This is a genomic window from Ruegeria sp. SATB045 (genome assembly GCF_059613525.1).
Map to the genome: position 1 here is coordinate 1 of NZ_JBXWSR010000036.1, position 110,609 is coordinate 110,609.

The 110,609-nt window shown below is 58.3% G+C and carries 117 protein-coding genes and 1 tRNA gene (1 of these 118 running past the window's edge); 46 read left to right on the plus strand and 72 right to left on the minus strand.

The genetic code is table 11. The features are described 5' to 3' along the window. Positions 1-255: 255 nt before the first annotated feature. Both msrQ and msrP read right to left on the minus strand, forming a co-directional pair. Positions 256-870 (minus strand): protein-methionine-sulfoxide reductase heme-binding subunit MsrQ, encoded by a 615-nt coding sequence (msrQ, locus tag AC2FNR_RS18555; protein ID WP_496850670.1) that lies wholly within the window; start codon positions 868-870, stop codon positions 256-258. Positions 871-874: 4 nt separating this feature from the next. Continuing rightward, positions 875-1,786: a protein-methionine-sulfoxide reductase catalytic subunit MsrP gene (gene msrP, locus AC2FNR_RS18560; RefSeq protein WP_496850672.1), complete on the minus strand. Its 912-nt coding sequence runs from the start codon at positions 1,784-1,786 to the stop codon at positions 875-877. A gap of 367 nt (positions 1,787-2,153) precedes the next feature. Between msrP and AC2FNR_RS18565 the strand changes: the two genes are divergently transcribed. The 3 genes from AC2FNR_RS18565 (at position 2,154) to AC2FNR_RS18575 (ending at position 4,341) form a co-directional block, all read left to right on the plus strand. Further along, positions 2,154-2,345 (plus strand): hypothetical protein, encoded by a 192-nt coding sequence (locus tag AC2FNR_RS18565; protein ID WP_170356042.1) that lies wholly within the window; start codon positions 2,154-2,156, stop codon positions 2,343-2,345. Positions 2,346-2,632: 287 nt separating this feature from the next. Further along, positions 2,633-3,448, plus strand: a complete 816-nt coding sequence (locus AC2FNR_RS18570; protein ID WP_353392880.1) for a cyclase family protein — start codon at positions 2,633-2,635, stop codon at positions 3,446-3,448. Positions 3,449-3,579: 131 nt separating this feature from the next. Next, a complete protein-coding gene (locus tag AC2FNR_RS18575; RefSeq protein ID WP_496850675.1) occupies positions 3,580-4,341 on the plus strand; it encodes a class I SAM-dependent methyltransferase in 762 nt (253 codons plus the stop codon). A gap of 127 nt (positions 4,342-4,468) precedes the next feature. Here the strand turns inward: AC2FNR_RS18575 and clpB are convergent, their stop codons facing one another. Continuing rightward, positions 4,469-7,087, minus strand: a complete 2,619-nt coding sequence (clpB, locus tag AC2FNR_RS18580) for an ATP-dependent chaperone ClpB (protein WP_496850676.1) — start codon at positions 7,085-7,087, stop codon at positions 4,469-4,471. A gap of 126 nt (positions 7,088-7,213) precedes the next feature. Then, positions 7,214-7,546 carry a hypothetical protein gene (locus AC2FNR_RS18585; protein ID WP_496850678.1) on the minus strand — a complete coding sequence of 111 codons (333 nt, stop codon included), beginning with the start codon at positions 7,544-7,546 and terminating at the stop codon, positions 7,214-7,216. A gap of 131 nt (positions 7,547-7,677) precedes the next feature. On the opposite strand from AC2FNR_RS18585, the gene pyrF reads away from it, so the two are divergent. Beyond that, complete coding sequence (pyrF, locus tag AC2FNR_RS18590) at positions 7,678-8,382, plus strand: orotidine-5'-phosphate decarboxylase (RefSeq protein ID WP_496850680.1); 705 nt, start codon at positions 7,678-7,680, stop codon at positions 8,380-8,382. A 349-nt stretch (positions 8,383-8,731) separates the two neighbouring features. Continuing rightward, complete coding sequence (locus tag AC2FNR_RS18595; protein ID WP_353392871.1) at positions 8,732-9,985, plus strand: DNA polymerase IV; 1,254 nt, start codon at positions 8,732-8,734, stop codon at positions 9,983-9,985. 2 nt (positions 9,986-9,987) lie between these two features. On the opposite strand, the gene AC2FNR_RS18600 is transcribed toward AC2FNR_RS18595, so the two are convergent. Beyond that, positions 9,988-10,845: an N-formylglutamate amidohydrolase gene (locus AC2FNR_RS18600; protein ID WP_496850682.1), complete on the minus strand. Its 858-nt coding sequence runs from the start codon at positions 10,843-10,845 to the stop codon at positions 9,988-9,990. Between the two features lie 149 nt (positions 10,846-10,994). Here AC2FNR_RS18600 and AC2FNR_RS18605 point away from each other — a divergent pair. From AC2FNR_RS18605 to AC2FNR_RS18635, 7 genes are all read left to right on the plus strand, one after another. Continuing rightward, positions 10,995-11,069 (plus strand) — tRNA-Val (locus AC2FNR_RS18605). Positions 11,070-11,160: 91 nt separating this feature from the next. Next, a complete protein-coding gene (ykgO, locus tag AC2FNR_RS18610; RefSeq protein WP_008755722.1) occupies positions 11,161-11,286 on the plus strand; it encodes a type B 50S ribosomal protein L36 in 126 nt (41 codons plus the stop codon). A gap of 203 nt (positions 11,287-11,489) precedes the next feature. Continuing rightward, a complete protein-coding gene (locus AC2FNR_RS18615; protein WP_496850684.1) occupies positions 11,490-11,891 on the plus strand; it encodes a DM13 domain-containing protein in 402 nt (133 codons plus the stop codon). 78 nt (positions 11,892-11,969) lie between these two features. Continuing rightward, on the plus strand, positions 11,970-12,347 hold the full coding sequence (locus tag AC2FNR_RS18620) for a hypothetical protein (protein ID WP_353392867.1): 378 nt from the start codon (positions 11,970-11,972) through the stop codon (positions 12,345-12,347). A gap of 167 nt (positions 12,348-12,514) precedes the next feature. Beyond that, positions 12,515-13,531 carry a Fe(3+) ABC transporter substrate-binding protein gene (locus tag AC2FNR_RS18625; RefSeq protein ID WP_496850686.1) on the plus strand — a complete coding sequence of 339 codons (1,017 nt, stop codon included), beginning with the start codon at positions 12,515-12,517 and terminating at the stop codon, positions 13,529-13,531. Between the two features lie 112 nt (positions 13,532-13,643). Then, positions 13,644-14,198: a helix-turn-helix domain-containing protein gene (locus AC2FNR_RS18630; RefSeq protein WP_170755268.1), complete on the plus strand. Its 555-nt coding sequence runs from the start codon at positions 13,644-13,646 to the stop codon at positions 14,196-14,198. Next, positions 14,195-14,713 (plus strand): GNAT family N-acetyltransferase, encoded by a 519-nt coding sequence (locus AC2FNR_RS18635; RefSeq protein WP_496850688.1) that lies wholly within the window; start codon positions 14,195-14,197, stop codon positions 14,711-14,713. Before AC2FNR_RS18630 ends, AC2FNR_RS18635 begins: the two co-directional genes overlap by 4 nt. Here the strand turns inward: AC2FNR_RS18635 and AC2FNR_RS18640 are convergent. From AC2FNR_RS18640 to mgrA, 11 genes are all read right to left on the minus strand, one after another. Next, positions 14,710-15,435, minus strand: a complete 726-nt coding sequence (locus AC2FNR_RS18640) for a response regulator (RefSeq protein ID WP_170755266.1) — start codon at positions 15,433-15,435, stop codon at positions 14,710-14,712. The genes AC2FNR_RS18635 and AC2FNR_RS18640 overlap by 4 nt on opposite strands. An 89-nt stretch (positions 15,436-15,524) precedes the next feature. After that, positions 15,525-16,769, minus strand: coding sequence for a molybdopterin molybdotransferase MoeA (locus AC2FNR_RS18645; protein WP_496850690.1), 1,245 nt, complete (start codon positions 16,767-16,769; stop codon positions 15,525-15,527). Continuing rightward, positions 16,762-17,247, minus strand: coding sequence for a plastocyanin/azurin family copper-binding protein (locus AC2FNR_RS18650; RefSeq protein WP_480869183.1), 486 nt, complete (start codon positions 17,245-17,247; stop codon positions 16,762-16,764). The genes AC2FNR_RS18645 and AC2FNR_RS18650 overlap by 8 nt, the downstream gene beginning before the upstream one ends. Before the next feature lie 16 nt (positions 17,248-17,263). Next, the gene (locus AC2FNR_RS18655; RefSeq protein WP_496850692.1) at positions 17,264-19,471 is read right to left on the minus strand and encodes a HEAT repeat domain-containing protein; all 2,208 of its coding nucleotides are present in this window, start codon (positions 19,469-19,471) and stop codon (positions 17,264-17,266) included. Between the two features lie 167 nt (positions 19,472-19,638). After that, positions 19,639-22,320 carry an arsenate reductase (azurin) large subunit gene (locus tag AC2FNR_RS18660; RefSeq protein ID WP_496850693.1) on the minus strand — a complete coding sequence of 894 codons (2,682 nt, stop codon included), beginning with the start codon at positions 22,318-22,320 and terminating at the stop codon, positions 19,639-19,641. Between the two features lie 17 nt (positions 22,321-22,337). Further along, entirely contained in the window at positions 22,338-22,907 is a 570-nt protein-coding gene (locus AC2FNR_RS18665) for an arsenate reductase (azurin) small subunit (RefSeq protein ID WP_170724694.1), read from the minus strand. 5 nt (positions 22,908-22,912) lie between these two features. Continuing rightward, positions 22,913-24,100, minus strand: coding sequence for a cytochrome-c peroxidase (locus AC2FNR_RS18670; protein ID WP_496850696.1), 1,188 nt, complete (start codon positions 24,098-24,100; stop codon positions 22,913-22,915). A gap of 11 nt (positions 24,101-24,111) precedes the next feature. Beyond that, positions 24,112-25,218 (minus strand): cytochrome-c peroxidase, encoded by a 1,107-nt coding sequence (locus AC2FNR_RS18675; protein ID WP_496850697.1) that lies wholly within the window; start codon positions 25,216-25,218, stop codon positions 24,112-24,114. Between the two features lie 138 nt (positions 25,219-25,356). Further along, a complete protein-coding gene (locus AC2FNR_RS18680; protein ID WP_496850699.1) occupies positions 25,357-27,570 on the minus strand; it encodes a hybrid sensor histidine kinase/response regulator in 2,214 nt (737 codons plus the stop codon). Positions 27,571-27,649: 79 nt separating this feature from the next. After that, on the minus strand, positions 27,650-28,663 hold the full coding sequence (locus AC2FNR_RS18685) for an NAD(P)-dependent oxidoreductase (protein WP_496850701.1): 1,014 nt from the start codon (positions 28,661-28,663) through the stop codon (positions 27,650-27,652). Continuing rightward, the gene (gene mgrA / locus AC2FNR_RS18690) at positions 28,590-29,627 is read right to left on the minus strand and encodes an L-glyceraldehyde 3-phosphate reductase (RefSeq protein WP_496850703.1); all 1,038 of its coding nucleotides are present in this window, start codon (positions 29,625-29,627) and stop codon (positions 28,590-28,592) included. The genes AC2FNR_RS18685 and mgrA overlap by 74 nt, the downstream gene beginning before the upstream one ends. A 168-nt stretch (positions 29,628-29,795) precedes the next feature. On the opposite strand from mgrA, the gene AC2FNR_RS18695 reads away from it, so the two are divergent. Further along, positions 29,796-30,674, plus strand: a complete 879-nt coding sequence (locus AC2FNR_RS18695) for an FCD domain-containing protein (protein WP_496850705.1) — start codon at positions 29,796-29,798, stop codon at positions 30,672-30,674. A gap of 9 nt (positions 30,675-30,683) precedes the next feature. Here the strand turns inward: AC2FNR_RS18695 and AC2FNR_RS18700 are convergent, their stop codons facing one another. Further along, positions 30,684-31,097 carry a VOC family protein gene (locus AC2FNR_RS18700; RefSeq protein ID WP_353392843.1) on the minus strand — a complete coding sequence of 138 codons (414 nt, stop codon included), beginning with the start codon at positions 31,095-31,097 and terminating at the stop codon, positions 30,684-30,686. A gap of 222 nt (positions 31,098-31,319) precedes the next feature. On the opposite strand from AC2FNR_RS18700, the gene AC2FNR_RS18705 reads away from it, so the two are divergent. Continuing rightward, the gene (locus AC2FNR_RS18705; RefSeq protein ID WP_496850707.1) at positions 31,320-32,852 is read left to right on the plus strand and encodes a phospholipase D family protein; all 1,533 of its coding nucleotides are present in this window, start codon (positions 31,320-31,322) and stop codon (positions 32,850-32,852) included. A gap of 17 nt (positions 32,853-32,869) precedes the next feature. Here AC2FNR_RS18705 and AC2FNR_RS18710 read toward each other — a convergent pair whose 3' ends face one another. From AC2FNR_RS18710 to AC2FNR_RS18785, 16 genes are all read right to left on the minus strand, one after another. Further along, entirely contained in the window at positions 32,870-33,565 is a 696-nt protein-coding gene (locus AC2FNR_RS18710) for an RraA family protein (protein WP_496850709.1), read from the minus strand. After that, a complete protein-coding gene (locus AC2FNR_RS18715) occupies positions 33,562-34,257 on the minus strand; it encodes an alpha/beta fold hydrolase (RefSeq protein WP_496850711.1) in 696 nt (231 codons plus the stop codon). The genes AC2FNR_RS18710 and AC2FNR_RS18715 overlap by 4 nt, the downstream gene beginning before the upstream one ends. Beyond that, positions 34,254-35,378, minus strand: a complete 1,125-nt coding sequence (locus AC2FNR_RS18720; RefSeq protein ID WP_496850712.1) for a cobalamin-independent methionine synthase II family protein — start codon at positions 35,376-35,378, stop codon at positions 34,254-34,256. Before AC2FNR_RS18720 ends, AC2FNR_RS18715 begins: the two co-directional genes overlap by 4 nt. Positions 35,379-35,389: 11 nt before the next feature. Next, positions 35,390-35,992 carry a class I SAM-dependent methyltransferase gene (locus AC2FNR_RS18725; RefSeq protein WP_480869156.1) on the minus strand — a complete coding sequence of 201 codons (603 nt, stop codon included), beginning with the start codon at positions 35,990-35,992 and terminating at the stop codon, positions 35,390-35,392. Next, complete coding sequence (locus AC2FNR_RS18730; protein WP_496850714.1) at positions 35,989-36,948, minus strand: cupin domain-containing protein; 960 nt, start codon at positions 36,946-36,948, stop codon at positions 35,989-35,991. Before AC2FNR_RS18730 ends, AC2FNR_RS18725 begins: the two co-directional genes overlap by 4 nt. 142 nt (positions 36,949-37,090) lie before the next feature. After that, entirely contained in the window at positions 37,091-38,080 is a 990-nt protein-coding gene (locus AC2FNR_RS18735; RefSeq protein WP_496850716.1) for a nuclear transport factor 2 family protein, read from the minus strand. Next, positions 38,077-39,120, minus strand: a complete 1,044-nt coding sequence (locus tag AC2FNR_RS18740; RefSeq protein ID WP_496850717.1) for a LacI family DNA-binding transcriptional regulator — start codon at positions 39,118-39,120, stop codon at positions 38,077-38,079. Before AC2FNR_RS18740 ends, AC2FNR_RS18735 begins: the two co-directional genes overlap by 4 nt. Continuing rightward, positions 39,113-39,868, minus strand: a complete 756-nt coding sequence (locus tag AC2FNR_RS18745) for a hypothetical protein (RefSeq protein ID WP_496850719.1) — start codon at positions 39,866-39,868, stop codon at positions 39,113-39,115. The genes AC2FNR_RS18740 and AC2FNR_RS18745 overlap by 8 nt, the downstream gene beginning before the upstream one ends. Beyond that, positions 39,868-40,632, minus strand: coding sequence for an SDR family NAD(P)-dependent oxidoreductase (locus AC2FNR_RS18750; RefSeq protein ID WP_496850720.1), 765 nt, complete (start codon positions 40,630-40,632; stop codon positions 39,868-39,870). Before AC2FNR_RS18750 ends, AC2FNR_RS18745 begins: the two co-directional genes overlap by 1 nt. Further along, positions 40,632-41,684, minus strand: coding sequence for an ester cyclase (locus AC2FNR_RS18755; RefSeq protein WP_496850722.1), 1,053 nt, complete (start codon positions 41,682-41,684; stop codon positions 40,632-40,634). Before AC2FNR_RS18755 ends, AC2FNR_RS18750 begins: the two co-directional genes overlap by 1 nt. Next, positions 41,681-43,012, minus strand: coding sequence for a histidinol dehydrogenase (gene hisD / locus AC2FNR_RS18760; RefSeq protein ID WP_496850724.1), 1,332 nt, complete (start codon positions 43,010-43,012; stop codon positions 41,681-41,683). The genes AC2FNR_RS18755 and hisD overlap by 4 nt, the downstream gene beginning before the upstream one ends. Positions 43,013-43,023: 11 nt before the next feature. After that, positions 43,024-43,554, minus strand: a complete 531-nt coding sequence (locus AC2FNR_RS18765; protein WP_170755243.1) for an ester cyclase — start codon at positions 43,552-43,554, stop codon at positions 43,024-43,026. A 4-nt stretch (positions 43,555-43,558) separates the two neighbouring features. Next, entirely contained in the window at positions 43,559-44,713 is a 1,155-nt protein-coding gene (locus AC2FNR_RS18770; RefSeq protein WP_496850726.1) for a carbohydrate ABC transporter permease, read from the minus strand. A gap of 1 nt (position 44,714) precedes the next feature. After that, positions 44,715-45,737 carry a carbohydrate ABC transporter permease gene (locus AC2FNR_RS18775; protein ID WP_480869143.1) on the minus strand — a complete coding sequence of 341 codons (1,023 nt, stop codon included), beginning with the start codon at positions 45,735-45,737 and terminating at the stop codon, positions 44,715-44,717. Between the two features lie 67 nt (positions 45,738-45,804). Continuing rightward, a complete protein-coding gene (locus tag AC2FNR_RS18780; protein ID WP_170356000.1) occupies positions 45,805-47,016 on the minus strand; it encodes an ABC transporter substrate-binding protein in 1,212 nt (403 codons plus the stop codon). Positions 47,017-47,091: 75 nt separating this feature from the next. Further along, the gene (locus AC2FNR_RS18785) at positions 47,092-48,138 is read right to left on the minus strand and encodes an ABC transporter ATP-binding protein (protein WP_170355998.1); all 1,047 of its coding nucleotides are present in this window, start codon (positions 48,136-48,138) and stop codon (positions 47,092-47,094) included. 152 nt (positions 48,139-48,290) lie between these two features. Here AC2FNR_RS18785 and AC2FNR_RS18790 point away from each other — a divergent pair, with 152 nt between their 5' ends. Then, on the plus strand, positions 48,291-49,304 hold the full coding sequence (locus AC2FNR_RS18790) for an ester cyclase (RefSeq protein ID WP_496850916.1): 1,014 nt from the start codon (positions 48,291-48,293) through the stop codon (positions 49,302-49,304). Continuing rightward, on the plus strand, positions 49,301-50,284 hold the full coding sequence (locus tag AC2FNR_RS18795; RefSeq protein ID WP_496850729.1) for an amidohydrolase family protein: 984 nt from the start codon (positions 49,301-49,303) through the stop codon (positions 50,282-50,284). The genes AC2FNR_RS18790 and AC2FNR_RS18795 overlap by 4 nt, the downstream gene beginning before the upstream one ends. Here the strand turns inward: AC2FNR_RS18795 and AC2FNR_RS18800 are convergent. Beyond that, the gene (locus AC2FNR_RS18800; protein WP_496850731.1) at positions 50,223-50,858 is read right to left on the minus strand and encodes a DUF1326 domain-containing protein; all 636 of its coding nucleotides are present in this window, start codon (positions 50,856-50,858) and stop codon (positions 50,223-50,225) included. The genes AC2FNR_RS18795 and AC2FNR_RS18800 overlap by 62 nt on opposite strands. Before the next feature lie 256 nt (positions 50,859-51,114). On the opposite strand from AC2FNR_RS18800, the gene AC2FNR_RS18805 reads away from it, so the two are divergent. The 3 genes from AC2FNR_RS18805 to AC2FNR_RS18815 all read left to right on the plus strand — a co-directional run bounded on the left by AC2FNR_RS18805 (position 51,115) and on the right by AC2FNR_RS18815 (position 53,215). Then, complete coding sequence (locus AC2FNR_RS18805) at positions 51,115-51,600, plus strand: PACE efflux transporter (protein ID WP_496850733.1); 486 nt, start codon at positions 51,115-51,117, stop codon at positions 51,598-51,600. Between the two features lie 133 nt (positions 51,601-51,733). After that, positions 51,734-52,423 carry an outer membrane protein gene (locus tag AC2FNR_RS18810; RefSeq protein ID WP_496850734.1) on the plus strand — a complete coding sequence of 230 codons (690 nt, stop codon included), beginning with the start codon at positions 51,734-51,736 and terminating at the stop codon, positions 52,421-52,423. Between the two features lie 69 nt (positions 52,424-52,492). Next, entirely contained in the window at positions 52,493-53,215 is a 723-nt protein-coding gene (locus AC2FNR_RS18815; RefSeq protein WP_496850736.1) for a glycosyltransferase family 25 protein, read from the plus strand. Between the two features lie 45 nt (positions 53,216-53,260). On the opposite strand, the gene AC2FNR_RS18820 is transcribed toward AC2FNR_RS18815, so the two are convergent. After that, the gene (locus tag AC2FNR_RS18820) at positions 53,261-53,911 is read right to left on the minus strand and encodes a peroxiredoxin (protein ID WP_496850737.1); all 651 of its coding nucleotides are present in this window, start codon (positions 53,909-53,911) and stop codon (positions 53,261-53,263) included. 208 nt (positions 53,912-54,119) lie between these two features. On the opposite strand from AC2FNR_RS18820, the gene AC2FNR_RS18825 reads away from it, so the two are divergent. Continuing rightward, positions 54,120-55,559: an aldehyde dehydrogenase family protein gene (locus AC2FNR_RS18825; RefSeq protein ID WP_496850738.1), complete on the plus strand. Its 1,440-nt coding sequence runs from the start codon at positions 54,120-54,122 to the stop codon at positions 55,557-55,559. A 50-nt stretch (positions 55,560-55,609) separates the two neighbouring features. On the opposite strand, the gene AC2FNR_RS18830 is transcribed toward AC2FNR_RS18825, so the two are convergent. Continuing rightward, positions 55,610-56,452 carry a bifunctional helix-turn-helix domain-containing protein/methylated-DNA--[protein]-cysteine S-methyltransferase gene (locus AC2FNR_RS18830; protein ID WP_496850740.1) on the minus strand — a complete coding sequence of 281 codons (843 nt, stop codon included), beginning with the start codon at positions 56,450-56,452 and terminating at the stop codon, positions 55,610-55,612. 116 nt (positions 56,453-56,568) lie between these two features. Here AC2FNR_RS18830 and nth point away from each other — a divergent pair, with 116 nt between their 5' ends. Continuing rightward, entirely contained in the window at positions 56,569-57,213 is a 645-nt protein-coding gene (gene nth, locus AC2FNR_RS18835; protein ID WP_496850742.1) for an endonuclease III, read from the plus strand. Next, entirely contained in the window at positions 57,210-58,199 is a 990-nt protein-coding gene (locus AC2FNR_RS18840; RefSeq protein ID WP_480869134.1) for an adenosine kinase, read from the plus strand. Before nth ends, AC2FNR_RS18840 begins: the two co-directional genes overlap by 4 nt. Before the next feature lie 4 nt (positions 58,200-58,203). Here the strand turns inward: AC2FNR_RS18840 and AC2FNR_RS18845 are convergent, their stop codons facing one another. Continuing rightward, positions 58,204-59,043 (minus strand): DUF547 domain-containing protein, encoded by an 840-nt coding sequence (locus AC2FNR_RS18845; protein ID WP_496850743.1) that lies wholly within the window; start codon positions 59,041-59,043, stop codon positions 58,204-58,206. Beyond that, on the minus strand, positions 59,040-60,413 hold the full coding sequence (locus AC2FNR_RS18850) for a radical SAM protein (RefSeq protein WP_496850745.1): 1,374 nt from the start codon (positions 60,411-60,413) through the stop codon (positions 59,040-59,042). The genes AC2FNR_RS18845 and AC2FNR_RS18850 overlap by 4 nt, the downstream gene beginning before the upstream one ends. Before the next feature lie 142 nt (positions 60,414-60,555). Here AC2FNR_RS18850 and AC2FNR_RS18855 point away from each other — a divergent pair, with 142 nt between their 5' ends. Together AC2FNR_RS18855 and AC2FNR_RS18860 are read left to right on the plus strand one after the other, a co-directional pair. Continuing rightward, positions 60,556-60,873, plus strand: a complete 318-nt coding sequence (locus tag AC2FNR_RS18855) for an NYN domain-containing protein (RefSeq protein WP_496850747.1) — start codon at positions 60,556-60,558, stop codon at positions 60,871-60,873. After that, entirely contained in the window at positions 60,870-61,232 is a 363-nt protein-coding gene (locus AC2FNR_RS18860; RefSeq protein WP_496850749.1) for a hypothetical protein, read from the plus strand. Before AC2FNR_RS18855 ends, AC2FNR_RS18860 begins: the two co-directional genes overlap by 4 nt. Here the strand turns inward: AC2FNR_RS18860 and AC2FNR_RS18865 are convergent. Next, positions 61,220-61,705 carry an RNA pyrophosphohydrolase gene (locus AC2FNR_RS18865; RefSeq protein ID WP_353392803.1) on the minus strand — a complete coding sequence of 162 codons (486 nt, stop codon included), beginning with the start codon at positions 61,703-61,705 and terminating at the stop codon, positions 61,220-61,222. The two genes, AC2FNR_RS18860 and AC2FNR_RS18865, sit on opposite strands and share 13 nt — an antisense overlap. A gap of 139 nt (positions 61,706-61,844) precedes the next feature. Between AC2FNR_RS18865 and AC2FNR_RS18870 the strand changes: the two genes are divergently transcribed. Further along, positions 61,845-63,872: an FAD-dependent oxidoreductase gene (locus tag AC2FNR_RS18870; RefSeq protein ID WP_496850751.1), complete on the plus strand. Its 2,028-nt coding sequence runs from the start codon at positions 61,845-61,847 to the stop codon at positions 63,870-63,872. A 39-nt stretch (positions 63,873-63,911) separates the two neighbouring features. Here the strand turns inward: AC2FNR_RS18870 and AC2FNR_RS18875 are convergent, their stop codons facing one another. Next, the gene (locus tag AC2FNR_RS18875) at positions 63,912-64,352 is read right to left on the minus strand and encodes a DUF4399 domain-containing protein (RefSeq protein WP_496850753.1); all 441 of its coding nucleotides are present in this window, start codon (positions 64,350-64,352) and stop codon (positions 63,912-63,914) included. Positions 64,353-64,579: 227 nt separating this feature from the next. On the opposite strand from AC2FNR_RS18875, the gene AC2FNR_RS18880 reads away from it, so the two are divergent. Continuing rightward, complete coding sequence (locus tag AC2FNR_RS18880; RefSeq protein WP_170355969.1) at positions 64,580-65,485, plus strand: LysR family transcriptional regulator; 906 nt, start codon at positions 64,580-64,582, stop codon at positions 65,483-65,485. A 51-nt stretch (positions 65,486-65,536) separates the two neighbouring features. Here AC2FNR_RS18880 and AC2FNR_RS18885 read toward each other — a convergent pair whose 3' ends face one another. From AC2FNR_RS18885 to AC2FNR_RS18900, 4 genes are read right to left on the minus strand one after another with little or no spacing between them, the layout of a single operon-like run. Further along, on the minus strand, positions 65,537-66,439 hold the full coding sequence (locus AC2FNR_RS18885; protein WP_496850755.1) for an OmpA family protein: 903 nt from the start codon (positions 66,437-66,439) through the stop codon (positions 65,537-65,539). Beyond that, positions 66,436-67,008: a peroxidase-related enzyme gene (locus AC2FNR_RS18890; RefSeq protein ID WP_353392798.1), complete on the minus strand. Its 573-nt coding sequence runs from the start codon at positions 67,006-67,008 to the stop codon at positions 66,436-66,438. Before AC2FNR_RS18890 ends, AC2FNR_RS18885 begins: the two co-directional genes overlap by 4 nt. A 15-nt stretch (positions 67,009-67,023) precedes the next feature. Further along, positions 67,024-67,731 carry a GNAT family N-acetyltransferase gene (locus AC2FNR_RS18895; RefSeq protein WP_496850757.1) on the minus strand — a complete coding sequence of 236 codons (708 nt, stop codon included), beginning with the start codon at positions 67,729-67,731 and terminating at the stop codon, positions 67,024-67,026. Then, complete coding sequence (locus AC2FNR_RS18900; protein WP_170755225.1) at positions 67,728-68,450, minus strand: competence/damage-inducible protein A; 723 nt, start codon at positions 68,448-68,450, stop codon at positions 67,728-67,730. The genes AC2FNR_RS18895 and AC2FNR_RS18900 overlap by 4 nt, the downstream gene beginning before the upstream one ends. A gap of 51 nt (positions 68,451-68,501) precedes the next feature. Here AC2FNR_RS18900 and sfsA point away from each other — a divergent pair, with 51 nt between their 5' ends. Next, a complete protein-coding gene (gene sfsA / locus AC2FNR_RS18905; RefSeq protein WP_496850759.1) occupies positions 68,502-69,203 on the plus strand; it encodes a DNA/RNA nuclease SfsA in 702 nt (233 codons plus the stop codon). A gap of 1 nt (position 69,204) precedes the next feature. Here sfsA and AC2FNR_RS18910 read toward each other — a convergent pair whose 3' ends face one another. Next, positions 69,205-69,507 (minus strand): hypothetical protein, encoded by a 303-nt coding sequence (locus tag AC2FNR_RS18910; protein WP_170355958.1) that lies wholly within the window; start codon positions 69,505-69,507, stop codon positions 69,205-69,207. A gap of 304 nt (positions 69,508-69,811) precedes the next feature. On the opposite strand from AC2FNR_RS18910, the gene map reads away from it, so the two are divergent. After that, positions 69,812-70,624 carry a type I methionyl aminopeptidase gene (map, locus tag AC2FNR_RS18915; protein WP_170755223.1) on the plus strand — a complete coding sequence of 271 codons (813 nt, stop codon included), beginning with the start codon at positions 69,812-69,814 and terminating at the stop codon, positions 70,622-70,624. Here the strand turns inward: map and AC2FNR_RS18920 are convergent. Genes AC2FNR_RS18920 through AC2FNR_RS18935 form a run of 4 tightly spaced genes read right to left on the minus strand, consistent with a single transcriptional unit; the run spans position 70,612 to position 73,207 of the window. Further along, on the minus strand, positions 70,612-70,791 hold the full coding sequence (locus tag AC2FNR_RS18920; protein WP_170755222.1) for a hypothetical protein: 180 nt from the start codon (positions 70,789-70,791) through the stop codon (positions 70,612-70,614). The genes map and AC2FNR_RS18920 overlap by 13 nt on opposite strands. Before the next feature lie 22 nt (positions 70,792-70,813). Continuing rightward, entirely contained in the window at positions 70,814-71,449 is a 636-nt protein-coding gene (locus AC2FNR_RS18925) for an HAD family hydrolase (protein ID WP_496850762.1), read from the minus strand. Then, on the minus strand, positions 71,442-71,999 hold the full coding sequence (rsmD, locus tag AC2FNR_RS18930) for a 16S rRNA (guanine(966)-N(2))-methyltransferase RsmD (RefSeq protein WP_496850764.1): 558 nt from the start codon (positions 71,997-71,999) through the stop codon (positions 71,442-71,444). Before rsmD ends, AC2FNR_RS18925 begins: the two co-directional genes overlap by 8 nt. Further along, the gene (locus AC2FNR_RS18935) at positions 71,996-73,207 is read right to left on the minus strand and encodes an NAD(P)/FAD-dependent oxidoreductase (RefSeq protein WP_496850766.1); all 1,212 of its coding nucleotides are present in this window, start codon (positions 73,205-73,207) and stop codon (positions 71,996-71,998) included. The genes rsmD and AC2FNR_RS18935 overlap by 4 nt, the downstream gene beginning before the upstream one ends. 99 nt (positions 73,208-73,306) lie before the next feature. Here AC2FNR_RS18935 and AC2FNR_RS18940 point away from each other — a divergent pair, with 99 nt between their 5' ends. The 4 genes from AC2FNR_RS18940 (at position 73,307) to AC2FNR_RS18955 (ending at position 74,836) form a co-directional block, all read left to right on the plus strand. Then, positions 73,307-73,792, plus strand: coding sequence for a peroxiredoxin (locus AC2FNR_RS18940; RefSeq protein WP_480869119.1), 486 nt, complete (start codon positions 73,307-73,309; stop codon positions 73,790-73,792). A 100-nt stretch (positions 73,793-73,892) separates the two neighbouring features. Next, positions 73,893-74,138, plus strand: coding sequence for a glycine zipper 2TM domain-containing protein (locus tag AC2FNR_RS18945; RefSeq protein ID WP_170772870.1), 246 nt, complete (start codon positions 73,893-73,895; stop codon positions 74,136-74,138). Between the two features lie 10 nt (positions 74,139-74,148). Then, positions 74,149-74,496 (plus strand): EF-hand domain-containing protein, encoded by a 348-nt coding sequence (locus AC2FNR_RS18950; RefSeq protein ID WP_480869117.1) that lies wholly within the window; start codon positions 74,149-74,151, stop codon positions 74,494-74,496. 28 nt (positions 74,497-74,524) lie between these two features. Continuing rightward, complete coding sequence (locus tag AC2FNR_RS18955) at positions 74,525-74,836, plus strand: hypothetical protein (protein WP_480869116.1); 312 nt, start codon at positions 74,525-74,527, stop codon at positions 74,834-74,836. On the opposite strand, the gene AC2FNR_RS18960 is transcribed toward AC2FNR_RS18955, so the two are convergent. Genes AC2FNR_RS18960 through AC2FNR_RS18975 form a run of 4 tightly spaced genes read right to left on the minus strand, consistent with a single transcriptional unit; the run spans position 74,833 to position 77,575 of the window. Then, on the minus strand, positions 74,833-75,126 hold the full coding sequence (locus AC2FNR_RS18960) for a 4a-hydroxytetrahydrobiopterin dehydratase (RefSeq protein WP_170355939.1): 294 nt from the start codon (positions 75,124-75,126) through the stop codon (positions 74,833-74,835). The genes AC2FNR_RS18955 and AC2FNR_RS18960 overlap by 4 nt on opposite strands. Next, positions 75,123-76,310: a GNAT family N-acetyltransferase gene (locus AC2FNR_RS18965; RefSeq protein ID WP_496850769.1), complete on the minus strand. Its 1,188-nt coding sequence runs from the start codon at positions 76,308-76,310 to the stop codon at positions 75,123-75,125. The genes AC2FNR_RS18960 and AC2FNR_RS18965 overlap by 4 nt, the downstream gene beginning before the upstream one ends. Before the next feature lie 45 nt (positions 76,311-76,355). After that, complete coding sequence (locus AC2FNR_RS18970; RefSeq protein WP_480869114.1) at positions 76,356-77,123, minus strand: glycerophosphodiester phosphodiesterase family protein; 768 nt, start codon at positions 77,121-77,123, stop codon at positions 76,356-76,358. Next, a complete protein-coding gene (locus AC2FNR_RS18975; RefSeq protein WP_170355934.1) occupies positions 77,120-77,575 on the minus strand; it encodes a RidA family protein in 456 nt (151 codons plus the stop codon). Before AC2FNR_RS18975 ends, AC2FNR_RS18970 begins: the two co-directional genes overlap by 4 nt. 315 nt (positions 77,576-77,890) lie before the next feature. Here AC2FNR_RS18975 and AC2FNR_RS18980 point away from each other — a divergent pair, with 315 nt between their 5' ends. Beyond that, positions 77,891-78,688, plus strand: coding sequence for an MlaA family lipoprotein (locus AC2FNR_RS18980; protein ID WP_480869113.1), 798 nt, complete (start codon positions 77,891-77,893; stop codon positions 78,686-78,688). Continuing rightward, positions 78,678-79,286 (plus strand): MlaC/ttg2D family ABC transporter substrate-binding protein, encoded by a 609-nt coding sequence (locus AC2FNR_RS18985; RefSeq protein WP_170355932.1) that lies wholly within the window; start codon positions 78,678-78,680, stop codon positions 79,284-79,286. The genes AC2FNR_RS18980 and AC2FNR_RS18985 overlap by 11 nt, the downstream gene beginning before the upstream one ends. Positions 79,287-79,358: 72 nt before the next feature. Here the strand turns inward: AC2FNR_RS18985 and AC2FNR_RS18990 are convergent, their stop codons facing one another. Genes AC2FNR_RS18990 through AC2FNR_RS19005 form a run of 4 tightly spaced genes read right to left on the minus strand, consistent with a single transcriptional unit; the run spans position 79,359 to position 83,532 of the window. Then, the gene (locus tag AC2FNR_RS18990; RefSeq protein WP_170755213.1) at positions 79,359-80,453 is read right to left on the minus strand and encodes an ABC transporter ATP-binding protein; all 1,095 of its coding nucleotides are present in this window, start codon (positions 80,451-80,453) and stop codon (positions 79,359-79,361) included. A 5-nt stretch (positions 80,454-80,458) separates the two neighbouring features. Next, on the minus strand, positions 80,459-81,364 hold the full coding sequence (locus tag AC2FNR_RS18995; RefSeq protein ID WP_180885230.1) for a carbohydrate ABC transporter permease: 906 nt from the start codon (positions 81,362-81,364) through the stop codon (positions 80,459-80,461). After that, on the minus strand, positions 81,357-82,229 hold the full coding sequence (locus AC2FNR_RS19000; RefSeq protein ID WP_170387762.1) for a carbohydrate ABC transporter permease: 873 nt from the start codon (positions 82,227-82,229) through the stop codon (positions 81,357-81,359). Before AC2FNR_RS19000 ends, AC2FNR_RS18995 begins: the two co-directional genes overlap by 8 nt. A gap of 58 nt (positions 82,230-82,287) precedes the next feature. Continuing rightward, the gene (locus AC2FNR_RS19005) at positions 82,288-83,532 is read right to left on the minus strand and encodes an ABC transporter substrate-binding protein (RefSeq protein ID WP_496850772.1); all 1,245 of its coding nucleotides are present in this window, start codon (positions 83,530-83,532) and stop codon (positions 82,288-82,290) included. 219 nt (positions 83,533-83,751) lie between these two features. Between AC2FNR_RS19005 and AC2FNR_RS19010 the strand changes: the two genes are divergently transcribed. Next, on the plus strand, positions 83,752-84,486 hold the full coding sequence (locus tag AC2FNR_RS19010; RefSeq protein WP_170755211.1) for a response regulator transcription factor: 735 nt from the start codon (positions 83,752-83,754) through the stop codon (positions 84,484-84,486). Then, positions 84,483-85,925 carry a sensor histidine kinase gene (locus tag AC2FNR_RS19015; RefSeq protein WP_170355920.1) on the plus strand — a complete coding sequence of 481 codons (1,443 nt, stop codon included), beginning with the start codon at positions 84,483-84,485 and terminating at the stop codon, positions 85,923-85,925. The genes AC2FNR_RS19010 and AC2FNR_RS19015 overlap by 4 nt, the downstream gene beginning before the upstream one ends. 4 nt (positions 85,926-85,929) lie before the next feature. Here the strand turns inward: AC2FNR_RS19015 and fliP are convergent, their stop codons facing one another. The 4 genes from fliP to fliF are packed head-to-tail and all read right to left on the minus strand — an operon-like array spanning position 85,930 to position 89,126. Next, a complete protein-coding gene (fliP, locus tag AC2FNR_RS19020) occupies positions 85,930-86,661 on the minus strand; it encodes a flagellar type III secretion system pore protein FliP (protein ID WP_170355918.1) in 732 nt (243 codons plus the stop codon). Next, complete coding sequence (locus AC2FNR_RS19025; RefSeq protein WP_496850775.1) at positions 86,661-86,948, minus strand: FliM/FliN family flagellar motor switch protein; 288 nt, start codon at positions 86,946-86,948, stop codon at positions 86,661-86,663. Before AC2FNR_RS19025 ends, fliP begins: the two co-directional genes overlap by 1 nt. Continuing rightward, on the minus strand, positions 86,941-87,537 hold the full coding sequence (locus AC2FNR_RS19030; RefSeq protein ID WP_496850776.1) for a FliH/SctL family protein: 597 nt from the start codon (positions 87,535-87,537) through the stop codon (positions 86,941-86,943). The genes AC2FNR_RS19025 and AC2FNR_RS19030 overlap by 8 nt, the downstream gene beginning before the upstream one ends. After that, positions 87,537-89,126, minus strand: a complete 1,590-nt coding sequence (gene fliF / locus AC2FNR_RS19035) for a flagellar basal-body MS-ring/collar protein FliF (RefSeq protein WP_496850778.1) — start codon at positions 89,124-89,126, stop codon at positions 87,537-87,539. Before fliF ends, AC2FNR_RS19030 begins: the two co-directional genes overlap by 1 nt. 119 nt (positions 89,127-89,245) lie before the next feature. Here fliF and AC2FNR_RS19040 point away from each other — a divergent pair, with 119 nt between their 5' ends. From AC2FNR_RS19040 to AC2FNR_RS19065, 6 genes are read left to right on the plus strand one after another with little or no spacing between them, the layout of a single operon-like run. Continuing rightward, positions 89,246-89,743 (plus strand): flagellar basal body-associated FliL family protein, encoded by a 498-nt coding sequence (locus AC2FNR_RS19040; protein ID WP_496850779.1) that lies wholly within the window; start codon positions 89,246-89,248, stop codon positions 89,741-89,743. Positions 89,744-89,752: 9 nt separating this feature from the next. Continuing rightward, a complete protein-coding gene (locus tag AC2FNR_RS19045) occupies positions 89,753-90,220 on the plus strand; it encodes a hypothetical protein (RefSeq protein ID WP_496850781.1) in 468 nt (155 codons plus the stop codon). Next, positions 90,217-90,789: a MotE family protein gene (locus tag AC2FNR_RS19050; RefSeq protein ID WP_496850783.1), complete on the plus strand. Its 573-nt coding sequence runs from the start codon at positions 90,217-90,219 to the stop codon at positions 90,787-90,789. The genes AC2FNR_RS19045 and AC2FNR_RS19050 overlap by 4 nt, the downstream gene beginning before the upstream one ends. A gap of 46 nt (positions 90,790-90,835) precedes the next feature. After that, positions 90,836-91,705, plus strand: coding sequence for a flagellar motor stator protein MotA (motA, locus tag AC2FNR_RS19055; RefSeq protein WP_353392759.1), 870 nt, complete (start codon positions 90,836-90,838; stop codon positions 91,703-91,705). Then, positions 91,702-92,349 (plus strand): hypothetical protein, encoded by a 648-nt coding sequence (locus AC2FNR_RS19060; RefSeq protein ID WP_496850785.1) that lies wholly within the window; start codon positions 91,702-91,704, stop codon positions 92,347-92,349. Before motA ends, AC2FNR_RS19060 begins: the two co-directional genes overlap by 4 nt. A 4-nt stretch (positions 92,350-92,353) precedes the next feature. Further along, a complete protein-coding gene (locus tag AC2FNR_RS19065; RefSeq protein WP_496850787.1) occupies positions 92,354-93,841 on the plus strand; it encodes a hypothetical protein in 1,488 nt (495 codons plus the stop codon). A gap of 19 nt (positions 93,842-93,860) precedes the next feature. Here AC2FNR_RS19065 and AC2FNR_RS19070 read toward each other — a convergent pair whose 3' ends face one another. Further along, the gene (locus tag AC2FNR_RS19070) at positions 93,861-95,222 is read right to left on the minus strand and encodes an MmgE/PrpD family protein (protein WP_496850789.1); all 1,362 of its coding nucleotides are present in this window, start codon (positions 95,220-95,222) and stop codon (positions 93,861-93,863) included. Continuing rightward, on the minus strand, positions 95,219-97,663 hold the full coding sequence (locus tag AC2FNR_RS19075) for a GcvT family protein (protein ID WP_496850791.1): 2,445 nt from the start codon (positions 97,661-97,663) through the stop codon (positions 95,219-95,221). Before AC2FNR_RS19075 ends, AC2FNR_RS19070 begins: the two co-directional genes overlap by 4 nt. A 370-nt stretch (positions 97,664-98,033) precedes the next feature. Here AC2FNR_RS19075 and AC2FNR_RS19080 point away from each other — a divergent pair, with 370 nt between their 5' ends. Further along, positions 98,034-98,363 carry a hypothetical protein gene (locus AC2FNR_RS19080; RefSeq protein ID WP_170755199.1) on the plus strand — a complete coding sequence of 110 codons (330 nt, stop codon included), beginning with the start codon at positions 98,034-98,036 and terminating at the stop codon, positions 98,361-98,363. 3 nt (positions 98,364-98,366) lie between these two features. Here the strand turns inward: AC2FNR_RS19080 and AC2FNR_RS19085 are convergent, their stop codons facing one another. Continuing rightward, positions 98,367-98,867: a potassium channel family protein gene (locus AC2FNR_RS19085; RefSeq protein ID WP_170755198.1), complete on the minus strand. Its 501-nt coding sequence runs from the start codon at positions 98,865-98,867 to the stop codon at positions 98,367-98,369. 69 nt (positions 98,868-98,936) lie between these two features. Beyond that, on the minus strand, positions 98,937-99,842 hold the full coding sequence (gene trhO, locus AC2FNR_RS19090) for an oxygen-dependent tRNA uridine(34) hydroxylase TrhO (RefSeq protein ID WP_496850793.1): 906 nt from the start codon (positions 99,840-99,842) through the stop codon (positions 98,937-98,939). A 92-nt stretch (positions 99,843-99,934) separates the two neighbouring features. Here trhO and pncA point away from each other — a divergent pair, with 92 nt between their 5' ends. Beyond that, positions 99,935-100,528 (plus strand): bifunctional nicotinamidase/pyrazinamidase, encoded by a 594-nt coding sequence (gene pncA / locus AC2FNR_RS19095; protein WP_496850795.1) that lies wholly within the window; start codon positions 99,935-99,937, stop codon positions 100,526-100,528. On the opposite strand, the gene AC2FNR_RS19100 is transcribed toward pncA, so the two are convergent. Then, positions 100,525-101,058 (minus strand): hypothetical protein, encoded by a 534-nt coding sequence (locus AC2FNR_RS19100; protein ID WP_170755195.1) that lies wholly within the window; start codon positions 101,056-101,058, stop codon positions 100,525-100,527. The two genes, pncA and AC2FNR_RS19100, sit on opposite strands and share 4 nt — an antisense overlap. Before the next feature lie 163 nt (positions 101,059-101,221). Between AC2FNR_RS19100 and pncB the strand changes: the two genes are divergently transcribed. After that, complete coding sequence (pncB, locus tag AC2FNR_RS19105) at positions 101,222-102,514, plus strand: nicotinate phosphoribosyltransferase (RefSeq protein ID WP_170755194.1); 1,293 nt, start codon at positions 101,222-101,224, stop codon at positions 102,512-102,514. A gap of 3 nt (positions 102,515-102,517) precedes the next feature. On the opposite strand, the gene AC2FNR_RS19110 is transcribed toward pncB, so the two are convergent. The 6 genes from AC2FNR_RS19110 to AC2FNR_RS19135 are packed head-to-tail and all read right to left on the minus strand — an operon-like array spanning position 102,518 to position 110,005. Then, a complete protein-coding gene (locus AC2FNR_RS19110) occupies positions 102,518-103,969 on the minus strand; it encodes an aldehyde dehydrogenase family protein (RefSeq protein ID WP_496850798.1) in 1,452 nt (483 codons plus the stop codon). 32 nt (positions 103,970-104,001) lie between these two features. After that, positions 104,002-105,600 (minus strand): ABC transporter ATP-binding protein, encoded by a 1,599-nt coding sequence (locus AC2FNR_RS19115; RefSeq protein ID WP_496850918.1) that lies wholly within the window; start codon positions 105,598-105,600, stop codon positions 104,002-104,004. After that, positions 105,597-106,412: an ABC transporter permease gene (locus AC2FNR_RS19120; protein ID WP_480869095.1), complete on the minus strand. Its 816-nt coding sequence runs from the start codon at positions 106,410-106,412 to the stop codon at positions 105,597-105,599. The genes AC2FNR_RS19115 and AC2FNR_RS19120 overlap by 4 nt, the downstream gene beginning before the upstream one ends. Next, entirely contained in the window at positions 106,409-107,356 is a 948-nt protein-coding gene (locus tag AC2FNR_RS19125) for an ABC transporter permease (protein ID WP_480869094.1), read from the minus strand. Before AC2FNR_RS19125 ends, AC2FNR_RS19120 begins: the two co-directional genes overlap by 4 nt. A gap of 40 nt (positions 107,357-107,396) precedes the next feature. Continuing rightward, the gene (locus tag AC2FNR_RS19130) at positions 107,397-108,458 is read right to left on the minus strand and encodes a ligand-gated ion channel (protein WP_170355880.1); all 1,062 of its coding nucleotides are present in this window, start codon (positions 108,456-108,458) and stop codon (positions 107,397-107,399) included. A 59-nt stretch (positions 108,459-108,517) separates the two neighbouring features. Further along, positions 108,518-110,005, minus strand: a complete 1,488-nt coding sequence (locus tag AC2FNR_RS19135) for an ABC transporter substrate-binding protein (protein ID WP_496850801.1) — start codon at positions 110,003-110,005, stop codon at positions 108,518-108,520. Between the two features lie 170 nt (positions 110,006-110,175). On the opposite strand from AC2FNR_RS19135, the gene panB reads away from it, so the two are divergent. After that, positions 110,176-110,609: the 5' portion of a 3-methyl-2-oxobutanoate hydroxymethyltransferase gene (gene panB / locus AC2FNR_RS19140; RefSeq protein WP_496850803.1), read on the plus strand. The gene runs 406 nt beyond the window's last position; 434 of the gene's 840 nt are visible here — the first part of the coding sequence; it begins with the start codon at positions 110,176-110,178; the stop codon falls past the right edge of the window.

The following is a 110,609-nucleotide window of genomic DNA, read 5'->3' on the forward strand; positions in this document are numbered from 1 at the left end:
GCGTCTCAACCGTCTTTCCAGTCCGTCAGCACCGTCTCCAGCGCCCCAGCACCGCCTCAGCAGCGCCGGTGAAGGGGGTTCTAAGGTCTACCCCACAAAGCCGCAAGCAGAAAATTTGAAAAATTCGAAAAAACTCAGAATTTTAAAATTTAATATTAGTTTCAGCTACTTATCACTAAATCCATCTCCAAAACGAACTCCCCACGCCACCGTTTCACCGTGTAACCCGGGTTTTGCACAGGCTTACCCACAGACTCAGGCGGAATCGACCTGCCGGAATCGGCTGAGTGGGTTCGACAGTGGCAGACGCAAGGCCAGAAGGCCCAGAATCACGCTCAGATAGATCAATGGCTCGATCTGGAACCCCTTCGCCAGCATCACGTAATGTAGCCCACCCAAAATCGCGGCTGGATAGACCAGACGTTGCAAGACGCGCCAGCGTGGACCCAAACGGCGCACCGAAAGATTGTTTGATGTCACAGCCAAGGGCAGCAGCAGGAGGCACCCGGCCATGCCCACTGTGATATAGGGACGTTTGAGGATGTCGGCCCAGATCTGGCTTGGCAGTTGCACATCCAAAACCAACCATACCAACAGATGCAGACTGACATAGACAAAGGTCAGCACCCCCAAAGCCCGCCGGAACTTCATCAAGTTCAGCCCCGCAAACCGCCGCAACGGAGATATCGCAAGCACAGCAATCAACAACTGCAACGCCAGCTCGCCATAGCGATGTTCCAGCGCTTCGATTGGATCAATACCCAATCCTCCGGTCAAACCCTGATAGAACAGCCATGGTGCCGGGATCAGGCCCAGCAGATAGACGGCCCAAACAGGCACCCGGCGGAGTATCTGGTTCACGGTCTGCATGCGCTTAGTAGTATTCCGACAGATCCATGCCTTCGTAAAGACCGGCGACTTCAGCCTCATAGCCGTTGAACATCAGTGTCGGGATACGTTTCGAGAACAGCCCGCCCCCGATGGTACGCTCGGACGCCTGAGACCAACGCGGGTGATCCACATTCGGGTTCACATTACTATAGAATCCATATTCACGCGGGTTGGCCATGTTCCAGCTTGTCGGAGGTTCAACATCCGTAAGGGTAATCCGGACGATCGACTTGATCGACTTGAACCCGTACTTCCATGGAACAACCAAACGCAAAGGGGCGCCGTTCTGGTTCGGGATCGGACGATCATAGATTCCCGTCGCCATGATCGTCAGCGGATGCATGGCCTCGTCCAGTCGCAAACCTTCACGGTAGGGCCAGTCCAGGACCGGGAATTGCACGCCGGGCATCTCATCCGGGCGATAGGCAGTCTCAAACGCCACATATTTGGCACCTTCCTGCACACCGGCCATATTCAGCAGATCAGCCAGTTCGAACCCGTTCCAGGGAACAACCATCGACCAAGCCTCGACACACCGGAACCGATAGATTCGCTCTTCGACTGTCATCTCGGACATTATGTCTTTGAAGTCGTATTCACCGGGGCGGTTCACCAGACCATCAATCTGAACGCTCCAGGGTTCGGTGACCAGCGTGTGGGCGTATTTCGCAGGATCATCCTTGCGGGTGCCGAACTCGTAGTAATTGTTGTAGGACGTGATCTCTTCCCAAGTGTTCGGCGTCAAACCCTCAGGAGACTCTTCCGCGAAACCCTTTTGCGCAATCCCCGCCAGCCCGGCACCTGCAAGCCCGGCCATCACCTGCCGCCGGTTCATAAACATCGCCCTTGGGGTGACATCTGCATGTGTCAGTGTATTGGTCCAGCGACGCGCCATCTCTGTCTCCGTGATCGTACATTGTTAATTGTCAGTTAGTGCGCTCTTAGCACAGGACCAAGGCAACATGCGTCACGATTGGGAGACGAGGCTGTAACGAACCATCAGGCGGCGCAACTAAGGCTCAATACAATACTAAACGTCTAATCATTCATAAACTTCGGCTAAAAGTAGCCGCTTTTTCATACGAAATGTACATTTAACCAAACAGAACCTAGCGTCACCCTTGATATTGGCGCTAGCCAACCCGCAGCCCAGCCGCTTAAGTTTTCCCAAGGCGTGAAGGGACGGAGTTGAGATCACCCCAAGGCTGATCACGCAGATAGCGCCACAAAAAATACGACGATATGATCGGAAAGGACGAGACATGAAAATGAAGCTGGTAGCTGGCCTGTCGCTGGCCCTGTTCATCGCGGCATGCGCTGAAAAAGAGACCTACCCAATCTCTGGGTGCGACTCGAATGAGACATTCCCCGTGACCTGCGAGGAAATCGGTGAAGATACCAATCTCGATGAGAGCAACGCACAAGACCTGAACGCGTTGCCGACCGGCACCTAAGATTTCCGATCCTTTGGCCCCTCTGGGTCATGCACGTATTCAAGAGCCTGCCATTCGGCGGGCTCTTGTCGTTTGCGGTCCTCGAAATCATTTGTTCGTCAGATGCAACGTTAACCAAAACGCACAGAACCGATCACGGTGAGTTGAAGCATCGTTCCCCGAAACACTGCACCCTCTCCGACCGCTATCTTTACAACTGCTTCTCGCAAAATGCAGTCTGTTCCGAAGGGGTCTTGTAGGGATCCTTCGAAACCCGACAACCGGGACAGCCGAAAGGGAGAAGACAAATGTGTGACATCTGTGTGATGAACGCGGTCAAGGACCGGATGCTTTCAAGGCGGAGTTTCTTCAAAGCCGCCGCAGCCTCGGGCGTGGCCGTAGCGGCGACCAGTGCAGCAGCGCCAATGGCGATGGCCGCGGGGCACGGCAAGGTTGAGGACATGACCCACACGATCAGCCCTGACTTTCCCACCTATTTTGGTGAGCCCGGCTACGCGTCCGAACAACTGTTCAATTTTGGCGACCACGGCTTCAACCTGCAACGCATGACTGTAAACGAGCACACCGGAACTCATATTGATGCGCCATTGCATTTCTCGGCGGATGGAGCAGCGGTCGACGAAATCCCGGTTACAGATCTCGTGGCACCGCTTTGTGTTGTCGATATCGCTGCGCGGGCGGCCGAAGATGCCGATACTCTACTGACCCCGGACGATCTGAAGGCGTGGATGGCAACCCACGGAGATATTCCGGACGGCGCCTGCGTTGCCCTATACTCTGGTTGGGCCGCCAAGGTCGACAGTGACGCCTACCGCGGATTTGACGGGCAGGCGCAGCACTACCCCGGCTTTCATGTCGAAGCCGCTCAGATGCTGATCGAGGAAACGGGCGCGCGGTCGTTGGCTTCAGACACCCTGTCGCTGGATCACGGAATGTCGGCCGACTTTGCCACCCACTACGCGTGGCTGCCGACGGGCCGTTTCGGGATCGAAAACATCGCTGGGTTGGACCGCGTCCCCGCTTCGGGAGCAACGCTGGTTATCGGAGCGCCAAAGCACAAAGGCGGCACAGGCGGACCCGCGCGCATTTTCGCGATGGTTTGAATGATAACAGTCGAAAAGGATCGAATGCCCGATCCTTTTCGGCACCGCCAATGAGCGGGTCTTGAACATCGAATAAACCTGCCACAAAGTCCGGACTGCAACTCCAATCCCAGACATGTAGAAACCACGATATGATCACGACCGAGCGGATGATGAAGGCCACTGCCCAGCCTGAAGTGTCCGGACTATCCTTCGACGCGTTTTCCCAAAACGATCTGGTCAATCTGATCATGCAAAGGTCAGAGATCATTCATGACCAACCCCGCTCCGGCAGGATTAACCGCGCCTGGGCCGCCGGAAATCCCGAACCCGCCCTATCGCTTGTGCGGGATCACGGAACCGATCTGGCGCGCCGCGCTGCCGCAATTATCTATTTAGAGTATCTGGAACTTCGGGATACGATACAAAGCCTCGCTCCGTCATCGATTGCAGATATCGGCTGTGGTTATGCTATGTTCGATCTGTTTTTGTGGCAGGACCACAAGTGTCACCTGAACCTGATTGATTTAGAAACTACTACAGAACGGCATTTCGGATACGCGGAAACCGGCGCGGCCTATTCCAATCTGTCTGTCGCCCGATCGTTCCTGATGGAAAACGGCATCCGCGCCGGCGACATCACCTGCCTGAATCCCGGCTCAGACGAACTCTCATCAATAGGCACCGTTGATCTGGCGATGAGCTTTATCTCGTGCGGCTTCCACTATCCCGCGCAGACCTATGCAGGTTTTTTTCGCGACGTGGTCGAAGACGACGGTGCCGTCATTCTCGACGTGAGAACCCGCAAACTCCGCGAAGGTTCTGCGTTTCTGGAAACCTTGGGTCAGGTTTCTTTACTTGTGGATGCGGCGCAAGGTGGTGCGAAACGGCTGATTGTCCGAAAAGGCACGTAGGTTTATTGCGCGGGCCGCTTTGGCGCTCGGGCGCGAAAGAAAACGATCGTTTATCTGGGCAACAAAACACATGCTTTCGCAAACGAAAAAGACCTACCGAATGGGTAGGTCTTTTAGGGTTTAAAGCTCAGTGCACGACCGCATCATCCGGCCTTGGACGATCCGACGTTCCCAACCGGTCGCCAATAATCAGGCCGTCTGAGCCCGCAGTAACCGGGACGGTCTCACCATCCTTGACTTCACCAGCCAGCAATGCTTCGGCCAGCGGATTCTGCAACGCGCGTTGGATCACGCGTTTTAACGGACGGGCACCAAAGACCGGGTCATAACCTTCATCGGCCAGCCATTGCTTGGCACCATCGTCCAGCACCAGCTCGATCTTGCGGGCGGCCAGCCGTTTCTGCAGACGCGCCATCTGGATATCGACGATGCCATCCATGTCAGCCCGCTTGAGCCGGTCAAAGATGATCGTCTCGTCCAGACGGTTGAGGAATTCGGGCCGGAAATGGGCCCGGACCGCATCCATCACATCGCGCCGCGCCTGTGCGCTGTCGGCTCCTTCAGGCAACTGACTCAGCGCCTGAGACCCAAGGTTCGACGTCAGGATGATCAGCGTCTGCTTGAAGTCGACAGTGCGGCCCTGACCATCGGTCAAAACGCCATCGTCCAGAACCTGCAACAGCACGTTGAACACATCCGGGTGCGCTTTTTCGACCTCGTCAAACAGCACGACCTGATAGGGCCTGCGCCGCACGGCCTCGGTCAGCACACCGCCTTCATCATAGCCCACATAACCCGGAGGGGCACCGATCAGACGGGCAACCGCGTGTTTCTCCATGAACTCGGACATGTCGATACGAACCATCGCGTTGTCGTCGTCGAACAGGAAGTTCGCCACGGCTTTGGTCAGCTCGGTCTTACCCACACCGGTCGGCCCGAGGAACAGGAACGAGCCCAAGGGGCGGTTCTCATCATTCAGACCGGCCCGCGCACGGCGCACGGCGTTTGCGACGGCAGTGACGGCGGCATCCTGACCAATCACGCGGGAATGCAGATCGTCTTCCATCCGCAGCAGTTTTTCGCGCTCACCTTCCAGCATCTTGGCTGTCGGGATACCCGTCCAGCGTTCGACAACGGATGCGATCTGAGCAGGCCGCACGGTTTCTTCGGCCATCATCGCATTGCTTTCGGCGTTCTCAGCGTCTGTCAGCTTTTTCTCAAGCTCGGGGATGACGCCATAGGACAGCTCACCCGCCTTGGCCAGATTGCCCTCACGCTTGGCGATTTCCAGATCGGCCCGCGCCTTGTCGAGCTGTTCTTTCAGATCCCGCGCACCTGCCAGCTTATCACGCTCGGCCTGCCACTGGGCGGTCATCTCGGCAGACTGCTCCTGCAGATCGGCCAGGTCCTTTTGCAAGGTTTCCAGACGGTCTTTCGAGGCCGCGTCATCTTCCAGCTTCAGCGCCTCTTCCTCGATCTGCATCTGCAGGATCTGGCGATCCAACTGGTCGAGTTCTTCGGGCTTCGAATCCACCTCCATCCGCAGACGAGACGCGGCTTCATCGACAAGGTCGATCGCCTTGTCGGGCAGGAAACGGTCAGTGATATAGCGATGTGACAGGGTCGCAGCCGAGACCAGCGCCGAGTCGGAAATGCGCACACCATGGTGCAGCTCATACTTTTCCTTGATGCCGCGCAGGATGCTGATCGTATCCTCGACTGTTGGCTCCTGCACCAATACAGGCTGGAAGCGACGCGCGAGGGCCGCGTCTTTTTCGACGTATTTACGATACTCATCCAACGTGGTCGCGCCGATACAATGCAGCTCACCCCGGGCAAGCGCAGGCTTGATCAGGTTGGCCGCATCCATTGCGCCGTCGGATTTACCGGCACCAACCAGCGTGTGCATTTCATCAATGAACAGGATGATCTCACCAGCGGCCTCGGTCACTTCGGTCAGAACGGCCTTAAGGCGTTCTTCGAACTCACCACGGTATTTCGCACCAGCAATCAGCGCGCCCATGTCGAGCGCAAGCAACTTTTTGTCCTTCAGCGATTCCGGCACGTCGCCATTGACGATGCGAAGGGCCATGCCCTCGGCAATCGCGGTTTTACCGACACCGGGCTCACCGATCAGAACAGGGTTGTTCTTGGTCCGTCGAGACAGAACCTGCATCGAGCGGCGGATTTCTTCATCCCGCCCAATGATCGGGTCGATCTTGCCCTCAGCCGCCGCCTCGGTCAGGTCACGCGCGTATTTCTTGAGCGCGTCATAGCCTTCTTCCGCCGACGCGGTGTCGGCAGTGCGCCCTTTACGGATATCGTTGATCGCCTCGTTCAGTTTCTGCGCGGTGACGGCACCGTCTTCCAACGCCACCTTGGCTTTCGATTTCACCATGCACAGCGCCATAAGAATGCGCTCGACCGGGACAAAGCTGTCGCCTGCCTTGGTCGCGATTTTCTCGGCCTCGTCCAAAACTTTGGCAGTCTGGCCGTCCAGATAGACCTGTCCGGTGTCGCCTTTGACCTTTGGAATACGCGCCATCGAGGCATCAAGCGCATTCACGACACGGCTGGGCGCACCACCGGCCCGCGTGATCAGGTTGCTGGCCAGCCCCTGATCGTCATCCATCAATGCTTTCAGCAAATGTTCGGGCGTCAGACGCTGATGCTCTTCCCGCATCGCAATAGTCTGCGCCGCTTGCACGAAACCCCGTGCCCGCTCGGTGAACTTGTTCAAGTCCATAGTCTTCTCCTTTTCCAAGCGCCCTGTGTCGATGCGCCCGCTTGGCGGCACGCTTCGGATCTGGGCCTCACATTCAATCTGGGAAATATCTGTCCCGGTTCAAGAGTTCGAAACGCTATTTCCGCCCTACCTGCGCGGAACCGAATAGACAGTGTATCCCCCGGTTTCAGCCACTTCTCGCGCGCCATACATCTGGACCATAGATTGCGCCGCTTCACCACCTGTTGGACAAGATACCAGATCAGCGGCATCATCCAGAAAATCAATTGTAAACGCAGTCTCACCTGTGATCTGACAATCATCATCGGTCGAACGATAGCCCCGCAAAAGCCGCAGGTTGTCGTTAGTGGGAGTCCTTACGACCGTGTCAGCGGCCTCGGTTTCCAATGGCATATCCTGACATCCTGTCAGCAACACGATGATTACGGCGGGTGCAAACTGTTTCACTTTGAATTCCATTCCTTCAATCCGCGCCCATTATACCACATCTGGTAAATTCTGCCGTGACCTGAATCACCTACTCGTCCCACATGGACAGAACCTTGCAAACCCGCTAGGACGCAGACGTTTGCCAAAAACGGAGCGCCCCCATGTCCGACGATCGCCTTATCGTAGCCCTAGATGTCCCCAACGCCCTGCAGGGTTTGGCCATGGCCGAAAGGCTGGGCGACAGCGTCTCTTTCTATAAGATTGGTTTGGGCATGCTTACAGGCGGCGGGCTGGCACTGGCCAATGAGCTGAAACAGGATCACGGAAAACGCATCTTTTTGGATATGAAACTGTTCGACATCGGCAATACCGTCGAAAACGCGGTACGTGGGCTGGCGCAGTTCAATCTGGATTTCCTGACCGTCCATGGCGACCCCCATGTAGTGCGCGCCGCGAAAGAGGGTGCCTCGGGCAAGGATCTGAAAATCCTCGCTGTAACCATCCTGACCTCTCTTAACCGCGATGATCTGGATGCCAGCCTGTTGAAGGATGGCGACGTGCAGGAACTGGTCGTCGAACGCGCGGCAAAGGCGCTTGAGGCCGGGGCAGATGGTGTCATCGCCAGCCCGCAAGAGGCCGCGCTGATCCGGGCCTTACCACAGGCCGAAGGTCGCCTGATTGTGACCCCAGGCGTGCGCCCGGCAGGTGCTGCGCTTGGCGATCAAAAACGCGTCGCCACCCCAGCAACCGCGATCGGTGACGGTGCGGATCACATCGTGGTCGGCCGCCCAATCTATCAATCTGACGACCCGAAAGCCGCCGCCGAGGCGGTTCTTGCCGAGTTAAATTCCTTGACACGGCACTAATCGCGGACGTCAGAAACCGCGGAAAAACCCGGTTTCTGTCAGCCAAACAGTTGACCTTACGTAACTTTTAATGAAAGCCGCGCCAAATCGTCCCTGTGCCCGAAAACACACATGAAAACTGCCTGTTTTCCTTGTGTGAACTCGATCCTATCGAAACCTCTGATTTTCAGCGAATCTGGTCCTGTGATACTCCCCGCGGACCGTCTCTTCCTGAGGTCCGTCACCTCCCCCCGCAACGCGCGGGGGGTCTTCTTTTGCATCAAACAACCACGCGGCGGGGTTTTTCTTGACCAATTGGGTGGTATATTCAAACCCCGCGAATTGATCGAATGAGAGACGGGAACACCGCATGCCCGGTCTGTGCCGAGACTGCCTGACCACTGTGACGGACGACCGCCGCTGCCCTGCCTGCGGTAGTCCGCGCATCAAGACGCATCCTGAACTGTTTGACCTGACCATCGCGCACATGGACTGCGATGCGTTCTACGCTTCGGTCGAGAAACGCGACAACCCTGAACTTGCCGACAAACCCGTCATTATTGGCGGCGGGAAACGCGGCGTCGTGTCGACGGCCTGCTATGTAGCGCGTATTCGCGGAGTGCGTTCAGCGATGCCCATGTTCAAAGCCCTGCAACTTTGCCCCGATGCTGTGGTCATCAAACCCCGCATGTCGGTCTATGCGGAAGTCTCGCGTCAGATTCGGGCGATGATGGACGAGTTGACCCCAGTCGTCGAACCTTTGTCATTGGACGAGGCTTTCATGGACCTGTCCGGCACCCAGCGACTGCACAGTGCACCACCCGCAGTGATGCTGGCGCGCCTTGTGAAACGGATGAAGGATGAGCTGGGCGTGACTGGTTCAATCGGGCTTTCACATAACAAGTTCCTCGCCAAGGTCGCATCCGACCTCGACAAACCACGTGGCTTTTCCGTAATCGGCGAGGCCGAGACCGCTTCGTTTCTGCACGACAAGCCCGTCCGGCTGATCTGGGGCATCGGACCAGCTGCACAAGAATCGCTCGAGCGCGCAGGGATTCGTACGTTCTCGGACCTGTTGCGCTGGGATCAGGAGGCCCTGACAGCCAGATTCGGCGCGATGGGGTATCGGTTGTGGCATCTGGCCCGAGGACAGGACAAGCGCCGCGTCTCTGCCCATGAACCGATGAAGTCCATCAGTAATGAAACTACCTTTTTCGAAGACACGGCCAGCCCTGACATACTTGATGGTCATCTGTGGCGCATGTCCGAAAAGGTGGCGGATCGTGCCAAGGCCAAAAGTCTGGCTGGTAGGGTCGTGACCCTCAAGCTGAAGAAAGCCAATCACAAGATTATCACCCGCCGTGTCTCGTTACGTGATGCGACGCAGATTGCCGACCGCATTTACCGCACGGCCCGCAGTTTGTTCGATCAGGTCGGAGATCAGGGACCCTATCGCTTGCTTGGATGCGGTTTGTCGGATTTGTGCCCCGAGGATCAGGCCGATATCACGGGCGACTTGCTTGACCCCGGCGCAGCACAGCGGTCGCAGGCCGAACGCGCCACGGATGAAATCCGTCGCAGATTCGGACATGATGCTATCTTGAAGGGGCGATCTTTGCGCTGATCTTATTCGGCCGCAAGGCGCAGAGGCTCTTCACCGATCAACGTAATTTCGCCAATGACCTGCCGCAACAGCTCGCGAAAGGCGGTGAAATTCCCGTTTGGCTCAATCCGCGTTTCGTCCATGTAAAGCGAACGGTCTATTTCGATCTGCACCGCGTGCTGATCGCGCGCGGGTCGACCATAGGTCTGCGTAACATACGCCCCAGCAAACGGTGCGTTTCGCGCCACTGTCAGACCAGCGGCCACAAACGCGGCTTCGATACGGTCCACGACTTCGCCAGAGGCTGCGGCGCCAAACCGGTCCCCTAACACGATCTGAGGGCGTGAATTTGCGGTGCCGGCCATGGCCACAGCTTCGTGCGGCATCGAATGGCAATCCACAAGGATCGCCTGCCCGAACGCCTTGTGCGATTCGGCCAACAATGCCTTGAGTCGCGTGTGATATGGCCGCCAGCAGGTATCGATGCGCAGCCGCGCCTCGTCCATTGTCAGCTTACCGCGGTAAATCGCGCGACCATTTGCAACCACCCGGGGGATTACGCCAAGCCCCGAGGACACGCGCGGATTGTGCCCCTGCCGACGCGCGCCTTCCACAAGTGCCGGATCCAACTCCTCGGCACTGCGGTTAAGATCCAGGTAAGCCCTTGGCTTTGTCGCACAAATCAGCGGCGCTCCAAAATCCGAAGCGGGTGCGAACAACTGATCCACGAACGCATCCTCAGAGGATCGAATCACGTCGCGGCTAAGAATTGTCCGCTCCATCAGTTCCTGAGGGTAGTTCCGGCCGCTATGCGGGGAAGCAAAGACCACACAAGACGTGCGCTTGGCAGGCATATCCAATACATAGGCGGCGTTCGGCATGGTGGCTCCTTGGTTCGGTCTGAACATAGACCGGAAAATAGTTATACCAAACCCCTTGAACCCCTTTGCGACTCCTTTTATAGACCCCGCTACCGGCGCGGGGTTCCGCGCCCCATTTCGTTATGGGGCAGGGCACGCAAAGGTAAAGTGGGCGGTTAGCTCAGCGGTAGAGCACTTCGTTGACATCGAAGGGGTCACAAGTTCGATCCTTGTACCGCCCACCATGATTTCACTGTTCCGGGGCTCCGGGACACCCGATTAACCCAGGCGCTGGCCACGTCTTTGATGAAGGCGCCGCAGATTGGAGACAGACCCATGAAGGTCAAGAACTCGCTCCGCTCGCTCAAGAACCGGCACCGTGATTGCCGGATTGTGCGTCGCAAAGGCCGCGTCTACGTGATCAACAAGACGCAGCGCAAGTTCAAAGCTCGCCAGGGCTAAGAACTGCACAAATCGAATTCAGGGAAACCGCGCCGGTTGGGTGCGGTTTTTTTGTTTTCAAATCGCATGTTGCGTTGATTTCCCGCTTAGCTGGTCGCTTGCATGTTTCAGATACTCACATTCCCTTGACGCGATGTGAGTTGGCAGCGCCCCCTTTGTCTGCGCAGCATCCTGCAGTCGCAGAATGAGATAGGGAATTCGCTATGACAATCAAACGCCGCCAATTCGTACAGCTGGGGCTTGCTTCCGCAGCCGCTCTGACACTGGGAACACCTTCTGCATTTGCCGCAGGCAAGGAACGCACCGGCAGCCTTTCCGGCCGCAGCGGCTATAAGGTGAAGGGGACGGTTTCCGTTTCCGGCGACACCGTCACGCTCAAAAGCGATTATGTCTTCGACCCCAGCAAGAACCCGCCAGATATCAAAATCGGCTTTGGCAACGGCGAGAAATACGCGAAGGGCTCCAAGATTCACGACAAACTGACCGTGAAAAAGGGCGAAGCCTCATTCAAGATCCCTTCCGGCATCGACGTCTCCAAATACAACGAGCTGTATATCTATTGTGAGAAATTCACTGTGATTCTGGCCGTCGCGCCACTCAGCTAATTCTCGCCTTGCGCTGTTTGAAATCCGCCTGCATGCGTAGGCGGGTTTCTTTTTTGCCCGGCTTTGTGGAGGGCGAAAATGTACAGTCAGGATTCCTTTTTTGATCTGTCCGCGTGGGGACAGGTCGGGCTTGTCTTCATCAGCCTCACTCTGTTTCTGATGATGGTGCTTTTGGCCCGGCGCTGCCTGAGACGTTTGCCGATATGGGCAAGGTTTCTGGGGGCGCTGATCCTTTTCTGGGTGTTTGTGTCGGCCTCGCCGCAGGTTTACTACATGTATTATCGCATGATCATTCCGGATTTGCCGCTGCAATGGGTCATCTGGCCACCAAAAAACGCCGTTATCCCTTTTGAAATGCTGTTTTTTTCGCACCAGAAAAACCTCAGCGCCCATGGGCAGGGCATACTCGGATGGGCCATTATACTGGCCGCTGTTTTGCAACGTAGGCACCCTTAACGCCTTTCGGATATTCCGCACGCAAGGTTAGTGCGTTGCGCCTTTCCAGCAGCGACCATTTTGACCAACTAATTTTGTCAGTTTTTCTTGCATCCCCGCCAGAATCGTTTAATTGACCAAATCAGTCGGGTTATTGCCCGCCACGACATTCAAAGTTGGGACACATGATGCTGAAATCCTCCACTTGTATTGCTGCCGCTCTGACGGCCCTTATTGCGACCTCTGCCGCGGCTGAGGGCGAGCTGAACCTCTATTCCTCGCGCCATTATGACACCGACGAACGCCTTTATTCGGATTTTGAAGAGGCCACTGGCATCACCATCAACCGTATCGAAGGCAAGGCCGATGAGCTGATCGCCCGAATGGAAGCCGAAGGTGCGAACTCACCTGCCGACATTCTGCTGACCGTCGATACTTCTCGCCTTGCCCGCGCCAAGAACGCAGGCATCCTGCAAGCGATCGACAGCGCGGTTCTGGAAGAGCGTATCCCTGCCAACCTGCAAGACGAAGACAACCAGTGGTACGGTTTCTCGCAACGCGCGCGGATTATCTTCTTTGACAAAGCCGACGTCGCGAACCCGCCGGCAAACTATCTGGATCTGGCCAAGCCGGAATACAAAGGTTTGGTCTGCATCCGGTCGTCCAGCAACACCTATAACCAAACCCTGCTTGCTGCGATCATCACCAACCATGGTGCCGAGGCCGCGAAAACCTGGGCCAAAGGCGTTGTCGCCAACATGGCACGTGACCCGCAGGGCGGTGACACCGATCAGCTGCGCGGGATTGTCTCGGGTGAATGCGAGATCGCCGTTTCCAACTCTTACTACTTCGCCCGTGCACTGCGTAAAGACGTGAAGGGCCTGAGCGCGGATATCGACATGATTGGCATTCAGTTTCCCGCACAAGACGCGGAAGGCGCCCATATGAACCTGTCAGGTGCGGGCATCGCAGCCCATGCGCCGAACAAAGAGAACGCAGTGAAGTTCCTTGAATACCTCGCAGGCGAACAGGCACAGGTCTACTTCTCGAACGGCAATGATGAATTTCCCGCGGTCGAAGGTGTCGCACTGGCCGAAAACGTCGCTTCTCTGGGTGAATTCAAGGCGGATAGGGTGAACCTGTCCGAAGTTGCCAAGAACATCCCCGAAGCGCAAAAAATCTTCAACGAAGTTGGCTGGCAATAATCCTCTAGACCAGACAACGGGAAAGGGCGCGGTTTTCCGCGCTCTTTTTTGTTGTATTATAATAAAATTTATCAATAATCTCATAAAAGGAAATGATTCTCATATTTGATAAATGCTGGATGATCTCTCAAACCGCCTCGCTAACCGATTAAACGAGCTGCGCCTGATGCGCGGTTGGTCCTTGGACCAATTGGCAGAACGCAGCTCTGTCAGCCGCGCCACTTTATCCCGGCTCGAAAAGGGGGGCGTGAGCCCGACCGCAGAAACGCTCGGCCGGTTGTGTGCCGCCTACGGCTTGCCCATGTCGCGCCTGTTGATGATGGTGGAAGACAGCTTTGCACCACGGGTTCCCTTGGAACGTCAACCTGAATGGCGCGACCCTGAAACCGGGTTCACGCGCCGGTCGGTTTCGCCCCCGGCCACCGGTCTGAGTGGTGAGGTCATGGAGGGGCACCTGCCGTCTTCGACAGTTATCACCTATGACGCACCCCCGAAGCCGGGACAGGAACACCATCTGATCATGCTGGATGGCGCTTTGACGCTAACAGTGGACGGCGTGGCGCACGACCTGACGGCCGGAGATTGCCTGCGCTATCACCTTTCCGGTTCGACCCGGTTTGAAACCTCATCCAAGCGCGGTGCGCGTTACTTGTTGGTGCTGATATGATCGAACGTTTGACCTCATCGGATCTGGACGGCGCATTGGACGATTTGACGGGTATTCTGCACGCCTGTGTGCATGACGGTGCCAGCGTAGGATTCATCCTGCCCTTTCCGCCTGAACAAGCACGCGCCTATTGGCTAAACCATGTATGGTCCGGTGTTGCCGAGAACGAGCTGGATCTATTTGTGGTCCGCAACGCCCAGCATGTCTTGGGGACGGTTCAACTTATACCGGCCAAAATGCCGAACCAGCCGCACCGGGCAGATGTCGCTAAACTGCTGGTGCATCCAAATGCCCGCCGCCAAGGACTGGGCCGCGCTTTGATGGCCGCCTTGGAAAAGCGCGCTGCTCAACTCGAGCGCAATTTGTTGGTTCTGGACACGCGCAGTTCAGACCCGTCGCTGCGACTGTATCAAAGCCTTGGTTTCCAGATCGCCGGCGAGATTCCGAACTATTGCCGCAACCCGTTCGATGACCGGCTGGAACCCACAACTTTCATGTACAAAAACCTGCACTAGGCGCTGGTTTTCCGGACATTTGCGGCAAAGCAATAGCCGATCCCGTGAACGGTCTTGATAAAGGCCGGCGCGGCGGGATCAGCTTCGATTTTCTTTCGCAGACGCATGATATGGACGTCGATGGTCCGGTCTCCGACGACGATGTCTCGCCCGCGCGCCTTGTCCAGCAGCTGATCGCGCGAGAACACCACATGAGGATTGGTGACAAAGGCCAACAGCACCTCGAATTCGGTGGTGGTCAGTGGTGTGGCCTCGGGCGCGCCGGACGCGGTCAGGGTCCGCTCGTTCACGTTCAGCACCCAGTCCCCGAAGGTGATCGTTTGGGACTCGGAACCGTTGGTGGGTTTGTCGTCAGGTTTTGACCGACGCAGAACGGTACGGATGCGGGCCAGAACCTCGCGCGCCTCGAACGGTTTGGTGATGTAGTCATCCGCCCCAAATTCCAGCCCGACGACCCGGTCGAAAATCTCATCCCGGCCGGACACCACGATAATTGGAATGTTCGAGTTCATCCGCAACTCGCGCGTGATGTCGAACCCGTTGCGGCCGGGCAACCCGATATCCAGCAGGATCAGATCAACCTCGGCCCGCGCCAGAACAGCATCCATCGCATCGCCATCGGCCACGCACGTGACTGCGCAGCCCTGCTTTTCAAGGTAGCGCTGCAGAAAAGACGTGATCTGCGGGTCGTCATCGACCACAAGGATATGTTCTTGAACCATATTCGAGTCCGGGCGGGCATAGTGGGCTGGCGCGGAACTGTTGTAGCCGCAGCCCCCCGACACTTGCAAGAACGAGCTCTGCCCCGACATCAGAACCGCAGAAAAGACAAGCTATGGCCCTGCGGCAAGGCTTCGGTTTCCGCAGGGATCACTGCCAGCCCATCCGACTGCGCCAACAGCGCAACACGTCCGCTGTAGGACGCCGCCATCAGGCGCAGACGCGGTGTTCCGTCAGGCTCTGCCCCCTCGATCACAACGGGTCGGTATTCCTGACGACCGGCCCGGCGGCTCAGCGGCTCGGACAGAACCGCTTGTTCCGGGGTCTGAGACGCTTGATGCAAACCGGCGCGCCGCGCCATCATGTGCGATCCAACAATCTGCCATGTGACATAGGCCGAAACCGGATTGCCCGGCAGCCCAACATAAAGCGCATCCCCACGCCGCCCGAACATTATCGGCTTGCCCGGTTTCATCGCCACTTTCATCACATCCGGCTTGCCGCCGATGGCCTCGAACAGACGCGGCATGTGGTCTTCATCTCCGACCGATACGCCGCCAGTGGTAATGATCAGATCAGAGCTGTCGCAAGCCTCTCGCAGCACCTGTTCCAGCTTGGCGGGGTTGTCCTCGACCGGGCCTTTGTCGGTCAGGGCAATCCACGGCTTGTCCAGCAGCGCCCGCAGCATATAGCGGTTCGAGTTGTAGATCTGTCCCGGTCCCAATGCCTCGCCGGGTTGTTGCAGCTCGCTACCGGTGGAAAAGATCGTGACTTTCAGCTTGCGATAAACCGTGACCTCGCCATAGCCAGACGATGCCAGCGCGGCAGCCTCACGCGCAGTGATCTCACAACCACGGCGCAGGATCGGGGCGCCAGCCTTCAGGTCTTCGCCCACACGGCGGATGTGCTGGCCGGGCTTGGGGCGACGCGAGAACCGAATGCCTGAGACGGTGGCATCACAATCTTCCTGCATCAAAATGGCGTCGAAATCCGGCGGGACCGGCGCGCCCGTGAAGATCCGCAGCGCACTGCCCGCAAGAGCGTCATGCGCGCCGCTATCCCCGGCAGCGATCCGTCCCGCGACGGGCAGTTCAAACAGCGGACCTTCGCCCAAGTCGGCAGTGCGCACCGCATAGCCATCCATCGCCGAGTTATCAAAAGCGGGCATATCCACCTTGCTGGTGCAATCCTCGGCCAGCACCCGCCCAATAGCGTCAATCAACGGCAGGGTTTCCGTTTCGGTGATCGGGTCGGCCACCGACAGGCCCTTGGTCAGGGCCTGGGAAACCGTCAGAAACATATGAGCCTGCCGATCGCAGGCGCAGCCATCAGCCATTTTGAGCCTCCAGATATGTCAAGAGTTCCTCGAACTCCGCGCGTTCCGCCTCGCCCAGATTGGGCAGGTGGTCGCGGGCGTCCTCGAGATTTGCGTTGGGGTCGCCCACCACCAGCAGCATAACCATGCCGTGCCGGCCATGAACGCGGCAGCGAATGCCATAGACGCCCTCATGCTCGAAGGTCAGATCCAGCTCGGGCTTGCCGCGAATTTCGAAACTGCGTGCGTCCTCGGGGATCATCGGACGGATGGATGTCACCGTATGCCGCCCGGTCGAGCCCTTGAACCGCACCGTGGAACCAGCGGGCACTTGCAGGAACTTGGGTTCGAATCGAAATGCATGGACCGGGGTGTCTGCATTCAGGTCGATGATCTGGTGAACGACGGCAACGTCAGGGAGGTCATCGGCATAAAGGGCGGGAGCAATGGTCATTGCGCCCGCCAATATCGCTGCAGCCAGTTTCAGCGAAATGCTCATCTGTCCCTCCGGGCAGTTAGGCTGCCCGTGCGGGTTCCCCCAACAGATCAGCCAATGCGTTTATCATCACCGGCCATTGCGCGCGTCGGTCTTCGTCGCGCAGTTCGGCCAGCAGTTCGCGGCCAATGGACACGATCGCGGGGGGGCTGTCCTTGACATAGGTCACAATACGCTGCTCGGGGTTGGCCAGCAGGAAAGGTACGATGGCCGCCCCCGCCTGATCTGGAGCGGTTTCCGACAGCAGCCGCATAGCCGCCTGCCGTACCGGGGCCGAGACATCGTCCAGCAGGCTGCGTGCCACATCCGGGGTGCCGTCCCATCGGGTCAGGATATGCATGGCGTCGATGCGGAACGGCGTATCGCCGGTTTTCACCATCGCACGCAGCTTACCCCGCAGCGCATCCTGGGGCGGCAGATCCGCCTGTTGCAGCAGCTTCAATGCTTGCAGAGAAAGCGCGGAGTCCGTGTGCGACAACCCCTTGGTGATCAAATCGACCAGCTGGTCTTGATCCAATTCCGCACCATGGCGCGTGACGGCCACACCCAGCGCGGCAAACGCCTGCAGCGCGATCTCGGTTTCCGGGTCTTGCGCAATCTGCGCCAGCATGACCTGCATTCCCTTGACCTCGCCCAACAGGCGGATGGCGGACATGCGGGTTTCACGCTGCAGCGCATCGGCATCGTCATCCAGCGCTACGCGGCGGCGTTTGGGGTGACGGGTCGCCTTGGCCAGCAGCGCCTGTTCGCGCGGAGTCAGGGGTTGCACCTCATCCTCTTGCGCTTCCTGCGTCATCTCGGCGGCAATCGCGTCATGTCCCAGAATCGCACCAAGGCTTGAGGTCGGGCCATTCTCGCCGCCCTCGGACACATCCAACCCGGCCTCTTCCAGCGCGGCGATATCGGTTGGCTGGGTCTCTTCTTCTGCGGCTTCGTCGGCAGCAACAGGCATCGGGGCCAGCGCGAAGGACAGCAGCAACTCGCGCCCTTGTTGCTGGTTCACATGCGGACGGTCGGCATCCGTGACGATCATCGCCAGCGACGCAACGGCCTTCAACCGCACTGACCGGAAGGGCGCGCGGCAGGCGCGTTGCAGCCATTCTGTCGCCTCACGAAGGGGCGAGTTCGCCAGCGCATCGACGATAGCCCATTGCAGGCGCTCGGCCTTGAGGTCATCGGCATCGACCGAGAAAAGCGAATTGAGCCGGTCGGCCACCAATTCCGGGGCAAGCGCCGCCAGCAGGCCCAGCGCCTGCGCGGACACTTCGGGCTGTTGACCGGTGGCGAGGAAATCCAGCACCTGCCAGCGCAGATCGTCCTGGTCGGCAATCGGCGTTGTGCGATCCAGCCGCTCAATCAGCGCCAGTTGCACCTTGGCACCGGGGTCGCGCATCATGCGGTCCAGCAGCTCGGGTTCCGAAAACCCAGCTTGGTTCAGCGCGGCAATACGGATGTCCTCTACCGCATCGGTCAGCGCCTGTTCGACCAGCGCGGCATCGTTTGTCATCAGTGCTTCATACGCGATCAGGCGCACGGCCCCATCCTTGTCGGTGGTGGCTTCGCGCAGGATCGCTTCGGCCTCGGCCCCACCGATGGCGGCGAGCGTCCGCAAGGCACGATGGCGCAGGCGGCGGTTCGAGGATTGGGTGAAAACGCCCAGCGTCGGCACTGATGCCTCACCAATCCGGCCCAGCGCTTCGCAGGCTACATCGCCCAGTTCCTGCCCGTCTTCGTCCATCAGGGCCATGACGATGGGTTCAATCGCCGCCACATCGCCCATCCGGCCCAGAGCCTTGATCGAAGCGATCTGCGTGTCCAGCCAATCGTCCCATTCGTCCTGGTGTAGCTCGTCCTCGTCCCACGTGATCTCATCCCCGCGTCCAGTGACGAGTGTGCGCAGGTAAGGCGCTGCGTCTTCGGATTTCAACTCGGCCAGAGCGGTGACGCAGGCCAGTTTCACCTCGCCACACGGATCGTGGATCAGGTTTTCCAGCAGTTGAGGTGCTGCGTCCTGAACACCCAGCGCGCCTAGCGCTTGAGCGGCGTCCTGCCGGACGTCTTCATCGTCATCCAACAGCGCTTCGACCAAAGCCGGGCTATTGGCGGCGCCAATAGCACTCAGGGCCTGAATGGCGCGCAGGCGGATCACGTCATATTCGGATTTTGCGTAGTCAGAGAACAAGCTGGTGGCCTCATCACGCAGGGCGGTATCGGAATGCATGTTCATATCGGGTCTGCCATGTTTTGCGGTTGGGTGGGGTTGGGTGAAAGTGGAAGGCAGATTTCCCAACCGATACCTGCCTTCCAGTTAGGCCGGGGACGCCCGGCCCATGGTCCCTTCTGCAGTGGGACCAGACCCGGGGGGCGGCATGGCGACCGCCCCCCGGAAAGCCGTCAGGCGATGTCGCGCGGCGCAAAGGACATCGTACGGAACGAGGTCTTGTAGGGGCTCGGCCCCAGTTTCCGCAGCTTGGCAACGCCCATCTTGTAGTTGTAGTTGCCACTGATCCAGTCGACGATCCGGCCCTCAAGCGCGTTCGCGGGCTGCTGCATGTGCAGGAAGTCCATGTAGACCACGCTTTTCTTGATGGCGGGCGTGACCATGGCCACGGCGGTGATCGCCGCTTTGGTCAGTTCGATATGCCCGTTCTCCATAAGTTTCGAGAACTGGAAGTCGTCGCCTTCCACACCCAGCAGTGTGGTCTTGTTGCCTGGAACGCGTTCCGAGTAGACCATCACGTAGTCGCCGCTTTCGATACCACGCTCAGCCGCATCGTCGGGGTGAATCTCAACCCAGTTTTCCGGCCAGCGCTGCACGATATACGGGCGGCGACGGTCGTCAAAGCCAGACTGCCAGCGTTCGTTGATCCGACCGGAGGTCGCCCACAACTCGCCTTCTTCCTTGTTGGGTTTCAGCCATTCCCAATAGTCCGAGAACAGACCCCACGGCGATTTCTGGATGTTGCACTTGCCGGTCTGACTGTTGAAATGCGTCAGCTTCTTGTTGAACACATCCGCACCAGCCGCACCGGTATTGGGCAGTTCGCGGGTTGTGTCGTGCAGACGCTTGGTTTCAATCAGCGTGACCCCATCGGCATCCAGCATGACCGGGCATTGCACGCCGTCGGTGCCGAATTCACGGACCTTCTGGTGCAGGCCTTTGCCCTCTTTCTTGGCCAAACGATAGACCGCGTGGAAGTCCTTGCGCGACCCGCGGGTAAAGCGCACGGCCTCTTCCGCGACCTCGTTCGAGTTCTGCCAGTCGAACCCGTCAAAGCCCATCCGCTGTGCCAGTTGCGCAATGATCCACCAGTCGGGCTTGGCCGCGCCCGGCGCATCATAGAACTTCTGATACAGACGCAGACGGCGTTCGCCGTTGGCGCGCAGGAAGTCTTCCTCACCCCAGGTCGCTGCAGGGAACACGATGTCGGCATAGCGATTGCCGATCGGGTCTTGCAGATAGATGTCCTGGTTGATCACCACCATACCGCCGCTGTCGGCGCGGGCCTTCAGCGTATCGATCATCTCTTGCTTGTCGAAAGAGGCGATCTGGTGCGGGTTGCGGACGGTCAGTTCCTCGAACTTGTCGGCCAGTTGCTGGCTGCCGCACATGGACTGGATCCATGTGGTGCCGATCACGTGGGCCATACGGGTATGACCTGCGATCAGATACCGGTCGGTATCCATGGCGCGGCGACGGCGACCGGGCAGTTTCTCGGGCGATTTGTTGCGCGGGTACTTCCCGCCCTTCACGCCGCCCCGCTGGTGACCACCGGCCCGGCCAATGACCTGACCCGGACGACCGCCACAGCCACAGATGATACCCAGAGCCGAGATCGCCTGCGTGTTGCCGGTGTTGTTGGACCAGTAGAACCCTTTCTCGATCATGACCGAGGTTTTGGGTCGTGTGCCATCTGCCTTGGGTTTGGCCAACCATTCGGCGGCAGTATAGATTTTCTGCACGTCGATTTCGGCCATTGCGGCAGCGGTCTCGGGCGCGAACTCGTCCTGCGACAGCAGCCACTCTTTCCAGTCTTCAAAGCCCTTGGTCTGGAACTTGCCCCAAGTCGTACGCCACTGCCATGGCGTGTTCCGGGTGCCCTGACCGAAGCCGGACGAGCTTTCCCACTTGTTGTTGACCCATTTCTTGATCCAATCGCTGTCTTCCCAGCCATTTTCCACGATTACGCGGGCGATGGCGTTGACGACCAGCAGGTCAGTGCCGGGCAGAACGTCGATATGCAGGCCACCCATCTTGACCGCATGGGCCACACCGGCCGAGCTGCGCGGGATCAGATAGATCTCTTTCTGACCGTTCTGCATCCCCTTCATCATCCACTGGGTATAGAGGATGGTCTTGGTCTCATACGGGTCGGTACCGCAGACCAGCAGGGTCTCTGCATCGCGCCAGTCTTCGTAAGACGGGCCGAAGTTGTCGAAACCCGCGTCCCGGAAACCGGGGGTTGAGGTCACGTCGGACGGCGTGTCGTGGAAGGTGAAGTTGGCGGTGTTGATATGACGCAGCGCGTATTTCGAGATCGCATAGGTGTTCTCGATATACTGATAGCTGAAGGTTTTCACGCCATAGGCATTGGTGCCGTGCTTGGCGATGACGTGGTTGCCCACCTCAGCCGCCACATCCAGCGCCAGATCCCACGGAACCGGCATCAGCGTGCCGTAGATCCGCATCAGCGGTGTCTTCAGACGGTCACGTGTCGGTGTCTGCGGGTTATAGCATTTCTGCGCAATACACCCGCCCCGCAAGGAGCTGTCGCCGTCGGTGTTGACGTATTGCGTGTCCTTGTCCGGGATGATCACCACGTGGTGCGGCTGACCTTTGTGCAGAACGATATTGTGCTGGTTCGGCGCGACCCATGCACCCAAGGGTGCAACAGGGAAATCCTCGCCAAAGGCGTTTTCGTCTGCGGTGGGGCCACCGGGTTTGGCCGTCACGGGCCAGCGGTAGACTTTGTAACCACAGGCCACGATGCAGTAGTCGCAGGCGGTCGAGATTACCTCGGCGCCTTTGGGCGGCAGCGGGACGTTGGTTTCGGGTACGTAATACGGGGTTGCCATGTGAGTATCCCCTTCCCTTATGCAATCAGGTTGTCGTAGCGGCCGTAGATCAGGCCGAACATGCCGACGGCGTAGATGTCATCACCGTCCAGTTCCAAAAGGACCTGCGGCAGCGACTGATAGGCTTGCCCCGAAACGAGGATGCCGTGCCGTGTCACGTCATAGGTGGACAGGTGCAGCGGGCACGGGCCCAGCACCTTATGTTCGGGTTTGTAGCTGTCATACATCGACCCGCCCTGGTGGGTGCAGGTGAGGTTGAAGGCCACAACGTCCTTTTGCGGACCGATGCCACCGCCGCTTTCCACGCCGGTCTTGACCAGAATCGAGTCCGAGTAGTCGCCCTCATCGGGGTAGTAGAACTCGACCGGGACATCCTGTTCCAGCTCGGACAGTTTGCCGATCAGCTTGCGCGGATAGGTGGACACAAGGGCAGGAACCTGTTCGGCCTGGCCGTGGCGAGTGGGCATGGCCACCATCACGGCAAAGGTTGTTGCGCCCGAGGCGAACAGGAACTGGCGGCGGTTCACGGTGCAGGCCTTCTTGGCCTCGCCAGAACAGCTGCATCCGGTTGCGTTATGATCTTTCATGACGCTTACTCCTCTGCTGCAACCGCAGAAAGCGGCTGGTAATCCGGCAGATCGGGCTCTTCGACCAAGATCTCGTCACCGGACAGGGATTTCAGGAAGGCCACCAGATCCGCCTTTTCCTGATCGTTCAGGCCAAGCGGCTGGATCAGATCGGATTTGGTTGCTGCGAATTCATTCTCGCCACCGCCCTGGTTGTAGAATTCAACCACGTCCTCGAGCGTCTCCAACATGCCGTTATGCATGTAGGGTTCGGTGTAGAGGGTGTAGCGCAGGCTTGGCGTGCGGAACTTGCCCAGATCGGCCTTTTCCTTGGTGCGGAAATAGAAACCGGGGTCGTCTTTGGTGTGGCGATAGAAATCCTCGGTCGAGCCTTTGGCATAGAGCTCATACCGGAAGGTCACTTGCGCCAGACCGTCATCTTCCCAGCCGCTATAAGGTGGAACGCCGGTGTTGTAATATTTCTCATCCGACAGCAGCGCGCCGTTGTGGCATTCGGAACATTGCGCCTTGCCCGTAAACAGCTCCAGCCCGCGTTTCTGCTCGTCGGTCAGCGCCGCATCATCCCCGCGCAGATAGTTGTCGAAGGGCGTGTCGGTCTGAACGATGGTGCGTTCAAACGCAGCGATTGCGCGCCATGCGTTGCTGATGCGCGGCCATTGATCGCCGAAGACATCGTTAAAGCGTTTGACATATTCGGGCACAAAGGCCAGGCGGGCCTCCATCATGTCGGCCTCGCCGTTGCCGGCGACTGCACCGCCTGCAGCGGATTTAGCCTGGCTTTCAAGGCTCTTACTTGATCCCGCCCAGAACAGCTTGCCGTAGTAAGCCGAGTTCACGATGGTCTGGCTGTTGCGCCAGTGAGTCGTGCCGGGATAACCGAACGAGATCGGCGCTTCGACGTCCCAGCCCACATCGGGCAGGTGACAGGCCGAACATGGCGTTGTCTCGTTCCCGCCCAGCCGCGGATCGAAGAACAGCATCTTGCCCAGTTCGATCTTGGCCTCGGTCTGCGGGTTGTCCAGCGGGATGGGCGGCTCGCCCAGCGCCACTAACGGCGCATCGGGATCGGGGTCTGCGCCGCCGATACCGGCCTCAATCGCGATACTGTCCGCAGCGAACGCTTGCGAACCGATGGCGGCAAACAAGGCAGCGGTGGCGATTGTGCCTGAAAGGTAAGACTTAAGGTCTTTCATGGGTCCACTCCTCAGTTTGTCGTTTCGCGCCAGTTTTCGATCGGCGCATAATCCGTATCGATCTCTTCGGCGACGAATTCGGGCCCGGTCAGCGGCTCGCCGGACAGTGCCTTCAGGAAGGCCACCAGCTGTGCTTGTTCGGTCTCGGAAAGGTTCAGCGGCTTGATGCGCGGATCCTTGTTTTCATCGTCACCGCCACCGGCGTTGTAGAAGGCCACCACATCTTCGAGCGTTTCCATCGTGCCGTTGTGCATATACGGCGCGGTATAGGTCAGCTCGCGCAGCGTGGGGGTCATGAAGGTGCCGAACGTGTCAGCGGTGTGTGTGCGGATATATGCTCCGGGGTCAGCACGCAGGTTCATGTAGTTCTCGACGCCGAGAAACTTCATCATGGTCACAAAGGTGATGTGCCGTGTCGGGTCCGCCCAGATGTCAGGGTTGTCGCCGACGCCGATATTGTGCGGCAGATCGTCAGTGAATCGCTCGCCCGAGTGGCACGAATTACAGCCGCTGGCGTTGAACAGCTCATACCCCGCCTTGGCCTCGTCCGACATCTCTCCAGTGTCGAAGGGCGCGCCGCGCGAGATCAGCGTTTTCAGATATTCCGGGATCGCGTTACGGACGCCACCGTTCGAAGGTTCACCAAATCCGGCAGCTTCGAACATCTCGACATAGACCGGGTCCTGCTTGATGCGTTCCTGCATCAGACGCATGTCCATGTTCATGGAATAGGTCTCGGTGATGCTTTCGCGGGTCACGTCATTCAGGTTGGTGCCTATCCGCCCGTCATGGAACCATGCCTCGCGCTTGGCGCTGTTGATCAGCGTCGGCACGTTGCGGAAATGCAGGTTGCCCGTATAGGCGTCCGACAGGGCCTGCCCGTCGGTGAACCCGTTTTCCGGCTGGTGGCAACTGGAACAGGACAGCGCAGCGTCCCCGGACAGTCGCGAATCAAAGAAAAGTCGTTTGCCAAGGGCCGCCTTGGCTGGGTCGAACTCTATGGCTTCTACCGGGCCCGGCTCATCCGCCTGGGCCTGGTGAACCGGGAACGCAGCGCTCATCGTCAGCAGCGAAACTGTCGACAGCGCCGAGAACCATGTTCTGGCTTTGGTCATCATCTATAAGCCCCTTTATCGCTATTCCGATCACTCGGTTTGGCCGAGGACCGGCTGAGCGAACCTTAGGGGGCAGATGTGTCACCAGAATTTGAAATGGATTAAAGAGTGTGAAGAGTTGTGAAGAAATGTAACGAGACCCTAGGCCATAAGGCTCCGGATAATACGTGCAAGACTTTGAACATCATACGGTTTTTGCACCCGTACCGTTTGATCGCTTTCAGCCGGACTGTCTGCATCATCGAAATAACTACTGACAAGAATCGTAGGAACATCCGGTCGGACGGCCTGCACCGAGGCGATAAGGTCAGTGCCCATAAGCTCTGGCATCATCAAATCTGACACGATCACATCATAGCTGTCGGGCGCCGCCCGAAAGGCGTCCAACGCGCGCATTGGTTGCGAATAGGCCTCGACCCGGTAGCCATATCGCGTCAGCAACCGGCGCGTGACATATAGAATGTTCTCATCGTCATCGACCAGCAGGATGTGTTCGTCCCCGGTGACGGCGCGGGCCTCTTGCTGCTGTTGCGCGCTCAGAATCGGCATCATGGGATAGAACAGGCTGAACCGGGTCCCCTTGCCCGGCGTCGAGGACAGTTCGACCCGCCCGCGGCATTCCTCGACGCTGTTGCGGACGATTGCCATACCCAGACCGGTGCCTTTCCCGACCGGTTTGGTAGAAAAGAAGGGTTCGAATATCTTCTCTTGCACCTCGGGCGTCATCCCCGGCCCGTCATCGGTTACATCCAGTCGGATCACCCCAATCGCATCGTCCGGCAGATCGTCAAGGGATTCATCCTCGGCCTGACTGATGCGCAACACAACGTCGCCCGGGTGATCGCCGATGGCTTCGAACGCGTTGTGGCACAGGTTCAGCAGGGTCTGAAAAAACAATGTACCGTCGAATTCAGCAAAAGCCTGTTCAATGTCGATGTCAAAGCGGGTCTTCACGCTGGGAGGCGCGGCAACCTTGATCAGGTCCAACGCCTCTTGCGTGGCTTTGACCATATCGCCGCGTTGCGGATTTCGAGGCCGCTGGCGGGCAAAGGTCAGCATCTTGCGCACAAGCGCCTGAGCGCGACGTGCCGCGATACGAATATGGTTGACCGAGGTCTGAATGTCCTCGTTGTCCTCGGCGTCCAACTCGATCAGCTCGGCATTTCCGATCACGCTCATCAGCACGTTGTTGAAGTCGTGCGCGACCGAACCGGCCAGAATGCCCACAGCCTCCATCTTCTGGACCTGAGCGAATTGCTCGCGCGTGCGGCGGGATTCGGTCATGTCCTCGCCGATACCGATATAGTGGGTGATGCTGCCATTCTGATCGACCAGCGGGAAAATCGCGGTCGAAACCCAGTAATGCGTCCCGTCTTTGCGCAAGTTGCGAAACACACCGTACCAGCTTTGGCCGCTTTTCAGTTTGGCTTTCAGGTCGCTATAGACCCCCTGCCCCGAATGCCCCGATTGCAGCATTTTGGGCGAATGGCCATAGACCTCGTGCGGACCGTACCCGCTGAGGTCAAAGAACTTTCGGTTGGCGTATTCAATCCTCAAGTCGGTGTCGGTGATGATGATCGAGGCCGGGCTTTGTTCAACCGCCCGCGCCAGTTTGCGCTCGGCCAGTTCCACTTGTTCACGCAATGCAAGTTCGGCCTTCAGGCGACGGTTGGTGCGCAAGATATTGGCGATCAGCAAAGTGGTCAGGATCGCGATCACGCCCACCAAAACGATCAACCCCACCAGCAGAAAAGAGAAATTTCGGACCAGACGTTCTCCGTCCGAGAACGCGCGCACCATACTGGACAGACTGCGGTCGCGCTCTTGCACCCACAGGGTTTCAAGGGTCTGCAACGCCGCCAGGGCGTCGCGGTCATCCACACGCACCAACGCATCGATCTGCTCTGCGCTCAGGCCTGCGCCGATACCCTCCTCGATCAAAGGGATATTGCCAGTGTATTCCATGGCCACCGCTTCGATCTGCGCTAACGCTTCCAATTCAGTGGGGGATGGGTCCGAGGCACGATAGGCTGCGATGGTATCCAGCAGACTTTGGGACTGCCGTCGCAGGCGTGGACCCAAATCGGGGTCATTGCGCAGCACATAATTCTTGAAGTTGTGGATCAGTCCGCCATAGCCAAAGTCTTCGCGAATGTCCGATATCCAGTAGCCACGCGGTGTGGTCTCGACCGAATAGTCCTGCCATGCCATTCGCATGTCACCTATCCGGTTCCCGGTTTCACGGGACATATACAGAAAAACGGACAGAATGATCGCCAAAGCGATGCCAATCACAAATGCAACAGCCAGAGGCCGCTTCAGTGATCCATCTTCCTGTTGGGGGTTGCTGTCCATGATTGTCCCCTATCCCGTTGAGAACCGGGATAAGGGCGTTGCCTGACAGGTGGAATGCGCCACAACCGCGCGTACAGCCCTAAGCTTTAGACTTGTCCGTGGTCAGACCATTGGTTTCCGCAACGAAATCAGCCAGCATGGGTACATAGTCATCACCCCGACCTGCAGCCTCCATCGCCGCAAAAGCGTTACGCAGAGTCGCCTGTACCGGCGTGACCGCGCCGATACTATTGGCCAGGTTCGCGACATATCGCATGTCTTTATGCGCGTTCGTGATGGCAAAGCGATGGGCGTTTTCGTCCCCTTCGAGCGTCCATTTCATGAATGTATCGTAGAACCCGTTGGACAGGCGGCTGGGACGCAGAACAGAATCCACCTGTTCAACGGTCAGCCCAGCCTTGCGGGCAACGGCCAGCGCCTCGGAATACAGAACAGCATAGCCCATGGCGACGAAGTTGTTGACCAGCTTCATCTTGTGACCCATCCCGACCTCACCCATGTGCACGACCAGACCGGCCCAACATTCCAGTACCGGTTTGATGCGCGCCAAGGTTTCGGGCGATGCGCCGACCATTGTATCCAGCGTTCCGGCCTCGGCCTCTTTCGGAGTTCGGCCCAAAGGTGCGTCTGCAAGATCCATGCCCACAGCTCGCAGCTCTTGCACAAGTTGCAAGGTCGACACGGGATCCGATGTCGAACAATCAACAACCACCAACCCTTGTTTGCCCGAGGCCAGGATACCATTTTCGCCACGGATCAGTTGTTCGACCTGCGGGCTGCCCGAGACGCACAAATGGATGATGTCGCAGGCTTCGGCCATTTCACGCGCCGAGGTGACTTCGGTCGCACCACGCTGCACAAGATCTTCGACGGGTTGTCGGTTGCGATGCCCCATCACCACAAGGGGGTATCCATTTTCAACGATGTTTTTGGCCATGCCATGACCCATCAGCCCAACGCCAATGAATCCGATAACGGGTTTGTTCATGTTCAGTCCTTTTCTGATCCGGCGTTTGGATTTAGCTGTCCGAGGATTGAGCCCAAAGGTTGACCTCGCCATTCTGCGAATAGCGGTCGATTTCGGCCAGTTCATCGACCGTGAATTCAATATTGTTCAGCGCCCCGACGCAGTCGACGATCTGTTCACTGCGGGATGCACCGATCAACGCCGTGGTGATCCCGCCATCGCGCAACACCCAGGCAATCGCCATCTGCGCCAGCGTCTGACCGCGCCTCTTGGCAATCGCATCCAGATTGCGCAGGTTCTCGATCGTGCTTTCGGTCAGCAGATCGGGGTTCAGTGATTTGTCTTCGGTTGCTCGGCTGCCTTCCGGCACGCCGCTCAGATACTTGCCGGTCAACATTCCCTGCGCCAGAGGGGTGAACGCGATCGACCCGATCCCCAACTCTTGCAGGGTGGCCTTCAGCCCGTCCGTCTCAACCCACCGGTTAATCATGTTGTAGCTGGGCTGATGAATGATGCAGGGCGTGCCAAGGTCCTTCAGGATCGCCGCAGCCTCGCGCGTGCGTTGGGAATTATAGGACGAAATCCCCACATAAAGCGCCTTGCCAGAGCGTACGATCTGATCCAGCGCGCCCATGGTTTCCTCGAGCGGCGTGTTCGGATCAAACCGATGCGAATAGAAGATATCCACATAATCAAGACCCATCCGCCGAAGGCTTTGGTCACAGGACGCGATCAGGTATTTACGGCTGCCCCATTCGCCGTAAGGGCCTGGCCACATGTCATATCCGGCTTTGGACGAGATCACCAATTCATCCCTGTAACCGGCAAAATCATTTTTCAGGATTTCACCAAACGCCTCTTCAGCGCTGCCCGCAGGCGGGCCATAATTGTTGGCCAGATCAAAATGCGTGATCCCCAGGTCAAATGCCGTTCGACAAAGCTTTTGTTTCAACTGATGAGGCCGGTCAGCACCAAAATTATGCCACAGCCCCAGCGAGATCGCGGGCAGTTTCAGACCGCTGTTGCCGCAATAGTTATAGGTCATCTCCGCATAGCGTGTCGCGCTGGGCACATAGGTGTTCGACGTCATTTTCGGGTGTCCTGAATCAGTGATGTCATTACGCCCCGCGCTCGCCACGGCACCAAATGCGTGGCTGATGTTCAGCGCAGGTTGCCCGGATCATATTCCGTCGGCGACTTGCGCTCAAATGTCTTTAACCCTATTAAAAACATCTTATTGAACATCAGGAACATGGTCATGGCACGCCCAGATCGCGTTTTCAAAGCCGCCTATAATGCCATGCTGGACGCTTTGGTCGCCAATCCCAGCATCCAGAACATCTCGGCGATCGCGCGACAATTGGATGTCAGCAGAACAACCGCGCGCGCAATTCTGAAGAGGTTGGAAAAAGCAGGGATATTGACGCAGGCCGGGCCAGACCGGCAATTGCTTCGGGTCCCTCAGCGGCGGGATTATTTCGCCGCCAGCGAAACCATGGACATGCGCGATGCCTTGGAGGCCACATTCATGCAAATGATCCGAAGCGAGGATATCGGTCCGGGCGCGCTGCTGAACGAGAGGCTTCTGGCGCGACAGCTCAACGTTTCGGTCCAGACCATGCGCGAATTTCTGATCGGGCTCAGCCGGTTCGGTTTCGTCCGCAAGGACCACCACCGCCGATGGGTTTTGGAAGGCGTCACCCGAAAATACGCGCTAGAGCTGCATGAGGTCCGCGTGATGTTCGAAAGCAGAGCAGTCGAGAAGCTCTGCCAGATCCCCGAGAATGACCCGTTCTGGGGCGGGCTCATCAGGTTGAAACAGGATCATCTCGAGATTTCGGCGCACTCCGATTTCGCTGACTTGGATTTCCCCGCCCTGGACACCAAGTTTCATCGGTTTCTGAACGCGCATGCCGACAATAGGCTGATCGTGGGGTTTCAGGACGCGATCTCGATGATCTTCAACCACCACTACCTTTGGCCGCTGGAAGATCAGATGCACCATCACCTGACCGCGACCTCAGATCACCTGCAGATCATTCAGGCGGTTCTGGAGCGCGACCACCGTAAAGCCCGCGCAGCGATGCAATCCCATCTCGACGCCACCCGGCACCGGTTCGAGGAGGCCACATCCTAAGACCCAAACTCAGACCGCCTGATGGACTTCGATGACGTTGCCTTCGGGGTCGTGAAAGAACACCTGATGCCATTCTTTGGCAAAGGCAGTTCCATAATCCGAATAGGGAATGCCGTTGTCGTCCAGCAGCTTCATGAAGGCCGCAATATCATCGGTTCTAAAAGCGATGTGGCCGCGTTCGACCGGGTTTATCGTTTCGCCATGCTTAAAGGCGACGCCGAGGTCTTTCTCGGCCAGGTGCATCTGCATCTGCCCATCGGTCGCAAAGCGGATCTTGCCGCTATAGCCCCGGTCCTTCGTATCCTCGGATCGTGGGAAATTTTGGATCGGGATGTCATCCAACCCAAGAACGCCCGTGTAAAAATCGTGGAGGCGATCCACATCTTGCGAGACAAAGTTGATATGGTGGAATTCCAATTTCATATCCGCGTCTTTCCATCGGCTGAGCATATTTTTTCAGATCGCAGATGATCAGAACCCGATGAGTTCAACAATCACAAATCTGACAGAGATCCCTGAAGAACGGACCTAACGGCATCTGCAATCGAACCGCAGCCGCAGGCAATTTGCAGGGATTCAAAACAACAACCTTGAAAAACAGCCCGTTTAGAGTGTCACTGTCAGTATGAAGATCGGAAAAAACTCATGAAGTCATGGATCATCATGGTTCATGTCTGCTGGGCGCTGGTCCTTGCTGCATGCGCGCCCACGTCCCGGACCTATGAAAAGACGGTGACGCGGTCCGTCGCCGCCGAACCGACAAGCCAGCTTTACCGCGCGGCCAGCAGGTTGGGCGATCCCGGCGACGGGCGATCGGGCGTACGACTTGTCAGCGATGGGGAACAGGCGCTGGTCATTCGGCTGCTGATGGCGGCAGCGGCAGAGCAAACGATTGATGCGCAATACTATCTGCTACACGACGATCCGACCGGGCATCTGTTTGCTGCAAGCCTGTTGCGTGCTGCGGACCGGGGTGTCCGCGTGCGCCTGTTGTTGGACGATATGGACACGTCCGGATACGATGCGATGACTGCCGCCCTTGATCTGCATGAGAATATCGAGATCAGGCTGTTCAACCCGTTCTGGCGAGATCAAAGCCTGCTGATCGCCGGTCTGACCGACTTTAAACGCGTCAACCGACGGATGCATAACAAGTCGATGACCGCAGACAATACATTCACCATTGTAGGTGGGCGCAATATCGGTGCCGAGTATTTTCTGGCCCGCGAGGAAATGAACTATGCGGATTTGGATTTGCTGGCCACTGGCCCAGTGGTCCGTCAGGTCTCGGACAGTTTTGATACCTACTGGAACAGTGAATTCGCCGTTCCTGCCGCTGTGGTGATTGATGAACCCCAGGGCGTTTCACTGAACGAGGCACGCGACCGGCTGAATGACCTTGTCGACGAGGCGCGCGATACGCCTTATGGCAACGCCCTGCGAAGGTCTGCGCAAGAGACCTTTGCCGGCAACGCATTGTCGGTTGATTGGGTTCAGGCCCAGCTATACGCCGATCCTCCATCCAAAGCAGCCGGCGCGGATGATCCCGAACAGATACTCGCGTCGCAATTGCTGCCCTACTTTGAGACCGCTCAAAACGAGGTCAACATCATCTCGGCGTATTTTGTGCCTCGAAACAAAGGGGTCGCATGGATGTCCGAGCTGGAAAACCGCGGTGTTGATATCAAGGTCGTCACCAATTCGCTGGCGTCAAACGACGTGGCGCCGGTCTATGCCCATTACGCCAAAAAGCGCCGCGCCCTGTTGCGCGCCGGCGTCGAGCTGTACGAGCTGCGCCCGGATGCCTATCAGGTTCAACAACGCGGTATTAACTGGGCGCAGTCCCGTTCGGGTCTGCATTCCAAGGCGTTCACCATTGATGATCGCTACGTTTTCGTCGGGTCGTTCAATTGGGATCCCAGATCCGTCAACATCAACACCGAGATGGGCATCCTGATCGATTCGCCCGACTTGGCGGTTCGGACAATGGGCGCGCTGGACGAGGCGCTGCCCGCGTACACGTACAATGTGACGCTTGAAGAGGCTGGCAAACTGGTTTGGACAACCCGGCAACAGGACGGCACTGTCCTGCGATATGACGCCGAGCCGACAGGATCGGCATGGGATCACATAGTCTCGGGCGTTCTGGCCATTTTACCGATCGGTTCGCAGCTTTAAAACACGGCAGTCCGGGTTCAGACCCTTGCTTTTTCGAAGGCCGTCCATGCGGTTTCGAACGCGTCGAAATCAAAACCCGGCTGGGTGGCGGCGTCCAGAATGATACGCTCTGTCGTCAGCAGCTTTTGGATCGCTCCTTCCAACTGATCGACGATATCCTCGGGAATGACCAATGCGCCGTGTCGATCCGCATGGATCAAATCACCTGGATCTACCGTCATGCCAAATACCGAGACCGGCGTGTCCAGATCGCGTACATGGACGAAACCATGGCTTGGACCAACTGAGCCTGCAACAACCGGGAATCCGTCTGGCAGATCACCAAGATCGCGCATTACGCCATTGGTCAACGCCCCTGACATGCCAAACCCTTTGTGAATGGTGGTGTTAATCTCGCCCCAATAGGCGCCGATGCAGTTGGGGTAATCCACATCTTCTATCACAGCGACCGAGGGCGCGGGGCCTTCAGCCATGTATTTGTAATAGGCCATTCGTCTGGCACGGATAACGTCGGGCTCCTCGGTCGGGGGAGCAACCGCTGCAATTTTGGCCGTGCGCGCATAACCCACGATTGCAGGCTCATTCGGGGCCGAACACATCATGGTACCGCGCGTGAATCTGTCAAATCCTCGCTTGCCCTGAGCGACTTCTACGGCGTTGCAGACAGTGGGCGTATCCACTTTGCGCAACAGTGACAAAAGGGATGGTGTCATATGTCCTCCAACCAGCGCGCCAAAGCCGCCGTTGTTTCGTTTGGTTTCTCCAATGTGGGCAGGTGACCAGCCCCATCAATGACGTGCAGTACGCTGTTTGGCAGTAGATCGTGCATCAACTGGTGGCGCTCGACCGGGCACAACCCGTCCTCGCGACCGCAAAGAACCAGCGCGGGCCCGGTATAGGCGGACAAAGTTGCACATTGATCGGGTCGGTCCATCAAGGCTTGCGATTGACGCAGAAAGACTTGAGGGCCCAGACCAGTTGCCATCTCCATGCACAAATCCAGAACAGCCCCCTGACGCGGCCCGTCTGCAAGATAGTTGGGCTTCATTTCGTCTCGCATTACATGCCACAGCCGCCCTTCGCGCACCGCGTCCATCTGCGGAGCACGGCGGGCTTTGACATCGGGCAGCTCGGCCATCGGGTTCGTGTCCAGCAAGGCCAGGCGTTCAATACGCTCGGGGGCCTGACGCAGAACCTCCATGGCAACAATCCCGCCCATCGACAAACCCGCCAGTGCAAATACGGGTGGCGCGTTGCGCAGGATATCCGCTGCCAGTTCTTGCACGCTGTCGTGCTGACACAGGGGAAAGGTCATCATCGGTACCTTGCCGGACAACGCGTCGATCTGCGGGCCGAAAAGCCGCGCATCGCACATCATGCCCGGTAACAGAATCAACGGTGTCATGCGCGGGCCAGCTCTGCCCCCCGGGCCAGCGCCTCTAGCTTGGCATAGGCGATCTGCGGATCAATCGCGCCGAATCCCGCAAACGTCCCAAAACCGCAATCGCTGCCTGCGATAACCCGATCCTCGCCGACAATACCGGTAAAGCGTTCAATCCGTTGCGCCACAAGCTCGGGGTGTTCAATGAAATTGGTGGTGGTGTCGACCACTCCGGGGACCAGAACCTTGTCATCGGGGATCTCGGCTTTACGATCCCGGAACACAGTCCATTCATGCGCATGGCGCGGGTTCGACGTCTCGAATAGGACATAGCGCGATTTTGTTGCCATCAGGGTGCTGAACACCTTGTCCATCGCGATATCGCAACAATGCGGGCCTTCGTAATTCCCCCAGCAGATATGCACTCGCACCCGGTCCTGCGGCACGTTTTGCAGCGCATGATTCAGGGCCTCGACATGCATATCCGCGATCTTGAGAAATTTGTCATCCGACAGGTCCGTGAACAACATGTGGCGGGACAGGGCAAGGTCGGGGCAATCCAGCTGAATGTCCAAACCTGCCGCGACAATAGTCTCGTATTCCTCTTTCATCGCATCTGCCAATGCGGCCAGATAAGCCTCGCGCGTTGGGTAGAAATCATTTTGCAGAAACAGCGAGATCACACCCGGTGACGCGGCATTCATGAAACCCTGACCAACATCGTGCCGCGCCATGGCCGCCTTGAGGTTGGCGATGTCTTTCTGCAATTCACCTTGCCCCTTCGAGCGGACCTCGCCCGTGCACATGGGTCGCGCATATTTCGGGGTGCCGCCATCATCGGCCAGCCGCTGCAGAAAGCTTGGGAACATCTTGAGATCCGCCGGCGCATTGCGCGGGCTGTCTCCGGAAAACCCGGTATAGCGATCTTTGACATAAGTCGCATAGGAAATTTTCGACGTCTCTCCGTCGCTGACAACGTCTATACCAGCGTCGGCTTGTTGGCGGACAGTCTCGTCGACGGCGCCCGCCATGCAGGCATCAAAGGCTGCTGCGTCATAGGGTTCGCCATTTTCACGGGCAAAGATAAAGTCCACGACCTCTTGCTTACGTGGCAAAGACCCGACATGCGTGGTTTTTACAGGCATCTTTGGCCTCCTTAAAGTTTTCGCGCCATCAACACTGTGTGGCTTTGCGTTTCCGGGTCCTCGGCCAGAAATCCGGTCATCTGAAGCCCGTTGTCTTCAAGGCACCCGGCGTATCCGGCGGGCGAAAGAGACGCGTGGTAGACCGTTTCTGCGCCGACTGTACCGCTTGCCTCGCCTGCGCGCGGACCGACCGTCAACATCAGCATCCCACCAGATCGCAAGTGGCGCGCCATGCGGGCGATACAGGCTTTTTGCTCCGCGGCCGTCAGGTGAAAAAAGCTGTTCCATGCGATAATACCATCGAACTGACGGCCCAGATCGAAATCCCGCATATCGGAATGCAGCCAGTCTCCGTCAGGCCACCGGTCGCGGGCGATGGCCAGCATGGCCTTGGAAAAGTCGACGCCCGTGACGTCAAACCCTTCGGCCATGAACCAACGGGCGATTGGGTCACCTGTTCCGCAACCCAGATCCAACACGTGATCACCCGGTCTAAGACTGGCCGTGAAGCGCGCCAACCAGCGCGCTTCGAACAGAGCTTTGGAGCGACGTTTGTCATACTCTGTCGCCTGCCGCTCATAGACAGCATGGGTATCCTGCGGGTCTGCGGTCATCCTGTCCAGGTTGCTCCGGCCGGATCATTGGTTGCGGTAATCCGGTACAGGCCAGCCTGCCCGGTCATGGATGGGACAACACTATAGGATTCACCCGGCAGAACCAGAGCGGTGTCGCCCACGGACAATGTGGTCTCATGGTCGTCTACAGCAATCCGCCAATGCCCACTGGCCGGCATCAGAACCACGGGTTTGTCGCTTATGACTGCGTCTGGCACACACGATCCTCGGCCCAGAAAATCGACTTCGAAACCGGGTTTGTCCTTGATCCATCCGTTCTCGCCTATCACCACTGCCGGTTTGTTGGCCGACAGGGCCATCAAGTCCCAATACCGCGCAACGTATTTGCCGACCACATCTTCGACCGGCACCTCGGGATAGGCTTTCAGCTCTTCCTCGGTCAGTAAAGGCATAGGGCGCACGTTGTGGGGCAGCTCTTGCCCTTTCTTGCTGTCGTACAGCACGCCATTGTCACCCAGCATCAAACCATGAGCCTGCGCATCCTCGATCACTTGCGGGGCCCAAGTGACACCACCTCCGGCATCGTCGCCGCCCAGGATGGACATGATCATCCCGTAATCCTGACCCACATTTTCGAACCCGCGAAAAATACCGGTGGGAATGTTGAAGATATCGCCCTCTTCGGCGATGAACTCACCCGCCGTGCCATAGCGTCCCCAGAAGAACCGCCAGCGGCCTTTGGCGACAAAGAACACCTCGGCCGTGGTGTGGCTGTGCAGAGAGTTCCGGCATTTCGGAGGCTGGCCTGCAGCACCGATATTAAAGCCGATCTTGTCGGTGATGTGGACATGCTGATCGGGGCTTTCAGAAACGCCGCCGCCGACGATGGTAAAGTTCTCTTTCTGATCGCTGCCCGGTGTGTGGGCGTCGATGAATGCGGTTTTGCAGGGTTGCAACTCGCCGTAGCGGACGATGCGTTGTTGGATGGTGCTCATGGTGATCTCCTAAAGGGGGTGTGTTGCGATGGGGGTTAGCCCGTCGCCCCAGGAGGGTGATTGTTCAGCCGGCGCGCCCGCAGCGCGGCGCGGTGGCAGTGATACCGCCGCGCCTGTTCGCTGGGTTTGAGGCAGGTTGGCATCACAGGTCTCCGGTCGCCAGAAGAAGCTGCTTCCAGATCGCCGTTTCATCGAACAGGGTCCATTCGCGGCGCAGGCGGATATCGCCGCCGATCAGTTCGCCCCATTCGGCGTGGCTGATGCCCATCACAAAAAGGTCCGCCCCGGTGGGCACGCCAAACGCCCCCCAGCCATCATGTTTGCCATGCAAGCTCCAACGGATGGCCGAGCGGGGCGGCATGTTGGCATCCTCGCGCCCGATTTGGTGATGAATGGTAAAGGTCGCATTGGGCAGCGCGGCACGCAGAGACATCCAGAACCGGTCCACCGCGTCGCGCCCGTGGCCGGTGGCCCCACCGGGATATTCACTTTGCACGGCACGATCATAGTCGCGTTCAACCGCCCCCATATCCGCGCCCATCATCCGGGTCAGCAGGTCAGCATGGCGCTGGCCCCATTCGTTGTCATTCCCCCGCCCTTTGTACGGCCCGTCCAGATCATTGGCCGGGGTGAGAGGTTTGACGCATGCCTCGGCCCCGCCCTCACGCGCGATCAGGTCGCGGGCAAATTCCTTGGGCTCCCACCCCATCTGCCGGACGATCGCGCCATTGTCGCGGATCAGCCATTCATCGTCGATGGTATTGTTGCGGGCATGGCAGTCGGCCAGAATGCGATAGCGCAGCTTGGACCCGGTCGCCTTGCCGAACGCGCCATCGCCCAGATGCGTGGCGCTGGACATGATGCGGTGGCTCGACAGCATCCCATCCTCGGGCGTGCCGGACCAGATCACATCCTCGCCCAGAAGGGTACGGTCGGGGAACTCGGCCAGTGTAGCCATGGTCGCGCCGATAACACCCTGATTGCCGGTCGAGACACTGCCCGGCATCCGCACGACGATATCCTTGCCGTAATACTCGTGCAGGGTCGCGATGCCGCGATCCTCCCAAATCTCTTTGGTGATGCCGATAATGTAGTCCGGGAAATCCCGGAATTTCGGATCAAAGCCCTTCATGTCTCAGTCCTTTGTGGTTTCCACCCCTTCGGCAAACGCGCCGAGGTCCGCACGATCAGCGGCCCGTCAATGGCCACTTTCCGCGGTTTGGCCGTGGCCGGGGTGTCGATATGGTCAAGCAATGCGGTGACGGTTTCAGCCACCATCAGATTGGCGCGCTGGCGGATGGTCGTCAGGTTATAGGCGGGCCACCCGGCGGGCGGCACGTCGTCATAACCGATGACCGAGACATCCTCGGGCACGCGCAGGCCCAGTTCAAAGCGGATCACGTCCATCACCGCCAAAGCCATGTGATCATTGGCCACGAACACCGCGTCGGGCCTTTTGCCGGGGGCAACATCAAACATCCGGCGGGCGGCGGCCCGGGCGTTCTCTGTATGGAAATCTCCGACATCATGGGCGAACACATCCTGCCCGCCTTCAGCCAATGCCGCGCGGAACCCCGCCTCGCGGTCGCGCTGGGTCGAGGCGCCCTGCCAGCCCGCAACATAAGCAATGCGCTTATGCCCTCCGGCCAGCAGAAACTCGGCCACTTTGCGCCCGCCCGCATAGTTGTCCGAGGCCACCGTGGTGATCCCGTCAAGATCCTGCGTGCGGTTGAACAGCACCACCGGAACGCCGGCCTGCTGACAGCGCGTGGCGATATCCGACGACATTGGAACCGAGGCAAGAACGACCCCATCGACCTGATAGTCCAGAATTTCATCCATCACGTCGTCAATATTCCCGGCCGAGCGTGAGGCCATGAAGATCAGCACGTGATAGCCCTGTTCCTGCAGCGCATTTGAGAGCTTCTCAAGCGCCTCGGGGTAGAAGTAATTCTCAAGATACCCCACCACCAAACCGATGATCCGGCTTTTGCCTGACACCATGGCGCGGGCCAGAACATTGGGCCTGTAACCCAGCTCAGCAGCCGCCTTGCGCACCTTGTCTTCGGTCTTTTTGCTGACGGATGCACCGGGCGTGAAAACCCGGCTGACCGCTGACTGGCTGACACCGGCCAGTTGCGCAACCTGCAGGGATGTGACCTTTTCAGCCATCCGGTTTCTCTCTCAACAATGCAGCCAGCAATATCATCCCAGCATCTAGCCCCATCGTCGGCACACCACGCGGTACGGTCGGGTCGTGAATGCTCAGCCATGCATTGCCATCGTGGTATTGATTCAGGGATTGCAATGCTGCCATTGGGCCTTCGGCTTTTGCTATGTCCCGCAGACCGTCTATGGCATGGATCGGTGCCGTTTTTTCAAACTCACGACCGCGCTGTTCACGTTGCGCACGAAATTCGGAAACCATAGCCTGGCTTTCGTCCTGCTTGGACACACCTTCATGGTCCCAACGTTTTGCGTCACGCATGACGGGGGCAACCCGCTCGGTCCAACGAAAACCGCGCGAGATCGTAGGAACCGCAAAGGTCAAATCGCAACAGGCATCCATGACCCCACGCAGACTGTCCGGTACTTGAAAGTCACCCCGGGTGTCCGGCAGTTGGCTTCCGGGGCGCTCGCCCAGAAACTGAACAAATAGCTGATGCACCGTATCGGCATCGGGTTCGTTCAGTTTACCGATCCGTTGCTGCGCATCTTCCCGAACAGAGTCTTTGTCGATCTGTTTCAATCCGTATTCGTCCAAGATCGGGCCAAAACGCCCCCAAAAGTGATGCGGTTCTTCATTCGCCATCCCGGCAGAGGGTCGATAGATCATCGTTTTGCCTTCTTCGACGATAGCATCAAGGATCGCATCCCGTAGACGGCGTTGAATGCTGATATCCTTGTCGTCATAGCGCATCAGTCCGCCGTCCACCCCCCGTCAATTAACATCGAGGTGCCCGTCACCAGCGCCGAAGCGTCCGAGGCCAGATAGGCGACCGCGCCCATGATATCTTCGACCTCGCCCACGCGATCCAGCTTGATCTTGTCCATGATCCACGCGGCGCGTTCGGGGTTGTCGAAAGTGGATTGTGTCAGCGGCGTGCGGATGAAGGTTGGGCAGACCGTGTTGATGCGGATGCGCTGTTTGCCCCATTCGATCGCCATTGCTTTGACCATGCCCTCAAGCCCGTGTTTGGTGGCGCAATAGAGCGCCCGGTCCACGCCGCCCACATGGCCCATCTGGCTTGAGATATGAATGATCGACCCCGGCCTGTCCGCCGCCAGCAGCGCCTTGGCCGCATAGGACGACAGGAAATAGGCCGAACGCAGATTAACGCTGGTTACTGCGTCGAAATCTTCGGGCGTGGTCTCGACAGCCGGGCTGTGGCGGGCGGTTCCGGCGGAGTTGACGACCACGTCAAAAGTACGGCCTTCGAACAGCTGTTTCAGCGCCTGCAAGTCGCCCTGATCCACCACGGCCGCCTCAGCCGACCAGCCCTGCGCCTGCAGTGCGGCGACGGTCTCAGCCAGCCGATCCGCCCCGCGCGCGGCACAGACCACATGCGCCCCGGCCTCTGCCAGTGCCACGGCGCAGCCCTGACCAATACCCGAGGAGGCACCGGTAACCAGCGCGGTTTTACCGCTTAGCGAAAACGAGGGGGTGCGGGGCAGGTCAGTCATCAGCTCATTCCATCCGGTATTTCAATTCGGCCCATATTCCGGGCCTTGTTGAATTCCCGCAGACGGGCGAACACGTCAACTCCCAGTTGGCGATAAGCGTCCAGAAGATCGACCAGAACCCAGTTTTCTCGGATCAGGCCATTCTCGAGCCGCCAGAAATCCAGGCTGCGCATGGTGATCCGCTGGCCCGAGGGCGCAATCCCCATCCAACCGTCATGGGTCACCGTCTGGATCATGTTCGGCCAGCCGGTGACGGCGGCATATTCGCCATCGCCGAAAAAGTGATAGGTTATGTCATCTACATACTGCCCGCGATCCGGCATTCCGTTCAGAAACGGAATCTGGTGCCAGTTGCGAAACCCAGCATAGCCGCGCCCGGTTCCGATCCCGGCGGGGCCGTACCAGTTCATGCGGGGATGCCAGAACTTTTCCATCTCCATCACCTCCGGCCCACCTTCTGATGGGTGTTTCTTGAGGTGATCCAGCATGTCGATGATGTGCTGGCATGTCTGCTGACCTTTATCGGCATCATATGGCCCCGGCACCAGACCATCCTGCGTCGCGGGGCCCGGCACCTGCCATTCATGCCCAAGACTGGGGGCCATGGGCCAGGCGTTGGCCTGCATCATTACTTCGGGGATGTCCCACAGCGCCTGCATCTCGACGATCTTGCCGTCACGGAAGCGATAGAATTCATGGAACCGCATTGTCACCTGATGGCCGGTCGGAGGAATCTCCAACCACGGCCCGGTGAAGGTACCGGTATAATAGCCGCCGCAACCGACCCAATCCGCACCGTGTTCATCCGGCCCGGCCATGACGATGTAGTCGCGCCGCTCCAAATCAGGCCATGCGTCCAGCAGACCCTTAAAGGCGGTGTCGTAGAAGGCATCGCTGCCGGTGCTGTCGCCAAACGGATGGCACAACCGAAACAGGGCGTCCGGGGCGCTGGCCTTGGCCAGCGCCTGCCGCACACCCGTTTCGGTAAAGTCATACATAGCCGCCCTGACCGGCGCGATCAGGGCTTTATGCTGCGTATGAATATCACTCATTCGGCGGCGTCCCGATACGGGGCCGCCTCGCCATAGGGCACGTTGATCCCACCATAGCGGCGGACGCGGACGTTGCATTGCTCGGCATGGCCCACGAAGCCTTCCAGCATACACAGGCGCGAGCCATATTCGCCGATCAGCGTCGCCGCCTCGTCAGTCAGAACCTTCTGGTAGCTGTGCGTTTTCAGGTACTTACCCACCCAAAGCCCGCCGGTATAGCGCCCGGCCTTTTTGGTGGGCAGTGTGTGGTTGGTGCCAATTACCTTGTCCCCGTTCGACACATTGGTGCGCGGCCCAAGGAACAGCGCGCCGTAGCAGGTCATGTTCTCAAGGAACCAATCGTCGCGGTCAGTCATCACCTGCACATGCTCAGAAGCGATGTCATCGGCGACCTGCAGCATCTCATCATAGGTGTCACAAACGATCACCTCGCCATATTCTTCCCAGGACACCTTGGCGGTGTCGGCGGTGGGCAGGATACCCAGCAGGCGGTCGACCTCGGCCAGCGTATCCTCGGCCAGTTTGCGGGAATTGGTCAGCAGCACACAGGGGCTGTTATAGCCATGCTCGGCTTGACCCAGCAGGTCGGTGGCGCAAAGCTCGGCATCGGCGGCGGTCTCATCTGCGATCACCATCGTCTCGGTCGGACCAGCAAACAGGTCGATGCCTACACGGCCAAACAGCTGGCGCTTGGCTTCGGCCACAAAGACATTGCCGGGACCGACCAGCATGTGAACGGGGTCAATAGTTTCGGTCCCCAGTGCCATCGCGCCGATAGCCTGAATGCCGCCCATGACGTAAATCTCGTGCGCGCCGCCCAGATGCATGGCGGCGATCACTGCCGGGTTCGGTTTACCCTGAAACGGAGGTGTGCAGGCGATGATCCTTGGCACACCCGCCACACTGGCTGTCGCCACCGACATATGAGCCGAAGCCACCATTGGGAACTTGCCGCCGGGCACATAGCAGCCCACCGATTGTACAGGGATGTTTTTGTGACCCAGAATGACGCCGGGCAGGGTTTCAACCTCGATATCCAGCATCGAGTCCCGCTGCGCCTGCGCAAAGTTGCGCACCTGTTCCTGGGCGAATTTGATATCGTCCAGCTCGCGCTCGGTCAGTTGGCCGATCAGCTCGTCGATCTGATCTGGCGACAGGCGAAACGAGGCGGGCGAGTAATTGTCGAACTTCTCGCTCAGCTCGCGCACGGCGGCGTCGCCCCGGGTTTCGATGTCTTTCAGCGTGGCCTCGACCACTGCGCGGGTCTTTGCGTCATCCTCGGCCCGGTCAGCGTCGGACTTGCCGCGTTTGAGATACTCGATTGCCATAGTCCTGATCCTTACTTGTCGGGGCGGGGGGCGGTTTTCTCACCACGGTCATAGGCTTCCCAGCCCTCGCCGTTGAACAGATCCACACCCAGCTGCGCGGCCACATGGGCGAAATCCACATTCACCCAGTTGTCGACGATCTTGCCATCGACCACTTTCCAGAAATCCATGTAACGGATTTCAACCCGCTTGCCGGTGGGGGCGATGCCCAGAAACTCGCCGGAATGCGTGGCCTCTTGCCGGCCAAAGGCGGCGGCCCATTCGCCCATGTAAAGACGAGCCTCATCGATGCAGGTCTTGTCGGAAAACGCGGCCTGGAAAGGGCGCTGCCAGTTGTCCTGAAACTCTTTCAAGCCGGTCTTGGTACCGCAGCCCTGATTGCCCAACCAGCGGAATCCTTGCGAGAAGAACTCGCCGATATCATCAATGCGGTGGTCATTTAGACCATCGACCATCGTCTCGATCACACGGCGCGTTTCATCCGTTTTGGACATGTCCGTATCACGGGTCAGAACGGCTTGTTCCGGGCGGGAACCCTTCATTTCTTTATCCTTTTACTGCGCCAGCGGTCAGGCCACTAACGATTTGGCGTTGGAAGATCATCACAAGGAAGAACAGCGGGGCGATGATCGACACAGCAGCGGCCACGGCAACTACCTGATCGGTCGTCGTTGTCTCGCGGTTGAACATGCCCGCAATGGCGGGGACCATCGTCTGGTTCTGCGCATCAAGCAGCAGCGAGGTCACAAGAAAGTCGTTATAAGCCAGCAGGAAGCTGAACAGCCCGGTGGTGATCACCCCCGGCCACATCACCGGCATGATCACGCGGCGGAAGGCCTGAAAGTGGTTGCAGCCATCGACCCGCGCGGCCTCGTCCAGTTCGGCTGGGATATTCTGGAAGAACGAGCGCAGCATCCAGATGGTGAACGGCTGGTTGATCGCCACCAGCACCGCGATCACGGCGAAAGGCTTGCCATAGAGCGTCGGTGCATTTTCACCCAGAATAGGCGCCAGCCATTCGGCCGAGTTGATGAAGACCGGCAGATAGCCCGCAACCAGAACCGAATGCGGCAACGCGCGAAAGATCAGCGCAATAAGCAAGATCCAGAAGGCCAGCGTTGACCCCGACCGCGCTAGCCCATAGCCCGCCAGCGTGCCCACGGTCAGCGACACGGTCACCACCCCGGCGGTCACGATCAGCGAGTTTTTGAAATTGTTGGAAAAGCCCCGATCGACCCAAACGGTCTTATAATGCTCGGTTGTCACGCCCAGCACATCGCGGCCAAGGGGACCGAACAGCGGGTTCAGCACGTTCAAAACCGCAGGCAAGACCACAAAGAACACCAGCAGGAAGGCGATCAGGGCGACAAGCACTCCGACCACCCAACCGAACCATTCCTGGCCCTGTGATGTGTATTCCTTGATCTTCGCGGGTAGCACTTTGGTCACGACCATGGCCGCGCCCCAGATCACTGCGATGCCAAAGATGATATCCAGCACCGACAACCCGTTCCCGGTGGCCAGCGTCGCCGGGCCAAAGATCACGTTCAGCGCATTGCTGTCATAGGCGTCGACGGGGGATTTGACGCTCATGATCGCGATCCAGACAATCGGGAAGGCGGCGACAAGACACCAGAACGCGAGGAAGATGTTCGAGGTCAGCCGCAGGCTGAGAGGTTGGCGAAGCGCGCGCGAGGACATATCAGTGGCCTCCTTTATGGTCGCGCCAAGTGCGGCGCAGCGGCAGGATCAGCAGAAGGACGATCCCGATCATGGTCAGCATCGCGCTGGCCGAGGCCCGGCTGATCGACCGGTTGCCCGCCTGATCCGGCACGAGGAAGTCGAAGGTCAGCCATTGCAGTGAGATGACGTAAGCCTGGCTGGAGAAACCGACGATCTCTTCGAACACCCGGTAGGCGTCCATCAGGTGGATCATCGACACGAAGATGATCAGCGGCATCAGATGCGGAATGACGATGTACTTCATGCGCTGCCAGCGGGTCGCTCCGTCGATCACGGCGCTTTCCAGACTGTCCTGATTGACGGTCTGAAGCCCGGCATAGAACACCACGGCCGCAAACGGGGCCACGTGCCAGACGCGGTAGAACATCATCAGAATTTCAATCGTCCACGCCTGCGCAAACAGAGCTATGTCGCGGTTCAGCCACCACTCCAGCAGCGCCGTCAGGATGCCGTCCCCACGGAACAGCCAGTTGATCGACAGCGCACCGATCACCGGCGTGATGATGAAGGGCAGCAGCGAGATAAAGATCACCGGCCCACGGATCGACCGCGCGGCGTTGTTGATCAAAACCGCGATGCCCAGCCCGAACCCGATGACCAGAGGCAGCGTGATCAGCGTGAACGTCAGAGTGAACCGCAGCGCCTTCCAGAAGTTGATGGTGGACAGGACCGACCAGTTGCCCTCGGTGATCGCGCGCCACGCGCGTTCAGGCTCCAGCACATTGCGATAGCTTTGCAGGCCGACATATTCGGTCTGGGTGATCACCTCGCCATGTTCATCCAGCTTGGGCTGCGATTTCTGCTCGGTCACGCAGGTTTGGGTCAGGAAGCCGGGGGTGCAGGTTTCGACCTCGACCGTCTCATAGACGGGTTGGGTGATGTAAAAGCTCTGTTTGAACACGCTGACCAACGGGAACGCGATAAAGAGAAGCATCATAAAGACAGAGGGGCCAACAAAGGCGGCAAATGTCCGGAAATTCATGGCTCTGCCTTTCTCATGGTTCTCAAGTGGGAAAAGAGGGAGGGCACGGGGCCCTCCCCAGAGAGGATCAGTTGCTGATCAGACCAGCCTCTTTCGCTGCGGTGATGTAATCCGCCTCGATATCGGCCAGCGCGGTCTGTGCGTCCTTGGCACCGGTCAGGTAATCGGCCAGACCATTGCCCAATGCGCTGTGAAGAACACCCATTGCGGCGCTGGCCGGGTAGGCCCCAGCACCGTTTTCCGCCGAAGCCGCAGCGCCAGCGGCCAGATCGCCGGGCTTATAGGCGGCGTTCAGCCAGACGGCGGTGTCATTGTTGGCGCTGACCATGTCACCGTCGATGCCTTCCATGACCAGACGGAAAGCAGCGTCGGCCTCTTCATCGCTCATGTTCGAGGCGAGAACGATGCCGTCCCACCAGATCGTGGTAGAGGGACGCTCGGATCCCATCGGAGCCGAGGCCATGGTGACTTTGCCAACCACCTGGCTTTCGGCCTCGTCATTCATGGCAGCTGCGCGGCTGGCCCACAGGTTCGCCATGGCGATCTTGCCCTGCTGGAACTGCTGCTGAACATAGGTGGAGTCGGACACGAGATATTCCGGATCCATGAACTCGGTCATGGCCTTCATCGTCTCAAGCGCTTTGACACCCTTTTCATTGTTGATCGAGGGCATGTTGCCTTCGCCGATGAACGTGCCGCCTTCGCCCATATACATGTTGACGAATTCCTGGGCCAGGTTCCAACCTGTCTTGAACGTACCGCCGATGGGGTATTCCATCACGCCGGCCTCTTTGATCTTGGCCGCCGCCGCCAGAACATCGTCATAGGTGGCGGGCTCTTCGATGCCCAGATCGGCCAGAACGTCATTGCGGTACATCAGGTGCTGCGCGTTCACCATCATAGCAATCGCCATCACCTTGCCATCTACCTTGATCAACTGGTTGGGCAGCAGGTCCTGACCGTATTTCGCAACCAGATCATCCAGCGGACGGATCGTGCCCGCGTTTAGCAGCGGGATCATGGTTTCATTCGCAACGCCGCCAATCTGATACAGTGACGGGTCGGCCGCAAAGGCTTCGGGCTGCTTCTCGCGGAATTCCTGATCCAGCGATGCGCTGAAATTGCCGCATTCGGCCATCGCATCGGTGACGGCTTTCCAGGCCTCAAACCCTGCCGAAAGCGATTTCAGCGGAACTTCATTTTCGTAAGAACAGGCCGCAGATGCACCGCTTGCCGCGATGGCCATGGCGCCTGCCATTAGGATCGTCTTGAGTTTCATGCGTTTCTCCCTGTCAGGATGGGTCCGTCGTCGACGTCCGGACCGCTGTTATGCCCGTATGGGCTGTTTTTGGGGTTAGCCCCCGATCCGCGCACCGCTTCCAGCTTCGAAGAGGTGACAGATTTCCGTTGGCACCGAGAACGAGACATTATCCCCAATCTCGGCGCGGAAAGATTTATCGGCCTTGACCGACACCAAAGCCCCGCCAACCCGGACCGAAATCATGGTCGCGTCGCCCAGCAATTCGAGCGTGTAGATCGGCGCGGTAATCTGGCCCGAGCCTTCGGCAAGGCTGGCATCCTCGGCCCGGAAGCCCAGCGTCATGGGGCCGTCCGGCGCGTCCACCGGTATCTCAACATGTTCCGCGCGGAACACCCCGCCCGCGACCTCACCCTCCATCAGGTTCATGGCCGGTGAGCCGATAAAGCTGGCCACAAAGGTATTCGCTGGTCGGTCGTAGATTTCGGTGGGGCTGCCGACCTGCTGCACTACGCCCTGTTTCATCACCACAACGCGGTCGGCCAGTGTCATCGCCTCGATCTGGTCGTGGGTGACATAGATCGTCGTCACCGCCAGTTCGTGGCTGAGGTTCTTGATCTGCGCGCGGGTCGAAACCCGCAGCTTGGCATCGAGGTTCGACAGCGGCTCGTCCATCAGAAACACGTTGGGCTCGCGCACAATGGCGCGGGCCAGCGCCACACGCTGCCGCTGACCGCCCGACAGTTCGGCTGGTTTGCGATGCAGGAAATCGTCCAGTTCAACCATCGCGCTGGCACGGCGCACCTTGTCGTCATGGGTCGCTGGGTCGATGCCGCGCACCTTCAGCGGAAAGCGGATGTTTTCATAGACGTTCATGTTGGGATAAAGCGCATAGCTTTGGAACACCATCGCAACATCACGGTCCTTGGGCTCCAGATCGTTGACGACCTTGCCGTCGATCAGAATCTCGCCCTCGGTCACATCCTCAAGCCCGGCGATCATGCGCATCGTGGTGGTCTTGCCGCAGCCCGACGGGCCTAACAGCACCAGAAACTCGCGATCTGCGATCGTCAGGTCAAAATTGTGGACCCCCACGAAGGTACCCCAGCGTTTGCCGACGTTGCGCAATTTGATTTCCGCCATGGTGCCCCCAACAAGGATTCGCTTTGCATACGTTTGCAAAACTGTAATTCGCATGTATCAAATCGAGCAAGACTTTTTTGCATACGTATGCAAAAATGAAGCTGAAACCCGACTCATCCCTGGCGGATGAAACTGATAAAACGCTGAGAAACATGGTAAATTCCGAACACTTTCAGAAAGCAAAAAAATTAATCATTGCCTTTCACAAGAAGTTGGAAGGCGCAGACAAGCATCAAATTGCCCAGGTTCTGGGCCAATTTTGCGCACCAGATATGCTGTGGCGTGGCTTTCATCCATTCAATCAGCTTAGCGGTCCCGCGCAAGTCGGGGACCGATTCTGGCAGCCGCTCAAACACAGTTTAGCCCATCTTCAAATACGCGAGGACATTCTGTTTGCCGGACAGAACTCATTGCGGGACGAGGCCGATATCTGGGTCGTCTCAATGGGGCATCTTATGGGGTTGTTTGACCAACCGTGGTTGGGCATCCGCACGACAGGCAAGCTAACTTTCCTACGATATTGTGCCTTTTATCGGATCGCCGAGGGGCAGATTGTCGAAACAGCTATGTATTTCGACATTCCGCATCTGATGGTGCAGGCCGGGCAGAACCCCTTCCCACCGCAGACCGCCATGCATGTGGTGCAGCCAGGTCCAAGAACGCATGACGGGCTGCTGATAACTGAACAGCCCATCGAAGAGGGGCAGAAAACTCTGGCCGTGATCAATGCAATGATTGCAGATCTGGGCCAATGGAACAGCGGGCTATCGCTTGAGGATGAACTGGCCCAAAGCTGGCACGACGACATGCTGTGGTGGGGCCCCGAAGGTATCGGCGCGACCTATACGATCGAACGCTATGCCAAGCAGCACTCCGGCCCGTTCCGCGCCGCTTTCACGAACCGCTCCAAGACCAATCATATTTGCCGACTGGCCGAGGGACATTACGGCGGCTTTTTCGGTTGGCCCAACTTTACGGCCATTCCAACCGGCGGTTTCATGGGGATGCCGGCCACCGGCCAGACCGGCGAATTTCGGGTGATCGATATTTATCGCCGTGATGGTGACAAATTGGCTGAGAACTGGATTTTCATTGACCTGCTGCATTTCTGGAAAGGGCAAGGCGTCGACATTCTGGAACGCAGTACAGGGATAGAAACGCCATGAAGATAGATGCGCATCACCACCTTTGGGACCTGTCCGCTGTGACATATCCGTGGCTGGCCGAAAAAGGTGTTGTTCGATTTTTCGGTGACCCCGCGTCCATCCAACGGGATTATCTGCTGCCAGAGTTCCGCGCGGATACCGAAGCACAGGGCTTTGGCGCGTCGGTACATATCCAGGTAGGAGCAGCAGACCCGTGGGCCGAAGCGCGTTGGGTTCAATCCGTGGCCGACCAGTTTCCGGACTGGCCTCTGGTACAGGTGGCCTTCTGCGATCTGACGGCTGATGATCTGAGTGAACAACTCGATCGTCTTCAAACCTTGCCGTCCCTGCGCGGTGTTCGACAGATCATAGGCCGCGCGCCTGGCGAGGACGCAGTCACTGGCAACAATGCGCTGCTTGAGGACCCCAATTTCCTATCCGGCCTTCAACAATTGGGGGCGCGTGGCCTGTCCTTTGACCTGCAACTTCTGCCCGAGTTGATGCAACAGACCGCTGCCGTTCTTGCCCAATCCCCCGATACGCAGGTGGCATTTTGCCATGCCGGATCACCGCATGATCGAACGGATGAAGGCTTGCGCCAGTGGTCCGATGCCATGACGTCGTTGTCCTGTTTGCCGCAGGTTTTTTGCAAGCTGTCCGGTTTGGGGATGTTTGATCACAGCTGGAGCGCCAACAGCGTTTCGCCCATCATAAAGACCTGCCTGTCCCAATTCGGATCTGACTGCTGCATGTTCGGGTCGAATTTCCCGGTCGACAGCCTAAGCGCGACATACCAGGACACCGTATCCCGGCATGAGGCCATCGTCCCGGTCGCCAGTCATACCGATGTCTTTCACAACACGGCGAAACGCTTTTACCGCATTGAAGCAGCGCGTCAACGGCTCAGTGAAACAGGGGGCGGAAACGGTCAGAACGCCCCTAGTGGACGACCCCCGACGGCCCGTGTTTCAACACATGCCACTGGCCAAAGCTATCCTTGAGGTCCAACGTGATCGCAGCATTCGCCGTGGTCGAGGCGCTGCCGATCTCGGCGATGGTGAATTCGATCCCACCGGGAATATCAATGCGCACCCGGTGCTCTCCGCCACCATGCGGGGCCTGAATCGGGCGTCCGGTTGATCGCAACACGTCGCCTACTGTGACATTGGCCTTGCGCCCTTCAATGTCGATTTCAAAGTCTATCGGCAGATACAGGGTATCATGCACGGTTTTGCACATGGCACGGAACACGAACCAATGGGTGGCCATTTCGTCGGTTTCTTCCCCGTGGAACACTTTCTCCAGCGCATTCCGCTGCGCGTCTGTCGCACCCGGATCAATGATCACCTGCATTTCCCCTCCGCCCTCGAAAATCGGGCCGGGCCAGGCATATATCAGTGCCGCCTTGGTGCCCGTCAGGTCGATCTCGCCGAAATGCCCTTTGGACACCTCGAGCACTTCGAACCCTCGGCAATTCCCATGGGTGGGTAGTTCTTCGAACTGGCAGGGACAGGCGTAACCGCAATTGCAGTTCCCGAATGCCGCGCCCTCAACGTACCAATCTGTAAATGCCATCGTGACCCTCCTGAAATGAAAGCCCGATACCTGTCTTCATCTGCCCCGACGCCGGTATCCTAGCACATTTAGCCCAGAACTCCGAACCAAGGTGCCAATCATCTGGAACGCCTCAAAGGTCTGTGTCCAAGTTCACAGCCAACGAGATCTCAGCATGACAGTTTACCCTAGGGAAACAATTTCCTGCCGACCTAAAAGACAGGTTCGGACAAAAGACCGAATTAACAAGGTCATCACGTGTGTGAAGGGATGGGTCATGACACTGAGGACGTTCAAAGAGCGCGTCATTCAAACAGGCAGTTTTGAGCTTATAGGCATTGCCTTTGTCTCACCGGTTTACGCCTATATCGCGGGATCTTCTATGGCGCATGGATTTGCGTTGATCACACTGCTGTCCATCGTCATTCTGATATGGTCGCCTATTTTCAACACCCTGTTCGACCTGCTGGAAAGGAACCAAACCTGCCGTTTGGCCTGCGCCCGGCCGCATCGGATGCGAATTATTCATGCCGTGCTGCACGAGGTCACAGCGGTGATCATCACGTGCCCGTTGATGATGTATGTCGGAGGGCATTCGTTAAAAACCGCGCTGGCCTTTAACCTCGGCCTGACGATCACATACTCCGTCTATACCTATGTATTTCACATCGTTTATGACCGACTACGGCCCGTTCAACCTGTGCGCGCAATTCAGAAGGCAGCTATGCAACCGGTGGAATTGTCAGCCCCGCAAAACGTATGACAACACGGGTTGCGATTATTTGCTCACACAGCCCCAAATACCTGTGAATCGAAGTGAAGCCTCCATGCCTTCTTATTGCCGAAGCGTTCGCCCACATGTGCGCTCATAACCATTTGGAACAAAGGACATGGACATGGTTAAGCGTATTCTTCTCGCCTCGGCGGCACTGACGATCAGCGCATCGGCATTGTCGGCACAGAGTCTGGCAGACGGCCTGTATATTCAGGGCTTCGCTGGATACAGCCAACTGCAGGACAGCGACTTCAGCGGCACCGTCAATGGCGGCCCAGAAAACGTCGACACCGATTTCGACGGTGGTTTCGGCCTGGGTGTGGCCGTTGGCAAAGAGATCCCGCAATGGAGCAACGACACCATTGGTACCCGGATCGAACTGGAACTGTCTTATCGTGACAACGATGTGGACGGCGTGAACTTTTCCGGAAACGGCCCGGCCGCCGAAGGCAATGTTTCGGGCGATGTGACCCAGACGTCTTTGTTTGCGAACGTTCTGGTCGACTTCAAGCAGGCCGGAGCCTTCACCCCTTACGTAGGCCTGGGCCTGGGTGCGATCTATACCGACCTGGATTTCGCCTATGGTCCGGGTGTCGAACTGGACGACAGCGACACGACCTTTGCAGCCCAGATCATCGCAGGTGTATCTTATGACGTAAGAGCCAACACCTCTCTGACGCTGGATACCCGCTATTCGCGCGCCTTTGACGTTTCGTCTGATCGTCTGGCCCCGAACGGAGCGCTGACCGGAACTGTCGAAGACGATATCGACGCGTTTAGCGTAAATTTCGGTGTCCGCCAGCAGTTCTGATAGCATAGGGGAAGAGTTTCTCTCCGGTTTCTCTTCCCCCGCGTGTTCCTGTGCTCTATGCACGGGGGCATGCGTTCGTTTATCATTCATATGTCCTCCAGCACCGCCCGGCAGAAGAACGCTGCAAAGCTGTGCCAGGATCTGCCAAATGGCGAGTTAATCGAGGCTGTGGATGGTCGCGATCCGCAACAAATAAACGATGTCCAACTATTTCCGGGTAATCTTTACCGCCCCGAATACCCGTTTGAATTACGCCCGGCCGAGATCGGAGTGTTTCAAAGCCATCGGCGAATTTGGCAAAAAATGGTCGATGAAAAGATTGATCTGGCCATCACCACCGAAGACGACCTGCGCATCGACCCAGAACGCATGAAGCAGGCCCTTGAGCTGATCAAGCCGATTGCCACTCCGGATCACTACATACGTATCCCTGTCAAACAGCGTGAAACCGCTGCGGAGGTGCTGGCAAGACGAAAGGATTTGAGGCTTATTTTGCCCAAAGTCATTGGCTTGCAATGCGTCTGCCAACTGGTCGGGCGTCGGGCTGCGGAACGTTTGCTTGCGGTGACAAATCGAATCGACCGCCCGATAGATACGTTCCTGCAGATGCATTGGCTTACCGGACAACCGATCCATTCTTTGCAAGGCAGCGGCAATCAGGAAGTCGCGGGCGAGATTGGCGGCTCGACTATTCAATTCCGCCCCCCGGTCAGCGACAAGCTGACACGCGAGTTCAAACGCGCGGCCTACAGGGCAAAACTGATGCAACACCCTCAGCGGGTTAGCGCCTGACACGCGCAGTTTAAAAAAGCGGGGCTTTACGCCCCGCTCTGTGTATTAGCTTGGCGCTTTGGTTTTGCGCAGATAGGGAAAGATCGTTTGGAACTCGCCGAATTTCTCCTTGGCTTCTTCGTTGGAAACTGCAGGCGGGATAATCACGTCCTCGCCCGGTACCCAGTTGGCCGGGGTTGCAACGCCCTTGCTGCTCATTTGCAGACCGTCCAGCGCACGCAGGATTTCCGCAAAGTTTCGGCCCACTGTCATCGGATAGGTCATCGACAGCTTCAACTGCTTGTCGGGGCCAATGATAAAGACAGAGCGCACCGTGGCGCTGTCTGCAGGGGTACGGCCGTCGGGCAAATATGCTTCGGCGGGCAGCATGTCGAAGGCTTTTGAAACCGCAAGCCCGTCATCGGCGATGATAGGGAAACCGGGATTGGCGTTGCCGTAAGCCTCGATGTCCTTTTTCCACTTCTTGTGGTCCTCTACGCCATCGACCGAGACGCCAAGAACCTTGGTGTTTCGCGCCGCCCATTCGTCATTCAACTGCGCAACGGCGGAAAACTCGGTGGTGCAGACAGGGGTAAAATCCTTTGGGTGCGAGAACAGAATCGCCCAGCTATCGCCAATCCAGTCATGAAACTGAATGGTGCCCTGATCCGTTTCTGCGGTGAAATTCGGGACGGTGTCATTGATACGCAAACCCATGGGGCCTCTCCTTCTGATACTGATAAGCCTGATGAGAACTTAATCAATTTGCCCATAAGTTAAACTGCTGTTTCCAGATCGAGTTTAAATTCACGCATTTCGATTTGAAGCCCACACGGAATTGTCCCTTGCCCGGCGTCCACCATGGTGACAAGGTTGCGGCGAAAAACCGACCAACCGGTCGGGTCAACTACGAAAGGGTTGCAGCATGATCGAAAAGCGTAACTTCTACATCAATAGCGAATGGATAAGTCCTGCAGCGACCAATGATTTCGAAGTCATCAACCCCTCGACCGAAGAGCCCTGTGCGGTCATTTCCCTTGGATCACAACCGGATACCGACGCTGCTGTAGCGGCGGCAAAGGCGGCCCTCCCGGGCTGGATGGGAACCCCGGTAGAAGACCGCATCGCTCTGGTCGAGAAACTGGTCGAGGTCTACGCATCACGTTCAGAAGACCTTGCGCAGGCGATGTCTATGGAAATGGGCGCGCCAATCGACATGGCCCGTACGCAGCAATCAGGCGCAGGGATTTACCATCTTAAGAACTTTATCCGCGCCGCAAAGGCATTCCAATTTGAACGCCCGCTGGGCGATCATGCGCCCAATGACCGGATCATCTACGAGGCGGTGGGTGTTGCCGCATTGATCACGCCATGGAACTGGCCGATGAACCAGATTACCCTGAAAGTTGGCGCAGCGGCGATTGCAGGCTGTACGATGGTGCTGAAGCCGTCCGAGCAAAGCCCCCTGAACGCGATGATCTTCGCCGAGATGATGGACGCGGCAGGCTTTCCTGCAGGCGTGTTCAATCTGGTGAACGGTGATGGTGTGGGCGTGGGGTCTCAGCTGTCGGCGCACCCGGACGTGGATATGATCAGCTTTACAGGTTCGACCCGCGCGGGAACTGCGATTTCCAAGAATGCAGCAGATACACTGAAGAAAGTGCATCTGGAACTGGGCGGCAAAGGCGCAAACGTTGTCTTTGCGGACGCCGATGAAAAAGCGGTCAAACGTGGCGTTTTGCACATGATGAACAACACCGGCCAAAGTTGTAATGCGCCAAGCCGTATGTTGGTTCAGCGCCCGATCTATGACCAAGCGGTTGAAACCGCAGCCGAGGTGGCCGCCAAAGTCGCCGTCGGTCCCGCGCTGGAAGAAGGTCGCCATATCGGCCCCGTAGTGAACGGACTGCAGTGGACTAAGATACAAGACCTGATCCAGAAGGGCATCGACGAAGGCGCTCGTTTGGTTGCCGGTGGCACCGGACGGCCCGAGGGTCTGAACAAGGGCTACTACGTGCGCCCCACCGTCTTTGCCGACGCCACCAACCAGATGACCATCGCGCGCGAGGAAATCTTTGGCCCGGTCCTGACCATGATCCCCTTTGACACCGAAGAAGAGGCTGTAGAGATTGCCAATGACACGCCTTATGGCCTGACCAACTATGTCCAGACACAGGATGGCGACCGCGCCAACCGCATGGCCCGCGCGCTGCGGTCCGGCATGGTTGAGATGAACGGCCAGTCGCGCAGCGCCGGGGCTCCGTTTGGCGGGATGAAGCAATCCGGCAACGGGCGCGAAGGCGGCGTTTGGGGGCTGGAGGATTTCCTTGAGGTCAAAGCCGTCGGCGGCTGGGCCGCCGAGTAAGCATCCCTAGTGATCCAATAGTGAGGCACCTTGCGGTGCCTCGCTCTGTTTCAGGCATCCGCCTGCGCGGCTTCATAGGCCAGCATCGCACGTTTGACGGGCAGACCCCAGTGATAACCGCCCAGGCCGCCCGATTTGCGCAACGCCCGGTGACAGGGGATCAGCCAGCTGACCGGGTTGCGCCCAACCGCCGTGCCCACGGCCCGCACCGCCTGTGGTGACCCCACCCGCTGCGCGATCTCGGAATAGGTCGTGACCTGCCCCGAAGGGATATGCATCAGCGCTTCCCACACTTTGATCTGCAGGGGCGAGCCGATCAGGTGCAGCGGCGTCACCGCGCGATCGGCACCAAATGACGCCTCGACCGAGGGGCGCAGTTTTTCGGCATTCTCGACATAGCGGGCTTTGGGCCAGCGCGAGGTCATATCCTCCATCGCCGCCGCTTCGCCGGTTTCCGCGCCAAAGGCCATGCCGCAGGTGCCCTTGTCGGTGCCCATCACCAAAGTCGGGCCAAAGGGGCAGTCGAACCAGCCCCAGTATATCGTCAGGCCATCGCCTTTGCGGGCGTATTCGCCGGGGCTCATGGATTCCCATTTCAGGAACAGATCATGCAGGCGACCGGACCCGGACAGCCCCACGTTATGCGCCGTCTCCAGCGTGGTGAACCGCTCGCGCAGCAGCGCCTTGGCGTGGCCCAGCGTCAGATATTGCTGATAGCGTTTCGGCGACACCCCGGTCCAGCGCGAGAACAGGCGCTGAAAATGCGCCGGGCTCATGTCCATCTGGCGGGCCAGCTCGTCCAGCGACAGGGATTCGCCGCCCTGATCGATCAGCTCGATCGCGCGGCGCATGACGTTGTAGTGGTATCCGCTTTCGGGGGTCTGGACGTTCATAACTCACCTCATCTGCTGCCCCGGACCATAGCCCGCGCGCCCGGCCACCGCGACCCGAAACCTGCGCATTGGCTTTGGGCTTGTGTCACAGGCCCTTGGGCGGCATTAAGGCCCGGATGGCAAAGCAACTCGACTACCACACGATCCGCGAGATCTTTACGCGTTTTCAGGACGCCGACCCCGAACCCAAGGGCGAGCTGGATCATGTGAACGCCTACACTCTGGTCGTCGCCGTCGCGCTGTCGGCGCAGGCCACCGATGCGGGCGTCAACAAAGCCACCAAAGAGCTGTTCAAAATCGCCGACACGCCGCAAAAGATGCTGGATCTGGGCGAAGAGGGCCTGACCGAGCATATCAAGACCATCGGCCTGTTCCGCCAGAAGGCCAAGAACGTCATCAAACTCAGTCGTATTCTGGTCGATGAGTATGGTGGCGAAGTGCCCAATTCCCGCGCCGCGCTGCAATCGCTGCCCGGTGTCGGGCGCAAGACGGCCAATGTGGTGCTGAACATGTGGTGGCGGCAACCGGCACAGGCGGTGGACACGCATATCTTTCGCGTCGGGAACCGTACCGGTATCTGCCCCGGCAAAGACGTGGACGCGGTCGAGCGCGCCGTCGAAGACAATATTCCCGCAGATTTTCAACTGCACGCGCATCACTGGCTGATCCTTCATGGACGCTATCACTGCAAGGCGCGCAAACCCCTCTGCGGAACCTGTATCATCCGCGATCTCTGTCAATTCGAGGACAAAACCCTATGAAAACCTACCAGCTCACCGGTATCGGAAATGCCGTTGTGGACGTGATCTCACAGGCCGATGACAGCTTTCTGGAGCTGATGGGCATCGAAAAAGGCATCATGCAGCTGATCGAGCAGGAACGCGGCGAGGTGCTCTATGCATCGATGGAGGGTCGCGTGCAGACGCCCGGCGGCTCGGTTGCCAACACCATCGCGGGTGCGGGCGCGCTGGGTCTGGATGCGGCATTCATTGGCCGGGTGCATGACGACGCGCTGGGGCGGTTCTATGCCGATGCGATGAATGAGGACGGCGTCGATTTCGTCAACCCGCCGGTGCCGGGTGGCGAGCTGCCGACCTCACGCTCGATGATCTTTGTCTCGCCCGATGGCGAACGGTCAATGAACACCTATCTGGGCATTTCCTCGGAACTGTCATCTCGGGACGTATCCGAGGACGTGTCAGGCAACAGCCAGATCATGTTCCTTGAGGGGTATCTGTTCGACAAGGAAAAGGGCAAAGCCGCGTTTCTTGAGGCCGCGCGCACCTGTCACAAGGGCGGCGGCAAGGCGGGGATCGCGATTTCCGATCCGTTCTGCGTGGAACGTCACCGGGTCGATTTCCTGCTGCTGATCGAGAACGAGCTGGATTTCGTGATCGGCAACGAGGCCGAGATCAAATCGCTGTTCGAAACCGATGATCTTGAGGACGCTCTGGCCAAAACCGCCGCGATTTGCCCTCTGGTCGTATGTACCCGGTCGGGTGATGGCGTGACGGTTTTGTTCGGCGGTCAGCGCGTGGATGTACCGGTGGAAAAGGTTGTGCCCGTGGACGCCACCGGTGCGGGCGATCAGTTCGCGGCAGGGTTCCTGTTTGGCATGGCCACAGGGCGCGATTACGAGACCTGCGCCAAGATCGGCAATGTCTGCGCCCGCGAAGTGATCAGCCATATCGGCCCAAGGCCAGAAGCGAACATGCAGGAATTGCTGCGCGCCGAAGGCTTGCTGTAAGCGCCTAAGACCCCGTTGCCGCGTCGTTCAGTGCCCAGTCGTATTTATAGGCGCTGACGCGGGGCACATCCTGAAGGCGCGCTTGCAGGTCCGGATCGGCCACTATGCGGATATACGCCAGAACGGCCGCCTCGTTTTGTCCGAAATCCTCACGGAACCAGATGAAGATTTTGGACAGGATCAACCCGCCACTGTCATTGAACCGAACCCCACGCGGGTCGTTGATATAGGCGTGTTCCGCGGCAGCAAAGTCACGCTCCAACGTCTCGGCCTGCCAGGCACGGTTCATCAGGTTGGGGCAGCCCACAGCGGCGCAGTTCAACGCATAGTGGATGCGCGGTTCGTTGAATTCAGGGCGGATGATGCGGTGCTCGATCTCGTTCAGAGTCAAGCTCTGCCCCGCGACTGTGACCAGAGGCCGGTTCCACGGCCCGATCGACAGCGGCCCGTCCTTGATGTCGCGGATCGAGGCGACGGGGTAGTTTTCAAGGATCACATCCACCGTCACCGCGTTGTACATGTTGATCCAATAGGCCAACTGTTGATCACGGGTCAGCGCCGCAGGGTCCACCGCTTGCAAATCTTCGATATACCCGTCCAAACGCACCCTGTCGTCGGCCGAGACCTGCCCGTAAGCCACGCGATTCACCCCCTGCGCATCGGGTGCGACATAGCGGTTCAAAAAGGCGGTCCAGTCGCGGTGATCCACACGCTCTCCGGGTGGTTGGGCAGCGCGGGTCAGGGCACTGTTCGTCAAAGGTTCGGGCGCAGGGAGGGCCAGACGTTCGACACTGGCACAGGCGGTCAGCAAGGGCAGCAACAGAAGGATCAGCAAACGTCTCATGAGGCATCCTTTCGGATTTGGCGCAGGGCGCGCATCTGCCCTTTCAACCGTTTCATCGGGGCGAGGGCCGGGTCGCTAAGCTCGGGCAGGTCCGGCCCATTCGACAGGCGCGGAACAGCGGCGTTCCACCAGCTTGGGCCTGTGGGCCCGTCAAGACGATCAGGACTGGCCAAGTGCATATCGCGTTGAGCGTTGTGGACGCACATCGACAGCGGCCCATTCGCCGTGGCCACCATGAACACGCACGAGGCGCAGCGATCCTCCTCTAGCTGATCCGCCGCCATGAAATTGTGAATGAACACGGCCTGCCGCCTCACCGGGCCACGCAACAGACCAGTGCCCAGACGAGTGATGCTCAGCCCAAGTTGACCCAATGCGCGCAAGGCCAGCAAAGGATGCCGCCGGATCATTCGCATGACCTTGGGACGAATGCGGATATGGGCATCCTGATTGTCGTCCACCCCTTCCAGCGCTGTCATCACCCGATGCACCAGCGGTTGGTTTGACAACAACGAAACAGCCCGCCCCCCTGCTGTGACAACGCTGGCATAACTGTTGCACTTGGAATGCCCTACAGCCGCCGTGCCGAAATGCAGCGGGGCCTCGTATCCCGCTTCAATCGAGCGCGCGACGCTGTCCTGCGTGATCATCTCGGGCCGTTCGCGCAACACGCCGCGCCCGGTATCGGCCTGCATCTGGAACGAGACAAAGGCGACCTCGGGTCGGTCACGCAGAAACCGCGCCAATGCGGGAAGGTCATCAAAATTCCCCTCGAACACGGTGGTGTTGAACAGGATGCGCAGGCCCAACCCGCGCGCGCGTCGGATATAAGCACGGCGGACGGTGTTCAACTCGACCTCGGAGGTGAACCCCTTGCGCTCTTGCGTCATATCCACGTGAAAGGCCACATCATCCAGCCCCGCCGCCGCCAACCGCGTCAGGAAAGCGCGGCTGGCGCGGATACCATTGGTCATCAGGCACGACCGCATCCCCAAGCGCTTGATTTCGCGGCATAGCGCCTCAAGGTCTTCGACCTTGCGCAGGGTCGGGTCGCCCCCAGTCAGCTGAACCGACACTCCGGTACCATAGTGGCTGTGGATCGTCTTCAACCGCGCTAACAGAACCGAAAGAGGCGGGTCATAGGTCATCTCGGCCCGGTCCGAGAGATAGCACAGCGTGCAATCCAGATTACATCGCTGCGTGACCTCAAGCGCGACGCAGGCGATAGGATAGAACCGCCCCGCCGTCTGCCCGGCGTGATATTCCCCACAGCTTTGCAATCCTTCGCGCAGAGGCGCACGACGGTCAGAACCGGAGAATTTGCGCCCGGCGGGGACGATGGCGGGGGGGCTGTGAACGGTGTCTCTCATGCGCACCAAGCTAGAGACGGGCCGACGTGCGAACTACGCCCCCTCACGGCAAGTTGTCGCAGGGTGAGTGAAGGGGGGGCCCAAGTTTCGCCTTAAACCCAAACTATCAAACCGAGAATTGAACAAAGGATATTTAATACGCATGACACAGCGCGTTGCCGTATTGGTCGATGGCGACAATTTGAGTGCCGATCACAGCGATATGATTCTACAGGCCGGTCATCAGGCGGGTCGGGTGGACGTCGCGCGGGTTTACATGAATGCAAGGCGCAATTCCTCCTGGCATGAGGTCGGCGCTTTTCACCTGATTCACAGCGGAAGCGGAAAAAACGCGACCGATCTTTTGCTTGCCATCGACGCGATGGACGTGGCTCTGCAACAAGGTATCGACGTTGTCGTGATCGCAAGCTCGGACGGGGATTTCGTTCACCTCACCGGAGATTGCGCGAGCGTGGCGTGACCACAATCGGTGCAGGTGAGGGCAAAACTCCTGAAAGCATACGCGCGTCCTGTGTTCGGTTCGTCGAGTTAAAACTTTCGGAACCTAAGGCGCTGCGACCCAAATCTGTCTCGGATTTGGATTGCCAAATCCGCAATATCATTGCGAGCAACAGCAAAACCGGAACAGGGATGCAACTGACCATCCTTGGGGCCAAAATGCACCGGCAGCACGGCATCAGGATTAGCGACCGCCCCAAGAAAACCTGGCGGCAATACCTGAAATCCAAGCCTGAATTATATGAGTTGGACCCGGCTGGTCAGAATGCACATGTGCGGCTCAAACCGGACGGGTTTGAACAAATCGCTCAGTCCAGGTGATCCGCAAAAGCGGCGATCACTTGTTCGTAAACGCCCCGCTTGAAAGGCACGATCTCGTCCACCAGATGGGCGGGCTCCTGCCATTTCCATTGGGTGAATTCCGGGTGTTCAGTTTCGATATTGATCTGATCATCGCGCCCCGTGAAACGCAGCAGGAACCATTTCTGTTCCTGCCCGCGATAGCGCCCCTTCCAGATCTTCGGCACGATGTCATGAGGCAGATCATATGGCAGCCAGCCGGGGGTTTCGGCCACCACCTCGACCAGATCTGCGGTCACGCCGGTTTCTTCCCACAACTCGCGCAGGGCGGCATCGCGCGGGTCTTCACCTTTGTCCACACCACCCTGCGGCATCTGCCATGCGTCCTTGTGGCGGTCATTACGTTGCCCGACGAAAATCTTGCCCTCTGCATTCATGAGCATCAACCCGACACAGGGACGATAGGGCAGTTTAGCGATCTGGTCAGGGGTCATGCTGGGCCTCGTAATTTTCCTATGCAGGTTCTGTATCAACTGCCAGACTAACAGCAAAGAGTTTGACGTTAGGTTTCACGTGACAACGTTGACGTGAACGTCAATCTAACGCTCACGCAACCGAGAGGGAGAGTTCGCCGTGACTGCGTACCCAAACATGCTGGCCCCGCTGGATCTGGGCTTCACCACTCTGAAAAACCGGGTCCTGATGGGTTCGATGCATACGGGGCTCGAGGAAACGGGCGATTGGAATCGCGTGGCCGAATTCTATGCCGACCGCGCCCGCGGCGAAGTTGGGCTGATGGTGACGGGCGGGATTGGCCCGAACCTCGAAGGCTCGGTTCTGCCGGGTGCGTCGATGATGACCAATGACGATGAGGTCGCCAAGCATTCCATCGTGACCCAGCGCGTGCATGAGGCAGGCGGCAAGATCGCCATGCAGATCCTGCACGCGGGCCGCTATGCGTATGGTCCTAAATGCGTGGCCCCCAGCCCGGTGAAATCGCCCATCTCACCCTTTCCCCCCAATGAGCTGGATGAAGACGGGATCGAAAAGCAGATCAGCGATATCGTCAACGCCGCCAAGCTGGCCCAAAAGGCAGGCTATGACGGCGTCGAGATCATGGGGTCCGAGGGGTATTTCATTAACCAGTTCCTTGTGACCCACACCAACAAGCGGACTGACCGTTGGGGCGGATCATATGAGAACCGGATGCGCCTGCCGATTGAGATTGTGCGCCGTACGCGTGAGGCCGTGGGCACCGATTTCATCATCATCTACCGTCTGTCGATGATCGACCTTGTGCCCAATGGCTCCACCCATGATGAGGTTGTGCAACTGGCGCAAGAGGTCGAGAAGGCCGGTGCCACCATCCTGAACACCGGCATCGGCTGGCATGAAGCGCGGATTCCGACCATTGCCACATCCGTTCCCCGCGCGGCCTTTGCCTGGGTGACGAAAAAGCTGATGGGCAAGGTGAGCATTCCGGTCATCACCTCGAACCGGATCAACACGCCCGAAGTCGCAGAAGAAGTTCTGTCGACCGGATGTGCTGACATGGTTTCCTTGGCCCGTCCGATGTTGGCGGATGCGGATTTCGTCGCCAAAGCGATGAACGGCAACGCGGCCAAGATCGCGCCCTGTATTGCCTGTAACCAAGCCTGTCTGGACCACACGTTCAGCGGCAGGCTGACATCCTGTCTGGTCAACCCGCGCGCTTGTCACGAGACCGAGCTGGTGATCGAACCCGCCGAGACCCGCAAAACCGTGGCCATCGTCGGTGCAGGCCCCGCGGGTCTGTCCACCGCAATGACCGCCGCCCAGCGCGGCCATGACGTTACCCTGTTCGACCGCGCCAGCGAAATTGGCGGCCAGCTGAACATGGCCAAACAGGTGCCCGGCAAGGAAGAGTTCTGGGGTTTGGTCGATTGGTTCCGCACCATGATCGCTGATCTTGTAGTAAAGGTCGAACTGAACCGCGAAGTCACGGCTGACGACCTGACCGGCTTTGACGAGGTGGTCATTGCCACCGGCGTCACCCCGCGCGACCCGCAGATTCCGGGACAGGATCGGGACAACGTGATCGACTATATTGACGTGCTGCGCCACAAGGCCGAGGTCGGCAAATCCGTCGCCGTGATCGGCGCGGGTGGTATCGGGTTCGATGTGTCCGAATTCCTGCTGGAGGACGGCCACAGCATTACTACTGACCTGCCTGCCTGGATGAAGGAATGGGGCGTCACCGACCCCGCCGAGCATCGCGCCGGTCTGGCCCCCGAAGGCCCGCAACCCGCCGCGCCTGCGCGCCAGGTGACTCTGCTGCAGCGCAAGAAGCAAGCGCATGGCAAGGGTCTGGGTAAAACAACCGGCTGGATCCACCGCGCCACGCTGAAGATGAAGGACGTCAATTTCGTCGGCGGCGTGAATTATGAACGCATCGACGATGACGGCCTGCATGTCAGCTTTGGCGAAGAGCGTGCCGACCCGACCGTGATCGCGGCGGATACGATTGTTTTGTGTTCCGGTCAGGTTTCGGACCGCAGCCTCGCGGATGCGCTGATCGAACGCGGCATCACCCCGCATGTGATCGGCGGCGCGGATGTTGCGGCAGAGCTGGACGCCAAACGCGCAATCAATCAGGGTACACGACTAGCGGCTGGTTTCTAAAGCGGCAAGCCGGGCCTCGTTGCGGGGCCCGACTTGCTTTTATTCGACGGTGATTGTGATCACCTCGGAGACGATGGGCGGATTATGGGGCACATGCCCCGCATCGCCCAGCACCAGCTGCAGCGTGTGTTCACCAGGGGCAATCTCAAGCGTCACCTCGGTTTGGCCGCCGCCAAAATGGATGTGGTTGTCATCTGCGGGCAGACCATAGGCCAGCTCATCCGCGCCATCCTCGCCCTGCCCCAGAGGCGGACGGTCAATCAGAAGGTGATGATGGCCGGTACTTTCGACCTCTGTCCCGGCAGGCGCCACACCCATGCCGTTCAGGCCAAAGACGATTGTTACTGGGGACTGCACGGAATCACCGTCGGACAGATTAACGAAATAAACCTCGGCATCTGGGTTCGATGGGGTCTCTCCTGCGGCCAGAACGATGCTGGCAGAAAACATCAGAGCAGCGATGGAAAAAAAGGCTTTCATAATCTCCTCCTTGGTCACAAATTTGCCATTCTCATCTTAGCATATTTGCCTTGATCCCCATAAAACCCAGCGTTTATTGGGTTTGTGGCGAATTAAGAAACCACCGTTTCCACGTTTCCTATATTCGAACGATCCGTTTTAAATCCCTTTTATTATCCCGAATATGCCCTGTTTCCGCCCAGATTGCTGGCCAAACTGGTTGAAACGAAAAGACCTGGGGAACGAGAATGGACAGACTGACCGAAATGGAAGCCTTTGCCAACGTGGTGGACCAGGGTGGCTTCACTGATGCGGCGAAAAAAATGGGCATCTCCAAATCGGCCGTGTCAAAGCACGTCTCGAGCTTGGAGGCGCGCTTGGGCGCACGCCTTTTAAACCGCACAACGCGCCGTGTTTCACCGACCGAGATTGGCCTTGCGTATTACGACCGTGCCCGTCGGGTGCTCAATGACGCAGGCGAAGCCGATGCGTTGGTTACGTCAATGCAGTCCGCTCCGTCCGGCCTGCTCAGGATCAGTGTGGCGACCGATTTCGGCGTCAATCACCTGTCACCGGTTCTGTCCGAGTTTTTGTCAGCTTATCCCGATATCACCGTCAACATGGTCCTCAACAACCGCTACGTTGAACTGATCTCGGAGGGTTTCGACGTCGCGGTGCGTATCGGAGAGCTGGAAGACAGCACCTTGCGCGCACGCAAACTAACAGAAACCGTGAAACGAATGGTTGCTGCGCCAAGCTATATGGAAAAATACGGCTTGCCGCAGAAGATTGATGACCTGAACGAACATAAGCTGCTGCACTATTCCAGCCAGTCTTCGGGCAATGTCTGGAAGCTGACCGCCCCGTCGGGCGAAAAGCGTCAGGTTCGGACCGCCGGCTGGTTGAGCGTGAATGATGGGCAGTCTCTGCTGAACGCGGCGATCTCGGGCCTTGGGATCGCGCATTTGCCCAGCTACCTTTATGCCAGTGCGTTGAAATCCGGCAAAGTTCTGGACGCGATGCCATCTTTGCCAGACGAGGTTCAGGGGGTCTTTGCGGTCTATCCGCCTGGTCGCTTTACGCAACCCAAAGTACGTGCATTCATTGATTTCCTGGTCGAGTCCTTCAAGGACAGAGGACCAATGGATTGGTAATTTCTCCCCGGTGAAGACTGAACGGCCCGTACGAAAGTGCGGGCCTTTTTTTCAATTCACCAGCAGGACTGCCTCGACCCTTCGATTCTGATCACGGCCTTCTGGCGTCGCGTTCGTTGTCATCGGTGCCAGATACCCAATCCCGCGGGCCTCAAGACGACTTCCCGCAACGCCATGACCCTCGATCAATCGGACCCGGACAGCCTGCGCCCGCCCCGTGCTGACCGAGATATTCGCCTCGAGCGTGCCTGTATCGTCGGTGTTCCCGACAAGCGCCAGCCGAACATCAGGATTTTCGGACATGTAGGCCGCAATCAACCCCAGCGACGGAAACGGACCTTCGCCCAGCGTAATCTCTCCGGTTCTGAAATGCAGGTCGTCCAAAATGACATGACCGTTCTGCTCCAGCTCGGACAGCAGACCACCGGCCTGATTTACCGTTTCTTCGACAACCAGCGCAGGCGGTTCGGGTGCATCCACAGGCGTCACGCGGATCATCTGCACATAGCCATCGGGGGGGGTACGGCTGACCAGCAGACTCAGGGCCTCTTCGCCGCGTGTGGCGGACAGAAAGCGATAGTCCTGAATGGCCACATACATGTCGGGCGTGGGTACGACCTCGGTGCCAAAACGGAAATCGAAGCCACCGCAGGTAATCGCCTCGCATTCAAATGCTATATCAAAACCCTGATCCACGACTTGCTGACGCAGTGGCGCCAGTATCTGCAGCGTCGTACTGGACCCGGACTGCAATCGCCAAGTCAACCGCTCAACCCGGCCTTCAATCACGCGATCTGGGACTTTGCCCGATTCAAAGCGACCGATGGGCATGTCATAACTGTCCAGTGCACTGGTGCGATCGCTCACCAGACGCGACCCCGACGGCAAAGCAACTTCCTGCGCCGCCGCCGACCCCGCCAGCAACATGGATATCAGGACCGCGCGGCGGATCATCGGGCCTGCGCGTGATACGCGTCATTCGGAGCCATCGCTGTTGCGCTGGCGACCCGGTTCGACATGTTGAAAAAGCCTGTGACATTGGCGATGTCCCAGATATCGCGATCGCTGAACCCCACGTCGCGCAAAAGCTGGCGGTCGGGCTCCTCGATCTCGGCGCTGGCGGTTGTCATTTTGACCGCAAAGTCCAGCATCGCCCGTTGCCGCGCGTCCAGAGGCGCGACCCGGTAGTTCATCACCAACATCTCACCCAGTTGGGGGTTGCCCGACATCTGCCGCACCGCAGCCCCATGCGCCACAAGGCAGTAAAAGCACTTGTTGATTGCCGAAACGACCACTGCAATCATCTCACGTTCAAGCTTGGACAACCCGCTATCGGCCAACATCAGATCGTTATACATGGCGGTAAAGGTGTTCAGCTTGTCGACATCAAAGGCATAGGCCCGCAACACGTTAGGCACAAATCCCAGCTTTTCGACGCAGATATCGAAATACCTCTGCGTTTCGGGTGGCAGAGGATCAGCCATCGGTAAATTCAGCGCAGTCGGCAGAGGATGGTCGGTCACGTCAGGCTGTTCTCCTTAGATACACTGACGGTAATGGTATTCTCCGACGATCTCCATTCCAAGTGCCTGATAGAGACCATTGGCCCCAGCATTTGCCTTGGTGCAGATTACGCTTAGGGTTTGCGCGCCTTGTTCCTGCGCCCAGAACGCAGCTGCACGCATCGCCCATTTTCCCAGCCCGTGGCGACGATGATCGGGCAGGATCTCCAACGCATGGACCATGGCAATAGCGTCATGCATGGCGACAAAACCCGTACCTGCGGGTTGATCCGAACGCCTCAATAGCAGACCCGTTTTCGGCCCCGTAGCACGAGCCATCACGGCCAATCGCGCAGGTCCGATCCCGCCTTTGGCCCAGATCTCATTCATGATGGCCAGCGGATCCCAGATGGCAAAGGCTGTCACACGCGGAATCGGGATATCCGTCAAATGACCAACCGGGCAGGAATAGATATTGACGGGGTCCAGAACCTCATAGCCTCGGTTCTCGAGTTGCCGATCAAGCACCTCATCGCCGGGCCACAAACAAAAGATGCGCTTCTGACCCATCGCCAGCATCGCCGTCTCGGCCGAGTCGATCTGTGCCTCGGTCGCCGGTCCAAGAGCACTGGCTGCCGACACACGAGAACCGCCGCCCTGCCCTTCGCGCAGTTGAAACGGCCCAAGCCGTTCGTACCGTGCGGCAGGCCATGTGCCGTCAACGATACTGGCCCAGCGCGTCAAAGCTGAAGCTCTTTCGCAAGCCGGGTGATTGCGGCATCGACTTGCGGCCCATCGGTGCCTCGGACGACAATATTGGCACCGAAGACACCGTTGACCTGAAATGGATAGCTGCCAATCGCCAAATCTGGAAAATCAGCAGCCAAGACGGCCAGAGGCCCCGCGATGTCGCCTTCGCCGCGATTGACGCGCAGCGTCTGAGACAGTAGCGGGCTTCCACCGGTCAGGCCCGGCAAAACGCTGGCCACCATGGCCTGAAACACCGAAGGCACCCCGGCCATGACATGCACGTTCTCGATCGTGAAACCGGGTGCTGTCGATACCGGGTTGTCGATCAGGGTCGCGCCATCCGGGATGCGTGCCATGCGCAAGCGAGCCGCGTTCAGCTCTAACCCGGAATTTTTATAATGTGCTTCAAGCAGAGCCCGGGCGTCAGCGCGCACATCAATGGCCGCACCAAAGGCCCGTGCGATGCAATCGGCAGTGATATCGTCATGTGTCGGGCCGATTCCACCGCTGGTAAAAACATGGTCATGTGCGTCCGCCAACGCTTTGATGGCCGCCTCGATCGCCGGAGCGTCGTCGCTGACAATGCGCACCTCTTTCAGGTCGATGCCTTGTTTGGTTAGCTCACCGGCGAGATAGTGCATATTGGCATCGCGTGTGCGGCCCGACAGGATTTCATCCCCGATCACCAGCATTGCAGCGGTTGGATTGGCCATGGCGCATACCCTCTCTTGATCGACCCTACGGGCAGGTATAGGCCGTGGGACATGCGATTTGAAACCCCTCTTGTCCCCGCCCGCCTGATCCGCCGTTACAAACGCTTTCTCGCCGATTGCCAGCTGGAAGACGGGCGCGAGGTGACTGCCCATTGTGCCAATCCGGGCTCGATGATGGGGCTAGCGGAGCCTGGCCAGAAAATCTGGCTGGAACCCAATGACGACCCGAAGAAAAAGCTGAAATACGGCTGGCGGCTGGTCGACCATGAAAACGGGCATTTCACCGGGGTGGATACATCCGTTCCCAACAAAGCCTTGCGCGCCGCACTGCAGGCTCGTGACATCCCGGCTTTGGCTGCCTATGAAACCGTACGGCCCGAGGTCAAATACGGACAAAACAGCCGCGTTGATTTTCTACTGACCCAACCCGGCCTGCCCGACGCCTATGTCGAGGTCAAAAGCGTTACCTTGTCGCGCCAACCCGGTCTGGCCGAGTTTCCCGATAGCGTCACGGCGCGTGGCACCAAACATTTGGGCGAGTTGGCTGAGATGGCAACACAAGGACATCGGGCAATCATGCTGTATCTGGTGCAGCGCACCGATTGCGGCAGGTTTGCTCTGGCTGCAGACATCGATCCCGCCTATGTGGCAGCTTTTGAAGCCGCTAGAGGAGTGGAGCGGCTGATCTGCGGCACGACGATTTCGCCCCAAGGTGTTTGGGTCGACGCAGGCAAAGACTGGCAAATCACATAACTTAACCAGAGAACCGGAATTCGCCCAGATATGCACCGGTTTGCGGATTGAACCCGCGATAACTGCCATCTTCTGCCAGTCCCACGACCGCGCACAGCTTGCGGCCCTGTCGGAAAGTGGCCCAACGGCTGCAAATTTCACTCCCTTCCAACCACCAATCGCCAGTGTCCTGCCCCAGCTGCGGCACACGGATTTGAAATCCGCCGTCGCTATGTATCCGGGCGGATCCGGTGATATGAAACCGCTGAAACGCGATTTTGCGGTCCGTTGTCAACAAAGCAGACAGGTCATCCGCGGACAGCATCTGCACCTCCTCTCGGCACCCGGCAAGGACGCAAAGGGCGAGGATCAGGTTTCTTTTCAAACGTCGTGTCCTTTGTTGCACAGCGTGACTCTATCGTCATTCTGCGAGTGCGCAGATCACAAGATCGCGCGAAATTACTCGCCGACTGCCAATCCAATTGCATCTAAACTGCAGGCATGCTTGAATTTCTGCAGTATCAAACCATTTTTACTGATCTGCAGACCCGCGACCCATCGCCCTCTGGAACTTTCTGCACAAGCAGCGTAAACAAAGTGCTGCGCGAAACATTTGGAGCCTAGCGTCGATGAAAGAGCATCGTGGCCGCCTGACCAAGGACGGTATCCGCATCTATGAACAGGGTGACTTTGCCGGCATGCATGCGGCAGGGGCCTTGGCTGCACGGATTCTGGATGATATCGCCCCGCATGTGTTCCCGGGCCAGACCACCGGCGCGATTGACGGGTTGATCACCCAGATGGTCGAGGACGCGGGCGCGACCTCGGCAACCATTGGATACAAGGGCTATCAGCACGCCAGCTGCATCAGCGTAAACCATGTTGTCTGCCACGGCATTCCCGGCGACAAGCGGCTGAAAGACGGCGATATCCTGAATATCGACGTCACGGTTATTGTGGATGGCTGGTTTGGCGACACCTCACGCATGTATGTGGCCGGTAAGCTGCCCCGCAAAGCCGAGCGTTTGATTCAAGTGACCCATGACGCCCTGTTCAAGGGCATCGAGATGGTCAAGCCCGGCAACACCTTCGGTGATATCGGCCACGCGATTCAGGCCTATGTCGAGGCGCACCGGATGAGCGTCGTGCGCGATTTCTGCGGTCACGGTCTGGGGCGTGTATTCCACGCACCGCCCAACGTGTTGCATTACGGCCGTCCCGGCACCGGTGCCGTTCTGGAAGAGGGCATGTTCTTCACCATAGAACCGATGGTCAATCTGGGCCGACCCGAGACCAAGACGCTGGCCGATGACTGGACCGCCGTGACTCGCGACAAGTCGTTGTCAGCGCAGTTTGAACACTCGGTGGGTGTAACGGCCAATGGGGTCGAGATTTTCACCCTGTCACCGGGCGATATGTTCCACCCGACCTATTCGTCCTGATCAAGCGCCTGATCGCGGAGCAGTTTCAGCAACAAAGTTTCATCCCGCCACGGGATGACGGCGTCATGGATGAACACAGGGGCGCGCAAGGGCTTGCGCTCGGGGCTGGTTGAGGTGTCGGCATCCTGCGAAGGTGCCCAGAACGGAGGGGTGAGTGCGCGATCCATACTGCAGCTTACCACATCCGGGTCAGAGTCCCAAAATCACCGGAACTTGAGCCATATCCGTAAACAGCTCGGCCCCCAGATCGACCAGTTTTTGCCCTCCGCCCTGTGGCGCATAAGCCAGACAGCGCATATCGGCGCGCATTGCGGCGGTGACGCCGCTAGGGCTGTCCTCGATCACGACGGGAGCTTTCGCCCCAAACTGTTCAGCCGCCGTCAGAAACAGGGTTGGATCGGGTTTCGCCACCTTTAGAACATGGGCCGAGAAGGCCACATCCCGAAACCTGTCCCACAGTCCGTTTTGGCCCAGTGTGATCTGCATCTTGTCCGGACTGCCATTTGAGGCAACACAAAAGGGAACACCGCGCGCGTCCAGCGTGGCCAGCAGATCGGCAACACCCGGCATCAGGTCCACTCCGCCGCGCAGACGCGCGTAAGTCTCTGCATAGACTTCATCGACCCAATCCTGGGGCAGATCCGCGCCCAGCGCACGAGCTTTGTCGCGCACCCCGGTCATGGTGCCGCCAAGAAAGAACCCCACACTGTCTTCAAGAGTCAGGTCCAGCCCATAACGTGAAAGGTTTTCGACCAGCACCTGATTGGACAGCGGCTCACTGTCCACCAGCACGCCATCGCAGTCAAAGATCACCAGATCATGCATCCGTATCGCCCTTCCACATCAGCGTGATATGCGTATCGCCGTATTTGCGGCTATCTTGCAGGGTGAACCCTTCGGGCGGCTGCATGGGGGCGTTTTCCTCCCACACGATGAGGGCGTCATCGTCGATCCAGCCGGACAACGCGGCAATAGCCTTTTGGCCCATCGACTTGCCGTAAGGCGGATCGAGAAAGATCAGATCATAAGGCGCGCCGGTGTTTTCACCCAGCCGGGTTGCATCGCGGCGGATCAACTGGGTTCGGTCAGTACAGCGGGTCAGGTCGATATTCTTGCGGATTAGCCCCTGTGCCACGCGCCCGTCATCCACGAAGGTCACTTGAGCCGCACCGCGCGACAGTGCCTCAAGCCCCAGCGCGCCGGTGCCTGCAAACAGGTCCAGCACGCGCAGCCCGACAAAATCAATCTGGTGACTTAGGACGTTGAACAGACTTTCGCGCACCCGGTCCGTCGTAGGCCGCAAATGCGCCCCCGCATCCCCCTTACCGACCGAGGCCAAAGCCCGGCCCCGGAATTCTCCGGCGATAATCCTCACGCTTTGAGCAGCGGTTTCAGGTCCGCATTCGGGTCGGCCACCACGGCGGGATCGGCGGTTTTTCCTGCGTCGATCAGGCGTTTGCCAACCATATAAGCGCGCGGGTCGTTCATCGCGTCCACCGCAATCAGTTGATCGCCTTTGTAATACCAGAAGGACACCGTCAGCCCCTCACCCTGCCGGGTCACAACGCGATCATAGCCCGTGTTCAAACCGGCGATTTGCAGTTTGACGTCATACTGATCCGACCAGAACCACGGTGTCGCGGTGTAATCCTTGGCCGCGCCCAGCATGTTCTGGGCCACGATCTCGGCCTGATCAATGGCGTTGGGTACGCTCTCCAGACGGATACGCCCTTCGCCATGCGGGAAAGACGCGCAATCGCCCGCCGCCCAGATCGACGGATCCGAGGTGCGGCCATGGGCGTCGGTTTTGATGCCGTTCTCCAGCTCCAGCCCCGCCATTTCAGCCAACTGAGTCGCAGGCGCGATGCCCACGCCGACCACGACGAAATCAACGGCAATCTCGGTGCCATCGGTCAAAGTTGCGCCTGTCACTTTGCCATCTTCGCCCAGCAGACGGTCCAGCCCGACGCCTTCACGGATATCGGCCCCGTATCCGGAATGCAGCGCGCGGAAATAATCGCTGGTCTCAGGTGCGGCGACCCGTTGCAGGATGCGGTCTGCCATCTCGACCAAGGTCACCTTGACCCCGCGCTTGGCGCAGACCGCAGCCGCCTCGAGCCCGATATAGCCACCGCCAACGATCAGCGCGCGGGCGCCGTCGGTCACGCGCGGCTCCATCTCGTCGATATGGGCAAGATCGCGCACCACGTGTACGCCTTGCAGATCGCCACCAATCGCCGCAGGCAGGCGGCGGGGGTCGGACCCGGTGGTCAGGGCCAGTTCGTCATAAGAAATGACCTCATCGCCCAGTGACACGGTCTTGGCTTGCGGATCAATCGCAGTCACGCGCTGGCCCAGACGCAGGGTAATGTTGTTCTCGGCATAAAAGCTCTCGGGGCGCAGGAACAGGCGCTCCAACTCCATCTCGCCCAGCAGGTAAGCCTTGGACAAGGGCGGGCGCTGATAAGGCAGATACGGCTCGGCCCCGATCAGGGTGATATCGCCCTCAAACCCGTCTTTGCGCAGCCGCGCCACCAGCGATGCACCCGCCTGCCCGGCTCCGATCACGACAATATGGCTCATCTTCCCCTCACCCTGTCGAATTCCCGTGGTCTCCTCCACGCGACCACCTATATTGCGGCTAAGCCCGACTCTGCAAATCCAAACGACAGGAGCACAAAAATGATTTCAACAGGTGATACGCTGCCCGACGCCACACTGACCCAGATGGGTGCCGAAGGCCCCGAGGAGGTCCGGATTTCCGACAAGACAAACGGGCGCAAAGTGGTGATCTTTGCCGTCCCCGGCGCGTTCACGCCCACCTGCCATTCGGCTCATGTGCCCAGCTTCATGCGCACCAAGGATCAGTTCGATGCCAAAGGCGTGGACGAAATCATCTGCCTGTCGGTCAACGACCCCTTCGTGATGAAAGCCTGGGGCGAGGCCACAGGCGCGTCCGATGCGGGCCTGACCATGCTGGCGGATGCCGCGTCCGAGTTCACCAAGGCCATCGGTATGGATTTCGACGCTCCGCCGGCCGGGCTGATCGCGCGCTCGAAACGCTATGCGATGCTGGTCGAGGATGGCAAAGTCACCGCGCTGAACCTAGAAGAAAGCCCCGGCGCGTGCGAAATCTCTGCTGGTGAGGGCCTTTTGGACGTCATCTGATCCGGTTTGGCCCCGGTTCTGTCGGGGCCTTTGCCCTATTTAACTTGATAGATAACTCTGAACGGCAAATACTCGGCCTAGTTGTTCAGGGAGTTCTTTTATGAAGCTCAAGTCCATTACCCTATGTCTGGGCACGGCAGGCGCACTGGCCGCGTGCGGTCCGGCCCCCACACCCCAACAACAAGCCGCCCGCCAGCATGAGATCGCCTGCCTCAGCGGCACGGTCGGCGGCGCGCTATTGGGTGGCGTCATCGGCAATCAGTTTGGCGGCGGGTCCGGCAAGACGATCCTGACAGCAGCAGGGGCTGCCGTCGGCGGGATCGAAGGTCAGAAATTCGCGTGCTGAGGAGGACATCATGAGACTTGGGATTTTGACACTTGGCCTGACCCTGTTGGCCGACACCAGTGTGGCCGAAACCGTGGCAGAGCTGCATGAGAACGAACTGAAAGCCATCGACGCCAACAATGACGGTTTTCTGTCCAAAGACGAGTTCAACGCCTTTTCAGACTATGCATTTCAGGCGATGGATGAGGACAAGAGTGGCACGCTGGGTCTGGAGGAAGCCAAACCCTTTCTGGACATAAAGCAATTTCAAAGCGTTGACCGCAATCGGGATAACGTTATCTCTCGACCAGAATATGATGCGCAGATGACTGAGGATTTCTCATCTGCCGACAAAAACAGGAATGGTCAGTTGGACTAGGACCGCCCCAACCCGACAGGAGCGCGCTATGAAAAAATGGATTTCTCTGGGTGTTCTGGCTTTGCTTGCAGCGTGTGACGTGCCGCAAGCGCCGATTGTAACCGGACCGGATGGTCAGCAGCGGATACAAATAAACACCAGCGGGCTGACCTGTTATGACACGCGGTGTCTAGACATTAACCCGGCGGCGCGGTCGGTGCGATCGAATGGCCTTCGAGAAACTCGCATCCCGAAAAATATCGACGTGAGCAGTGGCACTGTAACGCCTGATGAATTCCGGCAAATGGGTGTGGCTGCCTCGCTGGCGGGTGGCGTCGGCTCGGCAAGCGACCGGGGTTAAACCAGACTGTCCATCTTTCGGGCCAGCTTTGCGTCCAGCGCCGACAATCCACCCACATCATGGGTAGACAAGGTCACCTCGACCGTACGGTAGACATTGAACCATTCGGGGTGATGGTTCCATTTCTCGGCAAAGATGGCCACTTGGGTCATCCAGCCAAAGGCGTGGACAAAATCCTGGAAGATGAAAGTCTTGGTGATTGCGTCCCGGCCTTCCACCATTGTCCAGCCATTTTGAAACAGAGGGTCCAGAAGGGGGCCGCGCGTTTCCGTTGACAAAAGTTCGGTCATTGCTGTTCCTCCGGGTTCGCTTTTCTGAACGGGCCGTAATCCGTCAGAATCTCGATCTCTTCTCCCACTGCGCGGGCCTCGGCGTCCAGATATTTTCGGATCGCGTCGGAAAAACCAGGGTCGTTGACCCAGTGAAGACTGTGCGTGCGCGTTGGCAGATAACCGCGGGCCAGCTTGTGTTCCCCCTGCGCGCCCGCCTCGACCCGTGACAAGCCTTGCGCAATGGCGATATCGATTGCCCGATAGTAACACAGTTCGAAATGCAGGCAGGCGTGATGTTCGATGCAGCCCCAATAGCGGCCATAAAGCGTCTCGCGCCCGATGAAATTCAACGCACCTGCAATTGGATATCCATCCCGTTCAGCCAGCACCAACGCCATGTCGTCGGCCATGGTTTCATGAGCGATGTCAAAGAACTGACGGGTCAGATAGGGGACCCCCCACTTACGTGACCCAGTGTCCTGATAAAACCGCCAGAACGCATCCCAGTGCTTTGGCCGTAGGTCATCGCCCGTGTAAGTGCGAATCTGGCCGCCAAATCCACAGGCCTGCGCACGTTCCTTACGGATATTCTTACGTTTGCGCGACGAGAGCGCCGCCAGAAACCCGTCGAAATCCGCATAGTCATGATTGAGCCAGTGAAACTGTTGCGAATGACGCACCATCAGGCCCATTTCTTCGCCCGCTTCGGCCTCGGCCTCGGTGCAAAAGGTCGCGTGGATGGATGAGACCTGATTATCCGCCGCCAGTTGCACCGCACCTTGTACGAGGGCCGACAGGCCGACGCCCTCATACCCCGGCCGCACCAGAAACCGTCGCCCCGTGGCGGGTGTGAAGGGCACCGCGATTTGAAGCTTGGGGTAATAGCGCCCGCCCGCATTCTCATAAGCGTGCGCCCAGTTGTGGTCAAAGATGTACTCACCCTGCGAGTGCGACTTGGCATACATCGGAGCCGCGCCGATCAGCATTCCATCCAGATACGCGGTCAGATATTGCGGTTGCCAGCCTGAGCCGCGCCCGACCGAGCCGCTGTTTTCCAGCGCCAACAAAAACCGATGCGTGGTAAACGGATCAAGTGGGCGACCGCCATCGGCAGCCTCGGGGCAGGCGCAACTGTCCCACTCTGCAGCAGGGATTTGCGACAGCGACCCCAGTACCCGAACCTCGATTTGCGCCTGATCCATGTGCCCTCCGCGTCTTGTCTTTATCTGTGACAGATGGGGTGGGGTTCAACCCGGGTGGGCGGCCAAATACCCCTCGAAGGTCACATTATCGGCAACCTTGCGGGCCTCTGCCTCTTGTTCGGGCGAGCGGATGGTCCAACAAAGGATCGGCACACCCTGCGCCTTCAACTCGGCCACACGGGGACGCGCCAGGTCTGCAGCCTCATGACTTATGAAACTGGCGCTGACCCGTTCGAAATCGGGAATGCTACGCAAATGGTCGCAGACTGCTTGCGGCAGATGTTCGACCTTGGGCTGATACGAACAGGTTGTGATGCCGCGCGGCAGATGGGGGGCAATTCGTGCCAGTTCGGCGACGGAATTAGGGTTGAATGACATCAGCGCCACGGCCCCGTCATAGCCCTGCAAAGCACGCACGGTGTCTTGCTCCAGAGGGCCAACATCAGTGCCCATCGCGCCATCCTGATCTTTCAATTCGATCAGCAGAGGCACTTGCCCGGCCACGATCTCAAGCACCTCGTCCAGCGTCGGAATACCGTCTGCGGCATGCAAAAGCTGCGTCGTCTGCGCCTCGGCCGCCGAGATTTGCTGAATCGGGCCAGAACGGCCCGTCAGACGGGTCATGTCATAGTCGTGAAACACCATCGCCCGGTTGTCGCTGGTGCGTTGCAGGTCAATCTCGATACCATATCCGGCCTCGACAGCCGCGCGAATGGCCGCCCGGCTGTTTTCCGGGCGGTTGTCCGAGAGGTCGTGCAATGCCCGATGCGCGATCGGAGCCTGCAGGAACACGTCAGGCAAGGCGGGTGTCATGCGACCTCGAAAATACCTTCGATCTCAACAGCCACGCCCAAAGGCAGCGCCGCAGCACTGACAGCCGAGCGCGAATGGCGACCAGCCTCACCCAGCGCTTCGACCAGAAAGTCCGACGCGCCGTTGATGACCTGTGGCTGTGCTGTGAAATCAGGGGTCGAGTTCACGAACCCTGTCAGTTTGATCACCCGCACCAGCTTGTCGATATCACCGCCACATGCCGCTTTGACTTGCGCCAGCAGGTTGATCGCACACACTTTGGCGGCTGCTGCACCAGCTTCGACCTCCATGTCATCGCCCAGCTTGCCGATGATCATCGAACCATCGTTCGAAATCTGCCCCGAAACATAGACGATGTTACCAACGCGCACGAAAGGCACATAGTTGGCCGCCGGTGCCGGCGCGTCGGGCAGTGTAACGCCCATGCTGTCCAGTTTTGCTGCAATGCTCATGTGATGGTCCTCACCTTAATTCGAGTCGGTCGGACGCTAACCGGGAAAGACCGGTTCGAAAAGCACCAAACCGCCGAATTAAGCGTCAATGGTGCTGTAAGCATGACTTCTCTTATTCTTTAGTGTTGAACTCGTGTCACTTTACCTTGACCTCTTAACCGGGTTACACGCTGGCTGTTTCAATAGATTTGTGAAACACCTATGTGACATTGAATTGCGCCGTTAGAAACGGCCAAAGGCAGTATTGATTGAACGTTCAGGCGCATTCGTTCCTGACGTGTTGGAGTGGCAAAGACCGTGCTAAGCAAAATCCGCTTGAGGCCCCTTATCCTCCTGTCCCTAGTGGCTACTCTCGGCGCCTGCGCTACACGCCCGCCGGAAGGCACCCCTCCGGGTGAGGTGTTTGACCCTTACGAAAGAAACAATCGGGGTATCCATAAGTTCAATCTGGGCGTTGACCGGTTTCTGTTCCGTCCCGCCTCGAAAGGCTATGTGAAGATCTTCCCCGATCCGGTTGTGACCAGTTTCAGCAATTTCGCGGAAAACCTGACCATGCCGGGGCAGGCGCTGGACTATCTGTTGCAGGGAAATCTGAAACAGTCAGGCAATGCCCTGCTACGCTTTGCAATCAATACTACCGTTGGCGGGGCAGGCTTATCCAAACCTGCGGACGAGTTGAACCTGCCGCCGGTTGACACCGACTTTGGCGAGACACTGCATGTCTGGGGTGTCGGAGAAGGCGCTTATGTGGAACTGCCACTATACGGCCCATCGACCCAGCGCGACGCAATTGGTGTTGTGGTCAATCTTTTCTCGAACCCGATCAACTTTTCGCCTGTGCGCCCGATCGACAATATCGGCGTCTATGCCGAGGTTGTGCGGCGCGCCGGGGATCGGGGTCGGTTCTCGGATACGGTCGACTCGATCCTGTATGAAAGCGCCGACAGTTATGCGCAGTCACAGACCATCTACCTGCAAAACCGCCGGTTTGAACTGGCGCGAGACGATGAAGACGCCTATCTGGGCCTATATGACGACCCCTACGCAGACATCGGAACCGACCCTGTCAGGGACCCCTACCTAGACCCCTACGAGGACCCCTATGCTGAATAACCATCTAAATCGACGCGGATTTGTCGCCACTGGCCTGGCCGGTGTTTTGATGGCCGCCCTGCCCGCCTACGCCCAGACCGAAGCCAGCGCCAAGGCGCTGGTGGTCAGTGTGGTGGACGATATCAACCGCGTGATCGCCTCGGGCAAGTCCGAAAAGTCGATGATCCGCGATTTCGAGAAGATTTTTGCGCAATATGCCGACGTACCAATTATGGCACGTTACGTGTTGGGGGCCGATGGCCGATCTGCCAGCCCGGCGCAGCTGCGACAATTCACCGACGCCTTTCAGGGCTATATCTCGAACAAATATGGCCGCCGCTTCCGTGAATTCATCGGCGGTCAGGTCACCGTGCGCAACGCCCGCAAGATCAAAGCAGGGTATGAGGTGCGCACCTCGGTTAAACTTCAGGGCTCGTCCCCGTTCGAGGTGACGTTCCTGGTGTCGGACAAATCGGGCCGTGACCGGTTTTTCAACATGTTCATCGAAGGGGTGAACATGCTGCTGACCGAGCGCACCGAAGTTGGCGCGCTGCTGGACGCGCGCGGAGGCGATCTGAACCGTCTGATCAAGGACATGAAGCAGAACAAGCTGAGCTGATCGGGTTCACATGACAAAAGCGCCGCGCGACCCCCATCGCGCGGCGCTTTTTTTGTTGGCGCTTGAACACCCTTAGTTCAAGCGCTCGCCGGTTTCTTTGGCGAAGTACGACACTTTGCTCATGTCGAAGGCGAGGTTCAGAGGTTTCCCCGCCTGCGCGCTGGTTTCCGCGTGCAGACGCGCCGTGACCTGCTTGCCGCCCAGCTCCGAGACCACATAGGTGTCGGCCCCTGCAGGTTCGACCATATCGACGAGACATTCAGCCTCTTGCACACCGTCGCCTGCGCGGAACCCGGCTTCGGCGATGTCTTCGGGACGCAGGCCCAGGATCACGTCCTGCGGAAGGGCCAGATCACGCGACTCCGTCAACAGCAGGTCGCCACCCTCACGCGCGATGGCGATCTGGGTGCCCGAACCATTCTTGCGCGCCTGTGCCGGGATCAGGTTCATCGCGGGTGAGCCCATGAAATCCGCCACAAACAGATTGGCCGGGTTGTTGTAGATCTCGGCCGGGGTGCCGATCTGCTGCACCACCCCACCTTTCAACACGACGATCTTGGTCGCCAGCGTCATCGCCTCAATCTGGTCGTGGGTGACATAAACGATCGACGCATCCAGCGTCTGGTGCAGTTTCTTGATCTCGGTGCGCATCTCGACCCGCAGCTTGGCGTCGAGGTTGGATAGCGGTTCGTCGAACAAGAACAGCTTCGGATCGCGCACCAGCGCCCGACCCATGGCCACACGCTGACGCTGCCCACCTGACAACTGGCTTGGGCGGCGGTTCAGCAGTGGTTCGATCTGCAACAGCTGTGCGACCTCTTTCAGCTTGGCATCCTGCGTTGCCTGATCGACCCCGCGCACTTTCATGCCAAAGGTGATGTTCTTGGCCACGGTCATGGTCGGATACAAAGCGTAGGACTGGAACACCATCGCGATGTCGCGGTCCTTGGGGCTGACATGGGTCATGTCATTGCCACCAATGGACAGGGTGCCGCCAGTGATCTCCTCCAACCCCGCAATGCAGTTCAGCAGGGTGGACTTGCCGCAGCCCGAGGGGCCAACCAGCACCAGGAAATCGCCCGGCTCGATCGAGATGTTGATGTCCTTCAGAATCTCGGTCGCACCGTAATTCTTGTAGAGTTTGTTGATATCAAGGATGGGTGCCATGGGTCTTATCCCTTCACAGAACCGGCGGTCAGGCCGCGGATGAAATACTTACCGGCAACGACATAGACGAGCAGCGTCGGTAGGCCCGCGATGATCGCGGCGGCCATGTCGACGTTGTATTCTTTGACGCCGGTGGTGGAGTTTACGATGTTATTCAGTGCCACGGTCACGGGTTGCGTGCCCGCCTGGCTGAACGACACGCCAAACAGGAAATCGTTCCAGATCTGCGTGAACTGCCAGATCACGGTCACAACGATGATCGGCAGCGACAGCGGCAGGAAGATCGACCAGAAAATCCGCAGGAACCCAGCACCATCGACGCGCGCGGCCTTGGTCAGCTCGGACGGGATGGTGACATAGTAGTTGCGGAAAAACAGCGTGGTGAAACCCAGCCCGTAGATCACATGGACAAAGATCAGGCCCGGGATGGTGCCGGCGATCCCCATCATGCCCAACAGGCGCGCCATCGGCAGCAAAACCACCTGAAACGGAATAAAGCAGCCAAACAGCATCAGCGAAAAGATGATGTTCGCGCCTTTGAACCGCCATTGCGCCACGACATAGCCGTTCAACGCGCCGAGCAGGGTCGAGATCGCCACCGCAGGCACCGCGATCAGAACCGAGTTCCAGAAATATGGCCGCAGGCCTTCGCACTGAATACCGGTACAGGCACCGGACCATGCGGTTTTCCAGGCATCAAAGCTGACCTCACGCGGTAAGGATATCAGGGATCCGGTACGGATTTCCTCAAGGCTTTTCAGCGATGTGGTCAACATCACGAACAGCGGCATCAGGTAATACAGCGCAAAGAGGCCCAGCAGGACGTACAGCAACCAACGCAGGGCAATCTTGCCAGCGGCACTTTGGCTACGAGGTTCGGTTTGGGATTGGGGCATCGACAGATCAGTCATTTTTCGCCCTCAGCTCTGAGTAAAGATAGGGAACGACGATGGCAAAGACGACCAGCATCATGATCATCGCGGATGATGCCGCCTGACCAATATCGCCGCGCGAGAACGCCATGGCGTACATGTAGGTGGCTGGCAGATCGGTTGCGTAACCGGGGCCACCACCCGTGAGGGCGATGACAAGGTCAAAGCTCTTGATCGCGAGGTGGGCCAGCACGATGAAGGCCGACAGGAAGATCGGAGCCATCGACGGGATGATAATCGCCGTATAGATGCGCCATGTTGGGATACCATCGACTTGGGCTGCCTTGATAATCTCACCATCGACCGAACGCAGGCCAGCGAGAAACAGCGCCATGACGAAGCCCGAGCTTTGCCAGATCGCGGCCATCACGATGGTGTAGATGGCATAGTCCGGGTTCACCAGCCAGTCGAACTCGAAATTCGTGAAACCCCAACCCTGCACCATGGATTCGATGCCTAGGCCCGGGTTCAAAATCCACTTCCACGCGGTGCCAGTCACGATCATCGACAGCGCCATCGGGTACAGATAGATCGTCCGGATGGCCCCTTCGACACGGATTTTCTGATCCAACAGGATCGCCAGCAACAGGCCCAACACCATCGCAATCACGATGAACAGCGCGCCAAAGATATACAGGTTGTTGATTGCCGTATCCCAGCGGGGCGAGTCGAACAGGCGTTCATACTGGATGAATCCCTTGATCTCGTATTTCGGCAACAGTTTCGATCGGGTCAGTGACACCCAGGCCGTCCATCCGATAAAGCCGTAGACAAAGATCAATACGGCAATGAACGACGGTGCCAGCACCACCTTAGGAAGGTGGTTTTCCAGCCATTCGGACATGATTTCCTCCGGGGAAAGATGCTCTGCCCCGTCAGTATAAGGGGCAGAGCGATTTGGATCAGTAGCTGTTAGCCACTGCCGCCGCCAATTGCTGAACCGCGTCAGCCGACGACATATCCGAGTTGAAATGCGCGGTCACAACATCCGTGATCGCACCAGACTGCGACCCGCGCAGCGCCATGCCGTGGGCATAAGACGGCAGCAGCGAGCCTGCAGCAGAGGTCGAACCCATATCTTCGGCCGACAAGTTGGCACAGATGTCAAAGTCATCCAGTGCCACGTCGGTCCGTGCCGGGATCGAGCCTTTGTTCAGGTTGAACACTTTCTGGAAGTTCGGTGCGACGATCAGCTTGGCCAGCAGGTCCTGACCGGCTTTCTTGTCATCTCCGTCCACATCGAACATGGCAAAGCTGTCGACATTGTACAGATAGCCGTCACCGGGGGTCGAGGCGCACAGGAAATCCTCGCCGGGTTTTTTGCCCGCCGCCAGGAACTCGCCCTTGGCCCAATCACCCATGATCTGGAACGCCGCCTCACCGTTCATGACCATCGCAGTGGCCAGGTTCCAGTCGCGGCCCGAGAAGTTCTCGTCCACATAGCCGCGCATTGTGCGCATCTGGTCAAACACCTGCACCATCGTATCCGAGGTCAGCGCCTCGGGGTCCAGATCAACCAGCGCTTTCTGGAAGAACTCGGGACCGCCAATGCCCAGTACCACGGTTTCAAAAACGGTCGCGTCCTGCCATGCCTGACCACCATGGGCCAGCGGGATCACACCTGCGGCTTGCAGCTTATCCGCGGCAGCGTTGAATTCGTCCCACGTGGTCGGCATCTCGATGCCATTTGCGGCCAGAACGTCGGCGTTGGCCCAGATCCAGTCAACGCGGTGTACGTTCACAGGCGCGGCGCACCACGTGCCCTCGCATTTCATATGGCCCGCAATTGAGGCGGGCAGAACGTCTGCCCAGCCTTCGGCCTCGGCCACAGATGAGATATCGGCCAGCACGCCTTCTTCATACCATTCCTGAATGGCGGGGCCTTTTAGCTGAACCGCCGTCGGCGCGTTGCCCGACAGAACGCGAGCGCGCAACGCGGTCATCGCGGCATCACCGCCACCACCGGCCACGGGCATATCGGTCCAGCTGCCACCATTGGCCGCGAATTCCTCTTGCAGGACGGCAACCGACTTGGCCTCGCCCCCCGATGTCCACCAATGCAGAACTTCTGCCTGGGGGCCCGCCAACACCGACGATCCGGCCACAACAGCCAGCGTCGATACGGTGGCAAATGCAAAACGTTTCATTTCTTGTCTCCTCCCTAGAGAACGAAGTGACTGCCGCAGCAGCGATGTCGGCCATACTGGGGCGCACAGGCCGTCTGGCAACTTGGAATCCGCGCCAAACCCGTGCATCAGCCCAATTTTTCACCGCTTCTGTTACCGCGTGTTACGTTGACATTGAATCTGTTTCCGTTCGTTACAATTGACGATATCGGAGGAACAGTGACTGGGAGGACAAACCGCGTGAGTATCCCGCGACTTTTGGTGGTGGATGACGACCCCGAGATGCGGGCGATGATGACCCAGTTCCTGCAACAGAACGGGTTCATCGCCCTGCCCGCCAGTTCTGAAAATGAAATCCGCAGCCACCTGAACACCGGCCGCATCGACCTGATCCTGCTGGACGTGATGCTGGGCGATGAAAACGGCGTCGAGATCTGCGCCCGCCTGCGCGCCGAACAGGATGTGCCGATCATTCTGGTCTCGGCCCTCTCAGCCGACCATCAGCGCATGGCGGGGTATGAAGTCGGGGCCGATGACTATATCGCCAAACCCTTCAACCCTCAGCTTCTGCTGGCCCGCGTGCGGGCGGTGATGCAACGGGCGCGGCGGTCATCGTCACTGGCCTACCGCCGCCGCATCCACAGCTTCCGCTTTGACGGCTGGCTCTATGATGGCAAACGCGATGAGGTGCATTCGCCCGAGGGCTATTTGGTGGCGCTGTCACAACGTGAGACGGCGTTGCTCAAGGTTTTGCTGGCCAATCCGCATATCCCCCTGACCAGGGATGAGATCGTCGCCGCGCTGGATGTCACCGGCGGCACCGACAAACCCGAGGCGCAGGGCCGCGCCATCGACATGCTGGTCGGGCGGTTGCGGTCAAAGATCGAAGTCAACCCGAAGGACCCGCAGATGCTGCGCACCGAACGCGGCGTCGGCTATGTTTTTGCCGCCGACGTGTCGGTGCAAGAGGAATGACGCTGCGCCTACGCAATTTAGGCTGGTTTTGGGTGATCTCAGCCTTCGCAACAGGGCTGGTATCGGCCAGCCTGTGGTTTGCTTCGGCCCGCGCCTGGAATCAGTTCCTGACGCAATCCTTCGTCGCGGGGTTTACGGTTTACGAAGACCTGCGCACCGGAATGGCCCCAGCAGCCCCGCTGTCCATTACGCCCTTGTCACCGGCGGATGCCGTCCTGGCCGATAAGGGAGAGTTCCAGCAATTGCCTGGGTCTTCGGGCCGTCGGTTCCTGACCAACCTTTCGATCCTGACCGACAGTTCAGCGCCGCTCAACGGGCGTGAATTGACGCTGGCGATCCTGTCCGATCGTCTAGTCTATCCGGTGTCAGATATCGTCTCGCGTAGCGATCAGACAGGGCCCGAGAAGATGGGTAACCTGACACGATTGCTGGCCACCTATTGCAGCGAGCCGATCCTGATCGCGCAGTTTGGACGTGGGCCATGGTACCGCGTGGACGGAACCGGTATCTGGGGGTGCGGCGCGGCCCCGACCGATCTACGCCTGCCTGCGATATTGCTGGGAATCGTAGCGCTGGCGGTGATCCTGACCTCGGTCGGTAATGTGTCTGACACGTTCACCCGGTTTGCCCATGCCCTGCGCGACCGTCGGAGGCGCGGAGGACCCGATAGTTACGACGCAGATGGCCCGACCGAGCTGCGGGACATCGTGTCTGCCGTAAACGCCCATCTCGATGCCGAGCGCGCTCAGTTGGAACAACGTGCCACTGTCCTTTCGGGCGTCAGCCATGATCTGGGAACCCCTGCAACCCGAGTCCGATTGCGCGCTGCGCTCATCGCGGATGACGAACTGCGTGAAAAGCTCGAAGCGGATGTGGATCAGATGACAGGCATGATCGAAAGTGTCCTGACATACACGCGCTCCGAACTGAGTGTCGAAGAGCCTCGTCAGATTTCACTGACATCCCTGGTCGAGTCGGTTGTCGACGACTATCAGGATATGGATCGCCCCGTGACCTTGCAGAACATTGATCCTGTTGCGGTTGAAGGTGCGCCATCCGTTTTCATGTCCCGGCGCGGGCACGGCACCTTGCAGGAAGCGCGGCGCATGCTGGTCACCGCCAGACCGATTTCGCTGAAACGCGCCTTGACCAACCTAATCGACAACGCGCTGAAATACGGCCGCCATGCCGAGGTCCAGCTTGAAACCGACGCGCATTCTGCCACGATCACGGTCGAGGACAAGGGCACTGATCTGTCGGTTCAGGATATCGAAGCTCTGATGGCCCCTTTCCAGCGTGGAACCAATACAGGGTCGTCAGACGGGTTCGGCCTGGGTCTGACCATTGCCGCGACGGTCGCGGAACAGCACGGCGGCGCGCTGCGGTTCGAGGCCGGAGATCAGGGGTTGCGCGCCCGATTGACGATTACACGGCACTGATCTGTCAGGCCATGTAACTTCGGACCAAGGCGCTTGCGATCAACGACCATCCGTCCGCAATTACAAAAAACGCCAGCTTGAACGGAAGTGAGACCGTGGCCGGCGGTACCATCATCATACCCATCGACATCAGCACCGCCGCAACGACAAGGTCGATGATCAGGAACGGCAGAAAGATGAGAAAGCCGATCTGAAAAGCGCGCGCGATCTCGGACAGCATGAAAGATGGCATCAGGATCGACAGCGGAGCATCCAGTGACACATCGACTGTATTGCCTTCTGGTCGAAGCGCAGCCATTGCGTGAAATGTATCGGGGTCCAGCCTTGCGGCCATGAAGGCGCGAAATGGCTGCAACGCCCGTTCCAAAGCAGGCTCAACCTCCATCGTTTCATTGACCATGGGACGGATGCCAGTGGTCCAGGCTTCGGTAAAGACGGGCTCCATTATGAAATAGGTCAGAAACAAAGCCAGGCTGACGATCAGCATGTTGGGGGGCGATTGTTGCAACCCGATCCCTTGCCGCAGAATTGCCAGTACCGTGATCAGAAACGGGAAGCAGGTGATCATGATCGCCAATCCGGGTGCCAGGCTGAGAACGGTGATCAACAGGATCAACTGGACCGTCCGAGCCGAGATCGAGCCCCCATCCTCCAGCGACAAAGATAGCTCCTGCGCCATGGCAAAGGACGGAGTCATCCCTATCAGCGCAACGATAAGCCACGGCAATACGCGCATCAGCCGATCCCGTTCTGCAGGTCAGCAATCTCGGTCAGGCGTACAGCCAGTTGGCCCGGCTGATCCCCTTCCAACTCTTCCAGAAGACCCCGTGCAACAAGCTGGTCGCCGACATAGAGGTCGACCGGGTCCTCGATACGTTTATCCAACGTGAGCACCGCATTCTCACCCATGTTCAACAGGTCGCGGATCAAAGGTCGGGCGCGCCCCACGGATACGGTGACTTCGATCGGAACAGACTCGAACGGATTGGCTTTCTCTGGTTTTGGGGTATGGGGATCACTCATTGCTCATTGCCTCTTTTGCCTCAAATACATACGCGTCGAACGCCCCGGCGACCGATGCCAGCAGCCCATCAGTATCAACTTCACGCTGAGCCACGCCGACCTGCAGCCTTGCCTGTCCGGCTTCGAGCGAGGGATCTTCGATCACCTTCACCGCCGTTGACAGGCTGGGTGGGATCAACTTCTGAACCTCAACCGCGCGCCCCTTGGGAACAAACACTTGCATCGGTTGTCCGATCTGTTCCTGTGCCATCTCGCTGAGCTGTTCAACCAACCGCGCGGCGAACCCGCGATCTAGCGTGTCGGGCAGAACCGCGTTCACAAGGCTGTTGAACATGGGCTCCAGCGACAAAGTCATACGCGTCACGGCTTCATGGTAGGTGAAGGACATGTCCTCCAACGACTTGGCCAGCTCGGCTGAGACTTGCTTACGGCTTTGCTCTTGCGCTTGCAGAGCGTCTTCCCAACCTGCGCTGTAGCCTTGTTCGAATGAGGCCAACCGCTGTTCTTCAAGCGCGTCTTCATCCAACAGGTGGAGCTTTCCTCCACCGGTTTGCAGAGTGAAATCTTCAAGAAGATGGGCTATCGACATCAAGCACGCTCCTCACCTTCTTCAAGCCAGCTGCGCAGGATTTCCACGGTCTCTTCCTGCTTGTCGCCGATCATCGTTCGCAACCGGTCCACAGGGTCGGTGCCGGGCGCGTTGGCGAGAGTCGGAACATCACCTGCCGAAGCTTGTCCAGGCAGCGACTGGTATTGGCCAACTTCATCGGTCGCGATCTCTCCGGTCAGGTATGCTTCGGGTTCTGTCGCGGAACCTGCCGGCAACAAGGCAGGCACGGCGGCCGGTTTCATCAGAATGGGTCGAATGACAAACAGGGCAAGGATCAGCGAAACCGCTGCCAGAATGGTCATCTGGATCAACGACATCGCATCAAGATGGATACTCCCCCAAATCGAGGAAGAAGCCACGGTTCCCTGCGGTTCAACCACGGGCAAATTCATGGACTTCAGTGTTATAACATCACCACGCTCGGCATCGAAGCCAACAGCTGAAGCGACAAGCTCTTTCAGTGCTTCCATCTCGACTTCCGGCATCGGCACAAAGCTCTCGACGCCACTTGCGTCTGACGATGTCGTACCGTTTACCAGAACAGCAACCGTCAAACGTTTGATGGCTCCTGGCGCGTTGTGGACCTCCAGCTCGGTTTCCGAAACCTCATAATTCACCCGCTCGCGCGTTTGGGTTGCGTTCGAATTCGATTCATCGCCACCGGCCCCGTCCCCATCCGGCAAGTTCGATGCAACGGTCACATCAGCAGATTGGTTACGGGCACTATCCGATCTTTCTTCGACATCGGTACTGATTGCGACACGCCCATTAGGGTCAAATCGACGCTCACGGATCGATTCGGTTTTGGTGACGGTGTCCACGCTGACTTCGACCACTGCGTTGCCGGTCCCCACGCGGGCTTCAACCAGGCGCAGAACACGCTCGCGCAGCTGTTGGGCTTTGTCGTCGGCCGTATCGCCCGCCACAGGATTGTCTTGCGCACCAATGACCGCACCATTCGAGTCGATCACAGCGACGTTTTCCGGCGCCAAGCCACTGACAGCGGACGACACAAGAAAGCGGATTGCCTTGGCCTGATCCGAAGTAATGTCGGCCCCTGAGGATACCAGATAGACCGATGCCGTCGGAGCAACGATGCGTTGGAACGGATTCGAGGATCCGTTCGCGATATGAACCCGTGCCTGACTGATGTGCGGACCACCGACAATGGTACGTGCCAGTTCCCCCTCTTTCGCGCGCCAGTACGCAGCGTCGAACATCTGGGACGTCGTGCCAAAGCCGCTCAGCGAATCCAGCAGCTCATATCCCCTATTTCCGTTCGCAGGCAGTCCATCACTGGCCAGGGTCATGCGCAGTTCATCACGCTGCCAACCCGGTACATAGATCGAGCCGCCGCGAATCTCATACGGCACACCACGCTGGTCCAGCGACCGCACGATATCGCCAGCTGCGCCACTTTCCAGCCCCGCATAAAGCAAGGTCATCGACGGCGCGCTTACCAGTCGCGACATCGTTAGAACCCCAAGAAACACCAGCACGACTGCACCGGCAACGATGATTTGTTTACGCCTGTCCAAACTTGCCCAGACAGTCCCGATCTGCTGCACGCTCACCTCCGACTCGCCGGCATTCTGCCCGGCACATCCCTTGTTTGAACGATTGCCCTTAACAATCGGTTAGTCCCTGCCGGGTTATGACAGTTGCGGAACGGATGAATGAGGACGTCATGACCGACGCGACTGCAGAACAGACAGAAGAGGCTGAAAAATCAGGGAAAAGTGGGTTGATTATCGGTGCGATTCTAGCCGTGGCCGGGGCAGCTGGCGGATACTACCTGACCACGTCGGGAATGTTGCCCTTTGGCCCGAAACCAACCGCTGACGCACCTATGAAAGAAGGTACGGAAAAACCTCTCAAGGCCCTGCCCGACGTGGTTTTTGTCGATCTGCCGCCGGTCATCGTTTCGATCAAGTCGGGCGATTCGCGGCACCTGAAGTTTCATGCGCAGCTTGAGGTGAATCCAGAACACCTGAGCGACGTTGAAAAAATGAAGCCGCGAATCATGGACGTCCTGAATGGATATTTGCGTGCCGTTCAAGTTGGGGATCTGGAAGATTCCCTGGCGCTGATGCGCATACGCGGCCATCTGCTGCGTCGAATCGGGATCGTCGTCGGAGAAGACCGCGTGCGCGATGTTCTCGTGATGGAATTCGTACTGAACTAGGAGGCGAAATTGGAATTGATCGCAGATATTTTTCTGGTTGCCGGCGCTCTTGGTGCAGGCCTGTATTGTTTTGTTCTATCGCGCCGCCTCAGGCGTTTCACGGATCTTGAAAAAGGCGTTGGCGGAGCGGTGGCCGTTTTGTCTTCGCAGGCGGACGAACTTAAGAAATCACTGGATTCGGCTCGTGCGACGTCAGATCAGGCCAGTGATGAACTCAAGTCACTAACTCTCAGAGCGGAATCTGTGGCCCAGCAGCTAGAGTTGATGATGGCGTCGATGCACGACGTCATTCCAGAAAAAGACGAGGTTGAAGAAACAGACACAGCAGGGGCGACCGAAACCGCTTTTTTACCGAAGGACGAGGTTTCGACAGAACCCGAATCCACGACCGAGCTGACAGAAAAGCCCGAGCCCAAACGCGCGATGGGTCTCATGTTTATGCGACATACGCGCAAAATCGGTGAGGGAACGGCATGACTCGCAAGGCTTCCAACCGGCCCAAAGGTGGCGTTCTTACAGTGATCTCGTTGTTGATGGTCGGGTCTGCAGCAATCCGCGTTGGGCTTGAAGCCGGACCTGCTTTGGCTAAGGCCGCTGAGCCGTCGGTCACTGCCGCGAAGCCGATAATGGACGACCATCCCAGAACCCGAGAATTGCTAACTGCTTTGTTGCGCCGCGAACAAGCATTGAAAGAGCGTGAGGCGGCGATTTTGGAAAAGGAAAGAGCCCTCGATATCGCTGATCAGGCGATCGAGACACGCCTTGTTGCATTACAGGACGCCGAAACGAGCCTTCGGGAAACGTTGTCCTATGCCCAAAAAGCAGCAGAGACCGATTTGACGCGGCTGACCGATGTGTACCAAAGCATGAAACCGATAGACGCCGCAGCCTTGTTTGAGACAATGGATCCGGGTTTCGCAGCAGGTTTTTTGTCGCGCATGCCGCCGGACGCAGCTGCCGGCGTCCTTGCCGGGCTCAGCCCCGAGGCGGCCTATACGATCAGCGTCATCATGGCGGGGCGAAATGCCGCCGCCCCTCAGGAATAAACTCTATGTCCTTTAATCCCGCATTTGACTTCGTCGGAGAGCCCACATGATCGGAATAATCGGAATCGTCGTCATTTTCGCCATGGTGTTCGGCGGCTATTTGGCTGCGGGCGGCAAAATGACGATCATCCTTAAGTCATTGCCATTCGAGATGATGATGATCGGAGGCGCGGCCGTGGGCGCCTTTTTGATCAGCAACGACATGAGCGCCGTGAAACACACCATCAAGGATATGGGCAAGGTTTTCAAAGGTCCAAAGTGGAAACCCGAAGACTATCGCGATCTGCTTTGTCTTCTGTTTTCGATGATCCGTATTGCCAAGGCGAACCCGGTCGAGGTCGAACAGCACATTGAAGACCCTCAAAACTCGTCTCTTTTTTCCGCCTATCCCAAGATCCAATCGGATAAGGAAGCCGTTGACCTGATTTGTGACACAATGCGATCCGCGTCGATGAATTACGACGATCCGCATCAGGTCGAGGAAGTTCTGGAAAAGCGGATGGAGGCGAATTTCCATCACGCCATGCATTCCAGCCATGCTTTGCAAACGGTGGCCGATGGCCTGCCCGCGTTGGGTATCGTTGCTGCCGTTCTGGGGGTTATCAAGACAATGGGCTCGATTGACCAACCACCCGAGGTATTGGGTAAGTTGATCGGTGGTGCTCTAGTCGGTACGTTTCTAGGGGTTTTTCTGGCTTATGGTCTGGTCGGACCCTTCGCTGGCAAGCTGAAGGCCGTGGTTGAAGAGGACAACCATTTCTACCAGTTGATCAAGGAAGTACTGGTCGCCAATTTACACAACCATAATGCCGCGATGTGTATCGAGGTTGGCCGACAGAATACACCGACGCATAACCGCCCCGGCTTCTCGGAACTTGAAGAGGCGCTGAAAGAGCTTAAGCAGGCAGCCGCATGAAAAAGTCCTGGGGCATAGCGGCCATTTTGCTTGGGGCGGCTCAAGCCGTTTTCGCCGAGGAATTGACCGTCCGGACGGGTGAACATGATGGTTATACCCGATTGGTTGTACAGATCCCGCCTGATACCGGCTGGATTCTGGCTCAAACGAAAAATGGTGCCCGCCTCGACGTGGCACTCGATGACGTGACTTTCGAAACTGGATCTGTGTTCCGCCGTTTAACGCAAAACCGCCTGTCGACATTATCACAAAAGAAACCGGGGGATGCGCTAGAGTTGCAATTTGGTTGCGACTGTGTGGCGTCCTCATTTCTTTACAAAGACACGATGATCGTGGTGGATATTGCGCCCGCTGCCTCCCTTCCACCGCTCAGCGAAGATATCCCACCGCCTTTGCTCCCCAAAGCGGCTGTGCAGGAAAACCCGCTTGAGACAGTCCGGAAAACCGAGGTGGTGGCGCTTCCCTTGCTTAATTTGAACGCGCGGCAATTTGAAAATCAGCTATCCACAAAACTGCTGCAAGGTGCAGACCGTTCTATCGTCGATCTGAACCTTACTCCTGCTGGCCCGATCAACCGGATTCCAAAACGCGCCTCTTCTGCCTTCAGATCTGGAGGCGAATATCAACGTCACCTCAATTCTTGACGAATTGAATGATCTGCTTGGCCCAAATCTCATTGAACTTGAACGTCAGCCGTCCTGCATTACCAACGCCGAGATTGGGTTTGACACCTGGTCTGACCTGCGACCGTTCTCGAAACAAGTGGCAAGCGCCCGCGCCGCTCTGTTTCATGAATTTGACCGCGTCGATCGCGCACGCGCGTTAGGGCTTGCGAGGCTCTATGCCTATCACGGGTTTGGCGTTGAAGCGCTCGCCATGTTGGACCTTGCGAAGCCTGACGAAAGCGAGCGGCATATGATTGTAACAATCGCCCAGATTCTCGACGAACGCTCGGTGGATGAGCCGAACCCGTTTCAGAGGCAACAGCGATGCGACAGTGACGCAACCTTTTGGTCTGTATTGTCGGAAGGCGTACTAGCAAAAGATGCGCAACTGACGTCAATCGAACATGCATTTGCTCGTCTACCTGATCATTTGCGCAAGCAAATTGGCCCCAGACTGTCGGAAATTATGGTGGAAGGCAGCCAATTGGAAGCCGCAAGACGGGTGCTTCGATCCGTTGATCGGGTTGAGAACACCAGCAGCGCCGATACGTCCAAAGCCAAAGCAGCGATAGCTAAGGCGGAAGGCGACGGCCAAGAAACAGAGCTCCGTCTGAAAGAAGCAATCGAAGCGGAAGATGCGGGTTCCGAAGCGCCCCTTTCTTTGGCGCGCCTTATTGAAAAACGTTGGTCTGAACGCGGTGCGGTTTCACCCAAGGAATTGGGTTTGGCTGCGGCCTTTGAGATAGAATATCGCGAGTCCGAGATGCATCCAATGTTACAGCGTGCGCATGCGGTTGCACTAAGCCTAAGCAATGATTTCGATCAGGCGATGAATACCGCACTGCAAATACCCGATGGGCAAGACCGCGAGGGAGCCGTTAACCGCGTTGTGCAAATTCTGGTTGAGCGGTCCGAGGACATAACATTTCTGCGCCATACAATCGGCTTATCCGGCAATGTCTCGAAGGTTTTGACCACTGAAACCGCTGTCTCTGTCGCAGAACGTTTGGTAGAACTTGGGTTCGCCAGCCGGGCATTTGCGCTAGCGAACCGGCCTCAGGACACGTCTTTTAGGTCCAAAAGAGCAAGGCTTAGGGCGCATTCATCAATACTGCGGGGACGTCCACATCAAGCTTTGCTGGAGTTGGAGGGAGACATATCCCAAGACGCGTTGGCTCTTAAGACGCGGGCCTCGCAGGACATCGGGGATTTTGTACAAGCGGGACAACTTTTGGGCGATGCTAACGACCATGATGAAGCCAACAGGTTATTCTGGCTCGCTGGTCAATCCGACGCAATCACCAAAGAGCTTGAAGCCAAATATGGAACGGTCAACGACTTGACGCAGACTCTCACCAGTTCGCCTGAACGACACCCCGGAAAACCCTTGGCAGATGCAGAGGGCCTTTTGCAGGACAGTGCGGATACACGGGAAAATATCTCGACGCTTCTTGAAACGTTGAAAGACTAACTTTTTGAGTCTCTGAAATTTACTGTGCTTTTCTATAAGCAGGTGCAAAAAGCTGCGGGCTTAGATCGGAAAATCGTGAAGACACACCTGTCCAGCCCAAAATAGCCGCGGCGATGGCTTCTGCGCGCTCGGCACCGATCGCAGGCATGGCAAAGTCTTTGAACTTTGCGATCACATCTGCGCGGCTGAACGGATCTTCGGGCCCGCCTCGCGCGTGAACGTCGCCCGACGCAAAGACACGGCCGTCAGTTGTAGTAATACGCACATCCGCCCAACGTCCTTCGGGAAACCGTAGGGAATGACGTTGATCCTCGGATACCTGAATACGGGTGATGAAGGCGGCGACTTTTGGATCGCACAGACCCGCGCCAGAAATATGTTCGACCCCGATCCGCCCGTAAATCGCCTGAACGGCAACCGCAAAAGGCAGCGAGTATTGTGCTTGAGACGTCGTATCGGGCATTCCTGCGAATAAACGGGCGGCTTCATGAAAGCTGTTGATTTGCACCGTTTTGATCTGATCCGCCGATAGTGCATTGTTCAGCATCAGCATTCGCACCCCGTCAATGGCAGCGTGGGCCCATCTGCAGATAGGGTAAGGCTTCACGTATTGATGCTCGACTTGCCAGAACTGGCCCAGGTCAGCCCAGTACTGCGCGGCCGACTCGGCCTCGACCGTGATCGCTGGAGCGCCCGTAAACCCGCGTTCGGCCAGAACGGCGGCAGAGAGCCCGACCAATGCCCCCCAGCCCGATCCATCATGCAACATGGTAGGGTTCGCAATCTCGCGCATCATTTGACTGCGCGGGCCGTGATATTCGGCAATGCCCATGGCATGTCGCATCTGTTCGCGAGAATGGCGGCGCATCCGGGATGCCATGGCGACAACGCCCAACGCATTCCAGGCGCCCGATGTGTGATAATCACTGGCAGATGCGTGCAGTGACATACCGGCACGCCCGGCAACCTCGTACCCGGTGACGACGGCTGCCAGTGCTTCGGGGCCGGTCAGGTCCGGGCAATGTTCAGCCAGAGCGACCAGAGCCGGTAAAACCACCACGCCGATATGCCCTTTGGTAGGGTTGTAGCCGTCATGGCCGTCCAGATTGTCAATCTGCGTTGCCGCAGCATAGGCCGCGCCGGCCAGGCTTACGGTCCGCCCGTCAAACATCATGTGCGCGCTGAAACCAGGATCGGAACTGGCATAGAGCAGCGCTGCGGTATCCCGCGCGATCACACCAGCCTCCATCTGGGCGGACGCGATCAGGATACCCATCGTATCCAGCATCATCAGCGCAGCCGCTTCCTTGGCGGACTCTGGCATATCCGCCGCTGGCCGGTCCAAGGTAAACTCAGCAACACGGGTGAAAGCATTGGTCATTCGGCGGGCTCTGCTGCGGGTTGATGGAGGCCGCGCAAGCGAAGCCCGGACGGATCGAACGGAGGCTCTGCCAAGACAGTTGCGCTGTGTGGAGTGCCCAGAATGAATACCTCGACCTTGTCGCCGGGTTGCGCAGCGTCGGGGTTCACATATCCAATGGCGAGCGACTTGCCGACGGAATACCCATAAGCACCCGATGTGACGCGCCCGACCGGGCGTCCGTCAGGCGTGAAAATGGGCTCTCCCCCCGACGCATCGGCTATCTTGGCATCAATCTCAAAGATCGACAGTACTTCTCGGGGCGGAGTGTCCTTGATTGCCAGATAGGCGTTTTTGTTCAGGAAGTCCTTATCCAGTTTGATCAATCCTGACAGGCCGACCTCGTGCGGCCAATATTCCTGTGAATATTCGCGACCCCACGACCCATACCCCTTTTCGATGCGCAAAGACCCCAGCGCGCGACCACCAACAGGGCCTCCGCCAAGATCGTTTGCAGCGTCTAAAAGCGCAGTATAGAGCCTAACTTGATCCTCTTCGGCACAGTGCAACTCCCACCCCAAATCCCCGGTAAAGCTGACACGGATGGCTAAACACTGAACGCCCGCCACCTCGATTTGACGAGACCGCATGAAACGGAACCCCTCGTTAGACAGGTCTGCATTCGTCAGCCGTTGCAACAGATCGCGCGATCTGGGGCCGGCAACGTTGAAGCCAGCGATGCGGTTTGTGGCAACCTCGAAACTGGTGCCTTCTGGCAGATCAACCATGTTGAAGAACCGCTGGTGGTACCGCTCGGCCATACCTGAACCGATCATCATGTATTCGTCACCTGCGACTTTAGTGATGGTAAAGTCGCCCGCCACGCCACCACGCACCGAGATCAGAGGCGTCAGGCAGGACCGTCCAACCTCGGTTGGTACCCGGTTGGCAACAAGACGATCCAACCAATCGTGCGCCCCCAACCCCTTGATCACGTAGTTGGCGAAGTTCGAGATGTCGATCACACCCACATTGTCCCTCAGCATCTGGACTTCACAGCCAACCGGTTCCCACCAATTCTGGCGGGTGAAGCCGGCAGTCTCGACCACACCAGGCTGATCGGCGAACCAGAGGGGGTGCTCCCACCCGCAGTTCAGGCCAAAGACACAGCCCATGTTCTTTTGCATCTGATAGGCAGGGCGCACACGGGCGGGGCGGCCCGCGCTGCGTTCTTCGTTCGGGAAGTGAATGGCGAAGCGGTGCGTGTAAACGTCCTGCACCCGCGCTTTTGTGAAGGCCTTGTCGGCCCAGTCGCCAAACCGCGCCAGATCCCAGGCAAACATGTCGTATTGCGGCTCGCCCTCGATCATCCATTGCGCCGACAACAGGCCAAGCCCGCCCGATTGCGAAAATCCGGGGATGATGCCGGTGCAACAGAAATAGTTCTGCAGCTCGGGCACAGGCCCCCAGATCGCGTTCGAATCCGGCGACCAGATCATCGGGCCATTGATCACCCGCTTCACACCGGCGGTCGCGGCCACTGGTACACGGTCGGTTGCGCGGATGACGTTCTCCATGATGCGATCCAAATCGTCGGGGAACAGATCATGGGCGAAATCAAGCGGCGTGCCGTTTTCAGCCCAAAACCGCATGTCTTTTTCATAGGCACCGATCAGCAAACCGTTGCCTTCTTGCCGGAAGTAGTACTCGCCATCCCGGTCGGCGATGGACGGCAAGCGGCGGCCCAACGCGGCGACTTCATCAATCGCTTCGGTGACGAAATACTGATGTTCAGTCGGTTGCAGGGGCAGTTCAATACCCGCCAATGCGGCCACCTCACGCCCCCACAGGCCGCCGGCATTCACCACCCATTGCGTGTGGATATCGCCCTTTGCGGTGCGTACGATCCACGATCCATCTGGTTGCTGTTCAGTGCCTAACACAGGGCAAAATCGCTCAATGCTGGCACCCATCGCGCGTGCTCCGGCCGCATAGGCATGGGTCACGCCCGAGGGGTCAACATTGCCGCCATCGGGTTCGAACATGATACAGCGGATATCATCGAATTGCGCCAGAGGGTGCAGTTCCATGGCCTGTTCGCGGCTGATCTCGTGGAAGTTAAGACCGTAGAAACGCGCCTTGGCTTCTTGCAGGCGCAGTTGGTGTTCGCGATCCTCAGTCTGCGCCAAATAGAGCGAGCCGGATTGAAACACGCCACAGCCCTGCCCGGTTTCAGCCTCCAGCTGCTTATACAGGTTCATCGTATAGTGCTGGATACGGGTGATGTTGTTGTTGTCGTGCAGCCCGTGGATATTGGCCGCCGCGTGCCACGTGGATCCGCTGGTCAGCTCATCGCGTTCCAGCAAGACAACATCAGTCCAGCCCAGCTTGGCCAGGTGATACAGGATCGAGCAGCCGACCAGCCCCCCTCCGATGACAACGGCCTGAGCATGGGTTTTCATTGGCGCACCTCCTACAGAGCTTGCACGAAAGTCAGCCACAGGTCAGGGGCTACTGATGCTCTGTTCCCGACGCAAAATGTCGGTAATGACGATCAAAGCGCCGGAAACAAACGCCGCGTCGGCGGATCATCGCCCGGTGACACCAAACGCGCGATGTCGTGAGCGTTTGTGTCTTGAAATGAGACGCACTGATTCTTTGATTAAATTAGGAAGCACGAAAATACGTGCCGAATAGGTCGAAACGCGACGGGACAGGCTGGTTTGAAACACGGTGAAGACCGCGTGGATCAGCGGAAATCTTGAAAAGTTCCTAAAATGTTCTATATTTGTTCCACGTGAACGTCTGAGGTGGAACGGAGGTATTCGAGCTATGGCCAACGCTGCCCGTCAAAGCTGGTACGACGCACCCAGCAACGACTATCACATGCTGCCCGTCACGGACCGGCAGATGCGCTATGCGCGCGCGATTGCCCAGCAATCGGCGCTTGAAATCCCGGTCGAGGCACAACGCGACCGCAGGGCCATGTCCCAGTGGATTTCGGCGCATAAACAGGATGACCCGTCACCATTTGCCAATTACCCGACCGGCAAACAGGTCGCTTTTGCTGAACGGATCTCGCGTTCCAAACGCAGGCCGATACCGTCTGAGTGTTTCCGCGACAAGCACATGATGTCCCGGTGGATTGACACCAACAAATAGGCTCTAATCCGAGTGGTTTCGGGCATAAAGTGCCACGGCAGCGGCGACGAAGAGGCCCAGCAGGATGTAGCCTGTCACCGCTTCGGACACGGCCAACGCGCGGCACAGGCCGGTCGGGGCCATGTCACCATATCCAACGGTGGTGAAGGTGACGTATGAGAAATACAGGATGTCCCCCGGTCCGCTGGCACCGACCACGCAGTTGTCTTTATAGCCGAACGCACCGTAGACGGCGGCGAACAGGAAGGGGACGACCTGAATAAAGGAAACGCCCATCAAGAACAGCACACGACGCGGCGATTTCACTTGGGTCATGTAGAACCAGGACTGCGACACGATCCACAACAGCAAACCGACCGAGGCGAGGGTACCGATCGTATCGCCTGCGGTGGCCTCGCTCAGGCGTGATAGGCCGAACCACGCCACGAAACTGGCCACAACCATGCCACCCGCCGCCAGCAGGGTCGATTTCCATTCCTCCAGAGTGGTGGGTTTGCGCGACATTGGGCCTCCGGTCACAGGGTCTGCGTGTGATCATCCCGGTTTGCACCGGGGCCTGCAACCGGAATTGGCTTAATCTGCTCCCAGATGTTCCTGTCCGCGCGAACGTGCTAGACCTATCTGCTTTTGCCGCTCGCGGAAGCGCATTTTGTCCGCTTCCGAGGTCTCATCTACGCATTGGTGGCACGCAACGCCGTGCTCATATTCGGGCCGTTTCATATCCTCGGGCCGGATCGGGCGGCGGCAGCCGTGGCACAGGTTATGAGGCCCCTCGACCAGCCCATGCCCCACAGAAACGCGGTTGTCGAACACAAAGCACTCACCTTGCCAGGTGCTGTCCTCGGCGGGCATTTCCTCAAGGTAACGCAGGATACCACCCTTGAGGTGATAGACATCCTCGACCCCCTGCCCCAGCAGGAAGTTGGTTGATTTCTCACAGCGGATACCGCCGGTGCAGAACATGGCGACGCGCTTGTTGTGGAAGCGCTCCTTGTTTTCTTCCCACCACGCCGGGAATTCGCGGAAACTGGCTGTTTCAGGGTCTATTGCGCCCTCAAACGTACCAATCGCCACCTCGTAATCGTTGCGCGTGTCGATCACCACCACATCGTCCGAGCGGATCAGGTCGTTCCACTCCTCAGGCTCGACATAATTGCCGACGCGGGCAAGCGGATCGACATCCGGCTGGCCCATGGTCACGATCTCTTTCTTCCGGCGCACCTTCATCTTGCCAAAGGGCGGGTGGTCGGCGGTGGCCTCTTTCCACTCCAGATCGGCACAACCCGGCAGCGCTTTGATATGGGCCAGCACCGCGTCGATCCCGGCGCGGGGGCCCGCGATGGTGCCGTTGATCCCCTCTTGCGCCAGCAGCAGCGTACCTTTGACCGCTTGCGCGCGGCAAAGCTCCAACAGGGGCGCGCGCAGGGCGGCGTGATCAGCGAAACGGGTGAAGTGATAAAGGGCAGCGATGGTATACATGCGCGCGGTCTAAACCCACACGCACAGAGTCGCAAGGGACCGGATTGACGCCCCCTGCCCGCACCCTTACCGATAGCAAAAAGGAGATCACGATGACCCATGCCCTGATCGTAATCGACGTCCAAAACGATTTCTGCCCCGGCGGCGCGCTGGCGGTGCCCGAAGGCGACCAGATCGTGGCCCCTATCAACGCGATGATGGACGACTTCGACGCCGTGATCCTGACGCAGGACTGGCACCCGGCCGGGCATTCGTCTTTCGCCAGCTCTCATGCGGGGAAAAACCCCTATGACACGACCGAAATGCCCTATGGCCCGCAGGTCCTATGGCCCGATCATTGCGTGCAAGATACGCACGGTGCCATGTTTCACCCCAATCTGCGCACAGATGCGGACCTGATCATCCGCAAGGGGTTCCGCCCAACCATCGATAGCTATTCTGCCTTTTTCGAAAACGACAAGACCACCCCAACAGGGTTGGAAGGATACATGAACACGCGCGGCATACGAAAACTGACGATTGTAGGGTTGGCAACAGACTTCTGTGTACACTTCTCGGCCGTGGACGCAGCCCGGCTGGGATTCGAGGTCACAGTTCGGTTGGACGTTTGCCGCGCTATTGATCTGGATGGTTCACTGGCGACGGCTGAAGCCGCGATGCGTGACGCCGGTGTAACGCTGTCCTAAGGGGTCGCGCCACGCTCGGCCAGGTATTTGACAATAACAAACAGAATTACGGCCAGCCCCAGTGCCACGCCGATCCGTCCCGGCAAGGTACGGCGTTCGGGCGATGCTGGGGATTTGTACCGAGGGTTTGGCGTCCAGTCCGCAACTGTACGGCGCTGACCATTGCGCGGACGGGCGTTTTTAATGTCCCGAAGGAACTTTCGGAAATCGAACTCGCCGCAATATTCGCCCTGAACGCCCATCTTGCGAATATTGGCAAACAGAGCGCGCAGGATCCGCTCCCGTTCAGCCTCATCCCTTGGCCGGTATAGGCCGTGCACAAGATCGCTGCCGGTTGCGTCCAGACCAAAGCCTGCATCCTGAAAAATCTTGCGAATTTTTGGAGAGGCCGCCCTCAGAGCATCCGCAGTCTTCACACTGCGAAACATCGCACGCAGCACTGGTTTCTTCGAAAAACCATCCGGGCCCGAATCTGAATCCCCTTCCCCCGGATCGACGACAACAATGTCAAAATCGTACTCGAGAACCATTCACCAACTTAACCTCGTCCTTCGACCTCTCTTCTCACTAACCGGTGAAAAGAACACACAATATGCTCGCTTTGTGACCTGACATTGTCATTGTCACCAAACCAGCGACTCTTGCCATTCCACGCACCGATTGATCTAACAACGGAAATCGCAGGAGTTCCTCATGGTCGATATTGCGGCACGTGTGTACAATCATAAATGGCAGATTGACCCGATTGTACGGTCTTTAATCGACACAGATTTCTACAAACTGCTGATGTGCCAGTCAGTGTTTCGAAATCGGCCCCAAACGGATGTTGTGTTTTCGCTGATTAATCGGTCGAATCACATCCCTTTGGCCAAGCTCATCGACGAGGGTGAACTGCGCGAACAGCTGGATCATATCCGCTCACTCAGCCTCAGCCGTGGCGAAAGCACGTGGCTGCGGGGCAATATGTTCTACGGCAAACGACAGATGTTCCGGTCCGATTTCATGGAGTGGTTCGAGAATCTGCGCCTGCCCCCCTATCATCTGGAACGCAAGGGCGATCAGTACGAGCTGACGTTCGAGGGCAAATGGCACGAGGTCATGCTGTGGGAAATTCCCGCGCTTGCCGTACTGATGGAGCTACGCTCGCGCGCCGTGCTGAACGACATGCGCCGGTTCGAGCTGCAGGTGCTCTATGCCCGCGCAATGACCCGCGTTTGGGAAAAGATTGAACAATTGCGCGACATTGATGGACTGGGCATTGCGGATTTCGGCACCCGGCGGCGTCATTCGTTCCTGTGGCAGGACTGGTGCGTACAAGCCATGATCGAAGGATTAGGGTCTGCATTTTCCGGCACCTCGAACTGCCTGATCGCCATGCGGCGCGAGGTTGAAGCCATCGGCACCAACGCGCATGAACTGCCCATGGTCTATTCCGCGCTGGCCGATACGGACGCGGAACTGGCGCAAGCTCCGTATGATGTTCTCAGCGACTGGCATGAAGAACATGACGGCAACTTGCGCATCATCTTGCCGGACACCTATGGAACACAGGGCTTTCTGGACAGTGCGCCCGACTGGCTTGCAGGCTGGACTGGCATCCGTGTCGATAGTGGCGACCCAGCAACGGGGGCGGAAACCGCGATCAACTGGTGGAAATCACGCGGCGAGGACCCGCGTGAAAAACGCGTCATCTTCTCGGATGGGCTGGATGTGGACAAGATCCGAGAGCTGCATGGCCAATTCGCCGGACGGACAAAAGTGTCCTTTGGCTGGGGTACATTGCTGACCAACGATTTCCGCGGGCTGGTCTCGCATGACGCACTGGCACCGTTTTCGCTGGTGTGCAAAGCGGTCTCGGCCAATGGCCGTCCGACGGTGAAATTGTCGGACAACCCTGAAAAGGCGATGGGACCGGCAGACGAGATCGAACGTTACAAACGCGTCTTCGGCGTTGGCGCGCAAAAAGCGATTGAGGTGATCGTCTAGACCCTAACCATGGTAATTTGCCACGGTTTTAAGTTGTGAAAAGCCGTATAGCGCCTCGAAACCCTTTTCTCGGCCATGACCGGATTTGCCGACGCCGCCAAAGGGCAGCTCGACCCCGCCGCCTGCCCCGTAGTTATTGACGAAGACTTGCCCCGCATTCAGCCGTTTCGCCAGCCGCATCTGCCGTGCGCCGTCGCGGGTCCAGATGCTGGCGACAAGCCCATAGTCGGTGCTGTTGGCGATCTCTGCGGCTTCGTCCTCGGTGTCGAAAGGGATCAGCACCTGCACCGGGCCGAAAATCTCTTCCCGCGCCAACATGTGATCAGGCGTCACATCGGCGAACAGGGTTGGCCGCACATAAGCACCTTGAGCCGGAGCATCCTCAACGATCTGTCCTTGGCCGGCGATGGTCAGATCTTTGCCTTTGGCCAGAAACCCTTCGACAATCTCTTTTTGACGGGCCGAGATCAACGGCCCCACCCGCAAATCCTGCGCCGCAGGTCCAACGGTCAGATCAGCATAGGCCGCAACCATGCGCGCCTTGACCTGCTCGTAAACCCCACGCTGCACTAGAATACGGGACGAGGCCGAACAGGTTTGCCCCGCGTTCTGAATACCCGCATTCACCAGAAACGGAAGGGCCGCGTCCAGATCGGCATCATCAAACACCAGTTGCGGGGATTTTCCGCCCAATTCCAACGTTACTGGTACAACATTACGCCCCGCCGCCTGCTGCACCAAGGCCCCTGTCGCGACCGACCCTGTAAACGAGATATGGTGGACGCCCGGATGCGCCGACAGTGCCGCTCCGGCTTCGGCCCCTAAACCTGGCACCACGTTTAACGCACCAGCTGGCAAACCCGCTTGTTGGGCCAGATGAGCTAAGGCCAGCGCGGTCAGGCAAGCCTCTTCCGCCGGTTTCAGGACGCAGGCATTGCCCATCGCCAGTGCCGCCCCGACCGAACGCCCGATGATCTGCATCGGGTAGTTCCACGGCACAATATGGCCCGTTACCCCATGGGGTTCGCGCAGGGTATAAACGGTGTAGCCGTCCAGATAGGGAATCGTCTCACCCATCACTTTATCCGCCGCACCGCCGTAGAATTCGCAATACCGCGCCAAGGCCACCGCATCTGCGCGCGCTTGGGTCAGCGGTTTGCCCACATCCATCGCCTCTAACGCGGCCAGATCGTCCACGCGTTCGAGTACCAACTGACCTAAACGACTCAGGATGCGCCCGCGTTCCAGGGCGGTTTTATGGCCCCAATCCCCATCCAGTGCCGCCTGCGCGGCTGCGACCGCCGCGTCGATATCGGACGTGTCCCCCCGCGCGATGTGACAGATTTCAGTGCCATCCGAGGGGTTGATCAAAGGCAGGTCGACGCCAGCAGAGGGCGCGATCCACTCTCCACCGATCAAACAAAGTGCGGGGTTGAACCAAAGAGGATTGGGCATGTTTCTCTCCATTCAAGCTCTAATCATACATTTCAGCCAACAAGCGCCCCGATATCAGGCAGCACCGGCGCGGCGTCGATCAGGGTGCGGGTATAGTCGTGCTGCGGATTGGCAAAGACCTGCTCGGTCTCGCCTTGTTCCACGATCTTGCCCGCCTGCATGACCATCACCCGATCAGTGATAGTGCGCACCACGCTTAGGTCATGACTGATGAACAGATAGGTCAGGTCATAGGTCGCGCACAGCTCGGCCAGCAGATCGAGGATTTGCGCGCGGACCGAGACATCAAGGGCCGAGACCGCCTCATCAAACAGGATCAATTCGGGGCGAATGATCAAGGCGCGGGCAATGGCGATACGCTGACGCTGCCCGCCCGAGAACTCGTGGATGTATTTCCCAGCGTCATCGGGGTTGAGGCCCACGGCGGTCAGCATTTCTGCGATCCGGTCCTGCCGCTCGGTCCCTGTGGGCGGCGTGTCCAGCAAATGAAACGGTTCGGTGATCAAACGCGCGACTTTGTGGCGGGGGTTGAAGCTGCCATAGGGGTCCTGAAACACCACCTGCATTTTACGGCGCACCGCAGGGTTTGGTTTATGACCGGTGAAAACGAGTGCACCATCCAGACGGATTTCCCCCGCTTGTACCTCTTCCAAGCCCAGAATAGCCCGCGTTAGGGTCGATTTTCCACATCCAGACTCACCTACCAAACCCAGCCGTTCACCTCGATTGAGCGTAAAGCTGACCTGGTTCACCGCGCGGTGGTGGCCCGGCTTGTCGAACAGACCCTTGCGCGGCAAGCGATAGTCGCGGACGACCTGAGTGACCTCTAACAACGGGCGATCCCCCGCTGTGTCGGGCAAGGCCACCTGATGATCCGAGGCCTCAAACAGCATACGGGTATAAGGGTGCTGCATGCTGCGCAGCAGATCGTCGGTGGGGCCGGCTTCCACGACCTCACCGTGCCGCATCACGACGATCTGGTCTGCCATGTCAGCGACCACGGCCAGATCATGGGTGATCATCAGCAGACCCATGCCATATTCGCGAACCAACCCTTTCAGCAGATCGAGGATTTGTGCCTGCGTGGTCACGTCCAGCGCCGTTGTCGGCTCATCCGCGATCAGCAGCTTGGGCCGCAAGGCAATAGCCATGGCAATGACAACTCGCTGGCGTTGACCGCCTGACAGCTCATGCGGATAGCGAGACAGGGGAAAGCGGTCCGGGGGAAGGCCCACGCGGCGCATTACTTCTTTCGCGCGGTCCAGAGCCTGCGTCGCAGGCATGGCCTTATGGATCAGGATCGTTTCCATGACCTGATCGCCGATGGTCTTCACCGGGTTCAGGGCTGTCATCGGCTCCTGAAACACCATCCCGATTGCGGCCCCGCGCAGGGCACACATCTCGGCTTCGGGAGTGGTCAGCACGTCGCGCCCTTCCAGCCGGATCTCGCCCTGCGTCTGCGCCCCGTTGGGCAACAGTTGCATCACGGCCAAAGCGGTCATCGACTTGCCCGAGCCGCTTTCACCTGTCACAGCGACGATCTGTCCGGGATCAATGGACAGGTTGACCTGTTTCAGGATCGGCGCCCCGTGGATGGACAGCGACAGGTTTTCGACCTCAAGCAAACTCATGCGCGCGCCACCCTGATCCGAGGGTCCAGCCAATCACGCAGCCCATCGCCCAGCAGGTTCAGACCCAGCACCGTGACAATGATCGCCAGCCCTGGAATTAGAGCCAAATGCGGGGCAAAACTGACCATTGTCTGCGCATCGGCCAGCATTCGGCCCCAGCTGGGCGTGGGCGGTTGCGCACCAAGTCCTACGTAAGACAGGCCCGCCTCGGCTAAAATCCCAAGACTGAACTGAATGGTCCCCTGCACGATCAACAGATTGGCGACATTGGGCAGGATATGTTCCGCTGATATGCGCGCAGCACCCTTGCCCGAGACACGGGCGGCGAGGATGAACTCACGCTCCCACAGGGAAAGCGCCGCGCCACGGGTGATGCGGGCGAAGACAGGGATGTTGAAGATGCCGATGGCGATGATGGCGTTTATGGCCCCGGCACCGAATACGGCTGTGATCAGGATCGCAATGACCAGCGATGGGAAGGCAAAGACCAGATCATTGCCGCGCATGATCACCTCATCCAGCCAAGATCCCTTGCGCGCCGCCGCTGTCAGGCCAAGGGGCACGCCCAGCGCCATACCGATCCCCACGGCAACCAGAGCAACCGCAATCGACGTGCGCGCACCGACCATAATCATCGAAAACATGTCGCGGCCGAAATGATCCGTCCCGAACCAGTTCTGTACGCTTGGCGTCTTTAGCTTGCCGGGAATATCCAACGCGGCGTGGTCGTAAGGTGTCCAGACAAAGGACACCAAAGCCGCCAGCAGAACCAGCGAGGACAGCAGGGCGCCAAGGATCAGGTTGCGGCTCATGTCCGGCTCCTGAGGCGGGGATCGACGGCGGCATAGGCCAGATCGACCAGGAAATTCACGGTGATGACGGCAAAGACCAGCAACATGACAACCGATTCCACCACAATCAGATCACGGGCCGAGATCGCCTGAAACACCAAGCGCCCAAGGCCGGGCAGGTAAAAGACCTGTTCGATGATGATCGATCCGGCCAGCAGGAATGAAAACTGCAGCCCAATGATGGTCAGCACCGGAATCAGCGCGTTGCGAACGCCGTGCCGCCACAGGGCCTGACGGCGCGACAGACCCTTGGCGCGGGCGGTACGCATGAAATCCTCGCCCAGAATATCCAGCAGAGAAGACCGCATGACCCGTGCAAGGATCGCGGCTTGCGGCAAGGCCAGCGCGATGGCGGGCAGAGTCAACGAATGCAGCCCGGTCCAAAGCCCCTGATCCCAGCCAGCGAACCCTCCGGCGTTGAACCAGCGCAGGTTGATGGCAAAGATCAGCACCAGCATCATAGCAAACCAGAAATTAGGTACCGCGATGCCCAGCTGCGTCGCCCCCATTACGGTCAGATCGCCAGGCTTGCCCCGACGCGCAGCAGCATAAATCCCGGCGGGAAACGCGATCAGCGTCGACAGGGTCAGCGCGTATAGCGCCAGCGGCAGGGACACCCACATACGGTCGGCGATCATTTGGGAGACCGGCGTGCGATAGGTATAAGAAGTACCGAAATCACCCACCAGCATTCCGCCGACCCAGTTGAAGTAGCGCTCGAGCTTTGAGCCATCCAAGCCCAGCTCGGCCCGCAACGCGGCCAGTGTGTCCTCTTGCGCGTTTACGCCCAGCATGAAAGACGCTGGATCGCCCGGCGCGACCTCGATCACCGCGAAGATCACGACCGAGGCAACGGCCAAGCTGATCATCAGCGATATCAGGCGTTTGAAAGCGTAGCGCAGCATAGATCGCACGTTAGGGTCACAGGTGCCGTTGGTCCAGCGTCTAAGGTATCAGCAAATAAGCAGAAACCGCGTAGCCGACGATCGCGGCATAGCCCAGAGGATAGATCCACTTAACCGCGTAATTGTCCAGCTTGCGCGCCGTGTCTTCGCGCCCGGCGACCTTGAGTCTGCGCAAGGCGACATTGAACACAATCAGCGCCCCGGTCATCAGGAACATCCATTGCAGAACGAAATCCAGAAAGGTCAGATAGCCCAGCTTGGGCAGATCAGCAGAAATCGCCCAGTTGAAAGCAACGAAGACCAGCAGGTTGCCGCCCGCAATCTCGATCCGTTTGCGGTATTCGTCGAGAAAGAACAGCGCCCAGCCAACAGCAACGAGTACCAGCATGGGCATGAACACCCGGATCATGTAGTAGGTTTGATGCCTGCTGCCCTGAAAGGCCAGCGCCAACTGATCGCTATCTTTCCCCGACAGACCCTGAACCTGGGTTTTCACCATTCGCGCATTGCCCAGAACCCATTCTTCCTCGCCCAGCAGATCGCCCAGACCCGAGTAGTCTTCCAGCGGGTAATACGTCACGTAATCCGCGGGAAAGACTGAAACGACCTCGAAATAGAAATCCTGCGTGTCGAACGGGTACTTACGGAAATCGAAGTGAGGTGCCTGCAAGGTGAGCGAGGATTTCTCGACGTAAACCACTCGCCCGTCACTGCGCACCGAGGCGGCGGCCTCGTGTATCCATTTGTTGGATTGCTGATTGTGGATCACGAAAGCGGGCATGACGGCGCCAATCTCGGCCGCGTGGTCCGCCAAGTCAGACGGGTTGAAGACCCGAATGTCCCGCCCCGTCTGCTCTGCGTCAAACGCCAGCAGAGGGTCCGTCCATTCGAACCGCAAAACCGCCACCGCCCCATAGTTTTCCGCTTTTTGATCAACGCCGGTGATCTGGTCGATCCTGATCCCGACGCCCACATTCAGCGGATTTTCAGGGGTGCCAGCCAGTGCGTCCAACCGGGTGCTCAGCGCATTCTGCGCACCGGCCATCGAGGCCAGCCCGCACAGCGTTAACACGCATAGCAAAAGAACACGAAAAGACGTCATGATACCGTTCACCCCGACCCTTGAAAAACTGCGGCCGCACAATGCGACCCCAGTTCCGGTCATTCAGACCAACTGATCTGCGTCAGATCGATGGCAGCCGTGGGCGCGTTCTCCCACAGGCCCTGCACACCGGCTTTGGCAACACCCAGCTTGGCCAGCTGGAACAGGTAGCCATTGACGAAATCGGTGGCTATCAGGCGTTGCGCATCGCCCAACAGGTTCTTGCGCTCATCAGGGTCGGTGGTCTCGTTCAGAAGTTCCATCAACGCTTGAAAATCGCTGCTGTCATATTGGAAGTAATAGTCGGGCCGCGCATAGATGCCGATATCCATCGGCTCGGTGTGGCTGACGATAGTCAGGCCGAAATCCTTGCCCTTGAACACCGATTCCAACCATTGCGCCCATTCAACATTGATGATCTCGGCTTTGATCCCAACCTCCGCCAGCTGCGCGGCGATGATCTCACCGCCGCGACGGGCATAAGAGGGGGGCGGTAGATGCAGCGTGGTCTCGAACCCGTCGGCATAGCCAGCATCAGCCAGAAGCTGCGCAGCTTTCTCGGGGTTATAGGCCGAATTGCCGGTCAGATCGACATAGGCTGGATTGTGCGGCGCGAAATGGGTGCCGATGGGGGTTCCATAGCCAAACATCGCGCCGTCGATAATTGCCTGACGGTCGATCGCATGGGCCATAGCCTGCCGCACCCTTGTGTCGTCGAATGGTGCTTTCTTATTGTTGGTGGACAGGATCGTTTCGCCCTCGGTCGAACCGACCAACACTTGAAAACGGGGGTCGGCCTCGAATTGCGGCAGGTTCTCGGGCGCCGGGAAGTTGTCGAACACGTCCACATCCTCGGCCATCATCGCGGCAAAGGCTGCGGTGGGGTCCGAGATGAACTTGAACGTTGCTGTCTCAAGGCTGGGCTGATCGCCCCAATAGTTCGGGTTGCGATTCACCGTGATGCTGTCGCCCTGCACCCAGTTGCCAAAGGTATAGGCCCCTGTTCCCACGGGATTGGTCTTGATGTCGTCGATACTCTCGGGCGCGACAATCACTGCGTCGCCCCAAGCCATATTGAACAGGAAATTCCCATTCGGCGCGGACAAAGTGACCTTGACGGTCAGCGGATCGACCACCTCGACGCTGTCGATCCCGGCGAACAGAGCTTTCTGCGCATTCGCGCTGTCTTCGGCGCGAGCGCGGTCAAGGCTGAACTTGACGTCCTCGGCATCCATGGTCGATCCATCGTGGAACGTCACACCTTCGCGCAGCTTGAACGTATAAACCGTCCCGTCATCCGAGATCTCCCAGCTTTCCGCAAGACCGGGCACGACCGAGCCGTCCCCCATGAAACGGGTCAGCCCTTCGAAGATATTGGTATAGACCACCGAATCGATGGCTTGCGCGGCGGCACTTGTCGGGTCCAGATGCGGCGGCTCAAGCTGCATCGCGATGGTAATATCTGATTTGGCCAATGCCTCGCCTGCGAACAAGCTGGCACCGACGGCCAAAGCGGACGCAAAGGACCGAAATCTCTGCTTTGTCATGAAAATCACTCCCCACTGAAATATGCAGCCGCGTTTTTTTTCGGGCTATTGTCAGACCAATCTTCCCATAAACCTACAGTCAATCAAGGAAATGTTCGCGCAACCGGGGTTTCTATGCGGTGCCGCAATCTGCTATGCCGCGCTGCAACATAAACCCCGGAGGAGCGATCATGAGCGCCACCGCCCGCAAAAAAGCCCCCAACGCCGAAGATATTCGGGCGCGCAAAGGGGGCCAGCCTCTGGTCTCGCTGACCGCCTACACGACGCCGATGGCCCGATTGATGGACGACCATTGCGACTTCGTTCTTGTCGGCGACAGCGTCGGCATGGTCCTGCACGGACTGGAATCGACGTTGGGCGTGACGATGGAGATGATGGTTATGCACGGTCAAGCCGTCGCCCGCGGGCTGAGCAATGCGATGATGGTCATCGACATGCCCTTTGGCAGCTATGAACACTCGCCTGCCGACGCGTTCCGCAACGCAGCGCGGCTGATGGCTGAAACCAGCGCGGGGGCCGTCAAGCTGGAGGGCGGGGTCGAAATGGCCGAAACCATCCGCTTTCTGGTCAAGCGCGGCATCCCGGTGATGGCCCATATCGGCCT

Coding starts and splice junctions, on each gene's coding strand:
- msrQ (WP_496850670.1), bottom strand. CDS start 870: ATGCAGACCGTGAACCAGATACTCCGCCGGGTGCCTGTTTGGGCCGTC.
- msrP (WP_496850672.1), bottom strand. CDS start 1,786: ATGGCGCGTCGCTGGACCAATACACTGACACATGCAGATGTCACCCCA.
- AC2FNR_RS18565 (WP_170356042.1), top strand. CDS start 2,154: ATGAAAATGAAGCTGGTAGCTGGCCTGTCGCTGGCCCTGTTCATCGCG.
- AC2FNR_RS18570 (WP_353392880.1), top strand. CDS start 2,633: ATGTGTGACATCTGTGTGATGAACGCGGTCAAGGACCGGATGCTTTCA.
- AC2FNR_RS18575 (WP_496850675.1), top strand. CDS start 3,580: ATGATCACGACCGAGCGGATGATGAAGGCCACTGCCCAGCCTGAAGTG.
- clpB (WP_496850676.1), bottom strand. CDS start 7,087: ATGGACTTGAACAAGTTCACCGAGCGGGCACGGGGTTTCGTGCAAGCG.
- AC2FNR_RS18585 (WP_496850678.1), bottom strand. CDS start 7,546: ATGGAATTCAAAGTGAAACAGTTTGCACCCGCCGTAATCATCGTGTTG.
- pyrF (WP_496850680.1), top strand. CDS start 7,678: ATGTCCGACGATCGCCTTATCGTAGCCCTAGATGTCCCCAACGCCCTG.
- AC2FNR_RS18595 (WP_353392871.1), top strand. CDS start 8,732: ATGCCCGGTCTGTGCCGAGACTGCCTGACCACTGTGACGGACGACCGC.
- AC2FNR_RS18600 (WP_496850682.1), bottom strand. CDS start 10,845: ATGCCGAACGCCGCCTATGTATTGGATATGCCTGCCAAGCGCACGTCT.
- ykgO (WP_008755722.1), top strand. CDS start 11,161: ATGAAGGTCAAGAACTCGCTCCGCTCGCTCAAGAACCGGCACCGTGAT.
- AC2FNR_RS18615 (WP_496850684.1), top strand. CDS start 11,490: ATGACAATCAAACGCCGCCAATTCGTACAGCTGGGGCTTGCTTCCGCA.
- AC2FNR_RS18620 (WP_353392867.1), top strand. CDS start 11,970: ATGTACAGTCAGGATTCCTTTTTTGATCTGTCCGCGTGGGGACAGGTC.
- AC2FNR_RS18625 (WP_496850686.1), top strand. CDS start 12,515: ATGCTGAAATCCTCCACTTGTATTGCTGCCGCTCTGACGGCCCTTATT.
- AC2FNR_RS18630 (WP_170755268.1), top strand. CDS start 13,644: ATGCTGGATGATCTCTCAAACCGCCTCGCTAACCGATTAAACGAGCTG.
- AC2FNR_RS18635 (WP_496850688.1), top strand. CDS start 14,195: ATGATCGAACGTTTGACCTCATCGGATCTGGACGGCGCATTGGACGAT.
- AC2FNR_RS18640 (WP_170755266.1), bottom strand. CDS start 15,435: ATGGTTCAAGAACATATCCTTGTGGTCGATGACGACCCGCAGATCACG.
- AC2FNR_RS18645 (WP_496850690.1), bottom strand. CDS start 16,769: ATGGCTGATGGCTGCGCCTGCGATCGGCAGGCTCATATGTTTCTGACG.
- AC2FNR_RS18650 (WP_480869183.1), bottom strand. CDS start 17,247: ATGAGCATTTCGCTGAAACTGGCTGCAGCGATATTGGCGGGCGCAATG.
- AC2FNR_RS18655 (WP_496850692.1), bottom strand. CDS start 19,471: ATGAACATGCATTCCGATACCGCCCTGCGTGATGAGGCCACCAGCTTG.
- AC2FNR_RS18660 (WP_496850693.1), bottom strand. CDS start 22,320: ATGGCAACCCCGTATTACGTACCCGAAACCAACGTCCCGCTGCCGCCC.
- AC2FNR_RS18665 (WP_170724694.1), bottom strand. CDS start 22,907: ATGAAAGATCATAACGCAACCGGATGCAGCTGTTCTGGCGAGGCCAAG.
- AC2FNR_RS18670 (WP_496850696.1), bottom strand. CDS start 24,100: ATGAAAGACCTTAAGTCTTACCTTTCAGGCACAATCGCCACCGCTGCC.
- AC2FNR_RS18675 (WP_496850697.1), bottom strand. CDS start 25,218: ATGATGACCAAAGCCAGAACATGGTTCTCGGCGCTGTCGACAGTTTCG.
- AC2FNR_RS18680 (WP_496850699.1), bottom strand. CDS start 27,570: ATGGACAGCAACCCCCAACAGGAAGATGGATCACTGAAGCGGCCTCTG.
- AC2FNR_RS18685 (WP_496850701.1), bottom strand. CDS start 28,663: ATGAACTGGCCGAAATCGACCGCTATTCGCAGAATGGCGAGGTCAACC.
- mgrA (WP_496850703.1), bottom strand. CDS start 29,627: ATGACGTCGAACACCTATGTGCCCAGCGCGACACGCTATGCGGAGATG.
- AC2FNR_RS18695 (WP_496850705.1), top strand. CDS start 29,796: ATGGCACGCCCAGATCGCGTTTTCAAAGCCGCCTATAATGCCATGCTG.
- AC2FNR_RS18700 (WP_353392843.1), bottom strand. CDS start 31,097: ATGAAATTGGAATTCCACCATATCAACTTTGTCTCGCAAGATGTGGAT.
- AC2FNR_RS18705 (WP_496850707.1), top strand. CDS start 31,320: ATGAAGTCATGGATCATCATGGTTCATGTCTGCTGGGCGCTGGTCCTT.
- AC2FNR_RS18710 (WP_496850709.1), bottom strand. CDS start 33,565: ATGACACCATCCCTTTTGTCACTGTTGCGCAAAGTGGATACGCCCACT.
- AC2FNR_RS18715 (WP_496850711.1), bottom strand. CDS start 34,257: ATGACACCGTTGATTCTGTTACCGGGCATGATGTGCGATGCGCGGCTT.
- AC2FNR_RS18720 (WP_496850712.1), bottom strand. CDS start 35,378: ATGCCTGTAAAAACCACGCATGTCGGGTCTTTGCCACGTAAGCAAGAG.
- AC2FNR_RS18725 (WP_480869156.1), bottom strand. CDS start 35,992: ATGACCGCAGACCCGCAGGATACCCATGCTGTCTATGAGCGGCAGGCG.
- AC2FNR_RS18730 (WP_496850714.1), bottom strand. CDS start 36,948: ATGAGCACCATCCAACAACGCATCGTCCGCTACGGCGAGTTGCAACCC.
- AC2FNR_RS18735 (WP_496850716.1), bottom strand. CDS start 38,080: ATGAAGGGCTTTGATCCGAAATTCCGGGATTTCCCGGACTACATTATC.
- AC2FNR_RS18740 (WP_496850717.1), bottom strand. CDS start 39,120: ATGGCTGAAAAGGTCACATCCCTGCAGGTTGCGCAACTGGCCGGTGTC.
- AC2FNR_RS18745 (WP_496850719.1), bottom strand. CDS start 39,868: ATGCGCTATGACGACAAGGATATCAGCATTCAACGCCGTCTACGGGAT.
- AC2FNR_RS18750 (WP_496850720.1), bottom strand. CDS start 40,632: ATGACTGACCTGCCCCGCACCCCCTCGTTTTCGCTAAGCGGTAAAACC.
- AC2FNR_RS18755 (WP_496850722.1), bottom strand. CDS start 41,684: ATGAGTGATATTCATACGCAGCATAAAGCCCTGATCGCGCCGGTCAGG.
- hisD (WP_496850724.1), bottom strand. CDS start 43,012: ATGGCAATCGAGTATCTCAAACGCGGCAAGTCCGACGCTGACCGGGCC.
- AC2FNR_RS18765 (WP_170755243.1), bottom strand. CDS start 43,554: ATGAAGGGTTCCCGCCCGGAACAAGCCGTTCTGACCCGTGATACGGAC.
- AC2FNR_RS18770 (WP_496850726.1), bottom strand. CDS start 44,713: ATGTCCTCGCGCGCGCTTCGCCAACCTCTCAGCCTGCGGCTGACCTCG.
- AC2FNR_RS18775 (WP_480869143.1), bottom strand. CDS start 45,737: ATGAATTTCCGGACATTTGCCGCCTTTGTTGGCCCCTCTGTCTTTATG.
- AC2FNR_RS18780 (WP_170356000.1), bottom strand. CDS start 47,016: ATGAAACTCAAGACGATCCTAATGGCAGGCGCCATGGCCATCGCGGCA.
- AC2FNR_RS18785 (WP_170355998.1), bottom strand. CDS start 48,138: ATGGCGGAAATCAAATTGCGCAACGTCGGCAAACGCTGGGGTACCTTC.
- AC2FNR_RS18790 (WP_496850916.1), top strand. CDS start 48,291: ATGGTAAATTCCGAACACTTTCAGAAAGCAAAAAAATTAATCATTGCC.
- AC2FNR_RS18795 (WP_496850729.1), top strand. CDS start 49,301: ATGAAGATAGATGCGCATCACCACCTTTGGGACCTGTCCGCTGTGACA.
- AC2FNR_RS18800 (WP_496850731.1), bottom strand. CDS start 50,858: ATGGCATTTACAGATTGGTACGTTGAGGGCGCGGCATTCGGGAACTGC.
- AC2FNR_RS18805 (WP_496850733.1), top strand. CDS start 51,115: ATGACACTGAGGACGTTCAAAGAGCGCGTCATTCAAACAGGCAGTTTT.
- AC2FNR_RS18810 (WP_496850734.1), top strand. CDS start 51,734: ATGGTTAAGCGTATTCTTCTCGCCTCGGCGGCACTGACGATCAGCGCA.
- AC2FNR_RS18815 (WP_496850736.1), top strand. CDS start 52,493: ATGCGTTCGTTTATCATTCATATGTCCTCCAGCACCGCCCGGCAGAAG.
- AC2FNR_RS18820 (WP_496850737.1), bottom strand. CDS start 53,911: ATGGGTTTGCGTATCAATGACACCGTCCCGAATTTCACCGCAGAAACG.
- AC2FNR_RS18825 (WP_496850738.1), top strand. CDS start 54,120: ATGATCGAAAAGCGTAACTTCTACATCAATAGCGAATGGATAAGTCCT.
- AC2FNR_RS18830 (WP_496850740.1), bottom strand. CDS start 56,452: ATGAACGTCCAGACCCCCGAAAGCGGATACCACTACAACGTCATGCGC.
- nth (WP_496850742.1), top strand. CDS start 56,569: ATGGCAAAGCAACTCGACTACCACACGATCCGCGAGATCTTTACGCGT.
- AC2FNR_RS18840 (WP_480869134.1), top strand. CDS start 57,210: ATGAAAACCTACCAGCTCACCGGTATCGGAAATGCCGTTGTGGACGTG.
- AC2FNR_RS18845 (WP_496850743.1), bottom strand. CDS start 59,043: ATGAGACGTTTGCTGATCCTTCTGTTGCTGCCCTTGCTGACCGCCTGT.
- AC2FNR_RS18850 (WP_496850745.1), bottom strand. CDS start 60,413: ATGAGAGACACCGTTCACAGCCCCCCCGCCATCGTCCCCGCCGGGCGC.
- AC2FNR_RS18855 (WP_496850747.1), top strand. CDS start 60,556: ATGACACAGCGCGTTGCCGTATTGGTCGATGGCGACAATTTGAGTGCC.
- AC2FNR_RS18865 (WP_353392803.1), bottom strand. CDS start 61,705: ATGACCCCTGACCAGATCGCTAAACTGCCCTATCGTCCCTGTGTCGGG.
- AC2FNR_RS18875 (WP_496850753.1), bottom strand. CDS start 64,352: ATGAAAGCCTTTTTTTCCATCGCTGCTCTGATGTTTTCTGCCAGCATC.
- AC2FNR_RS18880 (WP_170355969.1), top strand. CDS start 64,580: ATGGACAGACTGACCGAAATGGAAGCCTTTGCCAACGTGGTGGACCAG.
- AC2FNR_RS18885 (WP_496850755.1), bottom strand. CDS start 66,439: ATGATCCGCCGCGCGGTCCTGATATCCATGTTGCTGGCGGGGTCGGCG.
- AC2FNR_RS18900 (WP_170755225.1), bottom strand. CDS start 68,450: ATGGCCAATCCAACCGCTGCAATGCTGGTGATCGGGGATGAAATCCTG.
- sfsA (WP_496850759.1), top strand. CDS start 68,502: ATGCGATTTGAAACCCCTCTTGTCCCCGCCCGCCTGATCCGCCGTTAC.
- AC2FNR_RS18910 (WP_170355958.1), bottom strand. CDS start 69,507: ATGCTGTCCGCGGATGACCTGTCTGCTTTGTTGACAACGGACCGCAAA.
- map (WP_170755223.1), top strand. CDS start 69,812: ATGAAAGAGCATCGTGGCCGCCTGACCAAGGACGGTATCCGCATCTAT.
- AC2FNR_RS18920 (WP_170755222.1), bottom strand. CDS start 70,791: ATGGATCGCGCACTCACCCCTCCGTTCTGGGCACCTTCGCAGGATGCC.
- AC2FNR_RS18925 (WP_496850762.1), bottom strand. CDS start 71,449: ATGCATGATCTGGTGATCTTTGACTGCGATGGCGTGCTGGTGGACAGT.
- AC2FNR_RS18935 (WP_496850766.1), bottom strand. CDS start 73,207: ATGAGCCATATTGTCGTGATCGGAGCCGGGCAGGCGGGTGCATCGCTG.
- AC2FNR_RS18940 (WP_480869119.1), top strand. CDS start 73,307: ATGATTTCAACAGGTGATACGCTGCCCGACGCCACACTGACCCAGATG.
- AC2FNR_RS18945 (WP_170772870.1), top strand. CDS start 73,893: ATGAAGCTCAAGTCCATTACCCTATGTCTGGGCACGGCAGGCGCACTG.
- AC2FNR_RS18950 (WP_480869117.1), top strand. CDS start 74,149: ATGAGACTTGGGATTTTGACACTTGGCCTGACCCTGTTGGCCGACACC.
- AC2FNR_RS18955 (WP_480869116.1), top strand. CDS start 74,525: ATGAAAAAATGGATTTCTCTGGGTGTTCTGGCTTTGCTTGCAGCGTGT.
- AC2FNR_RS18960 (WP_170355939.1), bottom strand. CDS start 75,126: ATGACCGAACTTTTGTCAACGGAAACGCGCGGCCCCCTTCTGGACCCT.
- AC2FNR_RS18965 (WP_496850769.1), bottom strand. CDS start 76,310: ATGGATCAGGCGCAAATCGAGGTTCGGGTACTGGGGTCGCTGTCGCAA.
- AC2FNR_RS18970 (WP_480869114.1), bottom strand. CDS start 77,123: ATGACACCCGCCTTGCCTGACGTGTTCCTGCAGGCTCCGATCGCGCAT.
- AC2FNR_RS18975 (WP_170355934.1), bottom strand. CDS start 77,575: ATGAGCATTGCAGCAAAACTGGACAGCATGGGCGTTACACTGCCCGAC.
- AC2FNR_RS18985 (WP_170355932.1), top strand. CDS start 78,678: ATGCTGAATAACCATCTAAATCGACGCGGATTTGTCGCCACTGGCCTG.
- AC2FNR_RS18990 (WP_170755213.1), bottom strand. CDS start 80,453: ATGGCACCCATCCTTGATATCAACAAACTCTACAAGAATTACGGTGCG.
- AC2FNR_RS18995 (WP_180885230.1), bottom strand. CDS start 81,364: ATGACTGATCTGTCGATGCCCCAATCCCAAACCGAACCTCGTAGCCAA.
- AC2FNR_RS19000 (WP_170387762.1), bottom strand. CDS start 82,229: ATGTCCGAATGGCTGGAAAACCACCTTCCTAAGGTGGTGCTGGCACCG.
- AC2FNR_RS19005 (WP_496850772.1), bottom strand. CDS start 83,532: ATGAAACGTTTTGCATTTGCCACCGTATCGACGCTGGCTGTTGTGGCC.
- AC2FNR_RS19015 (WP_170355920.1), top strand. CDS start 84,483: ATGACGCTGCGCCTACGCAATTTAGGCTGGTTTTGGGTGATCTCAGCC.
- fliP (WP_170355918.1), bottom strand. CDS start 86,661: ATGCGCGTATTGCCGTGGCTTATCGTTGCGCTGATAGGGATGACTCCG.
- AC2FNR_RS19025 (WP_496850775.1), bottom strand. CDS start 86,948: ATGAGTGATCCCCATACCCCAAAACCAGAGAAAGCCAATCCGTTCGAG.
- AC2FNR_RS19030 (WP_496850776.1), bottom strand. CDS start 87,537: ATGTCGATAGCCCATCTTCTTGAAGATTTCACTCTGCAAACCGGTGGA.
- AC2FNR_RS19040 (WP_496850779.1), top strand. CDS start 89,246: ATGACCGACGCGACTGCAGAACAGACAGAAGAGGCTGAAAAATCAGGG.
- AC2FNR_RS19050 (WP_496850783.1), top strand. CDS start 90,217: ATGACTCGCAAGGCTTCCAACCGGCCCAAAGGTGGCGTTCTTACAGTG.
- motA (WP_353392759.1), top strand. CDS start 90,836: ATGATCGGAATAATCGGAATCGTCGTCATTTTCGCCATGGTGTTCGGC.
- AC2FNR_RS19060 (WP_496850785.1), top strand. CDS start 91,702: ATGAAAAAGTCCTGGGGCATAGCGGCCATTTTGCTTGGGGCGGCTCAA.
- AC2FNR_RS19070 (WP_496850789.1), bottom strand. CDS start 95,222: ATGACCAATGCTTTCACCCGTGTTGCTGAGTTTACCTTGGACCGGCCA.
- AC2FNR_RS19075 (WP_496850791.1), bottom strand. CDS start 97,663: ATGAAAACCCATGCTCAGGCCGTTGTCATCGGAGGGGGGCTGGTCGGC.
- AC2FNR_RS19080 (WP_170755199.1), top strand. CDS start 98,034: ATGGCCAACGCTGCCCGTCAAAGCTGGTACGACGCACCCAGCAACGAC.
- AC2FNR_RS19085 (WP_170755198.1), bottom strand. CDS start 98,867: ATGTCGCGCAAACCCACCACTCTGGAGGAATGGAAATCGACCCTGCTG.
- trhO (WP_496850793.1), bottom strand. CDS start 99,842: ATGTATACCATCGCTGCCCTTTATCACTTCACCCGTTTCGCTGATCAC.
- pncA (WP_496850795.1), top strand. CDS start 99,935: ATGACCCATGCCCTGATCGTAATCGACGTCCAAAACGATTTCTGCCCC.
- AC2FNR_RS19100 (WP_170755195.1), bottom strand. CDS start 101,058: ATGGTTCTCGAGTACGATTTTGACATTGTTGTCGTCGATCCGGGGGAA.
- pncB (WP_170755194.1), top strand. CDS start 101,222: ATGGTCGATATTGCGGCACGTGTGTACAATCATAAATGGCAGATTGAC.
- AC2FNR_RS19110 (WP_496850798.1), bottom strand. CDS start 103,969: ATGCCCAATCCTCTTTGGTTCAACCCCGCACTTTGTTTGATCGGTGGA.
- AC2FNR_RS19115 (WP_496850918.1), bottom strand. CDS start 105,600: ATGAGTTTGCTTGAGGTCGAAAACCTGTCGCTGTCCATCCACGGGGCG.
- AC2FNR_RS19120 (WP_480869095.1), bottom strand. CDS start 106,412: ATGAGCCGCAACCTGATCCTTGGCGCCCTGCTGTCCTCGCTGGTTCTG.
- AC2FNR_RS19125 (WP_480869094.1), bottom strand. CDS start 107,356: ATGCTGCGCTACGCTTTCAAACGCCTGATATCGCTGATGATCAGCTTG.
- AC2FNR_RS19130 (WP_170355880.1), bottom strand. CDS start 108,458: ATGACGTCTTTTCGTGTTCTTTTGCTATGCGTGTTAACGCTGTGCGGG.
- AC2FNR_RS19135 (WP_496850801.1), bottom strand. CDS start 110,005: ATGACAAAGCAGAGATTTCGGTCCTTTGCGTCCGCTTTGGCCGTCGGT.